This is a genomic window from Alloalcanivorax xenomutans (genome assembly GCF_900217905.1).
Lineage (GTDB): Bacteria > Pseudomonadota > Gammaproteobacteria > Pseudomonadales > Alcanivoracaceae > Alloalcanivorax > Alloalcanivorax xenomutans.
In genome coordinates, this window is the sequence record NZ_OBMO01000012.1 from 1 (window position 1) to 115,343 (window position 115,343).

101 protein-coding genes and 6 tRNA genes are annotated in these 115,343 nt (G+C 62.4%); 43 read left to right on the plus strand and 64 right to left on the minus strand.

The annotated features are described in order from the left end of the window. Positions 1-211 precede the first annotated feature (211 nt). From prpF to CRO06_RS10850, 6 genes are all read right to left on the minus strand, one after another. On the minus strand, positions 212-1,381 hold the full coding sequence (prpF, locus tag CRO06_RS10825; protein WP_097058425.1) for a 2-methylaconitate cis-trans isomerase PrpF: 1,170 nt from the start codon (positions 1,379-1,381) through the stop codon (positions 212-214). Between the two features lie 99 nt (positions 1,382-1,480). After that, the gene (gene acnD, locus CRO06_RS10830; protein WP_097058426.1) at positions 1,481-4,087 is read right to left on the minus strand and encodes a Fe/S-dependent 2-methylisocitrate dehydratase AcnD; all 2,607 of its coding nucleotides are present in this window, start codon (positions 4,085-4,087) and stop codon (positions 1,481-1,483) included. Between the two features lie 69 nt (positions 4,088-4,156). After that, positions 4,157-5,299 carry a bifunctional 2-methylcitrate synthase/citrate synthase gene (prpC, locus tag CRO06_RS10835; RefSeq protein WP_022994988.1) on the minus strand — a complete coding sequence of 381 codons (1,143 nt, stop codon included), beginning with the start codon at positions 5,297-5,299 and terminating at the stop codon, positions 4,157-4,159. 67 nt (positions 5,300-5,366) lie between these two features. Beyond that, on the minus strand, positions 5,367-6,257 hold the full coding sequence (gene prpB / locus CRO06_RS10840; RefSeq protein WP_022994987.1) for a methylisocitrate lyase: 891 nt from the start codon (positions 6,255-6,257) through the stop codon (positions 5,367-5,369). A gap of 45 nt (positions 6,258-6,302) precedes the next feature. Next, positions 6,303-6,989, minus strand: a complete 687-nt coding sequence (locus CRO06_RS10845) for a GntR family transcriptional regulator (protein WP_022994986.1) — start codon at positions 6,987-6,989, stop codon at positions 6,303-6,305. A 97-nt stretch (positions 6,990-7,086) separates the two neighbouring features. Beyond that, on the minus strand, positions 7,087-8,853 hold the full coding sequence (locus tag CRO06_RS10850; protein WP_097058427.1) for a hypothetical protein: 1,767 nt from the start codon (positions 8,851-8,853) through the stop codon (positions 7,087-7,089). Positions 8,854-8,949: 96 nt separating this feature from the next. Here CRO06_RS10850 and CRO06_RS10855 point away from each other — a divergent pair, with 96 nt between their 5' ends. Continuing rightward, entirely contained in the window at positions 8,950-10,047 is a 1,098-nt protein-coding gene (locus tag CRO06_RS10855; protein WP_097058428.1) for an anthranilate synthase component I family protein, read from the plus strand. Between the two features lie 216 nt (positions 10,048-10,263). On the opposite strand, the gene dnaQ is transcribed toward CRO06_RS10855, so the two are convergent. The 3 genes from dnaQ to CRO06_RS10870 are packed head-to-tail and all read right to left on the minus strand — an operon-like array spanning position 10,264 to position 12,243. Then, the gene (dnaQ, locus tag CRO06_RS10860; RefSeq protein WP_022994983.1) at positions 10,264-10,983 is read right to left on the minus strand and encodes a DNA polymerase III subunit epsilon; all 720 of its coding nucleotides are present in this window, start codon (positions 10,981-10,983) and stop codon (positions 10,264-10,266) included. Further along, complete coding sequence (rnhA, locus tag CRO06_RS10865) at positions 10,980-11,423, minus strand: ribonuclease HI (protein ID WP_031228259.1); 444 nt, start codon at positions 11,421-11,423, stop codon at positions 10,980-10,982. Before rnhA ends, dnaQ begins: the two co-directional genes overlap by 4 nt. Positions 11,424-11,460: 37 nt before the next feature. After that, positions 11,461-12,243, minus strand: coding sequence for a class I SAM-dependent methyltransferase (locus CRO06_RS10870; protein ID WP_022994981.1), 783 nt, complete (start codon positions 12,241-12,243; stop codon positions 11,461-11,463). 79 nt (positions 12,244-12,322) lie between these two features. On the opposite strand from CRO06_RS10870, the gene gloB reads away from it, so the two are divergent. The 8 genes from gloB (at position 12,323) to nadN (ending at position 23,219) form a co-directional block, all read left to right on the plus strand. Further along, the gene (gene gloB, locus CRO06_RS10875) at positions 12,323-13,096 is read left to right on the plus strand and encodes a hydroxyacylglutathione hydrolase (RefSeq protein WP_026949256.1); all 774 of its coding nucleotides are present in this window, start codon (positions 12,323-12,325) and stop codon (positions 13,094-13,096) included. A gap of 89 nt (positions 13,097-13,185) precedes the next feature. Then, positions 13,186-14,760 carry a LysM peptidoglycan-binding domain-containing protein gene (locus CRO06_RS10880; RefSeq protein WP_244902813.1) on the plus strand — a complete coding sequence of 525 codons (1,575 nt, stop codon included), beginning with the start codon at positions 13,186-13,188 and terminating at the stop codon, positions 14,758-14,760. 136 nt (positions 14,761-14,896) lie between these two features. Continuing rightward, the gene (locus CRO06_RS10885) at positions 14,897-16,696 is read left to right on the plus strand and encodes an extracellular solute-binding protein (RefSeq protein ID WP_022994978.1); all 1,800 of its coding nucleotides are present in this window, start codon (positions 14,897-14,899) and stop codon (positions 16,694-16,696) included. Then, entirely contained in the window at positions 16,697-17,785 is a 1,089-nt protein-coding gene (locus tag CRO06_RS10890; protein ID WP_022994977.1) for a microcin C ABC transporter permease YejB, read from the plus strand. Further along, on the plus strand, positions 17,785-18,819 hold the full coding sequence (locus CRO06_RS10895; protein WP_022994976.1) for an ABC transporter permease: 1,035 nt from the start codon (positions 17,785-17,787) through the stop codon (positions 18,817-18,819). The genes CRO06_RS10890 and CRO06_RS10895 overlap by 1 nt, the downstream gene beginning before the upstream one ends. Further along, on the plus strand, positions 18,816-20,420 hold the full coding sequence (locus CRO06_RS10900; RefSeq protein WP_097058430.1) for an ABC transporter ATP-binding protein: 1,605 nt from the start codon (positions 18,816-18,818) through the stop codon (positions 20,418-20,420). Before CRO06_RS10895 ends, CRO06_RS10900 begins: the two co-directional genes overlap by 4 nt. An 81-nt stretch (positions 20,421-20,501) precedes the next feature. Further along, positions 20,502-21,305: an enoyl-ACP reductase FabI gene (locus tag CRO06_RS10905; protein WP_022994974.1), complete on the plus strand. Its 804-nt coding sequence runs from the start codon at positions 20,502-20,504 to the stop codon at positions 21,303-21,305. Positions 21,306-21,386: 81 nt separating this feature from the next. Continuing rightward, the gene (gene nadN / locus CRO06_RS10910; RefSeq protein ID WP_097058431.1) at positions 21,387-23,219 is read left to right on the plus strand and encodes an NAD nucleotidase; all 1,833 of its coding nucleotides are present in this window, start codon (positions 21,387-21,389) and stop codon (positions 23,217-23,219) included. A 284-nt stretch (positions 23,220-23,503) separates the two neighbouring features. Here nadN and CRO06_RS10915 read toward each other — a convergent pair whose 3' ends face one another. The 11 genes from CRO06_RS10915 to CRO06_RS10965 form a co-directional block, all read right to left on the minus strand. After that, a complete protein-coding gene (locus CRO06_RS10915) occupies positions 23,504-25,420 on the minus strand; it encodes a SurA N-terminal domain-containing protein (RefSeq protein ID WP_097058432.1) in 1,917 nt (638 codons plus the stop codon). Between the two features lie 226 nt (positions 25,421-25,646). Further along, positions 25,647-25,723: transfer RNA gene (locus CRO06_RS10920), tRNA-Asp, on the minus strand. A 10-nt stretch (positions 25,724-25,733) separates the two neighbouring features. Beyond that, positions 25,734-26,006 (minus strand): HU family DNA-binding protein, encoded by a 273-nt coding sequence (locus tag CRO06_RS10925; protein ID WP_014994723.1) that lies wholly within the window; start codon positions 26,004-26,006, stop codon positions 25,734-25,736. Between the two features lie 186 nt (positions 26,007-26,192). Next, the gene (gene lon / locus CRO06_RS10930) at positions 26,193-28,589 is read right to left on the minus strand and encodes an endopeptidase La (protein ID WP_097058433.1); all 2,397 of its coding nucleotides are present in this window, start codon (positions 28,587-28,589) and stop codon (positions 26,193-26,195) included. Positions 28,590-28,621: 32 nt separating this feature from the next. After that, positions 28,622-29,902 (minus strand): ATP-dependent Clp protease ATP-binding subunit ClpX, encoded by a 1,281-nt coding sequence (clpX, locus tag CRO06_RS10935; RefSeq protein ID WP_014994725.1) that lies wholly within the window; start codon positions 29,900-29,902, stop codon positions 28,622-28,624. 102 nt (positions 29,903-30,004) lie between these two features. After that, positions 30,005-30,655 (minus strand): ATP-dependent Clp endopeptidase proteolytic subunit ClpP, encoded by a 651-nt coding sequence (clpP, locus tag CRO06_RS10940; RefSeq protein ID WP_014994726.1) that lies wholly within the window; start codon positions 30,653-30,655, stop codon positions 30,005-30,007. 240 nt (positions 30,656-30,895) lie between these two features. Beyond that, positions 30,896-32,221, minus strand: a complete 1,326-nt coding sequence (gene tig / locus CRO06_RS10945) for a trigger factor (protein ID WP_055099990.1) — start codon at positions 32,219-32,221, stop codon at positions 30,896-30,898. A 212-nt stretch (positions 32,222-32,433) separates the two neighbouring features. Further along, a tRNA-His gene (locus tag CRO06_RS10950) sits at positions 32,434-32,509 on the minus strand. Between the two features lie 25 nt (positions 32,510-32,534). Beyond that, a tRNA-Arg gene (locus CRO06_RS10955) sits at positions 32,535-32,611 on the minus strand. Positions 32,612-32,638: 27 nt separating this feature from the next. Beyond that, a tRNA-Pro gene (locus CRO06_RS10960) sits at positions 32,639-32,715 on the minus strand. Between the two features lie 87 nt (positions 32,716-32,802). Next, positions 32,803-33,159, minus strand: a complete 357-nt coding sequence (locus CRO06_RS10965) for a hypothetical protein (RefSeq protein ID WP_097058434.1) — start codon at positions 33,157-33,159, stop codon at positions 32,803-32,805. Between the two features lie 143 nt (positions 33,160-33,302). Here CRO06_RS10965 and folD point away from each other — a divergent pair, with 143 nt between their 5' ends. Next, a complete protein-coding gene (folD, locus tag CRO06_RS10970; protein WP_097058435.1) occupies positions 33,303-34,151 on the plus strand; it encodes a bifunctional methylenetetrahydrofolate dehydrogenase/methenyltetrahydrofolate cyclohydrolase FolD in 849 nt (282 codons plus the stop codon). 42 nt (positions 34,152-34,193) lie between these two features. Here folD and CRO06_RS10975 read toward each other — a convergent pair whose 3' ends face one another. Genes CRO06_RS10975 through CRO06_RS10985 form a run of 3 tightly spaced genes read right to left on the minus strand, consistent with a single transcriptional unit; the run spans position 34,194 to position 37,372 of the window. After that, a complete protein-coding gene (locus CRO06_RS10975; RefSeq protein ID WP_097058436.1) occupies positions 34,194-35,066 on the minus strand; it encodes an efflux RND transporter periplasmic adaptor subunit in 873 nt (290 codons plus the stop codon). Next, on the minus strand, positions 35,059-35,277 hold the full coding sequence (locus CRO06_RS10980) for a DUF1656 domain-containing protein (protein WP_022994966.1): 219 nt from the start codon (positions 35,275-35,277) through the stop codon (positions 35,059-35,061). Before CRO06_RS10980 ends, CRO06_RS10975 begins: the two co-directional genes overlap by 8 nt. Continuing rightward, positions 35,267-37,372 carry an FUSC family protein gene (locus CRO06_RS10985; protein ID WP_097058437.1) on the minus strand — a complete coding sequence of 702 codons (2,106 nt, stop codon included), beginning with the start codon at positions 37,370-37,372 and terminating at the stop codon, positions 35,267-35,269. Before CRO06_RS10985 ends, CRO06_RS10980 begins: the two co-directional genes overlap by 11 nt. 168 nt (positions 37,373-37,540) lie before the next feature. Here CRO06_RS10985 and CRO06_RS10990 point away from each other — a divergent pair, with 168 nt between their 5' ends. After that, the gene (locus CRO06_RS10990) at positions 37,541-37,876 is read left to right on the plus strand and encodes a YegP family protein (RefSeq protein ID WP_022994964.1); all 336 of its coding nucleotides are present in this window, start codon (positions 37,541-37,543) and stop codon (positions 37,874-37,876) included. Between the two features lie 53 nt (positions 37,877-37,929). Here the strand turns inward: CRO06_RS10990 and CRO06_RS10995 are convergent, their stop codons facing one another. Beyond that, positions 37,930-39,612, minus strand: coding sequence for a glutamine--tRNA ligase/YqeY domain fusion protein (locus CRO06_RS10995; protein WP_097058438.1), 1,683 nt, complete (start codon positions 39,610-39,612; stop codon positions 37,930-37,932). 129 nt (positions 39,613-39,741) lie between these two features. On the opposite strand from CRO06_RS10995, the gene CRO06_RS11000 reads away from it, so the two are divergent. Genes CRO06_RS11000 through CRO06_RS11010 form a run of 3 tightly spaced genes read left to right on the plus strand, consistent with a single transcriptional unit; the run spans position 39,742 to position 41,570 of the window. Further along, a complete protein-coding gene (locus CRO06_RS11000) occupies positions 39,742-40,239 on the plus strand; it encodes a peptidylprolyl isomerase (protein WP_022994962.1) in 498 nt (165 codons plus the stop codon). Between the two features lie 3 nt (positions 40,240-40,242). Further along, entirely contained in the window at positions 40,243-40,833 is a 591-nt protein-coding gene (locus CRO06_RS11005; protein ID WP_022994961.1) for a peptidylprolyl isomerase, read from the plus strand. 5 nt (positions 40,834-40,838) lie between these two features. Then, complete coding sequence (locus CRO06_RS11010; protein WP_097058439.1) at positions 40,839-41,570, plus strand: UDP-2,3-diacylglucosamine diphosphatase; 732 nt, start codon at positions 40,839-40,841, stop codon at positions 41,568-41,570. Between the two features lie 110 nt (positions 41,571-41,680). Here the strand turns inward: CRO06_RS11010 and CRO06_RS11015 are convergent, their stop codons facing one another. Beyond that, complete coding sequence (locus tag CRO06_RS11015) at positions 41,681-42,289, minus strand: MiaE family protein (protein ID WP_055099985.1); 609 nt, start codon at positions 42,287-42,289, stop codon at positions 41,681-41,683. 113 nt (positions 42,290-42,402) lie between these two features. Between CRO06_RS11015 and CRO06_RS11020 the strand changes: the two genes are divergently transcribed. Next, complete coding sequence (locus CRO06_RS11020; RefSeq protein WP_097058488.1) at positions 42,403-43,305, plus strand: lysophospholipid acyltransferase family protein; 903 nt, start codon at positions 42,403-42,405, stop codon at positions 43,303-43,305. A gap of 12 nt (positions 43,306-43,317) precedes the next feature. Here CRO06_RS11020 and CRO06_RS11025 read toward each other — a convergent pair whose 3' ends face one another. Next, complete coding sequence (locus CRO06_RS11025) at positions 43,318-43,896, minus strand: TetR/AcrR family transcriptional regulator (protein ID WP_022994957.1); 579 nt, start codon at positions 43,894-43,896, stop codon at positions 43,318-43,320. A 149-nt stretch (positions 43,897-44,045) separates the two neighbouring features. Here CRO06_RS11025 and CRO06_RS11030 point away from each other — a divergent pair, with 149 nt between their 5' ends. The 4 genes from CRO06_RS11030 to CRO06_RS11045 all read left to right on the plus strand — a co-directional run bounded on the left by CRO06_RS11030 (position 44,046) and on the right by CRO06_RS11045 (position 50,541). Continuing rightward, complete coding sequence (locus tag CRO06_RS11030) at positions 44,046-44,876, plus strand: alpha/beta hydrolase family protein (RefSeq protein WP_055099984.1); 831 nt, start codon at positions 44,046-44,048, stop codon at positions 44,874-44,876. Continuing rightward, positions 44,873-46,105: a multidrug effflux MFS transporter gene (locus CRO06_RS11035; RefSeq protein WP_022994955.1), complete on the plus strand. Its 1,233-nt coding sequence runs from the start codon at positions 44,873-44,875 to the stop codon at positions 46,103-46,105. Before CRO06_RS11030 ends, CRO06_RS11035 begins: the two co-directional genes overlap by 4 nt. A 298-nt stretch (positions 46,106-46,403) precedes the next feature. Beyond that, a complete protein-coding gene (acnB, locus tag CRO06_RS11040; protein WP_022994954.1) occupies positions 46,404-49,004 on the plus strand; it encodes a bifunctional aconitate hydratase 2/2-methylisocitrate dehydratase in 2,601 nt (866 codons plus the stop codon). Between the two features lie 154 nt (positions 49,005-49,158). Next, entirely contained in the window at positions 49,159-50,541 is a 1,383-nt protein-coding gene (locus tag CRO06_RS11045) for an MFS transporter (protein WP_231504720.1), read from the plus strand. On the opposite strand, the gene CRO06_RS11050 is transcribed toward CRO06_RS11045, so the two are convergent. Then, positions 50,536-51,126 (minus strand): TetR/AcrR family transcriptional regulator, encoded by a 591-nt coding sequence (locus tag CRO06_RS11050; protein ID WP_097058440.1) that lies wholly within the window; start codon positions 51,124-51,126, stop codon positions 50,536-50,538. The two genes, CRO06_RS11045 and CRO06_RS11050, sit on opposite strands and share 6 nt — an antisense overlap. 167 nt (positions 51,127-51,293) lie before the next feature. On the opposite strand from CRO06_RS11050, the gene CRO06_RS11055 reads away from it, so the two are divergent. Next, the gene (locus CRO06_RS11055; protein WP_022994951.1) at positions 51,294-51,713 is read left to right on the plus strand and encodes a PaaI family thioesterase; all 420 of its coding nucleotides are present in this window, start codon (positions 51,294-51,296) and stop codon (positions 51,711-51,713) included. Positions 51,714-51,733: 20 nt separating this feature from the next. On the opposite strand, the gene CRO06_RS11060 is transcribed toward CRO06_RS11055, so the two are convergent. From CRO06_RS11060 to CRO06_RS11075, 4 genes are all read right to left on the minus strand, one after another. After that, positions 51,734-52,345 (minus strand): DNA-3-methyladenine glycosylase I, encoded by a 612-nt coding sequence (locus tag CRO06_RS11060; protein WP_022994950.1) that lies wholly within the window; start codon positions 52,343-52,345, stop codon positions 51,734-51,736. An 18-nt stretch (positions 52,346-52,363) separates the two neighbouring features. Next, on the minus strand, positions 52,364-52,666 hold the full coding sequence (locus CRO06_RS11065; protein ID WP_097058441.1) for a YciI family protein: 303 nt from the start codon (positions 52,664-52,666) through the stop codon (positions 52,364-52,366). Between the two features lie 40 nt (positions 52,667-52,706). Next, entirely contained in the window at positions 52,707-53,279 is a 573-nt protein-coding gene (locus tag CRO06_RS11070) for a TetR/AcrR family transcriptional regulator (protein WP_022994948.1), read from the minus strand. A gap of 130 nt (positions 53,280-53,409) precedes the next feature. After that, positions 53,410-54,342, minus strand: a complete 933-nt coding sequence (locus CRO06_RS11075) for a LysR family transcriptional regulator (RefSeq protein WP_097058442.1) — start codon at positions 54,340-54,342, stop codon at positions 53,410-53,412. A 128-nt stretch (positions 54,343-54,470) separates the two neighbouring features. Here CRO06_RS11075 and CRO06_RS11080 point away from each other — a divergent pair, with 128 nt between their 5' ends. Beyond that, entirely contained in the window at positions 54,471-56,177 is a 1,707-nt protein-coding gene (locus CRO06_RS11080) for a sulfatase family protein (protein WP_097058443.1), read from the plus strand. Positions 56,178-56,252: 75 nt separating this feature from the next. Here the strand turns inward: CRO06_RS11080 and CRO06_RS11085 are convergent, their stop codons facing one another. The 5 genes from CRO06_RS11085 to CRO06_RS11105 all read right to left on the minus strand — a co-directional run bounded on the left by CRO06_RS11085 (position 56,253) and on the right by CRO06_RS11105 (position 61,657). Further along, positions 56,253-57,743 (minus strand): alpha/beta hydrolase family protein, encoded by a 1,491-nt coding sequence (locus CRO06_RS11085; protein WP_097058444.1) that lies wholly within the window; start codon positions 57,741-57,743, stop codon positions 56,253-56,255. A gap of 87 nt (positions 57,744-57,830) precedes the next feature. Continuing rightward, a complete protein-coding gene (gpgF, locus tag CRO06_RS11090; RefSeq protein WP_233916846.1) occupies positions 57,831-58,826 on the minus strand; it encodes a glucosaminyl phosphatidylglycerol flippase in 996 nt (331 codons plus the stop codon). Beyond that, on the minus strand, positions 58,823-59,596 hold the full coding sequence (gpgD, locus tag CRO06_RS11095) for an N-acetylglucosaminyl phosphatidylglycerol deacetylase (protein ID WP_022994943.1): 774 nt from the start codon (positions 59,594-59,596) through the stop codon (positions 58,823-58,825). The genes gpgF and gpgD overlap by 4 nt, the downstream gene beginning before the upstream one ends. After that, positions 59,580-60,710, minus strand: coding sequence for an N-acetylglucosaminyl phosphatidylglycerol synthase (gpgS, locus tag CRO06_RS11100; RefSeq protein ID WP_097058446.1), 1,131 nt, complete (start codon positions 60,708-60,710; stop codon positions 59,580-59,582). The genes gpgD and gpgS overlap by 17 nt, the downstream gene beginning before the upstream one ends. Positions 60,711-60,895: 185 nt before the next feature. Continuing rightward, positions 60,896-61,657: a M90 family metallopeptidase gene (locus CRO06_RS11105; protein ID WP_022994941.1), complete on the minus strand. Its 762-nt coding sequence runs from the start codon at positions 61,655-61,657 to the stop codon at positions 60,896-60,898. A 255-nt stretch (positions 61,658-61,912) separates the two neighbouring features. Here CRO06_RS11105 and CRO06_RS11110 point away from each other — a divergent pair, with 255 nt between their 5' ends. From CRO06_RS11110 to secD, 4 genes are all read left to right on the plus strand, one after another. Beyond that, on the plus strand, positions 61,913-62,380 hold the full coding sequence (locus CRO06_RS11110; RefSeq protein WP_022994940.1) for a CopD family protein: 468 nt from the start codon (positions 61,913-61,915) through the stop codon (positions 62,378-62,380). Positions 62,381-62,496: 116 nt separating this feature from the next. Continuing rightward, positions 62,497-63,465, plus strand: coding sequence for a DMT family transporter (locus tag CRO06_RS11115; RefSeq protein WP_026949242.1), 969 nt, complete (start codon positions 62,497-62,499; stop codon positions 63,463-63,465). A 415-nt stretch (positions 63,466-63,880) separates the two neighbouring features. Then, a complete protein-coding gene (locus CRO06_RS11125; RefSeq protein WP_026949240.1) occupies positions 63,881-64,264 on the plus strand; it encodes a hypothetical protein in 384 nt (127 codons plus the stop codon). Between the two features lie 74 nt (positions 64,265-64,338). Beyond that, positions 64,339-66,822, plus strand: coding sequence for a protein translocase subunit SecD (secD, locus tag CRO06_RS11130; RefSeq protein ID WP_097058447.1), 2,484 nt, complete (start codon positions 64,339-64,341; stop codon positions 66,820-66,822). 168 nt (positions 66,823-66,990) lie between these two features. Here secD and CRO06_RS11135 read toward each other — a convergent pair whose 3' ends face one another. Further along, on the minus strand, positions 66,991-67,254 hold the full coding sequence (locus CRO06_RS11135) for an acyl-CoA-binding protein (RefSeq protein WP_022994935.1): 264 nt from the start codon (positions 67,252-67,254) through the stop codon (positions 66,991-66,993). 156 nt (positions 67,255-67,410) lie between these two features. Here CRO06_RS11135 and CRO06_RS11140 point away from each other — a divergent pair, with 156 nt between their 5' ends. After that, a complete protein-coding gene (locus CRO06_RS11140) occupies positions 67,411-68,646 on the plus strand; it encodes a GAF domain-containing protein (RefSeq protein ID WP_097058448.1) in 1,236 nt (411 codons plus the stop codon). Positions 68,647-68,688: 42 nt separating this feature from the next. Here the strand turns inward: CRO06_RS11140 and CRO06_RS11145 are convergent, their stop codons facing one another. From CRO06_RS11145 to gstA, 6 genes are all read right to left on the minus strand, one after another. After that, on the minus strand, positions 68,689-69,327 hold the full coding sequence (locus tag CRO06_RS11145) for a 1-acyl-sn-glycerol-3-phosphate acyltransferase (protein WP_097058449.1): 639 nt from the start codon (positions 69,325-69,327) through the stop codon (positions 68,689-68,691). Positions 69,328-69,331: 4 nt separating this feature from the next. Continuing rightward, the gene (locus tag CRO06_RS11150) at positions 69,332-70,126 is read right to left on the minus strand and encodes a thioesterase family protein (protein ID WP_022994931.1); all 795 of its coding nucleotides are present in this window, start codon (positions 70,124-70,126) and stop codon (positions 69,332-69,334) included. 245 nt (positions 70,127-70,371) lie between these two features. Continuing rightward, entirely contained in the window at positions 70,372-72,870 is a 2,499-nt protein-coding gene (gene hrpB / locus CRO06_RS11155) for an ATP-dependent helicase HrpB (RefSeq protein WP_097058450.1), read from the minus strand. Between the two features lie 54 nt (positions 72,871-72,924). Beyond that, positions 72,925-73,803, minus strand: a complete 879-nt coding sequence (locus CRO06_RS11160) for a LysR family transcriptional regulator (RefSeq protein WP_097058451.1) — start codon at positions 73,801-73,803, stop codon at positions 72,925-72,927. A gap of 99 nt (positions 73,804-73,902) precedes the next feature. Next, positions 73,903-74,739: a class I SAM-dependent methyltransferase gene (locus CRO06_RS11165; RefSeq protein ID WP_097058452.1), complete on the minus strand. Its 837-nt coding sequence runs from the start codon at positions 74,737-74,739 to the stop codon at positions 73,903-73,905. A gap of 143 nt (positions 74,740-74,882) precedes the next feature. Then, entirely contained in the window at positions 74,883-75,488 is a 606-nt protein-coding gene (gene gstA, locus CRO06_RS11170) for a glutathione transferase GstA (protein WP_055099972.1), read from the minus strand. A gap of 118 nt (positions 75,489-75,606) precedes the next feature. On the opposite strand from gstA, the gene CRO06_RS11175 reads away from it, so the two are divergent. After that, entirely contained in the window at positions 75,607-76,482 is an 876-nt protein-coding gene (locus CRO06_RS11175; RefSeq protein ID WP_097058453.1) for a LysR family transcriptional regulator, read from the plus strand. Between the two features lie 37 nt (positions 76,483-76,519). On the opposite strand, the gene CRO06_RS11180 is transcribed toward CRO06_RS11175, so the two are convergent. Next, a complete protein-coding gene (locus CRO06_RS11180) occupies positions 76,520-78,091 on the minus strand; it encodes a GMC oxidoreductase (RefSeq protein WP_022994220.1) in 1,572 nt (523 codons plus the stop codon). Between the two features lie 200 nt (positions 78,092-78,291). Between CRO06_RS11180 and CRO06_RS11185 the strand changes: the two genes are divergently transcribed. After that, a complete protein-coding gene (locus CRO06_RS11185) occupies positions 78,292-78,516 on the plus strand; it encodes a hypothetical protein (protein WP_026949233.1) in 225 nt (74 codons plus the stop codon). A 94-nt stretch (positions 78,517-78,610) separates the two neighbouring features. Next, complete coding sequence (locus CRO06_RS11190; RefSeq protein ID WP_022994222.1) at positions 78,611-79,723, plus strand: hypothetical protein; 1,113 nt, start codon at positions 78,611-78,613, stop codon at positions 79,721-79,723. On the opposite strand, the gene modC is transcribed toward CRO06_RS11190, so the two are convergent. From modC to CRO06_RS11220, 6 genes are read right to left on the minus strand one after another with little or no spacing between them, the layout of a single operon-like run. Next, positions 79,701-80,747: a molybdenum ABC transporter ATP-binding protein gene (gene modC / locus CRO06_RS11195; RefSeq protein WP_022994223.1), complete on the minus strand. Its 1,047-nt coding sequence runs from the start codon at positions 80,745-80,747 to the stop codon at positions 79,701-79,703. The two genes, CRO06_RS11190 and modC, sit on opposite strands and share 23 nt — an antisense overlap. Next, positions 80,744-81,421 carry a molybdate ABC transporter permease subunit gene (gene modB, locus CRO06_RS11200; RefSeq protein ID WP_055099969.1) on the minus strand — a complete coding sequence of 226 codons (678 nt, stop codon included), beginning with the start codon at positions 81,419-81,421 and terminating at the stop codon, positions 80,744-80,746. The genes modC and modB overlap by 4 nt, the downstream gene beginning before the upstream one ends. Next, entirely contained in the window at positions 81,421-82,149 is a 729-nt protein-coding gene (gene modA / locus CRO06_RS11205) for a molybdate ABC transporter substrate-binding protein (protein WP_097058454.1), read from the minus strand. Before modA ends, modB begins: the two co-directional genes overlap by 1 nt. An 11-nt stretch (positions 82,150-82,160) precedes the next feature. Further along, positions 82,161-83,096 (minus strand): oxygen-dependent tRNA uridine(34) hydroxylase TrhO, encoded by a 936-nt coding sequence (gene trhO, locus CRO06_RS11210; RefSeq protein ID WP_022994226.1) that lies wholly within the window; start codon positions 83,094-83,096, stop codon positions 82,161-82,163. Continuing rightward, a complete protein-coding gene (locus tag CRO06_RS11215; protein ID WP_022994227.1) occupies positions 83,093-83,425 on the minus strand; it encodes a BolA family protein in 333 nt (110 codons plus the stop codon). The genes trhO and CRO06_RS11215 overlap by 4 nt, the downstream gene beginning before the upstream one ends. A 51-nt stretch (positions 83,426-83,476) precedes the next feature. After that, positions 83,477-85,015, minus strand: a complete 1,539-nt coding sequence (locus CRO06_RS11220) for a carboxylesterase/lipase family protein (protein WP_097058455.1) — start codon at positions 85,013-85,015, stop codon at positions 83,477-83,479. Between the two features lie 124 nt (positions 85,016-85,139). Between CRO06_RS11220 and CRO06_RS11225 the strand changes: the two genes are divergently transcribed. Next, the gene (locus CRO06_RS11225; RefSeq protein ID WP_063140041.1) at positions 85,140-85,481 is read left to right on the plus strand and encodes a hypothetical protein; all 342 of its coding nucleotides are present in this window, start codon (positions 85,140-85,142) and stop codon (positions 85,479-85,481) included. Between the two features lie 167 nt (positions 85,482-85,648). Beyond that, entirely contained in the window at positions 85,649-86,629 is a 981-nt protein-coding gene (locus CRO06_RS11230) for a malate dehydrogenase (RefSeq protein WP_022994230.1), read from the plus strand. A 52-nt stretch (positions 86,630-86,681) separates the two neighbouring features. Here the strand turns inward: CRO06_RS11230 and CRO06_RS11235 are convergent, their stop codons facing one another. The 4 genes from CRO06_RS11235 to CRO06_RS11250 all read right to left on the minus strand — a co-directional run bounded on the left by CRO06_RS11235 (position 86,682) and on the right by CRO06_RS11250 (position 90,679). Further along, on the minus strand, positions 86,682-87,089 hold the full coding sequence (locus CRO06_RS11235; protein WP_244902814.1) for a CBS domain-containing protein: 408 nt from the start codon (positions 87,087-87,089) through the stop codon (positions 86,682-86,684). Between the two features lie 64 nt (positions 87,090-87,153). After that, the gene (gene rraA, locus CRO06_RS11240) at positions 87,154-87,636 is read right to left on the minus strand and encodes a ribonuclease E activity regulator RraA (protein ID WP_022994232.1); all 483 of its coding nucleotides are present in this window, start codon (positions 87,634-87,636) and stop codon (positions 87,154-87,156) included. Between the two features lie 119 nt (positions 87,637-87,755). Continuing rightward, positions 87,756-88,448 carry an NAD(P)H-binding protein gene (locus tag CRO06_RS11245; protein ID WP_022994233.1) on the minus strand — a complete coding sequence of 231 codons (693 nt, stop codon included), beginning with the start codon at positions 88,446-88,448 and terminating at the stop codon, positions 87,756-87,758. Positions 88,449-88,450: 2 nt separating this feature from the next. Next, positions 88,451-90,679 carry a response regulator gene (locus tag CRO06_RS11250; protein WP_097058456.1) on the minus strand — a complete coding sequence of 743 codons (2,229 nt, stop codon included), beginning with the start codon at positions 90,677-90,679 and terminating at the stop codon, positions 88,451-88,453. A gap of 140 nt (positions 90,680-90,819) precedes the next feature. Here CRO06_RS11250 and CRO06_RS11255 point away from each other — a divergent pair, with 140 nt between their 5' ends. The 7 genes from CRO06_RS11255 to CRO06_RS11285 all read left to right on the plus strand — a co-directional run bounded on the left by CRO06_RS11255 (position 90,820) and on the right by CRO06_RS11285 (position 100,083). Further along, entirely contained in the window at positions 90,820-91,215 is a 396-nt protein-coding gene (locus tag CRO06_RS11255; RefSeq protein ID WP_022994235.1) for a MerR family transcriptional regulator, read from the plus strand. Continuing rightward, the gene (locus CRO06_RS11260) at positions 91,208-92,371 is read left to right on the plus strand and encodes an isovaleryl-CoA dehydrogenase (protein ID WP_022994236.1); all 1,164 of its coding nucleotides are present in this window, start codon (positions 91,208-91,210) and stop codon (positions 92,369-92,371) included. Before CRO06_RS11255 ends, CRO06_RS11260 begins: the two co-directional genes overlap by 8 nt. A gap of 78 nt (positions 92,372-92,449) precedes the next feature. After that, complete coding sequence (locus CRO06_RS11265) at positions 92,450-94,060, plus strand: carboxyl transferase domain-containing protein (protein ID WP_022994237.1); 1,611 nt, start codon at positions 92,450-92,452, stop codon at positions 94,058-94,060. A gap of 2 nt (positions 94,061-94,062) precedes the next feature. Beyond that, positions 94,063-94,842 (plus strand): enoyl-CoA hydratase/isomerase family protein, encoded by a 780-nt coding sequence (locus CRO06_RS11270; RefSeq protein WP_022994238.1) that lies wholly within the window; start codon positions 94,063-94,065, stop codon positions 94,840-94,842. Between the two features lie 81 nt (positions 94,843-94,923). Then, on the plus strand, positions 94,924-96,900 hold the full coding sequence (locus tag CRO06_RS11275; protein WP_097058457.1) for an ATP-binding protein: 1,977 nt from the start codon (positions 94,924-94,926) through the stop codon (positions 96,898-96,900). Next, positions 96,897-98,864: an acetoacetate--CoA ligase gene (locus CRO06_RS11280; protein ID WP_097058458.1), complete on the plus strand. Its 1,968-nt coding sequence runs from the start codon at positions 96,897-96,899 to the stop codon at positions 98,862-98,864. The genes CRO06_RS11275 and CRO06_RS11280 overlap by 4 nt, the downstream gene beginning before the upstream one ends. A 4-nt stretch (positions 98,865-98,868) precedes the next feature. Then, a complete protein-coding gene (locus CRO06_RS11285; protein WP_143247739.1) occupies positions 98,869-100,083 on the plus strand; it encodes a hypothetical protein in 1,215 nt (404 codons plus the stop codon). 21 nt (positions 100,084-100,104) lie between these two features. Here CRO06_RS11285 and CRO06_RS11290 read toward each other — a convergent pair whose 3' ends face one another. Beyond that, complete coding sequence (locus CRO06_RS11290; RefSeq protein ID WP_097058460.1) at positions 100,105-100,551, minus strand: DUF3592 domain-containing protein; 447 nt, start codon at positions 100,549-100,551, stop codon at positions 100,105-100,107. A 180-nt stretch (positions 100,552-100,731) separates the two neighbouring features. Next, positions 100,732-101,163, minus strand: coding sequence for an acyl-CoA thioesterase (locus tag CRO06_RS11295; RefSeq protein WP_097058461.1), 432 nt, complete (start codon positions 101,161-101,163; stop codon positions 100,732-100,734). 114 nt (positions 101,164-101,277) lie between these two features. Between CRO06_RS11295 and CRO06_RS11300 the strand changes: the two genes are divergently transcribed. Then, a complete protein-coding gene (locus tag CRO06_RS11300) occupies positions 101,278-101,799 on the plus strand; it encodes a hypothetical protein (protein ID WP_097058462.1) in 522 nt (173 codons plus the stop codon). On the opposite strand, the gene CRO06_RS11305 is transcribed toward CRO06_RS11300, so the two are convergent. Next, positions 101,780-103,327: an FAD-dependent oxidoreductase gene (locus CRO06_RS11305; protein WP_097058463.1), complete on the minus strand. Its 1,548-nt coding sequence runs from the start codon at positions 103,325-103,327 to the stop codon at positions 101,780-101,782. The genes CRO06_RS11300 and CRO06_RS11305 overlap by 20 nt on opposite strands. Further along, the gene (locus tag CRO06_RS11310; RefSeq protein WP_097058464.1) at positions 103,324-103,959 is read right to left on the minus strand and encodes a gluconate 2-dehydrogenase subunit 3 family protein; all 636 of its coding nucleotides are present in this window, start codon (positions 103,957-103,959) and stop codon (positions 103,324-103,326) included. Before CRO06_RS11310 ends, CRO06_RS11305 begins: the two co-directional genes overlap by 4 nt. 143 nt (positions 103,960-104,102) lie before the next feature. Between CRO06_RS11310 and CRO06_RS20060 the strand changes: the two genes are divergently transcribed. Beyond that, positions 104,103-104,864 carry a hypothetical protein gene (locus CRO06_RS20060; RefSeq protein ID WP_158549043.1) on the plus strand — a complete coding sequence of 254 codons (762 nt, stop codon included), beginning with the start codon at positions 104,103-104,105 and terminating at the stop codon, positions 104,862-104,864. Continuing rightward, entirely contained in the window at positions 104,861-106,285 is a 1,425-nt protein-coding gene (locus CRO06_RS11315) for a Y-family DNA polymerase (RefSeq protein WP_179746571.1), read from the plus strand. The genes CRO06_RS20060 and CRO06_RS11315 overlap by 4 nt, the downstream gene beginning before the upstream one ends. Positions 106,286-106,298: 13 nt before the next feature. On the opposite strand, the gene CRO06_RS11320 is transcribed toward CRO06_RS11315, so the two are convergent. After that, positions 106,299-106,883 carry a peroxidase-related enzyme gene (locus CRO06_RS11320; RefSeq protein WP_022994249.1) on the minus strand — a complete coding sequence of 195 codons (585 nt, stop codon included), beginning with the start codon at positions 106,881-106,883 and terminating at the stop codon, positions 106,299-106,301. Between the two features lie 107 nt (positions 106,884-106,990). Here CRO06_RS11320 and CRO06_RS11325 point away from each other — a divergent pair, with 107 nt between their 5' ends. Continuing rightward, positions 106,991-110,125: an error-prone DNA polymerase gene (locus CRO06_RS11325; protein ID WP_179746573.1), complete on the plus strand. Its 3,135-nt coding sequence runs from the start codon at positions 106,991-106,993 to the stop codon at positions 110,123-110,125. A 64-nt stretch (positions 110,126-110,189) separates the two neighbouring features. On the opposite strand, the gene CRO06_RS11330 is transcribed toward CRO06_RS11325, so the two are convergent. The 3 genes from CRO06_RS11330 to gltX all read right to left on the minus strand — a co-directional run bounded on the left by CRO06_RS11330 (position 110,190) and on the right by gltX (position 111,974). Continuing rightward, positions 110,190-110,265: transfer RNA gene (locus tag CRO06_RS11330), tRNA-Glu, on the minus strand. A gap of 5 nt (positions 110,266-110,270) precedes the next feature. Continuing rightward, positions 110,271-110,346, minus strand: a tRNA-Ala gene (locus CRO06_RS11335). A gap of 137 nt (positions 110,347-110,483) precedes the next feature. Then, the gene (gltX, locus tag CRO06_RS11340; protein ID WP_055099954.1) at positions 110,484-111,974 is read right to left on the minus strand and encodes a glutamate--tRNA ligase; all 1,491 of its coding nucleotides are present in this window, start codon (positions 111,972-111,974) and stop codon (positions 110,484-110,486) included. A 216-nt stretch (positions 111,975-112,190) separates the two neighbouring features. On the opposite strand from gltX, the gene CRO06_RS11345 reads away from it, so the two are divergent. Continuing rightward, positions 112,191-112,607, plus strand: coding sequence for a DUF4399 domain-containing protein (locus tag CRO06_RS11345; protein ID WP_055099953.1), 417 nt, complete (start codon positions 112,191-112,193; stop codon positions 112,605-112,607). Positions 112,608-112,660: 53 nt separating this feature from the next. On the opposite strand, the gene CRO06_RS11350 is transcribed toward CRO06_RS11345, so the two are convergent. Beyond that, a complete protein-coding gene (locus tag CRO06_RS11350; RefSeq protein WP_026949226.1) occupies positions 112,661-113,515 on the minus strand; it encodes a universal stress protein in 855 nt (284 codons plus the stop codon). A 10-nt stretch (positions 113,516-113,525) separates the two neighbouring features. Beyond that, entirely contained in the window at positions 113,526-115,004 is a 1,479-nt protein-coding gene (locus CRO06_RS11355) for a SulP family inorganic anion transporter (protein WP_097058466.1), read from the minus strand. Positions 115,005-115,343: the final 339 nt, after the last annotated feature.

Sequence of the window (115,343 nt, forward strand, 5' to 3'; positions counted from 1 at the left end):
GCTGTTTCATGGGCTCGCCCTCGCTGTCGTTGACATGTTTAGAATGCCACCGTGGCGCCTAGACGCCTCGGCGAGGGCGAGTCCATCCGATTACACCGGCTTAGTGATTTTTCTGTAGGAGCCAGCCCTGCAGGCGAAGGTTTTGCGGCACACCCATTCGCCGCCAGGGCAGCGAATGATGGTACTGCAGGACCCATGAATCGGGTACGGATTAGCCGGGTACCCGCACCCAGCCTTCCATCAGTACTCGCGCACTGCGACTCATGATGGCCTTGGTGGCGGTCCATTCGCCGTTGACCTCGGCGGCTTCGGCACCGACCCGCAGGGTGCCGGAGGGGTGCCCGAAACGCACCGCGTTGCGCTCACCGCCACCGGCGGCCAGGTTCACCAGAGTGCCGGGAATCGCCGCCGCAGTGCCGATGGCTACCGCCGCCGTCCCCATCATGGCGTGATGCAGTTTGCCCATGGACAGAGCCCGTACCAGCAGATCCACATCATCGGCACTCACCACTTTGCCACTGGAAGAGGTGTAACCGGCCGGCGGCGCGACAAAAGCCACCTTGGGCGTGTGCTGGCGCGCGGCCGCTTCGCTGACGTCCTTGATCAGACCCATGCGCACGGCACCGTGGGCACGAATGGTTTCAAAACGCGCCAGCGCTTCGGCGTCCTCATTGATGTCACCCTGCAGTTCGGTGCCGGTGTAACCAATGTCCGCCGCGTTGACGAAAATGGTGGGAATGCCGGCGTTGATCAATGTCGCTTTCAACGTACCGATACCGGGAATGTCCAGCTCATCCACTCGATTACCGGTAGGAAACATGGCGCCATCGCCATCCGCCGGATCCATGAACTCAATGCGCACTTCCGCCGCCGGGAACGTGACGCCGTCCAGTTCAAAATCACCCGTCTCCTGTACCGCGCCGTTGGTAACCGGCACATGGGCGATAATGGTCTTTTCAATGTTCGCCTGCCAGATCCGTACCACTACCGTTCCGTTTTCCGGAATACGAGCCGGATCCACCAGCCCATTGCTGATGGCGAAGGAACCGACCGCCGCGGTGAGATTGCCGCAGTTGCCGCTCCAGTCGATAAAGGGTTGATCAATGGAAACCTGACCGAACAGATAATCCACATCGTGGTCCGGTTTTTCGCTTTTCGACAGGATCACCGTTTTGCTGGTGCTGGACGTGGCGCCGCCCATACCGTCGGTGTGCTTGCCGTAGGGATCGGGGCTGCCGATCACCCGCAGCAACAGCTTGTCCCGGGCCTCACCGGGAACCTGCGCTGCTTCCGGCAGATCCTTCAAATTGAAGAAAACGCCCTTGCTGGTGCCACCGCGCATGTAGGTGGCGGGAATTTTTATTTGCGGTGGATGTTGCATGATTTTCTCACTTTATGAGTAAGGATGGCGTGCGACACGCCCAACACGGAGCCGGGTTGGGCGTGTCGCTTTCTGCCCACGAGCGTGCCAGTGTGGCTCTCAGCCCGCTTCCGCCATGAACTCCTTGGCGAATTTCTGCAGGATGCCGCCGCTGGTGTATACCGATACCTCCTCCGCCGTATCCAACCGGCAGATCATCGGCACGCGATCCACGTCACCGTTGTTGCGGGTAATCACCAGCGTCAGGGTCGCACGCGGTGCCAGCTCGCCTTCCACGTCATAGATTTCGGTGCCGTCGAGCTTGAGTGTGTTGCGAGTGGTGCCTTCCTCGAACTGCAGCGGCATCACGCCCATACCGATCAGATTGGTACGGTGAATCCGTTCGAAACCTTCGGCGGCGATCACCTCCACACCGGCCAGCGCCACGCCTTTGGCGGCCCAGTCACGGGACGAGCCCTGCCCGTAATCCGCGCCGGCGATGATGATCAGCGGCTGCTTGCGCTCCATGTAGGTTTCGATGGCTTCCCACATGCGCATCTGCCGGCCTTCCGGTTCCACCCGTGCCAGCGAGCCCTGGATCACGTTACCGCTGTCGTCACGGCACATCTCGTTGAACAGTTTCGGGTTCGCAAGAGTGGCACGCTGAGCGGTCAGGTGATCGCCACGGTGCGTCGCGTACGAGTTGAAGTCCTCTTCCGGCAGGCCCATCTTGTGCAGGTAGGCACCGGCGGCGCTGTCCAGCAGGATGGCGTTGGAGGGCGACAGGTGATCGGTGGTGATGTTGTCCGGCAGGATCGCCAGCGGACGCATACCCTTCATCTGACGCTGCCCCGCCATGTTGCCTTCCCAATAGGGAGGGCGGCGGATGTAGGTGGATTGTGGACGCCAGTCGTACAACGGGCTGGCGGCACGGGCGCCGTCGCCTTTCTTCTCGAACATCGGGATGTAGGTCTTGCGGAACTGCTCGGGTTTCACCGCCGACTTCACAATGGCATCGATCTCTTCATCGGAAGGCCAGATGTCCTTCAGATAAATCGGGTTGCCGTCCTGATCCTTGCCCAGCGCGTCCTTTTCGATGTCGAAACGGATGGTGCCGGCGATGGCATAGGCCACCACCAGCGGCGGCGAAGCCAGGAACGCCTGCTTGGCGTAAGGGTGGATACGGCCGTCGAAGTTGCGGTTACCGGAAAGCACCGCGGTGGCATACAGATCGCGCTCGATGACCTCTTTCTGGATCTTGGGATCCAGAGCTCCGGACATGCCGTTACAGGTGGTGCAGGCGAACGCCACCACGTCGAAGCCCAGGTTCTGCAGTTCCGGCAGCAAACCGGATTCCTCAAGGTACATCTTCACCGTTTTGGAGCCCGGCGCCAGGGAGCTCTTCACCCACGGCTTGCGTACCAGGCCCAGCTTGTTGGCGTTGCGGGCCAGCAGACCGGCGCCGATGATGTTGCGCGGATTGGACGTATTGGTGCAGCTGGTGATGGCCGCGATAATCACCGCGCCATCGGGCATCAGCCCTTCTTCCTCTTCCCACTCCCTGGCGATGCCGCGATCGTGCAACTGAGACACCGGCAGCAGTGCATGCGGATTGGACGGGCCGGCCAGGTTACGCTCAACCTGGGACAAATCGAACTTCAGAACGCGTTCGTATTCGGCGGTCTTCAGGCTGTCCGCCCACAGCCCGGTTTCCTTGGCGAACGTTTCCACCAGAGCCACCTGCTCGTCTTCGCGGCCAGTCAGCTTCAGATACTCGATGGTCTGATCGTCGATGAAGAACATACCGGCGGTGGCGCCGTATTCCGGTGTCATATTGGCGATGGTGGCGCGGTCGCCCACGGACAGGCTGTCAGCGCCTTCACCATAGAATTCCAGATAGGCGCCGACCACCCGCTCGCGGCGCAGGAATTCGGTCAATGCCAGTACCAGGTCAGTACCGGTGATGCCCGGCTTCAACTTGCCGGTGAGTTCCACGCCGACAATATCAGGCAGGCGCATCATGGACGGATTGCCCAGCATCACGTTTTCGGCTTCCAGACCGCCCACCCCCACGGAGATCACGCCCAGGGCGTCGACCATCGGCGTGTGACTGTCGGTACCCACGCAGGTATCCGGATAAGCCACGCTCCGCCCGCTGCCATCAGAACCGACCTGCACCACCGGGGACATTTTCTCCAGATTGATCTGGTGCATGATGCCGTTACCCGGCGGAATCACATCCACGTTATCGAACGCGGTCTTGGTCCAGTTGATGAAGTGGAAACGATCCGCGTTACGGCGCTCTTCCACCTCCCGGTTTTTCTCGAACGCGTCTTTCTCGAACCCCGGATGTTCGACCGCCAGGGAGTGATCCACGATCAGCTGGGTCGGCACCACCGGGTTCACCTTGGACGGGTCCCCGCCTTTTTCGGCGATGGCGTCACGCAGACCGGCCAGGTCCACCAGTGCGGTCTGGCCGAGAATGTCGTGGCACACCACACGAGCCGGGTACCAGGGAAAGTCCAGGGTGCGCTGGCGTTCGATCAACTGCTTCAGGGAATCGGTGAGCGATTCCGGTGCACAGCGGCGAACCAGCTGCTCGGCCAGGATGCGGGAGGTATAGGGCAGCTTGTCGTAAGCGCCGGGCTGGATGGCGTCGACCGCGGCACGGGTGTCGAAGTAGTCGAGATCGGTACCGGGCAACGGTTTGCGGTAGTCAGTGTTCATGGCTAGGCATCAATCGAGTCGGGTTGGCGGGCTGGGTCGAGGGAGCGGCGCACCGCCCCCCTTCCCGGATCAGCGTTGCGCGATCGGGGTTACCTTGCGAAGCTCCGGACCGGTGTACTCGGCACTCGGGCGGATAATGCGATTGTCCGCGCGTTGCTCGAAGACATGGCCGGCCCAACCGGTCAGGCGGCTCATCACGAAAATCGGGGTGAACAGCTTGGTCGGGATTCCCATGAAGTGGTACGCCGAGGCGTGGAAGAAGTCGGCGTTACAGAACAGTTTCTTCTCCCGCCACATGACCTCCTCGCAACGTACCGAAACCGGGTAAAGAACGGTATCGCCCACATCGGCGGCGAGCTTCTCGGACCAGCTCTTGATGATGGCGTTGCGCGGGTCGGACTCACTGTAAATGGCGTGACCGAAGCCCATGATTTTTTCCTTGCGCTCGAGCATGCCCATCATGCCCTGCTCGGCGTCGTCGGCGTCCTTGAACTTCTCGATCATGTCCATGGCCGCTTCGTTGGCGCCGCCATGCAACGGACCGCGCAGGCTGCCGATGGCACCGGTGACACAGCTGTGGATGTCACTCAGGGTGGAGGCGCAAACCCGGGCAGTGAAGGTGGAGGCGTTGAACTCGTGCTCCGCGTACAGGATCAGAGAGACGTTCATGACCCGCTCATGCAGCTCGCTGGGCGCTTCATCACGCAGCATGTGCAGGAAATGGGCGCCGATGGAATCATCATCGGTGTTCTCTTCCACACGAACGCCGTCGTGGCTGAAACGGTACCAGTAACAGATGATGGACGGGAAACAGGCGAGCATGCGGTCGACACAGTCTTCCTGGTTCGGGAACACGCCCAGAACCGAGGTATCTTCCTGCTCAAGGTTGCCGAGCATGGAACAGCCGGTGCGCATCACATCCATCGGATGGGCGTCCTTGGGGATACGCTCGAGCACCTCCTTGAGAGCCTGAGGCAGACCACGCAGTGTCTTCAGTTTGGCCTTGTATTCGTCCAATTGCGCCTGGGTGGGCAGTTCGCCCTTGAGAATCAGGTAGGCCACTTCCTCGAACTGGCAGTGTTCCGCCAGATCCTTCACGTCGTAGCCCCGGTAAGTCAGCCCGGAGCCGGATTTGCCCACGGTGGACAGAGCGGTTTTACCTGCTACCTGGCCTCGCAGGCCGGCGCCCGCCAGTTTCTTGCCTTCTGCCATTATCATTCTCCTGCTTCAATTCCGGTGTTTACGTCTGCCCGCTCCTCTGCCGGGAGAGGCGTTGTCATCAGCCCTTGCCCTTGGCGAACAACTCGTCCAGCTTGCGCTCGTAGTCGTGATAGCCGAGGAAATCGTACAGTTCCATACGTGTCTGCATGGTGTCGACCACTTCTTGCTGAGTGCCCTTCTCGCGGATTTCGCGATACACCTTCAGAGCGGCCTGGTTCATGGCGCGGAACGCCGACAGCGGGTACAGAATCATGCTGGCGCCGGCGTCGGCCAGCTCTTCACGGGTGAACAGCGGCGTGGCACCAAACTCGGTGATATTGGCCAGCAACGGCGCGCCACCGATGCCATCGGCGAAGGCCCGATAGTCATCCAGGGTGTGCACGGCCTCGGCGAAGATACCGTCGGCCCCGGCTTCCAGACAGGCGCGGGCGCGTTCCACCGCTGCTTCCAGGCCTTCTTTCTGGAACGCATCGGTACGGGCGATGATGAAGAAATCATCATCGGTGCGGGCGTCGGCGGCGGCCTTGATGCGGTCCACCATTTCTTCCTGGGAGACGATTTCCTTATTGGGACGATGGCCGCAGCGTTTCTGCGCCACCTGATCTTCCAGGTGCACGGCTCCGGCGCCGGCACGAATCATCTCCTTGACGGTACGGCCAATGTTGAAGGCCCCGCCCCAGCCGGTGTCGATGTCCACCAGCAGCGGCACTTCGCTGGCGGCGGAAATCCGGCGGACATCCTCCAGCACGTCGTTCATGGAGGTCATGCCCAGATCCGGCAACCCATAGGAGGCGTTGGCCACGCCGCCGCCGGACAAGTAGATCGCCCGGTAGCCCACCTGTTCCGCCATCATGGCGCAGTAGGCATTGATGGTGCCCATGATCTGCAGGGGCTTTTCTTCGGCCAGTGCCCGTCGAAAACGGGCGCCGGCGCTGTTCGGCTGGCTCATTGTCATCTCCTGTGTCGGTTCCACCCGGCTCACGGCGCGGCACGCTCAGACAGCGCCCGACTCTTTCCGCTTCGCCTGCTGTTCGATATTTTCTCTTGCCCGGCTGATATGGCGGCGCATCAACAACTCCGCCAGGTCCGCGTCCCGAGCCTCGATCGCCTCGACGATACGGCGGTGCTCATTGAGGGCCTTCTGCGGCCGGTTGGACACGGTACTGAACTGATAACGGTACATCCGCACCAAGTGATACAGCCCGCCCACCAGCATCTGGATCAGCGTGGCGTTGTGGCTGCCCTGGATAATGCGGTAATGGAAATCCAGATCGCCCTCGCGCTGGAAGTACGCGGTGTCCTCACGCAGGTCCTGCTGCTGTTCATGCTGACCGAGCAAGGCGGTCAGACCGCGCACTTCCTCATCACTCATGTTCTCGGCGGCAAGGCGCGCGGCCATGCCTTCGAGCGCTTCGCGCACATAGTAGATTTCGATCAGATCGTCGAAGCTGAGGGAAGTCACGCGGGTACCCACATGAACCACTCTTTCAAGCAGCTTGCGGGATTCCAGACGGCGCAGGGCTTCGCGCAGAGGGCCACGGCTGACGCCGTAGCGGCTGGCGAGATCGGTTTCGCTGACTTTGGTGCCGGGAGCGATCACACCGCGCACGATATCGTCCTGGAGACGGGCAAACACCCGATCCGCCAGGGTTCTTACGTTATCGTCGAGGGCGTGGGTCATGGCATCCATTGTCGACAATTGAAGGATCAGGTGGCGACTTTACCCGGCGCCCTCCGATCTTTCAATGGTTATTGTCGACAATGATGCCGGATTGGATTCAGAGATCACAATCACTGCCCTGATAGCGCCATTCCACCGAGCCGCGGCTTTCCGAGTCCTGGCGTCCCTGGTCATTGCTTCCGGCGGCCCTCAACTGGGCCGGGCGGTAGAGATCACGCCAGGTACCACGTAGCCGCTCACTGTAGCGATCCGTGCGATACAACGGGCGGATACCATTGGTCAGATCCAGAGTGCCATCAATGCGGGCGCCAAAGTGAGGCGTGCCGGCCTTGTTGGCAGCCCCCGGCGCCAGCAGCAACGCCAGTGTCGCACGGCTCTGGCTGGCGGCGGTGACCAGCCCGGCGGGAACCAGTTCATCCTCACAGGACTTGGCGGCGTAAGCGGTGCCATCGGCGGAGATACGCACCACGAAGGTTTCAATCTGGTTTTCATCCGCCCGGTTACGCTCACGGGCCTGGTTTGGTTCCAACGGCTGGCAATTGCCATCGCTGTCATGCAGGCACGCCGGATAGTTGCCGTTGCTGCCCAGTTCCTTGGTGGGAATAAAATCCGCGCACTGCTCCGAGTTGCTGGTACAGGCCCGTTTCAGGGTCACCGAGTAATAGCCTGCGGCCTCACTGGCGCCGTCCATCCTCACCGGGCCGGTCTGTGTGGCGCGGATACTCAGGCCAATGTTGCCGGCGCCAAGCACACTCCCCTGAACCCGCCCGGTTTCACCGCCACTGGGCGTGGACGGACTGCCCGGCAGATCCAGAGCGAAATCGGTGACGAAACCACCCTGCACGCGCTGATTGATATAGAGCGCGCGATGCCCCAGCAAACGCCCGGTCAGGGTGGCATCGGTGGCGGCGGCGCTGTTCAGCAGGCCGACGATATTCCCCTGCTGGACGGTCAGTCCCGCCGCCAGCGTGGGAACCCCCTCCCAGGTCACCAGATCCTCGCTGCCGCCGTTTTCCGGATCCCCTTTTTGCAACTGCCCCAGGCCCAGCACGCGGCCATCCGGCAGTACCAGGGTTTCCATTCGCAATGCGTTCTGGTTGGTATCGAACGCCTTGAGCTCATCGCAGGGCGCGACCCCGTCCTGACAAGTCTCCAGAACGTACTCCCCCGCGCGCGTCTCCGTATTGGCGTTGCTGATCCGGGCGGACACCGTGGACGGATCCGCCGGAAAACCGGAAACCGTTGCTTCCGCGGACACCGCATCCAGCAACGGCTGCCAGGCCGCACGGAAAGCGGCGTAGTCCGGATAATCAAACTCCAGCGGCGGTATCAGGGTGTCGAAATTCTCGCTGACCAGTTGGTTGATCCCTTCCGGCAATTCCAGACGGGAAGTGGCCGGATCGCTGTCCAGGGCCATCAACAACGCCGCCCGGTTGCGCACCCGATAGTCATCACCGGCGCCGATCCGCCGAGGCGCTTCCACCATATCCGCCAGAGTGAAACGATAATCGCGGGTTGTCAGCCGTTGCGGCAAATAGGCTTCCCCCAGGGTGACCCAGCGCCCCTTGTAGCGGCGGTCCCCGAGAAAGAAAGCGATGCTTTCAGCGTCCGACGGACACAGGGCCTGGTTGGCCGGCAACTGCTCGGAGGCGGTATCCAACACATAATAGAGGGAACTGCCGCACTCATAGGAGAGATTGGTCGCCACGGTGCCCTCCAGTGTTACCCGGTGCTCTCCACCAGGGTTCAGCAAGCACCGCGCCGTCGAGGGGCAGACCCCCACATCATGCTCGGCATAGCTTTTACCCCCACCGCCGCAAGCCGCCAAGGCCAGAAAAGCGGACATCAACAACAGTTTTTTCATGCGCGTTTATTCCTTCGCCACGGGTCGCCGCCCGGCGCCGGGAGCGCTACACTAGCCGGCCTGTTTTCGCCGTCCGCGAGCCTTTCCCGACACCTCATGCTTGATAGCGTTCACGTCGTCTTTCATCAAAATGGCCGTTTGCTGGCCCTCGGGCCGCCCGATCACACCCTGTACGCGCAAGACCGGGAGACCCTTGAGGCCCTGCCGGAGCGGGTCGCCGAGGCCCTCGCTCAGGGTTACCGGTTCGCCTGCGGCCTGCTGCCGTACACGGCGGGCCTGGCCCTGCACGGCATTGGCCACTGCGATCAGCCGGCGGTGGTGCATCTTTACCGGTCCACACCTCGGCCGTTCCATCAACAACCCGGCGAGTTCCACCTGACCCGGCCGTTCCGGGCACAGCAAACTGCTGATAAGTATGCCTATGCACTGCAAAGGATCAGTTGCTATCTCGTAGCCGGAGATTGCTATCAGGTAAATTACAGTCAACGTTTCGATGCCCGCTTCGAAGGCAACCCGCTGATCGCCTTCCAACGGCTGGTGCACGCGCACCCCGCGCCCCATGCCTGTTTTTTCCGCGATCGTGGCGAAGCAGTGTTCGGCGTATCACCGGAGCGCTTCTTGCGGGTGGACGGCCGCGAGGTGGTCACCGAGCCGATCAAAGGCTCACGGCCACGCGGTAACAACGAAGAGGAAGATCGGCGCCTGGGAGAAGCTCTGCTGGCCAATCCCAAGGACCGCGCCGAAAATCTGATGATCGTGGACCTGTTGCGCAACGACTTGGGGACGGTTTGCGAACCGGGCTCAATAACGGTGGACCCGCTCTTCGAATTGCGCCGCTTCAGTAATGTGCAGCATCTGGTGTCCACCGTGCACGGCCGCCTGCGCGCGGACGTGACGCCCCTGGCCGCGCTGATCAGCGCCTTTCCCGGAGGCAGCATCACCGGCGCGCCGAAGAAACGGGCCATGGAAATCATTCAGGAACTGGAACCCGTGCCGCGCGGCCCCTATTGCGGCACGCTGTTCTGGCAGGACGATCAGGGCCGGTTGGACAGCAACATTCTGATCCGCACCCTCTACACCCGGGGCAACGCGCTGTACTGCCACGGCGGCGGTGGCATCGTGATGGATTCCACCACCGAGGAAGAGTATCGGGAGAGCCGCTTCAAGGTGGAAAAGCTGATGGCGGTGTTATAACCCAGCGCTAAAGGAACATTGCGGTCCGTGGATCATTGCTGTGCCGCAATTCGCCAGCACGCTTACCGCGCCACGGTGGCGCTCCATTCGCGGCCAAGGCCGCTCCCACAGCGGCTCTGTAGTGCTCTCTGTGGGAAGCGAGCTGGCTCGCGAATGCAGCGCGCGTTCATGTTTCCAAACCCCATGGACTACCGCGATATTCTTTCGCCTTCGGTATCAGCCTTCTTCGGTCTCCCACAAGGTGGGCTGGCCGTTTTGCTCCGCCATGGAACGCAGCTTGTCCAGATGGCGCTGCAGATCGTCGCCGTCAGCGGACACCACCCGCAGCGAAGGGCGATCCGCGCTCAGCCGGCGAATCGCCTCCGCCTGCCGCTGGCCGCCGCCGCCACTATCCTGTCCGCCCAGGGAAAGGTTGGTCTGGCCACCGGTCATGGCCAGATAAACGTCGGCAAGAATCTCCGAGTCAAGCAGAGCGCCGTGCAACTCCCGGTGGCCATTGTCCACGTCGTAGCGGCGGCACAACGCGTCCAGGCTGTTCTTCTGCCCGGGGTGCATTTCCCGCGCCAGCCGCAGGGTATCCAGCACCCGGCAGCGCTGCTCCACCGTGCCCCACCTGGCGCCCAGCAACTTCAGCTCATGGTTGATGAAGCCCACATCGAAAGGCGCGTTGTGGATCACCAGCTCGGCGCCGTCGATGAAATTGACGAATTCCTCGGCGACCTGCGCGAACACCGGCTTGTCGGCGAGGAACTCCAGGGTGATGCCGTGCACCTCCATCGCCCCCTCGTCGATCTCCCGCTCCGGATTGATGTACAGGTGCAGGTTGTTACCGGTAATGCGGCGGTTCACCACCTCCACACAACCGATCTCGATAATACGGTGTCCGGCGGCGGGTTCCAGGCCGGTGGTTTCCGTATCCAGTACGATCTGTCTCATCGGTCCACACTCATCTGATCAATTCCACGGTTGGCCAGGCGGTCCGCCCGTTCGTTCTCCACGTGCCCGCTGTGGCCTCGCACCCAGCGCCATTCCACCTCGTGGGGGGCGGCGGCCTGATCCAGACGCTGCCACAGATCGGCGTTTTTCACTGGCTGGCGGGAAGCCGTGCGCCAGCCACGCCGCTTCCAGTTGGCCATCCATTCGGTGATACCCTGACGCACATACTGGGAATCCGTGGTCAACACCACTCGGCAGGGTGACTTCAAGGTTTCCAGAGCCACGATGGCCGCCATCAATTCCATGCGGTTATTGGTGGTCAACGGCTCGCCGCCGAACAGTTCCTTCTCGTGCTCGCCGTGGCGCAGTAACGCCCCCCAGCCGCCCGGCCCTGGATTACCCCGGCAAGCACCGTCGGTAAAAATTTCCACTGTCTTCAAGAACCACTCCACTCCTGTCCACTTTTATCTTCGATATTCATTCCACGTTGCGTTGCCAGCGGGCCAGGGGCACGGAAATGACCGTCGGGCGCGATGGCTCGCCGCGCCGGAACGACGGCGCCAGCGGTCGCACCATGGCGGCCCGCTTGCGCGCCACCAACAGATAACAGGCGCCGTGGCGCCACCACAGGCGCCGCCCCAGCCATTCCAGCCACGCCAACCGGCGGCGGCCGCGTTCACCGAGCGGCAAATTGTGGAAGCCGCTGGCCAGGCCTTCCACCTCAAACCCGAGCACCTGCAACCAGTCACTCACTCGATAGGGGGTGAAATAACGCCCCACCCAGCCAGGCCGGCGGCTGGCACCGGGCCGGAACCAACGCGCCAGCCCCAGCAAACTGACCGGTTGAAACGACACCACCGCGATCATGCCTCCCGGCGCCACGCAGCCAGCCGCCTCCCGCAGCACCTGATGCGGCTCGTCCTGAAACTCGAGACCATGGTGCAGTAGCAACACATCCACGCTGTTCTTGGCGATGGGCAAGGCCTTGGCCTGGGCCTGTATCTGCCCGCCGCCCAGTTCCGGCGGCGTGACGTTGCAACACCACGGGATACGAATGCCTTCCAGCATGTCCCGGCTGGCGCTGGAACCCACCGACACCGCCCTCTGCCCCACCAGTCTGGGCAGCCAGTCGGCGAGCAGCTCACGCTCCTCGTTGAGCAGGGCGCGGCCGGCGTCGCTATCCAGCCAGCGATCAAAACGATGCGGCATATCCTGGGGATGACGCCGGTAGGGGCCGCGGGGCAATGGGGGTAACTGCATCCGTGACACTCTCCCTGGTAGGCTCGACTCCGTGGTAGGCTAAATGCTGACGTTCAGTGCCAAATAAGGGTAGCACGACATGCTTCAGACCCCTACGGCGATCGCCGCCTTCCAGGACAATTACATTTGGGCCCTGCGCCGTGACAATCACTGCGTGGTGGTTGACCCCGGCGACGCCGCCCCGGTGGAATCCTGGCTGCGCCAGCAGGGCCTGCTTCTTACCGGCATCCTCATCACCCATCACCATCCCGATCATGTCGGCGGCGTCAACGCCTTGCTGGAGCACCGGGATATCCCGGTATACGGCCCGGCCCGGGAAACCATTCCAGGCCTCACTCACCCTCTCAATGACGGTGACCGGGTGAAGCTGGCCGAATTGGATCTGGAACTGGAAGTGCTGGACGTGCCTGGCCACACCCTCGGACACATCGCCTACCATGCCCGCCAGCCGGGCTGGTTGTTCTGCGGTGACACCCTGTTCGCCGGAGGTTGCGGGCGCCTGTTCGAGGGCACGCCGGAGCAGATGCACCATTCCTTGTCGCGACTGGCGGCGCTACCAGAAGACACCCAGGTCTTCTGCGCCCACGAATACACCCTGGCCAATCTCACTTTCGCCGCCAAGGTGACACCGGAGGACCCGGACGTGCGGACGCGTCTGAACGACGTCAAGGCCCTGCGCGACGCCGGGCATATCACCCTGCCCTCCACCATCGCGGTGGAGCGCCGCACCAACCCCTTCCTGCGTGCCACCGAGCCCGCTCTGCGTCAGTCCTGTGAGCGCCACTTCGACGCGCCGCTGGACACCCCGGTGGACAGCTTCGCCGCCCTGCGGCGCTGGAAGGACAACGGCTGACGCCGGACACATTCAGCGGTTCTTTAACCTTGCCGTAACCTTTCCCGGTCCCTAGAATTCACCGGAATTTCAATAGCCATATAATTGACATGCATAAACTTCTAGGCGTTTTTGCCTTGGGGGTGTTGTGGTTTGGCGGGGGCTGCTCACTGACACCATCCGTGGATGAACTGCCGCCCATGCCACCGGCGGCACCGGAACCAATACCGGAACCAGAGGCAGGCACAGCCGGCCTCGCCAACGGCATGGCGGAACCCGAGCCCACGGCCATCGCCGAGCCGGCGGACCAGGACCAGGATCTCTGGGCGCGACTGCGTGAAGGATACGGCCTGCCCCGGGTGGACAATCCCCGAGTGGAAGAGCAGCGGGTGTTCTATACCCGCCACCCGGTCTATTTCACCCGGGTCACCACGCGCGCGGAGCGCTACCTGAAATTCATCGTCGACGAAACCGAAGCCCGGCAAATGCCCACCGAGCTGGCGCTGCTGCCGGTGGTGGAAAGCGCCTTCGACCCCTTCGCCTACTCCCATGGCCGCGCCGCCGGGCCCTGGCAGTTCATTCCCTCCACCGGCCAGCATTTCGGTCTGCGCCAGGATTGGTGGTACGACGGCCGCCGCGACATCATCGCTTCCACCCGCGCCGCTCTCACCTATCTGCAACAGCTCGCCGACCGTTTCGACGGGGACTGGCTGCTGGCGCTGGCCTCCTACAACGCCGGTGCCGGCACCATTCTCCGGGCTCAGAAACGCAACGAAGCGGCGGGCAAGCCCACCGACTTCTGGAGCCTGGATCTGCCCACGGAAACCACCGCCTATGTACCCAAGCTGCTGGCGGTGGCGGATATTGTCAGAAACCCCAAGCAATATGGCGTGGCTCTGCACCCGATCACCGATGTGCCCTACTTCATCAGTGTCGACACCGGTGGGCAATTGGATCTGACCCAGGCCGCCCGGCTCGCCGAAGTGCCCATGGAAGAACTGTATCTGCTCAATCCCGGCTTCAATCGCTGGGCCACGGCCCCCGCCGGCCCGCACCGCCTGCTGGTGCCCGCGGACAAGGCGGACCGGTTCAAGGCCGGGCTGGCCAGCTTACCCGCCGGCCAACGGATGCGCTGGCAGCGTTACACCATCGCTCGCGGCGACAATCTGCAAAGCATCGCCCGCCGCCATCGCACCAAGGTGCAGGTCCTGCGCGAGATCAATCACCTCAAGGGCAACACCATCATCGCCGGCAAGACCCTGCTGATTCCTCAATCCGCCCGCGGCAGCGCGGCTCCGGCCGGGGACGGCGCCAAGCCGCGGGGCCGGCGGCTGGCACACAAGGTCGACAGCGGCGATACCCTGTGGGACCTGGCCCGGCATTACCAGGTGTCGGTACGCGACCTGGCCCAATGGAACGATCTCGACCCCAAGGATCCACTGCGGGTCGGGCAGACCTTGCAGGTATGGAGCGGCAACGAAAGCGGCGATCAGGGGCAACGTTCCGAAATGGTTCGCCAGGTCCGCTATTCGGTACGCCACGGTGATTCGTTGTACACCATCGCCAATCGCTTTAATGTGTCCGTGAACGACATTCGCAGTTGGAATAATACCCTGAGCAAGCGCCGCTACCTGCGTCCCGGTGATCGTGTCACGCTGTTCGTGGACATTCGCGACGCCCCCTGATCGAACCGTGCGGGCCGCCGGAACGCCGCGCGCCGCTCATGGTCATATACCCTGTCGAAGGCGCTGAAAGCTGGCACCGAGGCCTTCGACAGGCTCTAATATGAGATTCGATGACGATCAGGAGTGGATAATAACGATGAGAGCCGTCACCATTTTGTTGGGTTTGCTGCTGGTCCTGCCGGCCTTCGCCGAGGTGCACAGCGGCCATGCCATCACCATGTACGACGCTCCCAAGTATGGCCCTTCCTTCCGTCACTTCGACTACGTCAATGCCGACGCCCCCAAGGGCGGTCAGATCAAACTCCATGTGATCGGCGGCTTCGACAGCTTCATGCCCTACCTGCCCAAGGGCAGTGCCGCCGCCGGCGTCGGCGGTCTCGGTCCCAGCTATATTTACGACAGCCTGACCGTGCGCAGCCTGGACGAGCCGTTCACCGAATACGGACTGCTCGCCGAACGCATGGAATGGCCGGACGATCGCGGCTGGATCACCTTTACTCTGCGTGACGAAGCCCGCTTCGCCGATGGTCACCCGGTCACCGCCGAGGACGTGGTATGGAGCTTCAATCAGCTGACCGAACATGGCCAGCCGCTTTACGCCTACTACTATGCCGACGTGGAAAAGGTGGAGGCACTCTCCGAGCGCAAGGTGAAGTTCACCTTCAAACCCGGCGACAACCGGGAACTGGTAATGATCGTCGGCCAGCTTCCGGTATTGCCCAAGCACTTCTGGAAAGACAAGGATTTCACTCAGGCGGATCTCACCGTGCCAATGGGGTCCGGCCCTTATCGCATCGCCAGTTTCAAGCCCGGCAAACAGGTGGTGTATGAGCGCCGTGATGACTACTGGGCCTGGGACCTGCCTGTCATCCAGGGCCAGTACAACTTCGACCGGGTGATCTTTGAGTATTATCTGGACCAGACCGTGGCGCTGGAGGCCTTCAAGAAAGGCGATTACGACTTCCGCTTCGAGATGAACTCCAAACTCTGGGCCACCGCCTACACCGGGCGGGATTTCAACAGCGGCAAGCTGGTGAAGGAAGAAGTCCATCACCAGAACCCTTCAGGCATGCAGGGCTTTATCTTCAATACGCGCCGCCCGTTGTTCCAGGACCCGGTGTTGCGCGAGGCCATGGCCTACGCGCTGGACTTTGAATGGTCCAACAAGCAGCTGTTCTATAACCAGTACAAGCGCACCCGCAGCTATTTCCAGAACTCGGAGATGGCCGCCACCGGACTGCCCTCCGAAGCCGAGCTGAAACTGCTGGAACCTTTACGTGATAAGCTGCCTGAGCGGGTCTTTACCGAGGAGTATCAACCACCGGTCTCCGACGGCACCGGCCGTCCGCGGGAGAATCTGCGTACCGCCCAGACCCTGCTCAAGAAAGCCGGCTATGAGGTGCGTAACGGTCAGTTGTTCAATCCCGAAGGGAAGCCGGTGAAGTTCGAGTTTCTGCTTTACAGCCCGGCCTTCGAACGTGTGGTCCTGCCCTTCTCCCGCAACCTCAAGGCTCTGGGTATCAGCGCCGATGTGATCCGCGTGGATGAGTCCCAATACCTGCAGCGGGTGCGAAATTTCAATTTCGACATGATCGTCGGCGGCTGGGGCCAGTCCTCCTCTCCGGGCAACGAACAGCGGGACTTCTGGTCCAGCAAGGCGGCGGACCGGCCCAGCAGCCGCAATTACGCCGGCATCAAGGATCCGGCCATCGACAGCCTGGTGAAAACCCTGATTTCCGCCAAGGACCGTGAGGCCCTGGTGACCAGTAGCCGGGCGCTGGATCGCGCCCTGCAGTGGGGATTTTATGTGATCCCCAATTGGGGGATGGATTACCACCGCTTCGCCTACCGCTCCCGGTTGGCCCATCCGGATTTGCCGCCGTACCTTGGCGTCGACGGGGCCCTGGATCTTTGGTGGGATACAACGGCGGAATAAATGCCACGTTATATTCTCAAACGACTATTGCTGATCATTCCCACCCTGTTCGGCATCCTTTTGCTGAACTTCCTGGTGGTACAGGCGGCGCCCGGCGGCCCGGTGGAGCGCGTGCTCGCCGAGCTTCAGGGTCAGGGCGGTGGCGCGGGCCCCGGCGGCGGCTTCGCCGGCACCACGGCCGATACCATCGGCGGTGGCGGACACTCCGGCTATCGTGGCTCCACCGGGCTGTCACCGGAGCTGGTGGCCCGTATCGAGCAGTTCTACGGCTTCGACAAACCGGCCCTGGAACGCTTTTGGATCATGCTGCGCAACTACCTGAGATTCGACTTCGGCGAGTCCTATTATCGCGACCGTCCAGTATCAGATCTGATCATCGAGCGCATTCCAGTGTCGGTATCATTGGGGCTGTGGAGCACGCTCATCGCCTACCTGGTGTCGATTCCTCTGGGCATTCGCAAAGCGGTGAAGGACGGCTCCCGATTCGATGTCTGGAGCAGCACCGCCATCGCCATCGGTTACGCCATTCCCAGTTTTCTGTTCGCCATACTGCTGGTGGTGCTGTTCGCCGGCGGTTCCTATTTTGAGTGGTTCCCGCTGCGCGGCCTGACTTCGGACAATTTCGAGCAGTTGTCCTGGTTTGGCAAGATCATCGATTACCTGCACCACATCGCACTGCCCACCCTCGCCATCGTCATCGGCAATTTCGCCACCCTCACCATGCTGACCAAAAACTCGTTCCTCGACGAGATCGGCAAGCAGTATGTGCAGACCGCCCGGGCCAAGGGGCTGAGTGAAAAGCAGGTGCTCTACCGCCATGTTTTCCGCAATGCCATGCTGATCATCATCGCCGGTTTCCCGGCCGCTTTCGTCAGTGTGTTTTTCACCGGCGTGTTGTTGATCGAGTATATCTTCTCCCTGGACGGTCTCGGGCTGCTTGGCTTCGAATCGGTGATCAACCGGGACTATCCGGTGGTGTTCGGTACCCTGTTCATCTTCACCCTGCTGGGCATGCTGCTGAAACTGGTCTCCGACCTGACCTACATGTGGGTGGACCCGCGTATCGATTTCGAGCGGAGGGCCCACTGATGATGGCGACGGCAAGCGCCCCTCTCTGGCGGCGGCAATGGCGGGCGTTCCGGGCCAACCGCCGCGGCTTCTGGTCCCTGCTGGTATTCCTGGTGCTGTTTGTGCTCAGTCTCGGCGCGGAATGGATCGCCAACGACAAACCTTTGTTGATTCGTTATGACGGCGCTTTCTATACCCCGGTGCTGAACACCTATCCGGAAACCACCTTTGGCGGTTTCTTCGAGACCGAAGCCAATTACCGGGATCCGGTGGTGCGGGAGTTGATCGAGGAAAAGGGCTGGATGCTTTGGCCGGCGATCCGCTACCACTACACCACCATCAATTACGAGCTCACGGTACCGGCGCCGGCGCCACCTTCGGCGGAGAACTGGCTCGGCACCGATGATCAAGGCCGGGACGTGCTGGCGCGCCTGATCTACGGTTTCCGTACCTCGGTGCTGTTTGGTTTGATGCTGACCCTGAGCGCCAGCGCCATCGGCATCATGGTCGGCGCCATCCAGGGCTATTACGGTGGCTGGACCGATCTTGCCGGACAGCGCTTCATCGAAATCTGGTCGAGCATGCCGATCCTCTATCTGATCATCATCCTCTCCAGTTTCGTGGTGCCCAGTTTCTGGAGCCTGCTGGTGATCATGCTGCTGTTCTCGTGGATGACACTGGTGGATCTGGTGCGCGCCGAATTCCTGCGTTGCCGCAACATGGAATACGTGCGTGCCGCCCAGGCCATCGGCGTGCGCACACCGGTGATCATGTTCCGGCACATGCTGCCCAATGCCATGGTCGCCACCCTCACCTATCTGCCGTTCGTACTCAATGCCGCGGTGATCACTCTCACCTCCCTGGACTTCATCGGTTTCGGCCTGCCACCGGGTTCACCGTCACTGGGTGAGTTGCTGGGCCAGGGCAAAGCCAACCTGCAGGCCCCGTGGCTGGGACTCAGCGCCTTCGTCACCCTGGCGTTGATGTTGTCTCTGCTGGTGTTCATCGGTGAAGCCGTGCGCGATGCCTTCGACCCGAGGAAATTCCTGTCATGAGCCTGCTGGAGCTGGAGCAATTGACGGTCCGTTTTGGCGACACCGCGCCGGTGGTGGACCGGGTCAGCCTTAAACTGGAACGGGGCCGCATGCTGGCACTGGTTGGGGAGTCCGGTTCCGGCAAATCACTCACCGCCATGTCGATCCTTGACCTGCTGCCCGCCAGCGCTACCCGTGAAGCCAAGGCCCTGCGCCTGGATGACGAGAATCTGCTGGCCTGGTCGGAAACCGAACGGCGGCGGCTGCGCGGCGGGCGTATCGGGACGATATTCCAGGAACCGCTGACGGCGCTGAATCCTTTGCACACGGTGGAAAAACAGATCGGTGAAACGCTGCGCATTCACCAGGGGCTCAGCGGCGCCACCGCGCGCCAACGCAGCCTGTCGCTGCTGAGCCAGGTGGAGCTGCCCGCCAGCGAAGCCATGCTGTCGCGCTACCCCCACCAGCTCAGCGGCGGGCAACGTCAGCGAGTGATGATCGCCATGGCCCTGGCCAATGATCCGGAGTTACTGATCGCCGACGAGCCCACCACCGCCCTGGATGTGACCGTCCAGGAAACCATCATGGACCTGCTCAAACGCCTGCAGCACGAGCGTAATCTGGGCATCCTGCTGATCAGCCATGATCTCGGGCTGGTGGGCCGGTTCGCCGAGGATGTGGCGGTGATGCACCAGGGCAAGGTGGTGGAATGCGGCCCGTCGGAGCAGGTGTTGAGTCAGCCACAAGCGGAGTACACCCGTCATCTGATCGACGCCGAGCCCAGCGGAACCGCGGTACCGGTGGCGGCCGATGCGCCGACTCTGCTCCGGGCGGATGATCTTGAGGTGAGCTTCAAAGGCAGCCGCCGCGGTTGGTTCGGCCCACGGGAGGAAACCCGGGCGGTGGACCGCATTTCTTTTCAGCTGCGCCGTGGTGAAACCCTGGGTGTGGTCGGTGAATCCGGCTCCGGCAAATCGACGCTGGCGCTGGCGCTGCTGCGGCTGGTCGCCTGTCAGGGACGCGTCGTGCTGCTGGATCAGGATCTCACCCGCCTGCGTGGTGGTGCCCTGCGTCCCTGGCGACGCCATATGCAGGTGGTCTTCCAGGACCCCTTCGGCAGTCTGAATCCACGCCTGACGGTGCTGCGAGCCGTGGAGGAAGGGCTTCGCGTGCACCAACCGGATCTGAGCCGCGACCAGCGCCGGGAGCGGGTGCGGCAGCTGCTGCGGGAAGTGGGTCTGGACCCCGGGGCCCTGGAGCGTTACCCCCACGAGTTCTCCGGTGGTCAACGCCAGCGCATCGCCATTGCCCGGGCGCTGATCATGAAACCGGATCTGCTGATCCTGGACGAACCCACTTCCGCTCTGGACCGCAGCGTGCAGGCCCAGGTGCTGGATCTGCTGCGCGATCTGCAACGCCGGCACGGGCTCAGCTACCTTTTCATCAGCCATGACCTCAAGGTGGTGCGCGCGCTCAGTCACCGGTTGCTGGTGATGCGCCAGGGCCAGGTGGTCGAGCACGGCGACACCGAAACCGTCTTTCAGCGGCCTGCCCACGACTATACGCGCACCCTGATCGACGCTGCTTTCAGCACCGAGAAGAAACACGCCGTTGCACATTGAAAGGCCCCCACCGTTTATCCCCGGCCGGTTTTCTCTATACTTGAGCCAGGTATCTTCAACACCAATATTCGAGGACAGACCATGGGTTTTCTCGCGGGCAAACGCTTCCTGATCGTCGGCATCGCCAGTGATCGCTCCATCGCCACCGGTATCGCCGAAGCCATGCACCGGGAAGGCGCCGAACTGGCCTTCACCTACCAGAACGACAAGCTGAAAAAGCGGGTACTGAAAGCCGCCGAAGCCTACGGCAGCAACGAAAGCCTGTGCTTCCCCTGCGACGTGACCTCCGATGAGGAGATCACCCGGGTGTTCGCCGACCTAGGACAACAGTGGGATGGCCTGGACGGCGTGGTGCACGCGGTGGGTTTCGCTCCCGCCAACGAGCTGGATGGTAACTTCGCCGAGGTCGCCACCCGGGAAGGCTTCCGCATTGCTCACGATATCTCCGCGTACAGCTTCGTGGCGCTGGCCAAGGCGGCACGGCCTCTGATGCAAGGCCGCAACGGCGCCCTGCTGACGCTGTCCTATCATGCATCCCGCCAAACCGTACCGAACTACAACGTCATGGGCCTGGCCAAAGCCAGCCTGGAGGCCTCGGTGCGCTATCTGGCCTCCAGCCTGGGGCCGGAAGGCATTCGCGTGAACGGCGTCTCCGCCGGTCCGATCCGTACCCTGGCCGCTTCCGGCATCAAGAAATTCCGTACCATGCTGGAGTACAACGCCGCCAAGGCACCGCTGCGCCGTAACGTCACCATCGAGGAAGTGGGTAATACCGCCGCTTTCCTGTGTTCCGATCTGGCTTCCGGTATTACCGGCGAGATCACCTACGTGGATGCTGGCGCCGCCACCGTTTCCATGCCGTTCGAGGAACCGGGCGAGGACTGATCCTCGCCCTCCCCACCATCACCAGACTGACATATTCGACTGTCAGGCTGGCGGCTCCTAACCGATCAATAAAGGAGCCTGATGGTGAGCCCGAAAACGTCTCTGGCCCTGTTGCCGCTGGTATCCGCGCTGGCCCTGGCGGGCTGCGGTGGCGACAGCAGCGATAACGATAACAGCGGCGGTGGGGAGCCGCTGTCCCTGACCATCCTTCATATCAACGATCATCACTCCAATCTTGAGGCATCGAGCCTGACGCTGGATATCGCCGGCGCCGAAACCACTTTTGACTCGGGTGGCTTCCCCCGCGTAGTGGCCAAGATCGCCGAACGGGAAGCGGCGCGGAGCAATGTCCTCAAGCTGCATGCGGGGGACGCCATCACCGGCACGCTGTACTTCTCCAGCTTCGAAGGTGAGGCCGATGCCGAACTGATGAACCAGGTGTGTTTCGACGCCTTCGCTCTGGGTAATCACGAATTCGATCGGGGTGACGCCGGCCTCAAGAAGTTTCTCGACTACCTGGCCGATGACAGTTGCGGGACTCCGGTTCTGGCCGCCAACGTCAAGCCGCAAGTAGGCACCCCGCTAGCGCCCAACGCCGGGGACGACTACATCAAGCCCTACGTGATCCACGAAGTGGACGGGCAACAGGTCGGTATCATTGGTATCGACATCGCCGGCAAAACCCAGAACAGCTCCAGCCCGCTGGATACCACGGAGTTTCTGGACGAGCAGGAAACCGCTCAGGCCATGATCGACGAACTGGCCGATCAGGGCGTCAATAAAATCATCCTGCTGACCCACTATCAGTATCAGAATGATCTGGAAATGGCCGCCAATCTGTCCGGCGTCGATGTGATCATCGGAGGTGACTCACACACTCTACTCGGAGATTTCGCTGATTACGGCCTGGCCGCATCCGGTGATTACCCCACCATTGTGACCAACGCCGATGGCGATCAGGCCTGTGTCGCCCAGGCCTGGCAGTACTCCCAGGTGGTGGGAGAGCTGAACGTGGAATGGGATGCCGACGGCAATGTCACCGCCTGCGCGGGCGTGCCGTACTTGCTGCTGGGAGACTCGATCACCCGTAAAACCGCCGATGACGAATCCTATGAGCCCGAGGGTACGGAACGGCAACAGATCCTGGCCGCCGTTGACGCCGACGCTCAACTCAGTCTGACCAGCCCCGACCTCAATGCCCAAACGCTGCTCGCCGGTTTTACCGAGCAACTGGACGAGTTCCAGAATATCGAGATCGGCACCGCCACCGAAGACCTGTGCCTGGCCCGGATCCCCGGTCGGGAGTATGGCGACCCTTGCCCCAGCGAGGACCCGGATCGTGGCGGTGACATTCCCAATGTGGTGGCCAACGCCTTTCTGTTCATGAGCAAGGAGGCCGACGTCTCCATCCAGAATGCCGGCGGCGTGCGCATCGACATCCCGGCAGGTCCCATCACCATCGGTGATGCCTACACCTTGCTGCCATTCGGCAACACCCTCACCAACCTGGATATGACCGGCGCGGAAATCCGCCAAGTGCTCAATGAGGCGGTGGATTATGCTCACAGCGACTCTTCCGGTGCCTATCCCTATGCCTCCGGACTGCGCTGGTACGTGGACATGAACCGGGCGGAAGGCGAGCGCCTCTATGACATAGAATACCGTCTGCGCAACGAAGGCGAGTGGCAGCCGCTGGACGATACCACCGAGTTGACCGTGGTGAGCAACAGCTTCACCGCCAGCGGCCAGGATGGCTACCTCACCTTCGGTACGGTCAGCGAAGACGGACGCGCCGTGGACACTTTCCTCGATTACGCGCAGTCCTTTGTCGACTACATGATGGAAGTCGGCACGGTTGGCAAGCCTGCCCTGGAAGCTTACTCCACCCGCCACTACACCTCGGCGGCGGAATAAGCTTCAACGACGACCCGCAGGATGACCGCCATGGACGGCGGTCATAAGAGGCCACCACGGAGCCGCTGTGGGAGCTTGCCTGCAAGCGAATCCAGGGACCCGGAAGTCCATTCGCTTGCAGGCAAGCTCCCACCCTTCTGTGCCAGCGACCCCGGAAGGCCTTCGTACAGACCAGTGTCCCAATGGAGACACTCACTCTCACTCCCGCTATTGCGCACGGAGCCATAAAAAAGCCCGCTCTGATTCAAGAGCGGGCTTTTTATTATCGCCGTGACTGTTGCGGCCTATTCGGGCTTGGCGCGCAGCTCATCGGCATGGATGGTGACGTCGCGGGTATCGCGCAGGAACGCCATGACCTGCTCGAAATCGCGCTCGCCTTCCATCTCACCCAGTTGCAGCAAAGCCTGCTTCTGCTGACTTTCCGGCAACGGTTCCTGACCACCATCAGTGACTCCGGTAACCTGGAAGGCCACCCAGCCACCATTGGGCAAATCCGCCACCTGAATTTCAGAAGCGCCCTGCTCCCGCGTCCATGGCAGCGTGAAAGCTTGCTGTACCACCATCGGCGCCGGTTGGCGGGCACCGCGATGCACCTCGCTTTGCTCTTCGATCCGGGCGTTTGCCAGCGCCGCGATCTCATCCAACGCCTTGCCTTCCTTCGCCAGCTCGCGAGCCTGTTCAGCCAGGGAAAGTGCTTTTTCCCGTGCTTGTTGCCCTTTAAGGGTGTCGCGAATCCGGTCCGCCACCTGATCAAGCGGCAACGGCTCCGGCTCCTGGCGATCCTCCAGGTGCACCGCCAGATAGCGCCCGCCATCCAGCTCCAGCACATCACTGTTATGGCCCTGCTCCTTCACCGCCGGAGTATTCAGGGCTTCACGCACCTTTGGAGAGTCCAGTTCCGCCGGCAGATCATTGACCGCCACCCAATCGGTGGTCTCGACTTTCAGGCCCAACTGCTCCGCCGGGGTTTGCAGATCACCGTGCTCGAATACCAGCTCTTCCATCTGTGCCAGCGCGTCCATCATCATGGACTGAGCACGGGCGGCTTTGAGATCGGCGATCAGACCCTCGCGCATTTCGTCCAGCGGCGGGAAGGTCTGTTTGTCCTCCCGCAGTACGGTCAGCAAGTGCACACCGGATTCAGACACCACCGGCTCGGAAACATCTCCCACGGACAAGGACTTGAGCGCCTCATCCAGTGCCTCCGGCAGCGAACCGGGGGCCAGCATGCCCAGATTACCGCCATTATCGGCACTGCCCGGATCGTCGGAATAGGTCTTCGCGGCATCGGCGAAAGACTCGCCACCTTCGATGGCCTCGCGCACTTCACGGGCGCGCTCAAGCGCCTCATCCGCACTGCGCTCGTCCGTGCCAATCAGAATATGGGCCACTTCCTTGGAGCCGTTGGCGCGACTCTCCGCCATGCTGCGGCGAGCTTCGTATTCGGCGCGAATATCATCGTCGCTGACATCAACTTGCGCCTCGTACTGCTCCGGGCTCAGCACCAGATAGCTGATGCGATAGCGCTCGGGGCGCATGAACTGGTCCTGGTGATCCTGGTAATACTGCGCCACCTGCTCATCGGTGGCGTTGAACTGGCTTTCCAGATCCGCCAGGGGCAACTGCACGTAACGCAGATCACGGGTCTGCTCGCCCAAGCGACGCTGCTCGGCAAGTTCACCGGGTAACGCGAAGTCGGTGCCGGTAAAAGCGAAGCGGTATTGTTGGGTCAGCCGGTCCTGACGATAGCCATCGAGATAGCCTCGTGGGGTCATGCCCTGGCTGCGCAATAAACGCTCAAACTGTTCGTCGGAAAATTTTCCGTTCTCGAAAAACGCCTGATTGGAACGGATCTCCGCCGCGGCCTGCACTTCGCTGAAAGCCATATCAGCGCTATTGGCGGCGGACAAAGTAAGCTGCTCGTTGATGATGCCTTCCAGCACCATCTCCGGGCGCACGTAGGCATCAAGCATGGCCTCGCTCACACCCGGGCTTTGCTGACGCAGCATCTGCCGCAACCGCTCGGTTCTCGCGGTCACGTAGTTGCGATAAATTTTATTGCCGTCCACCTCGGCCACCGAGACCGAGTCACCCCCACCGGTGAAATAACCATAAAACCCGGAAATAATAAAAGGGAGAATAATGGCGGCGAGCAGAACCTTGCCCACGGGCCCGCGGACAAATCGCCTGAACTCCTGCATGCTTCACTCCAAAGAGATACCGATCAATCGATTCGTTTTTATTTGGAACACCAAAGCGTCAGACGGTTCCGGGTTCCAGAGAGCCTGTTCATGATTTTTCGCCGTATGAGGATCGACTCCTTCGACCCCATCATCCCAAGAGCCAGGAAGCGAAGCGATATAAAAATCAGGAACAGGTTCTCAAAGCAAAAAAGCGCATCCGCTCTCCGGATACGCTTCCTGGGACTGGCGGAGCGGACGGGACTCGAACCCGCGACCCCCGGCGTGACAGGCCGGTATTCTAACCAGCTGAACTACCGCTCCCGAAACCAGTTTAGTTCACCGCGTCTTTCAGTGCCTTGCCGGCTTTGAAGCCCGGCACGGTGGCTGCGGCGATCTTGATGGTCTCACCGGTCTGCGGATTGCGGCCTTCACGAGCGGCACGCTGCTTCACGGAGAAAGTACCGAAGCCAACCAGAGAAACGCTATCGCCTTTCTTCAGTGCACCGGTGATCGCTTCCAGCGTCGCATCCAGAGCACGACCCGCGTCGGCTTTGGAAATGTCAGCAGCCGCTGCGATCGCATCAATCAGTTCTGATTTATTCACAAAATTCCCCTTTTGCTGTTTCCCGGTTTCGTGGTCGAGGCGTAACGCACTCTCCTTACGACGAAGCCGCCTTTATACCAATCGCTTTAGGCAGGCGTCAAGAAAGGAAAGGCGCTGTACCGACAACTCACGTGATTGTAAAAAAGTCTGCCAAATCAAACTGTTAAACGCGGAAAAAAAGGCGGCTCAATGGGTGCTTGGCCGCTCTGATTCTCGCTGCGCTTTTTCATCGGCCAGGGCCAGATCCTCTTCCACTTCCGCTTCGCTCAAAGGCGTCGGCGTTTGCGTTAAAGCCACTTCCAGCACCTGATCGATCCATTTTACCGGACGAATATCCAATGACGCTTTGATATTTTCCGGCACTTCCTTCAGGTCGCGCTCATTTTCCTGAGGAATCAAGACGGTTTTTATGCCGCCGCGGTGAGCGGCCAGCAGTTTTTCTTTCAATCCACCGATGGCCAGAACCTGACCACGCAGTGTGATCTCCCCGGTCATCGCCACGTCGGCGCGAACCGGAATCCCGCACAACACCGAAACCATGGCGGTGCACATGGCAATCCCTGCACTGGGGCCATCCTTCGGGGTCGCCCCTTCCGGCACGTGAATGTGCAGGTCATTACGCTCCAATTGCCGGCGGCGAATCCCCAGCATACGGGAACGGCTTTTCACCACCGTCCACGCCGCCTGGATCGACTCCTGCATCACATCCCCCAGGGAGCCCGTGGTGGTGACACGGCCTTTACCCGGCGTGGACACGCTCTCAATGGTCAGCAGCTCGCCGCCGACGGAGGTCCAGGCCAGGCCGGTAACCTGCCCGATCTGATCCTGCTCCTCGGCCAGGCCGTAGCTGAACTTGCGCACTCCCAGATAGTGATCGAGATTGTCCTCGGACAATGTCACCGTCTCGGTGGAACGGCTCAGCGAATGCTCTTTCACCACCTTGCGGCAGATCTTGCTGATCTCCCGCTCCAACCCGCGCACCCCGGCTTCACGGGTATAGTGGCGAACGATATGGCGCAGACTGTCGTCGCTGAACGCCACTTCGTCCTTCTTCAGGCCATTGGCTTTGATCTGCTTCGGAATCAGGTATTGAGAAGCGATGTTGACTTTCTCTTCCTCGGTATAGCCGGGAAGACGAATCACTTCCATGCGATCCAGCAACGGAGCGGGAATGTTCATTGAGTTGGAAGTGCAGATGAACAGCGTCTCGGAGAGATCGTAATCCACTTCCAGATAATGATCGTTGAAGGTGTTGTTCTGTTCCGGATCCAGCACTTCCAACAGCGCGGAAGCGGGATCGCCGCGCATATCCATGCCCATCTTATCGACTTCGTCGAGCAGAAACAGCGGATTACGCACTCCCACCTTGGAGAGTTTCTGGATCACCTTGCCCGGCAATGAACCGATATAAGTACGGCGGTGGCCACGGATTTCCGCTTCATCACGGACACCGCCCAGCGCCATCCGCACGAACTTGCGGTTGGTAGCTCTGGCCACGGACTGGCCCAGGGAGGTCTTGCCCACCCCCGGCGGCCCCACCAGGCACAGCACCGGCCCTTTGACCTTGCCGACCCGGCTTTGCACGGCGAGGAACTCCAGAATCCGTTCCTTCACCTCTTCCAGACCGTAATGATCCTGGTCCAGCACATCACGGGCATGGGCCAGATCGTGACGCACCCGGCTGCGTTTTTTCCACGGCACCGAGGTCATCCAGTCCAGGTAGCTGCGGACTACCGTGGCCTCGGCGGACATTGGCGACATCATGCGCAGCTTGCTCAATTCAGCTTTGGATTTCTCCAAGGCGTCCTTGCTCATGCCGGCGCTGTCGATGCGTTTTTCCAGATCCTCGAGCTCGTTGCCGCTGTCGTCCAGATCGCCGAGTTCCTTCTGAATCGCTTTCATCTGCTCGTTCAGATAGTACTCGCGCTGGCTCTTCTCCATCTGCTTCTTGACCCGGCCACGGATGCGCTTTTCCATCTTCAGCACATCCATATCGGATTCCATCAGCGCCACCAGGTGTTCCACCCGCTCGCGCACATCGGCCATTTCCAGCACGTCCTGTTTTTCTTCCAGCTTCAGCTGAAGATGGGCGGAAATAGTGTCCGCCAGACGGCTGATGTCCTCGATCGATTGCACCGAGTTCATTACTTCCGGTGCCACTTTCTTGGACAGCTTGACGTATTCCTCGAACTGCGCCAGCAGCGACCGGGCCAGAGCCTCCTGCTCGCTCAGCGACGGCAACTGGTCATCCAGTTCCCGCACATCCGCCACCCCGCCCTGCTCGTCAAAGCGGGCCCGGGTGACATGGCCGCGCACGCCGCCTTCCACCAGCACTTTCACGGTGCCATCGGGCAGTCGCAGCATTTGCAGGATGGTGGAAACGGTGCCCACCCGGTAGATATCGTCCTCGCCGGGGTCATCGTCCGAGGCATTGCGCTGGGCGACCAGCATGATCTGCTTGTCGTCGCTCATGGCCGCTTCCAGAGCGGCGATGGATTTCTCCCGCCCGACAAACAGCGGGATCACCATATGGGGATACACCACCACGTCTCTGAGCGGAAGCAAAGGAATATCTTTCAGCACTTAGGGCCTCTATCGGTTCACGGGGCGCCCGATCAATCGGGCGCCACTCGGGACGTTTGCTCGCTGTTTTCGTAGATCAGCAACGGCTCCGATTCACCTTGGATGGTGGCGCTGTCGATCACCACTTTGACCACGCCCTCCATGGAAGGCACCTGGTACATGGTATCCAACAAAACGCTTTCCAGGATGGAACGCAGACCACGGGCGCCGGACTTTCGTTCCATCGCCTTGCGAGCCACGGAACGCAAGGCGTCCTCGCGGAAGTCCAGTTCCACGCCTTCCATCTCGAACAGGCGCATGTACTGTTTGGTCAGGGCATTACGTGGCTCGGTAAGAATCTGCACCAGCGCGTCCTCGGACAACTCTTCCAGGGTCGCCACCACAGGCAGACGGCCGATGAATTCCGGAATCAGGCCGTATTTGACCAGATCCTCCGGTTCCACGCCGACCAGGGTCTCGCCCACATTGCGGTCCCCTTCCTTGCTTTTCACCTCGGCGGAAAAACCGATGCCGCCCTTCTCGGAACGGTCCCGAATGACCTTGTCCAGGCCGGCGAAAGCGCCACCGCAGATGAACAGGATATTGGAGGTGTCCACCTGCAGGAATTCCTGCTGCGGATGCTTACGTCCTCCCTGGGGCGGCACCGAGGCCACCGTGCCCTCGATCAGCTTCAACAGGGCCTGCTGCACCCCCTCCCCGCTGACGTCACGGGTGATGGAGGGGTTGTCGGATTTACGCGAGATCTTGTCGATCTCGTCAATGTAGACGATGCCCTTCTGGGCCTTCTCCACATCGTAATCACATTTTTGCAACAGCTTCTGGATAATGTTCTCCACATCCTCACCCACATAACCGGCCTCGGTCAGCGTGGTGGCGTCAGCAATGGTGAAGGGAACATTGAGCAGGCGCGCGAGGGTTTCAGCCAGCAGGGTCTTACCGCTGCCGGTGGGACCGATAAGCAAAATATTGCTTTTGCCCAGCTCCACGTCGTCACGACCGCGCAGGGTGCTGTTGAGCCGCTTATAGTGGTTGTATACAGCCACGGAAAGCACTTTCTTGGCCCGTTCCTGACCGATCACGTACTCATCGAGCGTGTTCTTGATCTCGTCGGGCTTGGGCAGGCTTTCCTGACCACTGTTGTCGCCGTCTTCCTGGACTTCCTCGCGGATGATGTCATTGCACAGATCCACGCACTCATCACAGATGAAGACCGACGGGCCCGCGATCAGCTTGCGGACTTCGTGCTGGCTCTTGCCACAGAACGAGCAGTACAGCAGCTTGCCGTCGTCGCTCTTTCCGGTGTTATCGGTCATCGAATCGCCTCTGAACCTGATTTAACTTTGAAGATGCAGGGAGAACCCGCTTTTTTCAAGCCCGGAAGCTCTGGGGAGGTGCCCCGGAGCCGTTCCAGACCCTCAGCGCCGATGGACCACCTGGTCAATCAGACCGTATTCCCGCGCCTGCTCCGCGGACATGAAATTGTCGCGGTCGGTGTCACGCTCCAGCACTTCCAGCGGCTGGCCGGTGTGTTTGGCCAGCAACTCATTGAGCTGGGCCTTGATCTTGAGAATCTCCTTGGCATGGATCTCAATATCGGAAGCCTGGCCCTGGAAACCGCCCAGCGGCTGGTGAATCATCACCCGGGAGTGCGGCAATGCCAGGCGTTTACCTTCGGCGCCGGCCGCAAGCAGGAAAGCGCCCATGCTGGCCGCCTGGCCCACGCACATGGTGGACACCTCCGGCTTGATGAATTGCATGGTGTCGTAAATGGACATCCCCGCGGTTACCGAACCTCCGGGGCTGTTGATATACAGATGAATATCCTTGTCCGGGTTCTCGGACTCAAGAAACAACATCTGCGCCACGATCAGGTTGGCCATGTAGTCTTCCACCTGGCCAATCAGGAAGATCACCCGCTCCTTGAGCAGTCGGGAGTATATATCGAACTGCCGCTCGCCCCGGGAGGTTTGCTCCACCACAATCGGCACCAGCCCCGTGGCGGTGGGGTCGGCCATCAGCGTTTTCATCTCCGGGGTCAGCGAGGTAATCCGGCTCAGATCGATCATCTAGCGTTTCCTTTGTCTACGGGATCATGGGCAGCGTGCCCGGCTTGATACCGCGGGTGTTGGGGCGGCACCCTCGAATCACAAGGGCCTGCCCGTTTTTTCCGATACTATGACGCCCTTCGGCAGGGCGTCCACAAAGGCGGTGCCAGAAGTGGGTTAACTGCGCAAAACTTGGTCAATACGGTTACTTTCACAGCAAAACGGGGCCAAAAGGCCCCGCTCTTCGTAGGTCTATTCGGCTCAGGCCGTCTCGTCGGCCTGCTCCGGCTGGCGGGGTTTCACCGCCTCCTGGTAGGACATGGTCTTCTCCTCGACCTTGGCCCCTTCCAGGACCAGATCCACCACCTGATCCTCCAGCACCGCGCCCTCGATCTGCTGCAGCTGCTGCGGGTTGTTGTAGATCCAGTTGATCAGTTCCTGCGGCTGCTCGTACTGAGCGGCGATGTCTTCGACCCGGGCCTTGACGCGATCAGCATCCGGTTTCAGGTCATTCTTCTCGAGGATGGCGCGCACCACCAGACCCAGACGAACGGAACGCTCGGCCTGGTCACGGAACAGCTCTTCGGGAAGCATGGAGGCATCAAACTGCTGACCGCCACCGAACTGCTGCACCATCTGCTGGCGCATGCGATCGATTTCCTGCTTGATCAGCGCCGCCGGCAGATCGAACTCGTGCAGTTTGGCCAGGCCGTCCATGGTTTGCTCTTTGACCTTGCCGGATACCGCGTTCTTCAGTTCGCGTTCCATGTTGTTGCGAACTTCGGTCTTGAAGGTCTCCAGATCACCATCCTCAACGCCAAATGCCTTCATGAACTCGGCGTCCACTTCCGGCAGAGCCTTGGCTTCCACTTTGTTGACCTTGATCTGGAACACCACCGCCTGACCTTTCAATTCCTCGGAGTGGTACTCCTCCGGGAAGGTCACGTCGATGTCTTTCTCTTCACCGGCTTTCATGCCGACGATGCCGTCCTCGAAGCCCGGAATCATGCTGCCGGAGCCCAGCTCCAGGTTCTGCCCTTCGGCGCTGCCGCCTTCAAAAGCCTCGCCGTCTTTCAGGCCTTTATAATCGATATTGACGCGATCGCCCTGCTCGGCGGCACGGTCCACTTCAGCGAAGTCGGAGCGCTGGGAACGCAGCGTCTCGATCATTTCGTCAACGTCGGCGTCGGTGATTTCCGCTACCGGTTTCTCCACCTCGATGGTGGACAGGTCAGCCAGTTCCACTTCCGGAAACACCTCGAAAGTGGCCACGAATTCCAGGTCCTGGCCGCCCTCATTACGGGTGGCTTCGAAACCCGGCAGACCGGCGGGTTGCAGGTTTTCCTTCTCAACCGCTTCCAGGAAGGACTCGCGCATCACATCGGCCAGTACTTCGTTACGTACGGCGGCGCCGAAACGGCGCTTTACCTCACGCAACGGCACTTTGCCAGGGCGGAAACCGTCCAGACGGATGTTTTTCTGCGCTTCGCGCAGCTTGTTTTCCACCGCCTGATCCACTTTATCCGCGGGAACACCGACGGTCATGCGTCGTTCCAGACCTGAAGTCGTTTCTACAGAAACCTGCATAACATCCTCTATTTAAAAGACTTTTCAAATCCCGCGGTCCCCGGTGTACGGATGGACCCCGTATGAAGGGCGCAAATTATAATCAATGGCAGCCGCCCTGCCTACGCCCACGAGACGCCAGATGCTCACTGGGTCGGACGCCGGCGTCCAGCGTCTGGCTTCCAGCGCCCTAATAAAAAAGCCCCCGGGTTTTCACCCGGAGGCTCCATGTTTGGGGTGACTGATGGGATTTGAACCCACGACCACCGGAGTCACAATCCGGGGCTCTACCAACTGAGCTACAGTCACCATAAATCGCTTGAGCCGCCAGCGATGGCACGCCTGGCAGGGCTCGAACCTGCAACCGACGGCTTAGAAGGCCGTTGCTCTATCCAATTGAGCTACAGGCGCTTAACTACCTCTCAACCTTCGCTGAGTTGGTCGGGGTGGAGGGATTCGAACCCCCGACATCCTGCTCCCAAAGCAGGCGCGCTACCAGGCTGCGCTACACCCCGCCGAGCAGGTCGAGCGAGGCGGCATAATACTCGCCGCCCCCAGGAGCGTCAACGCCGCGAACCCGCTATCTGACCTGTTCGCTGGAATTATAAACAACCGGGGAAGAAAAGTGCGGTGACTCTGTTTTTGTGGCCGCCGTCCATGGCGGCCATCCTCCGGACCGTCACTGCCGCGACGTCAAAAATCGCTCCCGGCGATTTTTTGTGGCCGCCGTCCATGGCGGCCATCCTCCGGACCGTCACTGCCGCGACGTCAAAAATCGCTCCCGGCGATTTTTTGTGGCCGCCGTCCATGGCGGCCATCCTCCGGACCGTCACTGCCGCGACGTCAAAAATCGCTCCCGGCGATTTTTTGTGGCCGCCGTCCATGGCGGCCATCCTCCGGACCGTCACTGCCGCGACGTCAAAAATCGCTCCCGGCGATTTTTTGTGGCCGCCGTCCATGGCGGCCATCCTTCGGACCATCACTGCCGCGACGTCAAAAATCGCTCCCGGCGATTTTTTGCTCCAACCCGCCGACCGTGCGAGAATCGCCGCGCGATTCCCACCGCTTTCCTTTTATATGTTCCAAGGACCAAGAGAGACCCATGAGCGCGCAGATTCTGGACGGCAAGGCCCTGGCTCAACGCTTCGAGCAAGAGATGTCACAACGGGTGGAAGCCCTGAAAGCCGCTTCCGGCGGCCGCACGCCGATTCTCGCCACCATTCTGGTGGGCACCGATCCGGCCTCCGCCACTTATGTAAAGATGAAGGGCAATGCCTGCCGCCGCGTCGGCATGGATTCCCAGGCCATCGAGTTGCCCCAGGACACCACCACCGAGCAGCTGCTGCAGCGTATCGAGGAGCTCAATGCCAATCCGGACGTGCATGGCATTCTGCTGCAGCACCCGGTGCCGGAACAGATCGACGAGCGCTTGTGCTTTGACGCCATCGCCCTGGGCAAGGACGTGGACGGCGTTACCTGTCTCGGCTTTGGCCGCATGGCCATGGGCGAGCACGCTTATGGCTGCGCCACGCCCAAGGGCATCATGCGCTTGCTGGAGCACTACCAGGTGCCGCTGGAGGGCCAACATGCCGTGGTCGTGGGCCGCAGCGCCATTCTTGGCAAACCGATGGCAATGATGCTGCTGGGCGCCAACACCACCGTCACCATTTGCCACAGCCGGACCCGCAATCTGCCGGAGCTGGTGAAACAGGCCGACATCGTGGTCGGCGCGGTGGGCAAGCCGGAATTCATCAAGGCCGATTGGATCAAGGACGGCGCCGTGGTGGTCGACGCAGGTTACCATCCGCAGAAGTGCGGCGATATCGAGCTGGCACCGCTGGTGGAGCGCGTCGCCGCTTATACGCCGGTGCCCGGTGGCGTCGGCCCGATGACCATCAACACCCTGATCTTCCAGACCCTGGAAGCCGCGGAAAAAGCACTCAAAGGGTAACTCCGAAGGTCTGGCGCCAGCCCCTGACGCCAGACCTCCTCCCTACTCCGGCAACACCTGCACGCTGGCGGTCATACCGGAACTGAGCAGCAGCGTGTCCGGGATCTCGTCAAACTCCACCCGTACCGGAATCCGCTGCGCCAGCCTTACCCATTCGAAGGTCGGCGCCACGGAAGGCAGTCCCTTGTCCGCCGTCACCGCATTGCTGTTGGCGATACCGCGACCAATGCCGGTGACCTTGCCGGTCAGCGCTTTGCCGGCGCCCAGCAGATGAATACGGGCCGCATCCCCCACCCTGATCTGATGCACCTGGGTTTCCTTCAGGTAGGCCTCGACCCAGAACGACTGGTCATCCACCAGCGTCACCACCGGCTGCCCGGTCTGGGCGTAATCGCCGGTATGCGCCAGCAAATGAGTGACAAAGCCGGCCACCGGAGCCTTCACTTCACTGCGAGCCAGATCCAGTTCCGCCCGTGCCAGGGCCGCTTCCGCCGCTTGCAGATCGGCCCGCGCCAAAGCCGCTTTGTTATCCGCTTCCTCCCGCTCCTCCTGGGAAATGGCTCGCCCGAGGCTGCGACGGCGGCTGGCTTCCCGGGACAGCAGATTCAGTTCCTGGCGCCGGTGCGCCACCTCGGCCCTGGCCTGATCCAGCGCCAGTTGATAACGGCGCGGGTCCACCAACAGAAGGGTTTCGCCCTCCTCCACGTACTGATTATCCACCACCTTCAGGGATTGGATCGCTCCGGACACGTCCGGGGCCACGCTCACCACCACCGCGCGCACCCGGGCATCCCGGGTCCAAACATCCTCGAAATAGTGGCGCCACAGATACCACACCGCCACCGCCGCGGCCGCCACCAGCAACGCGGTGAACAGATAAGCGCGCCAGCGGCCGCCTTCCTTATTATTAGCCATGCATACTCCCCAGCGACAGCCACGCCCCCATCACCAGGGCGAGCACGATCAAGAACACACAGAATCCGGCCAGGGCCGGATGCCATAGGTGCCGGTAGCCATCAAAACGACTGATCAGACCGTGCACCAGCAGAAATAACAGCAGGGCCAACAGCACCTGCGGCACCAAGGGCGGCAGCAACACGCCGCCCAGTTCAATCTCATACAGCATGTGCTATCTCCAGCCCCCGCCAGCGGCCGGCTCCGGATCCGGCCAGGAAGAAGCCGCCATAATTTCCGATCATATTGATCTGCATACGCAGACGCACCACCGCCCGCACCAGCCGGCGGCGCTCACCCTCGCCTTCCGCTTTGTTATAGGCTTGCTGACACTGCCGCAGTGCGCGCTCGGTGTCCGCCGACAATTGCCGCCAACGGGCCTCGTCACCGTCTCTCAATACTCTCTGAGTGTCCCGGATAAGCCGCGTCAGGGTGAACCGGATCGGATCAGGCACGCCACGCCGACACAAGGCGTCGAGAAACAGTAACCCCAGCCCCAGCGTCACCGCCGCCATCGCGCCGTGCAACAGTTCCCCGTCCTTTGCACTCTCCGGACTCAGTCGCGGCAAGGTTCGGGCAATGCGGTCATACAGCACGGTTTCCATTTCGTGACGGGGGCGGCGGCGGGACATGGGCCAGCGCCCGAGGGTGCGGCACAGATCCCGGCATAAACGGGTACGGGCGGTGGCAGCATCATCGCCGGGCCAGATCAGTAGAAATGCCAGCACTGGCAATAACAATCCCATCGCCAGCCCGAGCACGTTATTGAACAGCGGCAGAGCCGAGAAGTCCTGTTGCGGCCCGAGATCCAGCAGGATCGGGAAAAAGATCACGGTGGCGGTCCCCATGGCCATGCTCGGCAACTGCGTCATCGCCAGGCCGGCCAGCAGATACACCGGCGCCAGCCACAGTACCAGAGCGGCGAAGCCTTCCGTGCCCGGCAGCAGAACCAGACGATAGAGCGTGGCCAATACCACCGCCAGGGACGCCCCCTTGAGGAACCCGGACACCGCCTTGAGCGGATCATCCCGGGTGGAGAACAACGCGCACACCACCCCGGTCTGGATCACCATCAAAGTGCCTTGATCCGATGGCGCGGCGCTCCAGAACCAAAGGCTCAGGGCCGCGGCAATGGCAATCGCGGTACGCCCGGCGCTGCGCAACGCCTGCCCATGATCCAGGTGCAATCGTGACGTGCCGGACCGCCACGACTGTGTCAGGGCCTGGTCGCTCAGCATGGCGTACAGCACGACACTGGAGCGCAGGCGATCGCACAGTTCGCCACAGTGTTCCAGTGCCAGTTGCAAGGCATGGAAACGTTGTTCGTTGTCGCCCACCGTCTCCTTGCGCAGACCGCGGGCCAGATCCCGGGCCTGATCGTGGAGTCCGGAGAGACACACCCGCAGGCTCTCCGGATCCAGTTCGCCATCCAACTCGGACATGCCGCGCAGCAATTCGTCGAGACGGTCCTGCTGATGCACCGAGGCATACCGATTGACGTAGGCTCCCAACGGACCCACTGAGGAAATCAGTGCCAGCATTTCGTGACCGAGGCGGCGGCACAGCCCGGCCCGCCGCCGCAACTGCTGGGAGTCGAACAGAGCATTCTCGCGCAGGGCTTCCAGCGCCATGCCGCTGGCGATCAATTCACGCCGGCGCTGCTGCAGGGTGCGATTGTCCGCGCGGCCACCGGCGGTGTCCGCCACCAGTGCGATCAAATCCCGCAGTTGCTGCCGACAACGGTGCAGGTAGGCGGTGGCGGCGGAACGGGGCCAGACCAGCACACTGGCGGCGGAAGCACAGAGGATACCCAGGCCGATCTCGGTGACCCGGGCCACCGCCACGGTGAACATCTGATCCGGCTGCGACAGGGCCGGCAAACCGATGATCAACGCGGTGTAACCGGAAAGCACGAAGGCATAGGAGCGGAAGTTGCGCAGCAGATTGGCCAGGTAGGTACACAGGGCCAGCCAGGCACCAATGGCGATAAAGAACAGCAGTGGCTGCTGCGCGAGCCCGCCCACCAGCAACAGTGCCATCACCGCGCCCAACACCGTGCCCACCAGTCGTGACAGCCCCTTGGCGATCACCATGCCGCCCAGCGGCTGGGCCACGATGTACACCGTCATCAGCGCCCACTGGGGCTGATCCAGCCCCAACAACAGCGCCAGATACAGTGCCAGCATGCCAGCGGCAAAGGTCCGCAGGGCGAATTGCCACTCCTTGCGCCCGGATTCGCGTATGAACGCCGGCACCGCCAAGATCATCCGCGCTTCCTCTTCCCCTGTCCTCGTTGCGGCAGTATACAACGAGGCGACGCTGGCGCTTCTACGAAGCGAAACCAACGCTAAACACTTTTACAACCCTTGTCACATCACAATGGCACACTCTCTTATAGCCCCCGCTTCCGGAGGCGCGAACCAAGGAGAGATACCATGGCAGGAAAGTTTGAACTGGATAAAGCGAGCAACGGACAATTCATCTTCCGACTGAAAGCCGCCAACGGTCAGGTCATTCTCGGCAGCGAGCAATACACCACCAAGGAAGCCTGCAAGAACGGCATCGAATCGGTGCAGACCAATGCCGCCAAGGACGAGCGTTATCAACGCAAGGAAGCCAAGGATGGCCGGCACTACTTCAATCTGCTGGCCGGTAATCATCAGGTCATCGGCACCAGCCAGATGTACAAGGACACCGGTGGCATGGAAAACGGTATCGACTCGGTGAAGACCAACGCACCGGGCGCCGCCGTGGACGATCTCACCGACTGAAGTACAGGGGCGGCGGTCGCCGCCCCTTTATACACCCAGCGCCGTGGCCCGATTCAGGCCTCGCGAGGCCAGGATTCGCGCAACCCCACGGTGCGATTGAAGATCAGACCATTCTTATCGCTGTCCGTGTCCACGCAGAAGTACCCTTCCCGCTCGAACTGGTAACGGGTTTCCGGCAATACCCCTTTCAGGCCAGGCTCCACCACGCAGTGGTCCAGCACCTGCAAGGACGCTTCATTGATGTGATCAAGAAAGTCCTCGCCCTCACCCACCCGGGTCGGCATCGGCACCTTGAACAGACGGTCGTATAAGCGCACCTGGCATGGCAACCCGAGAGGGGCGCTTACCCAGTGGATCACGCCACGCAGTTTGCCCTGCCCTTCATCATTCTCCGGGTTCTTGCCGAGCGTGTCCGGATCATAGCTGCAGTGGACCTCGACGATCTCCCCGGCATCGTCACGCACCACCTCCTCGGCACGCACCACATAGCCGTAGCGCAACCGCACCCGATCCCCGAGCACCAAACGCTTGTACTTCTTGTTGGCTTCCTCGCGAAAGTCCTCACGGTCGATATAAACCTCGCGGGTCAGCGGCATTTGCCGGGTACCCATGGTTTCGTTCTGCGGGTGCACCGGCGCCTGCAGCCACTCGGTCTTGTCCTCAGGCCAGTTGCGGATCACCAGCTTGAGCGGGTTAAGCACACAGAAGGCCCGGGGCGCATGCTGATTGAGGTCGTCGCGCACCGAGTCTTCCAGAATCGACATGTCGATCACCGAGTCCGCGCGGCTGACTCCCAAATTCTCGCAGAACCCGCGAATCGATGCCGGCGTGAAACCACGGCGGCGCAGACCGCTGAGCGTGGGCATGCGCGGATCATCCCACCCGGCCACGTGGCCTTCATCCACCAGTTGTTTGAGGCGACGCTTGCTGGTCACGGTGTAATTGAGGTTGAGCCGGGCGAATTCGTATTGCCGGGGCTGAGCCGGCACCTCAACGTGTTCCACCAGCCAGTCATACAGGGGACGGTGATCCTCGAACTCCAAGGTACAAAGGCTGTGCGTGATTCCCTCGATGGCGTCCGACAGCGGATGGGTAAAGTCGTACATCGGGTAGATGACCCACTTGTCACCGGTCTGGTGATGCGCTTTTTTGCGCACCCGGTACAGGATCGGGTCACGCAGATTGATGTTGGCGCTGGCCATGTCGATCTTGGCCCGCAACACCGCCTCGCCTTCTTCGAAGCCGCCCTCCTTCATACGTTCGAACAAAGCCCGGTTCTCTTCCACGGACCGCTCCCGGTGCGGGCTGTTCTGGCCCGGCCGGTTGTAGTTGCCGCGCATTTCCGCGATTTGCTCCGGGCTCTGGGTGTCCACATAGGCCAGGCCCTTGTCGATCAATTGCAGCGCATATTGATACAGTTGATCAAAATAGCCGCTGGCGAAACGCACCGGTCCGGCCCACTGAAACCCGAGCCATTCCACGTCCCGCTGGATGGAGACGATGTACTCCTCCTCTTCCTTCTCCGGATTGGTGTCGTCGAAGCGCAGATGGCAAGCGCCACCATAGCTTTCGGCGATACCGAAATTCAGGCAGATGGACTTGGCGTGGCCAATATGCAGGTAGCCATTGGGTTCCGGCGGGAACCGGGTGACCACCCGGCCGTCGTTTTTACCTTCGGCAAGGTCACGATCGATGATCTGTCTGATAAAATTACTGGGCGCTTTCACGTCACTCATTAAGCCGCCTGCGGCTGAAATACGGGGGGCATTAGTGTACAGTGCGCCCCTTTACAGTCAAAGACTCAGGAGCCGGTCGAAGCGCCCCCAGACGCGCCAGACCTTCCGGCTCCCACCAAGGAGAACTCCATGAAAGTGGTGCTGACGACCACCTACGGCAAAATCACTCTGCAATTGGATAGCGAACGTGCGCCGAAAACCACGGAAAATTTCCTGTCTTACGTGCGGGAAGGCTTCTATGACGGCACCATTTTCCATCGCGTCATCGGCAACTTCATGATCCAGGGCGGCGGTTTCACCGCGCAAATGGAACAAAAACCGACCCAGGCGGCGATCGAGAACGAAGCCGCCAATGGCCTCTCCAACGAAATCGGCACCATCGCCATGGCGCGCACCTCCGACCCGCACTCCGCCACCGCTCAGTTTTTCATCAATGTGGCGGACAACCACTTTCTGGACCAGGCCCGCTCCCCGGACGGCTGGGGCTACGCCGTGTTCGGCAAGGTAGTGGAAGGCATGGAAACCGTGGAAAAGATCAAGGAAGTGCCCACTGGCCGCAGCGGTTTCCATCAGGACGTGCCGCAGGATCCGGTGCTGATCGAATCCGCCCAGATCATCGAGGACTGATCCATGCGCCTGCTGATCGCTCTGTCCGCCCTGCTGATAAGCTCTCTGACCTGGGCCGCCAACCCTCAGGTGCGCCTGCAGACCTCCATGGGTAACATCACCATCGAGCTGTTCCCGGAACAGGCGCCCGAAACGGTGGAGAACATTCTGCGCTATGTGGACGAAGGCTTCTACGACGGCACCGTGTTTCACCGCGTGGTACCGGGATTCGTGATCCAGGGCGGCGGTTTTGACCGCGATCTGCAGCAGAAGAAAACCCACGCTCCGATCAAGAATGAAGCCGACAACGGTCTGAAGAATGAGCGCGGCACCCTGTCCATGGCCCGCACCTCCAACCCCGATTCCGGTACCTCCCAGTTCTTCGTCAACCTGAAGGACAACGCCATGCTCGATCACACCGCTCCGACCCCGCGCGGCTGGGGTTACGCGGTGTTCGGCAAGGTGGTGGACGGCATGGACACAGTGGACCGGATCGCCAAGGTGCGCACCGGCGTCGGCCGTCTCAACGGCGCCCACAGCGTCCGCGACGTGCCCAGCACGCCGGTGATCATCGAGCGGGCGGTACGCCTGGATGAAGACGGCCAGGCTGACTGAGTATCATGAGCTATACGCTGTTTATCTCCGATCTGCATCTGGATCCGGCGCGGCCGGAACATCTGGCCGCCTTGGAACGCTTGCTGGAGGAGCACGCCGGCAAGACCGACGCTCTGTATGTGCTCGGTGATCTGTTCGAGGCCTGGATCGGCGACGACGACGATGCCCCCTTCAACCGCCAGGCCATCGACGCCTTCCGTCGCTTCAGTGACGCCGGCAGCACCCTCTATTTCATGCACGGTAATCGCGATTTCCTGCTCGGCGAACAATTCGCCGCCCAGTGTGGTGGCCAGTTGCTGGATGAAGGCACCGTGGTGGATTTGTACGGAACCCGCGCTCTGCTCATGCACGGCGACAGCCTGTGTACCCTGGATACCGCCTATCAGCAGTTCCGCGCGCTCGCTCGCAATCCGCAATGGCAGCAGGCAATGCTGGCGAAGCCCCTGGAAGAACGCCGCGCCATCGCCCAGGGCATGCGCATGCAGAGCCAGGGCAACAACGCCAACAAAGCCGAGAACATCATGGACGTGACCCCGGAAGAAGTGGTCCGGGTAATGAATGAGGCCGGCGTCAAACACCTGATCCATGGCCACACCCACCGCCCCGCGGTCCATGAGGTTCCCCTCTCCGGCGGCACCGGCACCCGTTGGGTACTCGGCGACTGGGGCGATCTGAGCTGGTGGATCATTGCTGATGATCAGGGATTGCGGCTGGAAAGCAAGGAAATTAGTGAATAGTTAACAGTGAATAATGAATAATTCGCGGGAACACGCGGAGGTAATTTCAAGCCGCCGTGCCCGCGCTTTTCGCTGTTAACTATTAGCTATTCACTATTCACTATTCACTGTTAACTGCTCCTCGGTGTGCCGGAATGAAAGCGAAAGACCTCGTCCGGCTCCTCGATTAACGCCCTTTCTTTCTCCTTAAAGAACGCCACCCGGTCCTCGATGTCCGTATCGCTGTAGCGCCGGGCGAGGTCGAGGTAATCCTCGAAATGACGGGATTCGCTTTTCAGCAGGTAGCGGTAGTAGCGGCCCAGCTCCTCGTCCACATGGGGGGCCAGCGCGGCGAAACGCTCGCAGGAGCGGGCCTCGATCAGGGCGCCGATGATCAGGGTGTCCACCAGCCGCCCGGGCTCACTGGTGCGCACATGGCGGCGCAGCCCCTGAGCGTAGCGTGACGGCGACAGATGGTCATAACGCACGCCGCGCTCGCGCATCATTTTCACCACCTGTTCAAAATGCAGTAACTCTTCCCTGGCCAGTTGACTCAAGGCATCCAGCAATTCTGGCCGGTCCACATAGCGGAACATCAGGTTGAGCGCCGTGGAAGCCGCCTTTTTCTCACAGTGAGCGTGGTCGATCATCAACAGATCGGGGTTTTCCAGCGCCCAGTCGATCCAGGCCCGGGGCGTGGCACACGGCAAAAAGGCTTGCAGGGCGGATATGTCGGTCATGGCGTCCTCGTTTGGTCCGGCGGCGATTATAGCGGCACGCCGGCACCATCGTCTCCATGGCCGACGGCCATTCCCTCTGGCGTCCCGCGCCCAGCGCCGTATACTTGCCCGCCATGGGACGTCGAACCAATCCACGCATACAAAAACTGAAAGGGAGTCTGGTGGTGACCGGATTGCGCCTGCTTGGCCTGCTGCCTTTCAGACTGAACCGGGCGCTTGCCACCGCCGTGGGCCGCCTGCTCGCCGCCCTGCCCAGCGAGGCCCGGCGCGTCACCCGCATCAATTTATCACTGTGTCTGCCTAACCAGCCGAACCCGGATCAACTGGTCAGGGACTCCCTGGTGGAAACGGTGAAGAACACGTTTGAGATCGCCCTGTTCTGGCGCCGCCCGGAGGAAGGCCTGGACCGGGTGGTGTCGGTGGATGGCGACGGCCCGCTGCGTGAAGCGGTGGACGCCGGTCAGCCGGTATTGATCCTGGCACCGCACATCGGCTGCTGGGAGGTGCTGAATTTCTGGCTGGCACGGGATTTCCCGCTACATGTGATGTTCGCTCCTTCCGGCATGGCCGAGGTGGACGATCTGATCAAGCGGGGCCGTGAGCATTTCGGCTCCACCATGTACCCGGCCAGCGCCCGTGGCGTCGCCGGTCTGGTGCGGGCCATGCGCAAGGGAGCAATGACCGCGATTCTGCCGGATCAGGTGGCGGACCGCCGTAGCGGCCGATTCGCTCCGTTTTTCGGCCAGCCCGCCTACACCGGCACGCTCAGTTGCAAGCTGGTGCAACAGACCGGTGCCCGGGTGTTCATGGCCTGGGCCCGCCGTCTGCCCGGCGCCGGCGGCTTCGAGATCCGCGTGCGCCCGGCCCACCAGGACATTCACGACAGCGATCTGGATCACGCGCTGAAGGCCATGAACCGATCCATCGAAGCGCTGATTCTGGAGGAACCATCCCAGTATCTGTGGAGCTACAAGCGCTTTCGCCGCCAACCTCCCGGTGGCACTCTGCCGTACTAGGGCCGGTTCACACTACTTGCGCCCCGCCTCCAACGCCGCTGCCGATGCGGCCCGCCGCAGGCCACGGGCCAGATCGGCATCGTCGGTGGCGCGGGACAGTACCAGGGCACCCACCAAGGTCGACAGCACCGCCATGGCCCGTTCCTCGCGCTGCTCCTCGTCATCGCCGTCGCACAACTCGGCCACGAAGCCCAGGAAGGTCCTCAGGTTATCGGTGAACGCCTCTTTCAATGCCTCCGGCTGGCGGGCCGTGTCCACCGCCAGCGCCGCCAGAGCGCAGCCATCTTCCGGGTGTTGTTGGTGATAGCGCGACAGATAACCGCCGATAAGATTCTGCAAAGCCTGTTGCCGGGGTTGCTCCGCCAACGGACGCCAGCGCTCCAGGTTGTGCTGCTGGGCCCGGCTCAAAGCCCGCACCGCCAGATCCAGCTTTGACTCGAACTGCCCGTAGAATCCGCCCCGGGTCAGCCCCGCGGCCTGCATCAGATCGTTCAGGCCCACACCGTCAAATCCTTTCTCTCGAAACAAACGCCCCGCCGTTTCAATAACCCGCTCACGGTTCTCTTCGGCCTGAGCCCGGGTGACCCTCATGATTCATCCTCCTTGCCAAGGAGCGGCAATCGCTCCGGCCATCAGTCTGAAAGTGCTTGACGAATTTTAAATGATGGGCGACATTTAATCAAACATGTCACCCATCATTTAACCGGCTCGCCAATCCGAGCCCTTTTCAAGGAGGCCCCATGCCCTCTCCACAACAGTCGAAGTCCATACCGCCCGCCCTCATCAACGCCTTCGCGGTGCCGGAGCGTCCGCCCTTGATGCCCCAGGAACAGGAACGGCTAGACAGCGCCGAGAAAAACACTCACTCCACCGCCATGGGTACCCTGGTGAGCTGGACCTTCGGCGTCGGCCCCCGGGTGGTTCTGGTCCACGGATGGAGCAGCCGCGCCGCGCACATGCTGGGTTTCGTCGATCCGCTGCTCGCCGCCGGATACAGTGTCACGCTGTTCGACGGCCCGGCCCACGGCGAAGCCACTGGCGAACGGGCCAGCGTGGTGCACATGGGGGAAGCACTGCTGGCCCTGACCCGGGAATGGGCACCCGTGCATGGCGTACTCGCCCATTCAGTAGGCTCCGCCGCCGCCCTGTGGGCGTTTCATCGTGGTCTGAGCGTTCACGCCAGTGTCCATCTGGGCGGCCCGGTCTCGTTGTCGGCAATGGTGCGACAGCTGGCCATTGGTGTGGGGCTGGACCGGGCGAGCACCGCCGCTTTCGAGAAATGGGTGGAGGACTTCATCGGTCATCCGCTGGCGGCGTTGGATCTTGACGTCTTGAAGGATGGCCTGCGTCACCCCGGATTGATCGTGCATGACCCGGAAGATGACACCGTGCCATTCAGCGCCGCCGACACCCTTCATCGAAACTGGCCGCAATCCGAGCTGATCCGCGCCGGCGGGCTGGGGCATCGGCGTCTGCTACGGGATCCAGCGATGATCGGGCTTTGTAGCGACTTCATTGCTGCCGCCGGCGCCCAGGAAATGACGCGGGCAAACGTGGGAGGCGAGGCGTGACCGGCCCGATGCCCGAGCGTGGCGAAGCCTCCGTTCCATCCCTGGAAACGGCTCGAGAATTCAGCGGTAACCTGTTGATATTACTGGCTGGCCTCGCGGCCATTGGTACCCTTTCCACCAATATTATTTTGCCTTCGTTCGCGTCCATGGCCAGCGACATCGGTGTGCCGGCGCGGGAGCTTGGGTTGTTGTTGTCGAGTTTTTTCGCCGCCTTCGCCGTCGGCCAGTTGTTGGTGGGCCCGTTATCCGATCGGTATGGCCGCCGGCCTCTGGTGGTATTGGGGCTGCTGGTATTCATCGCCGGCAGTCTCTGGTGCAGCCGTGCCGACAACATGAATGAACTGATACTGGGCCGGGTGATTCAGGCGCTCGGAGTATGCGCCGCTTCGGTTCTGTCCCGGGCCATTGCCCGTGATCTGTTTGACGGGGAGGTTCTGGCCCGGGCTCTGGCGTTGACCATGGTGGCGATGGCAGCGGCTCCAGGATTCTCGCCTTTGCTGGGCGGGGCTCTGGAGCAGGCGCTGGGCTGGCGTGCCAACTTTCTGGTTGTGGCCGTGCTTGGCGCCATCCTGATTCCTCTTTATTTGTCAGGGGCGGGTGAAACGCTGCCGCCATCCCGCCGCGGCCACAAGGCGCTGGCCTCCGCCGCGCCGGGTTACCTGCGCCTGCTGCTTGACCAGCGGTTTCTACTGCCAGCCCTGGCGGTGAGCCTGGTGATCGGGGGGCTGTACGGTTTCTTTGCCGCGGCGCCGGCGATTCTGATGGGCCGTCTCGGGCTCAGTGCTTTGCAATTGGGCGGGTTCTTCGCCGCCACGGTCTTCGTGGTGTTTGCCGCCGGCTTGCTGGCCCCGCGCTTCGCTCGGCGGTTCGGCGTCGTCAAGGTGGGGCTGGCGGGCATTCTCGTTGCCCTGATCAGCGGCCTTAGCCTGTTGCCCGCCATCGCCGATGGGTTGATCCCGTTTTCCCTGGCGATCACCCTCTTTCTGTTCGGCATGGGACTGATCAATCCGCTGGGCACGGCCCTCACGCTGCATCCCTTTCCCGACAGAGCCGGGCTGGCTTCGGCGCTGCTCGGTTGTCTGCAAATGAGTTGCGCGGCGGCGATGACGGCGCTCGCCTCGGCATTACCGCTGCCGCCGGTAACGGCCTTGGGAACGATTCTGGCCACGACCTCGGCGCTGGCTATGGCCGCTTTTCTGCTGTACCGGAATCGAGGCGCCGCCAGTTAACGCGGGAGACGATACGCCTGCATTCTGATTCGCCGCCCAGGCAGATCCCACAAGGGGGGCTACGAAGCGCCGCTTTGGGAAGCCGCCTGGGCGGCGAATCGGTTTTTGACTTTAGTCCAGCGTCCGGGCTGCGCTTCCAGTGATTACGAACATTCATGTCATGAATGGCCACAGACCCCGTTTGGCTTAACAGATGATGGGGTTTCCGCTATACTCCGCGCGCAATTCCGACCCCCAGAGACACCCTAACCAGCTGATTTTCAAAAGAAATCAGCCAAGACGAAACGAGGGATACGCTGTGCTAGACGCCTATCGCAAACATGTCGAAGAGCGCGCCGCCGAAGGTGTGCCGCCCAAGCCGCTGAACGAGCAGCAAGTTGCCGAACTGGTTGAACTGCTGAAAAACCCGCCGGCCGGCGAAGAGGAGTTCATTCAGGATCTGTTCGTCAACCGCGTTCCGCCGGGCGTGGACCAGGCCGCTTACGTCAAGGCCGCGTTCCTGACCGCGATCATCAAAGGCGAAGCCAGTTCTCCCCTGATCGACCGCAAACGCGCCGTTCAACTGCTGGGCACCATGCAGGGCGGCTACAACGTCGCCACCCTGGTGGAAGCACTGGATGATGCCGAACTGGCGGAAATCGCCGCCGACGAGCTCAAGCACACCCTGCTGGTGTTCGATGCCTTCCACGACGTGGAAGACAAAATGAAAGCCGGCAACGCCAAAGCCAAGGAAGTGATCGAGTCCTGGGCCGAAGGCGAGTGGTTCACCAAGCGCCCGGACCTGGCGGAGAAAATGTCTCTGACCGTCTTCAAGGTCACCGGTGAAACCAACACCGACGACCTGTCCCCGGCCCAGGATGCCTGGAGCCGCCCGGACATTCCGCTGCACGGCAACGCCATGTTGAAGAATGCCCGTGAAGGCATCTTCCCGGAAAAAGACGGCGAAATCGGCCCGCTCAAGCAGATGGAAGAACTGAAGGCCAAAGGTCTGCCCGTTGCCTATGTGGGCGACGTTGTTGGTACCGGCTCCTCCCGTAAGTCCGCCACCAACTCCGTGCTGTGGCACTTCGGCGAAGACATTCCGTATGTTCCGAACAAGCGTGCCGGCGGCGTTTGCATCGGCGGCAAGATCGCTCCGATCTTCTTCAACACCATGGAAGATTCCGGCGCCCTGCCGTTCGAATGTGATGTTTCCAAAATGGAAACCGGCGACCAGATCGACGTCTACCCCTTCGAAGGCAAGGTCGAGAAAAACGGCGAAGTGATCGCCGAATTCGAGCTGCGTTCTCAAGTGCTGCTGGACGAAGTGCGCGCCGGCGGCCGGATCAACCTGATCATCGGCCGCGGCCTGACCACCAAGGCTCGTGAAGCCCTGGGGCTGGCTCCGTCCGAACTGTTCCGCAAACCGGAACAGCCCGGCGATTCCAACAAGGGTTACACCCTGGCCCAGAAGATGGTCGGCAAGGCCTGTGGCATGGAAGGCGTTCGCGCCGGCATGTACTGCGAGCCGAAGATGACCACCGTGGGCTCCCAGGACACCACCGGCCCGATGACCCGTGACGAGCTGAAAGACCTGGCCTGTCTGGGCTTCCAGGCGGACCTGGTGATGCAGTCCTTCTGTCATACCGCCGCGTACCCGAAACCGGTGGACGTGGAAACCCAACACACCCTGCCCGACTTCATCATGAACCGTGGCGGTGTTTCCCTGCGCCCGGGCGACGGCATTATCCACTCCTGGCTGAACCGCATGCTGCTGCCCGACACCGTGGGCACCGGCGGCGACTCCCACACCCGCTTCCCGATGGGGATTTCCTTCCCGGCCGGCTCCGGTCTGGTGGCCTTCGCCGCCGCCACCGGCGTCATGCCGCTGGATATGCCGGAATCCGTACTGGTGCGCTTCAAAGGCAAACGCCAGCCGGGCATCACCCTGCGTGACCTGGTCCACGCGATTCCGCTGCAGGCTATCAAGGAAGGTCACCTGACCGTGGAGAAAGCCGGCAAGAAGAACGTGTTCTCCGGCCGCATCCTGGAAATCGAAGGCCTGGAAGATCTCACCGTGGAACAGGCGTTTGAGCTGTCCGACGCTTCCGCCGAGCGCTCCGCCGCGGGTTGTACCATCACCCTGTCCGAGGACAGCGTGACCGAGTACCTGAAGTCCAACATCACCATGCTCAAGTGGATGATCGCCAATGGCTACGGCGACGCCCGTACCATTGAACGCCGTATCCAGGGCATGGAAGAGTGGCTGGCCAACCCGAGCCTGATGCGTGCCGACGCCGATGCCGAGTACCACACCGTCATCGAGATCGACATGGATCAGATCAAGGAACCGGTGCTGTGCTGCCCGAACGATCCGGACGACGCCAAGACCCTGTCCGACGTGGCCGGCGCCAAGATCGATGAAGTGTTCATTGGTTCCTGCATGACCAACATCGGTCACTTCCGCGCCGCCGGCAAGCTGCTGCAGAAAGTGGAAAGCGGCACCATGCCGACCCGTCTGTGGATCGCGCCGCCGACCAAGATGGATCAGCGCCAGCTCACCGAAGAGGGTTACTACAACATCTTCGGCAGCGCCGGTGCCCGTACCGAAATGCCCGGCTGCTCCCTGTGCATGGGTAACCAGGCCCGGATCGCGCCGAAGTCCACCGCGGTGTCCACTTCCACCCGTAACTTCCCCAACCGTCTGGGGCAAGGCGCCGACGTCTATCTGGCGTCCGCGGAACTGGCGGCGGTGGCCTCCATTCTGGGCAAACTGCCCTCCGTGGAGGAATACATGCAATACGCCGCGGATATCGATTCCATGTCCGGTGAGATCTACCGCTACATGAACTTCGACCAGATGGAGGAGTATCAGGAAGTAGCGGACAAGGTGAAGATTCCGGTAGCCCAGGCAGGCTGATGGAAGCGCTTCGCTGTTGAAAAAAGCCCGGCCCCGCGCCGGGCTTTTTTATGGCCGCCATACAAACCCGCATCCGCCAAATGGAGCCCTCACCTTCAACCGGGTATGATGATTTTTTTGTGACCTTTTGAACGCTTGCGCCAGGAGCTTTTTCTTGCCTGACAGTACATCGGGTCAACACCGTCCGGACCAGGACGGTCTGCCCATGGAGCAACGACGCTGGGCCATGTTCGCTATCGTGGTAAGCGTCGGCCTGGCGGTGTTGGACAGCAACATCGTCAACGTGGCGCTACCCACCATTGCCGGGGATCTGGAGATCAGTCCGTCGCAATCGGTGTGGATCGTGAATGCCTATCTGCTCGCCGTGGCCACCACCTTGCTGCCGCTGTCGTCGCTGGGCGACATCGTCGGTTATCGCCGCGTCTATCAGACCGGGCTGGCGGTGTTCACCATCGCGTCCCTGGTGTGCACTCTCGCGGACTCCCTGGTAACACTCACCGCCGCCCGTTTTTTTCAGGGACTGGGTGCCGCCGGGGTCATGAGCGTCAACGCTGCCCTTGTGCGCTTTATCTATCCGTCACGCTTATTGGGCCGGGGCATCGGCCTGATCGCCATGGTGGTGGCCCTATCCTCGGCGGTCGGCCCCACCGTGGCGTCCGGCATTCTGTCAGTGGGATCCTGGTCCTGGCTGTTCGCGGTGAACATCCCCCTGGGCTGTCTGGCCTTCGTGCTGGCCCGCCACAATCTGCCCGAGACCGGCCAGGCTCCACGCCGCTTTGACTGGGGCAGCGCGCTCCTCAATGCACTGGGCATCGGCTTGCTGGTCATGGCGGTGGACAGTCTTGCCCATGGCATGGGCGGTACCGTGGCGGCGCTGGCACTGGCCGCCTCGCTGGTGGTGATCGCGCTGTTGGTACGCCGGCAGCTGTCCCAATCGTCGCCGCTGTTGCCGGTGGATCTGCTACGTATTCCGCCGTTCGCCCTGGCCATCGGCACCTCGTTTTGCGCCTTCACCAGTCAGATGGCCGCGTTTATCGCTCTGCCCTTTTATCTGCATGACATTCTCGGCTACAGCGCGGTGGAAACCGGGCTGCTGATGACACCTTGGCCCGCGGCGGTGGCGGTCACCGCCCCCATCGCCGGGCGATTGGCGGATCGTTATCCCATCGGCGTGTTGTGTTCCCTCGGGCTGCTGCTGAAAATGACCGGATTACTATTACTTGCCGCGCTACCGGAACAACCGTCATTGCCAGCGCTGCTGGGATCCATGGCACTGTGCGGCATCGGTTTCGGGCTGTTTCAGGCGCCCAACAATCGCGCCATGATCGGGTCGGCGCCAAGAGAGCGTAGCGGTGGCGCCGGCGGCATGCAGGGCACCACCCGGCTGATTGGACAGACCCTGGGCGCGGCGCTCACTGCCCTGGTGTTCGGACAGTTGACCAACGGCATCACCCCGGCGTTGATCATGGCCGCCACCTTTGCCGCCTGCGCCGCGGCAATCAGTCTGTTACGGATCCGCTCCACACCCCGGCTATAAGCTGCCTCGGGCAGCCAACGCGCTCCAGGTCACGGTCACCAGTTCGCGCAGATGCGTGGTTGGCGCGGCGGCGCTCTCCGACGCCAACCAGGCCCGGCACAGCAGCTGGGCCGGCCCCAACAAGGTGGCCACCACCACCTCCGGGGACACCGGTTTGAGTGTGCCCTCCGCCACATGTCGCCGCACCCAGGCGGACACCGTCGACATCAATTTGGTATTGGCCTGTTCCACCTGACGGGCCAGATCCTCGCCCCATCCCGTGTAGCCGCGCTCGGACAGGAATCGCGCCCAGTCCCGGTTTCCCTCGGTCCATTCCAGGTGGTAACGCAGCAACGCCGCGACGACGTCACGAGCGCCACCGCCTTGCTCCAACTGTGCCGCCAAGCCGCCCTGATAGTCCCGGATCCCCTCCAGATAAACCGCCTCGCACAGGCTCTGCTTGTTGGCGAAGAAGTGAAACAAGCTGCCATTGCTCACCTCGGCCCGCTCACGAATTGCCTGCATGGTGGCGCTGGCCACGCCCTTTTCCACGAAAGTGGTCAGCGCGGCGACGATGATCTTGTCACGTGTGTCCGAACTCGGCATTCCCGGCCCTCGAGTGGGGGAGTGGAAAGTGGAGAGCAAAGCACCCTAATGCGATTCGCCACAAGGCACAACCTGTGTGGATTGACGCTAATAGAGTATACCTCTAGAGTAATACTCCATTAACGGTATCGCTATTCCGGTGATGCCCCGAACCCGGGAGACTCTCCATGCACGCCTCTTTGCAGCAGGCCCGGCAGGTCCTGGCCGAGCAAGCCTTCAGCGCCCTGTTGGGGACGGAATTACTGGACTATCAGCGGGGAAAAGCGACTCTGCGCCTGAAGGTGAAGGACGATCTGCGCCAGCAATACGGCTTCGTCCACGGCGGCGTCCTGAGCTATCTGGCCGATAACGCGCTGGCGTTCGCCGGTGGCACGGTTCTGGAGCCGCTGGTATTTTCCTCGGAATTCAAGATCAACTACTTGCGCCCCGCCGGCGGCGACACCCTGCTGGCGGAGGCCACGGTGATTCATGCCGGCCGTAATCAGGCCGTGGTCCGTTGCGACATTTACGATTGCCGTGAGGAGCAGCGCAAACTCTGCGTGGCGGCCCAGGGCACCATCGTCCGCAGTCCGCCTCCATCGAACTGAGCGGCCGGCCGCGCCTCGTTTTACCCGCGCGGACGGATGAACTTTTCACGCGCCCGCGCTACTTCCTCTCTCATGACACAACCGTGGGCGTGATCATTGACCAGCCCCATTGATTGCATGAAGGCGTACATCGTGGTCGGCCCAACGAACTTCCATCCGCGTTTCTTCAGCGCCTTGGAAAGCGCCGTAGACTCCGGAGAGATGGAGACGGTCTGGGGCGCCGGCAGGCCCGCCTCATCCGGTTCATAGCGCCAGAGAAACGCCGCCAAGGTCCCTTCTTGTTCCACCATGTCCCGGGCCCGTCGGGCGTTGTTGATCACCGCCTCGATCTTGCCACGGTGGCGGATAATACCCGGGTCCTCCAGCAGCCGCGCCACGTCCCGGTCGCCGAAGCGGGCAATCCTGTTGAAGTCAAAGTGGCGGAAGACTTCACGGAAACGGGGCCGCTTGTTCAGAATGGTTCGCCAACTGAGCCCGGACTGAAACCCTTCCAGGCAGAGTTTTTCGAATAGCCGGTGATCATCGTCCACCGGAAAGCCCCACTCATTGTCGTGATAATGCAAAAACTCTGGCGCCGCCTGGCACCAGCGACAGCGAGTTTGGCCGTCGGCGCCAACCATGGTATCCGTCATCACCTGCTCCTTGTACGATCAAATGGCCGCGGCGTCATCGGCCAGAAACCGCAAACGCGGATCCGCTCGGCCCGGCTCGATCTCAATGATCTCGGCGCTGACCACGCCTTCCTGGACGAAAGGGTCTTCACCAACTCGCTCCTTCAGGTCGGACATCGATACACCGCGGGCCATCAACGCGCCACCCGTGCCGCCGGGCAAACTACCCACCAGTACAAACACACCGGCGGCGAAACCCTGTTCGATCCAGTCCTTGTGCGCCGCCATCAAGCGGCCAGCCTCGGCTTTGTCACCGGTGAACTTCAATAACACGATAAACATGGGTGCTTCCCCCTCTTTCCAGGATTCCCAGCTGTTGTCCTCACGCCGCTTCGGCGCAGTTTTCAAGCCATTGTTCCAGGTGCGCCACTTCCTCGCGGATAAAGCGCTCATCGTGAAAGGCATTGGCCAGGGTGGCCACACCCTGGCTCCAGGCCAGAACATGCAAGGCGAAACGATCCGCGTTCCTGCTGCAGCCGAGTTGTGAAAATTGATGCCGCAACCAGTCGCGAAACAAAGTGAACAGACGATTGGCCTCCGCCCGTGAAGGATGGTCGAGTTTGGCCAATTCCGAACACAACGTTCCCACCGGGCAACCGTGCTGCATGATTCGGGTGCGATTGGCGATCAGGATGTGGATGAAACTGCGGATACGGGCTCGCGGTGAATCCCCCCGCGCGTGCCACTGATCCAGCATCACCTGAGTCTTGCCGAGACGCGCCTGGATCACCGCGTCAAGAATGTCGTCTTTGGTTTTGAAGTGATAATAGAAATTGCCCCGGGAAATGTTCACCGCCTCGGCAATGTCGGAAAACGAAGTCCGCTCGAATCCCTTGCGGTAAAACAGCTCATCCGCCTCCGCGACAATACGCTCCCGCGTGCTGACCTTTGCCATGAACGCCACCCTGTCCGGCCGTTATTAACCTTGCAATAGGACGCTTGCCCTAAAAAGCCAAACTAGGACATGCATCCTATTTTGTCAACTGGCGGTGATAGTGGCGAAAAATCTCTCTCCTGGAAATCGTTCAGCGCCAGGGCGAGCTGTCCCGTTTTCCCAGCAGTTGCCAGACCCTCGCCGCGGCGTCGGACAATGGATGAGAGCGTAGCCGGCAGGCACTGACATCGACCCGCACTCCGGTATCCAAAGGCAGTGTCAGCAGATGTCCCGAGGCGATATCCGCCTCGATCAGCAAATCCGGCGCCACCGTGATCGCCTGTCCGGCCCGGCACAACGCCAGACAGGAACTGATCGCCGCCATCTGATACTCGGCACCCTTGCGCTGCTCCAGCAAGGCCTGGAACCAGGGTGACAGCCTTTGCCGATACTCCATGGGCACAATCGGCAATGCCCATGGCATCCGTGCCATGAATGCCCGGGCAGCGGCAGGATCCTCTCCGACCGGTTCTTTCTCCCCGCGGACCCAGGCCGCCGGCGCCACCACCCGCAGCGGCAAATGACGCAACGGCTGAACCACGGTATCGGCCTGATCCGCCAGGGTTTCCAATTGCGGGCGGTCATAGACCAGAAAGTCGTACCGGTAGGCGTACAGCCCCTCCTGCAGGGCATCAAACTGATCCGCGTGCAGATCCAGCCGGATCCCGCTGCCCTCGCGCCGTAACGGTCCGGCCAGGCTCTGGCCGAGAATATCCGGCGCGAAAGGTCCGCAGCCGATCCGCACCAGGCCGCTGCGCCCTTCGTGGAAACGGGCCACCAGCAGGTCCAGCCCGGCCACTTCGTCGAGCACCCTGCCCGCCTGCTTGTACAACGCCCGGGCCAGGTCGGTGGGGCGCAGGGAGCGCGTGTGTCGTTGGAACAGAGCACCGCCGAGACGCGCTTCCAGCTTACCGAGACTGTGGCTCAGGGCCGGTTGTGACATCCCCAGGGCACGCGCCGCCGCCGACAGGCTGTCGTGCTCGTACACCGCCCGGAATTGAACCAGCTGCTGCAGGGGCCACATCGGCGCTCTCCTTGTTGTCATCCGGCCATCTTGGAACATTCATAAATAACAAGAATGGATTTATTCACCCTGTTTATCAATGATCCCGGCATACTCCGGTCATCCAATAACCAATAGCAGGGCACATCATGACCGGACCGGATCGGCGCACCGTTCTCAAACACCTGGCCTTGGGGGCCGCCGCGCTGGGAGTCAGCCGCCCCGCCGGCGCCCGCGCTCCCTCGCCGACCGGCGGTGACCGGCCGCTTAATGTACTGCTGCTGGTATCGGACCAGGAACGCTCCTGGATGGATCTGCCGGCGGAGCTGGATCTGCCGGCGCATCGGACCCTGCTCGCCGAGGGCGTGGGCTTCAACCAATATCATGTGAACACCTCGCCGTGTTCTCCGTCGCGCTCGGTGATGTACACCGGACAGCACACCATGCGCACCGGCATGACCGCCAACCTGCATGCGCCGCCCTTTCCCACTCTGAACCCGGATCTGCCCACCGTCGGCCACTTCTTTCAGGAGATGGGTTATCACACCGCCTATAAGGGCAAATGGCACTTATCGGACATTGAGGACGGTCCGGGTCTGCTCTATGGCAGCTACCCAAGCCGGGACAAGGCTCTGGAGGAATACGGCTTCCACGACTACAACCTCACCGGCGATGTGCACGGCTCGGTATGGCAGGGTTATCTGGCCGATCGCATGGTGGCCGGCGAAGCCAGTCACTGGCTGGCGCGGCGCAGTCACCAGGTGGACAAGCCATGGATGCTGGCGGTGAATTTCGTCAACCCCCACGACATCATGTTCTTCTCCAGCGGCGCGCGGCAGGAACAGTCGCGGGTCAATCCTGATTTCATGGCGCCGCTGCGGCCGCCGCCCAACGACCCGGTGTACGAGGCGGATTGGCGTCATATTCCGCTACCGCGCTCCTTCCATCGCGCCAATCTGATCGACAAACCCTGGTGCCACCGCTCTTACGCCCAGGTACTCGACGCCATTTATGGCCACATCGATAAACAGGACGAAGCCGCCTGGCGCGCCAATCAAAGCTACTACTTCAACTGCATTCGCGATGTGTCCCGTCAGGTGGAGCATGTGCTGCAGGCACTCAAGGCCAGCGGCCAGTGGGACAACACCATCATCGTCTATACCGCCGACCACGGCGAAATGGCGGGCGCCCAGGGACTGCGCCAAAAAGGCCCGCTGATCTACAAGGAAAACAGCCGCGTGCCCCTGATCATCCGCCATCCGGATGTTCAGGGCGGACGCCGGGTGGACAATCTGGGCAGCACGGTGGATTTGCTGCCCACTCTGGTGGGGCTCGCCAGCGCGGGCAAACACAAGTGCGACACGCCAGGCGTGGACCTGAGCCCGGCACTCAACGGCAAAACCACCGAACGAGATGATCGGGGCGTGCTGTTCGCCTATGGCGTGCTGCTTTACACCGATCCGGAAGCGACCCGGCGGCTGGCCAAGGAGGGGGATGAGATCACGCCCATGGCCATGCTCGCCGACTTTTTCAAGCAACTGCGCCTGGGCCCCGAATTGGGTAATCGGGGTCTGCATAGGGGGGTGCACGACGGCCGCTATAAGTTCGCGCGCTATTTCAGTCCCGACAGCCATCACACGCCGACGGACTGGGAAACGCTGCGAGCGCATAACGATCTGGAGTTGTATGACACTCATACCGATCCGGATGAGCTCAACAATCTCGCGGCCGACCCGGAGAAGGTAAAGCCTCTGCTGATGGCCATGAACGAAAAAACCAACCAATTGGTGGCCGCCGAAATTGGCAAGGACGAAGGCCAGGAATTCCCCGGCCCGACCTTTCTTTACCGACTTTGACGGAGAACAACACCGCGGCTCCCCCGCGGCGCTTTTTATGGCGGTTCCATGTGAAACGGCATGGGACCGTTTTTTTTAACCTTCCCGCCCCCAATAGAAGTCCTCCCGCCAATAACGGAACTTGCCGAAATCGCCGTGATTCTGCGGCACGCTGTCGTCGTTGGCGGGAAACACTTTCAGGTAGGCATTGCCGGCATCACGGTAAAACGGCAGTAAATGCCGGGCGTTGGTCCAACGGCCGGAGCGGCGATCCAGCATGTGATCCGGTTGCGTCAGCATGTCATCCAGCCACACCAGCAGACTGCCGTTGGGAATCAGAAAATAGCCGCGCACTTCCCTTTCTTCGCTGGTGGGATGCAAGACCAGATTATAGAACGCCACGTCCGGATCATCGGCGTGCGCCTTCAACCAGGGATAGGTTTTGTCGATCCAGTTGCGGCTGCTGTCGGCGGCCCCCATATGGATGATGGTTTTATACGGCAGTTGCGGGTACAAAGACACCAGCTCGTTGGCGACGATGGCGCCCATACTGTGCCCGACCAATGTGATTTCCATGGTCATGCCCGCCGGCAAACGCCGGTTCAGCTCATCAAGACGCCGTGCCAGCACCGCCACCACGCCATTGCCTTCCACCGCGCAATCGTCACCACAATAGTCCTCGTTGTAGCCAAGCACGTCCGCTTCCATGGTGGTCAGATGCTTGGTGCGCCGCAGCATCATGCTCCAGGCCGGTGTCCCCAGGCCCTGCACCGCCGGCGTGGTCACCAGACGGACCACGCCCGGCACCACCTGCCCGGTGCGATACAGCGTCTGATCCAGGAAGGAATAGGGCTCGCTCTCCGGCCAGTACAGGGCCTCATCGTCCTGGTAGTCGGGCCGGTCCCGATCCATGCCGCGCTGTCTCGCGTCAGCGGCGGCGATGCTGTTGGCGGTCACGTCCCAACCGGTTTCCGGAAATTTCACCAGACCGCTCAAGGTGTCGCTCAGGGTATAAACCGTGCCTCGCACCGGGGCCATCGGGCCACGGGCAATGCCACCGTTACGCACCGAGGTGAAGCGGTCCCAGAACGAGACAAAAGCACCAGAGCGCCAACTGACATAGAGCGGATAAAAACCGTCACACTCCATCTCCGCCAGATAACGGTCCAGGCGTTCGTCGTTATAACTGGGGTGGTTAAGACCGCCATGGAAAAACAACAGTACCTTGAGCGTGTCTCCGCCACGTCCCTTTTCCCGCCGCGCCCGCGCCAGCATGTCTGCTTCAATGTCGTCCAACAGCGCCTGGTAGCGGGCATATAGATTACGGTTGCCGGCATCATCCTGGGGGACAACACCACGCTCGGCCTGGAACCGGTCCATTGATTTGAAGTCGGCCGGTTCGATGGAATACGGATCATAGGCCCCGTTGAGGTCGCTGCCGATGTGGTGCAGGCGATTGGGGTCGCCCTGATCGTATTGGGGTTTGGGGAAAAGCCGGGCGCAGCCGGACAACATCATCAGGCTAACGGCAAGCAGCACTACACCTGACAAACGGGTCCGGCCAGTCACGTTGCAGGTGGATGGCATATCGAAATCCTTTTTGTATTGTTATGTGGTTCTGGTCATTCCCGCCCTGAATAAAGCACAGTCAAAAATGTGACGTCAATCACAAAATCAGCGCTCCCCGTGGCCAAGCATCGCCGTGGCTTCTCGGCCGGCCAGTGCCAAAAGACAGCCGCCGCCGACCAGCAAGTACAGATAAAAGGTCATGAACCGCCACACCAGCAACACCGTGGCGGTGGTCACCGCTCCCAGCCAGGGGGTCAGTAAGGCGGCGCCGGCAACCTCAGCCCCGCCGGCGCCACCGGGCAGCAAGGTCAGATACCCTGCTCCCATCGCCATCATCTGTACAAAGAAGCCGTACACCCAGTCCACATGTTTGCCCAGCGCCAGCACGGTGAGATAAATCACCGAATAACGCAGCAACCAGTGCGCCAGACACAGACCGAACAGGGCCATCAACCGGCGGCGCGGCACTCGCAGAGTTTCCGCCATGCTCTGGCGAAAGCGCAGCAGCGCCCGTGCCAGGGCACGCCGTCGCCGCAGCGGCACCTGCCAGCGTTCCAGCCAAGGGTCGGTGAACCGCAGGATGTCACTGAACCGGTTCGCCACCAGCCAGCACAGCAACAGTGCCAGCCCCAGCAGTACCATCGGTAAAACCAGTTGCCACCAGCCCTCCAAATCCAGATAACGGCTCAACCCATACAGCGCCACTGTCGGCAATAACACCAGAAACACCACCAGGTCGGTGATCTGATCCACCGCGAACACCGCCGTGGCGGTGGCCGGTGTCACCTGGTAGCGGCGCAGCAGCGCCACCAGCGTAAAGGGCGCGCCACTACCGCCGGGGGTGGCGTTAAGCGCGCATTCGGTGGCCATCACCGTGGCGAGCGCACCGCCGTGGCCCAGCCCTTCGGCGCGCTCCGCCAGCATGATGCGCAGCCGCCAGGCATTGAGGTTCCAGCACAGGAAGATCATCGCCACCATCAGCAGCAACCAACCCGCCGGAATAAGCGTCAGCCCGTGAAAGGCGCCGGCGCCCCCCAGCACCAGCGGCACCAGCGCGCCCAGCCCCAGAGCCAGGAGCAACAGCCACCAGCGGCGCCTCACACCGCGTCCCCTGTCAACTCGTCCAGCCATTGGGACTTGGTCAACGCCCGGCGGCACCCGGCCAGCCGCTCAATGGTGGCGATCCAGGCCCGCCGCGAGCGTTGGTGGCGCATGTCCACCGGGTGCACCGCCAGACGCAATACCGGCGCGGAGCGATACACCCATTCCCGTGCCAGATTGACGCCCTGGAACAAACCGCGGCGCCACGGCGAGCGGGCGGACCATACCAGTGTCGGTGTCGCCAGAAACAGGCCGCTGCCCGGGCAATGGAAGCCGTCCCGGTCGGTCCAATAAGAAAACCCGGCCTCGGCGATGGCGGCGCGGGAGCCTGCGCTGGTCATCCACCCCGGTGGCACGAAGCCGCGGGCTGGCCAGCCGAGCTGGTGAAACATCGCCAGGCCTCGCTGTATGCGCGCTGCCGCCGTTTCTCCGTCGAGGGCGGCGAACTCACCTTCGTGCGTCAACAAACGCCGGCGCACCCACCCCCCCGGCGTGGTCGGTGGCGGGCTGTCGTCATGATGGAAATAACCGTGCAGCACCAGTTCGTCACCGCGTCGGCGGCGCTGTTCCAGCGCCTGACAAAAAGGCTCGTCGTCGATAAAGCGCCCGCCGCCATGAAAGTCCGGTACCACCAGTAGAGTCAGCGGAATTCGCGGGTGGCGCTCCAGGGCACGCAATAACGGTTGATAATCCGCCCAGGTCGCCGGGCATACATCGTGCAGCGACAACAGGAAGGCGCTGTCGGGGCGGGAATCAGGTCTGGGGGCCATGATGTTCCGATATCCGCGTTTCAGGACGGGCGCCAATCAGCCGGCGATAGTGGCGCACCAGACTGTCCACTACCTTGTCCCAGCCATGCTCCGCTTCCACATGGCGTCGGGCCCGCTCACCCAGGGACACCGGATCGTGCTCCTCGAACAAGGCGCGTACCGCCGCCGCCATGGCCACCCCGTCATGGGGAGGCACCCTTAATCCGCAGTCCTCCGGCACCACTTCCGGCAAGGCGCCGCCGTCGGCGCAAATCACCGGGATGCCGGAAGCCATCGCCTCCAGCGCCACCAGACCGAAGGTTTCCTGATCTCCGGCATGCAGCAGCGCATCCGATGACGCCAGCCAGACCGCCACTTCCGCCGCTGGCATGAAATGCTCGAATACCGTGGCGTTACCCGGCGCCTCCGGTTGCGGCCCGGTCCCGATCAGCAACAAGTGGTAACCCGAACCCAGTTCCCGCAAGGCGTCGAACAACACCGGCAGATGTTTTTCCTGGGAGCCCCGGCCGGCGAACACCAATAACCGTTCGTGCTCTCCGAGTCCCAGCCGCGCCCGGGCTAGAGGGTCGGCCCGATTGGGGTGAAAAACGTGGGCGTCCACGCCAAGCGGCTGGATTTCCACATTATGCAGTCCACAGTCCCACAGCCGCTCGGCCATCACCCGGGACGGGCTCAGCACCAGGTCGAATCCGTCGTACAGCTTCCGGACGTAGGCGCGGGTGGCCCCGTCCAGCACCGGGCTGATGCGGTTGTGCAGAAGCGTGATCAGATCGGAGTGGTAAAACGCCACCGCCGGCACGTCCAGCATTCGCGCCGCTCGCCGGGCCGCCCAGGCAGGCGTGTAGGGATCACCGGCCTCGATCAGATCCGGCTGCAAACCGGCGACGATGTGACTCCACAATCCCACCCGGGTTGGGAAGCGGAAGCCCGGCGCCATCGGCAGGTTGAGTGCCGGCAGTTGTATGAAGTCCCCCTGCAGCACCGTCTCCGCGCCCGGGTACACCACCTTATGTTCCATGTCCCTGGCCAACAGCCCCTTGCGCTTGCTGTCCACATAGGTGTGCACCCCGCCGCTGGACTGCGCATAAAACAAAGTGGTATCGATGACTCTCAAGCGTGACTCCTTTCTCTCGCCTGTGGTGAGCGCCCGGGACAGCACCGATTTGTGACCCGGTAATGACCCGGGGGTTTCAATATTGTGATAGGACGAACGGCGCAAGCGTTCAATAGGAAAGGAGGAAAAATTTCACAACCCCGCGAATTCCCTGAGGCCGGACTGGTAAAGGGTTGTAAAACGCGTCAGCGGGCGCGCAGCGGGTCCTGGCGATAGAATTGCGCCAGCTGGCCATAGACCTCCGGCAGAATCTGTTCGAGAGGCTCCGGTGTCTCGAAAAAGCTTTCCGTGATCACGGCGAAGAATTCCCCCGGATCCTGCAGGGCATAGGGATCGAGGAAAGGCTCCCCGTCCCGCTCCGCCTGTTCCAGCGCGCTCCAGGCCCGCGTGAAGGTATCATGCCAGACCCGGGCATCCATGCCGTGGTGCAGAGGAGGCGCGCCGTTGGCGCTGCCGCTGCGCATATCCAGCTTGTGCGCCATCTCGTGCAGCACCACATTGAACCCCGGCTCCGATGACGCCGCCTGCACGTCCTGCCAGGACAGCAGCACCGGCCCCCGGTCCCAGGCTTCGCCAGCCAGCACCCGTCCCTCACTGTGAACAATGCCGAACTCGTCCATTTCATCGCCGGGTGTGACGAAAGCGTCCTCGTAGACGATCACCGTGTACCAACCGTCATACCAATCCAGATCCAGGCCCATGATCATCACTACCGCCATGGTGGCGATCTTCAATTCCATGGCCGGAGTCACCTGGAAATCACCGCCGCCGCGAAACTCCTTACGCAACAGGAAGCGCAACGTCTGCTGGAACAGCCTCTCGCGGCGCTCTCCCTGGTAACGCCGTGCTGGCGCCCAGTCGGCAATGGCGTCTTCCCATTGTTCCCGGGTCACCGGCAAACGGGCCAAACGTCGGTTTTCCAGCCACAGACGGGTACGGTCAAACATGAGAGGTCCAGCAGGTGGAACAGGGTCGCGCGGAAGCGCTCAGGCAGCTTGCCCCGTTCCCGCCACACGTACAAGCACGGAACGATTGCAGGCTGTTTCAGCACACCCGCACGCCGATTCGCTGGCAAGCCAGCGGATCGGCCTGGCGTATTGCATGAGCGGCGATTGTCGTGCTGCCCCCTCCGCCTCCTGCTACACTTCGTTCCTGCGTCCGTGCTGATGCTTTTTCCGCTTTTATCCCTGGGAGAGAAAACAATGGTGTTGTCCATGGCCGTGCCTTTGGTGCTGCATATACTGGCGGCGGTGATTTGGGTTGGCGGCATGTTTTTCGCCTACATGGCTTTGCGCCCCGCCATGGGCGCCACTCTGGATCCGGAGTCCCGGCCACGCCTGTGGCTGCACACGCTGGACCGTTTTTTCCGCTGGGTGTGGGGTTGCGTGGCGGTGCTGCTGATCACCGGCCTGTGGATGGTGTTCGGTGTCTATGGCGGCATGGGTTCCACTGGCGCCTATGTGCATACCATGCTGGCGCTGGGCCTGGTAATGATGGCGCTGTTCGCCCACGTCTACTTTGCGCCCTTTCGCCGCCTGCGCCAGGCGGTAACGGTCCGCCATAACGCCGACGCCGCGTTTCAGATCGGACAGATCCGGCGCATTGTCGGCATCAACCTGCTGCTGGGTCTGCTGGTGATCAGCATCGCCGCCGCCGGCCCCTATTTCTAAGAGTCTGTTTCGGATCCAGCGATGCCACGGCCTGGGCCGTGGCCGGTGAAGCCGCCATGCCGCCGTGCTAGAATCCGCATCGCCGTGCAATGCGGCCCCACACTTGTAGCGGAGTTATGGCCCTTCCCAGTTCGACCAAATCGGATCTTCTGCTGGTCTGCGTGACCTTGCTGGCGGCGGTCAGTTGGATGTTCTCCAAGGAGGCGGTGTTACTGATGCCGCCTCTTCTATTCATGTGTCTGCGTTTCCTGCTGGCCGGCCTGATTCTGGCGTTGGTGGGTCATCGGCAATTGCGCCGCATGAACCGGGACAAATATTGGCGCAGCGTCCAGGTAGGCATGGTGTTCGGCACCGCCATGAGTTTCTGGATCATGGGATTGCACTACGGCAATCACGTCGGTGAAGGCGCTTTCATCACCAGCCTTGGCGTGGTGCTGGTCCCGGTCATGGCGCGCCTGGTGTTCAAGGAGCAGCCGCCGCTGAGTACCTGGCTGGCCCTGCCGGTGGCGGTGTGCGGGCTGGCGCTACTGTCGCTGGATGGCGGTTTCCAGGCTGAACTGGGGCAATTGTTCTTCCTTGCCTCGGCGATGATTTTCGCCCTGTTTTTCACCCTCAATACCCGCGCCGCCAATAACGCCACCATCACCGGCAGCGGCGGCCGGATCACCACCCGGGAACGGGTACCGGCACTGGCGCTGACCTCGGTGGTGCTGGTTACCGTGGGCCTGGTCACCGGCACCGCGTCCCTGTTGCTGGAGCCTTGGCGCCCCACTTTCCAGTCCGGCGAACTGGGGCTGGTGATCGCCGCCTGGGTGATCGCCAGCGCCACCCTGGGCACCGCCGCGCGTTTCTTTCTGCAGACCTACGCGCAGAGCTTGTCCATGCACAGTCATGGCGTGGTAATCATGATCCTGGAGCCGATGTGGACCGCGCTGCTGGCCGCCCTCTGGTTCGGTGAGACCATGAGCGCCACCCAACTGGGCGGCTGCGCGATGATCTTCCTGGCGCTGCTGGTCAACCGCTGGGGCGCGATACGGCGAGTGCTAAAGCGCTGGATCGATCAGCGCCGGGCCGCCCGCGCATGATCCAACCGGACCGTGGCGGCCCGCTACTGGTACTGGCAGTGGTCAGCCTGTTGTTGTTCGCCCCATTGGGACCGGTGGTCTGGTGGTGGGCACACCGGGATCTGCGGGCCATGGCCGAAGGTCGCATGGATCCCACGGGCCGGCCCTCGACCTTATGGGCCCGGGGCCTGTCCATGGCGGCTACCTTGCTTTTAGCCATGATGTTGATTGGAGTCCTGATTGCTTTAATTTCAATGATATAGGCAATCTTATTAAGGCCAATTCTATATCACGATTTCGATTTTCCACTGCGCTCATTGAAGTCGATCCTCGCCGCCCCCATTTGATCGCGCTACCATCCACTATTGTCCAGCAGTAGCCTGGATCAAGCCGGTTCAACCTGGCGACCTGAGTTCACCACCACCGGATATTCGATTTGGCCGTACCGCCGTCCCGCAGCCTTCGCTCCCACCGCCGTGCCCCGGCGGGGAGCCTGCTCGCCCATCTGCTATGGGTGCTGATGCTGCTTGCCGCGCCGCATTCCGGCCAGGCATTGGACACCCGCGAAGGCGGACCGCATACCCGGCCCCTGGACGGTGCCGCTCAACTTGCTTTGCCCTCCGGGTATCAGGTCCGTTGCGAGGCTTTCGCCGCTGATCACCACGACGACAACGCGGCTCCGTTACCGTGGCTGCCGTCGGCGGCGCCGTCACCGTCGCGCCCCGGCCCGTCTCCCCTGAACCGTCCCCTGGTGGCGGCGGTTGTCGAGCACCATCGGCCACAGGATCCCCGCGCCCCACCCGCGTTCTCCACGCTCTAACCCCAACAACACCGCCACATGGCGGCGCCTTCGGGCGCGCGCCCGGCGGAGAGTGGTTTTAATGGAGAACGAACTTGAACCGATTTCGCTTACGGGCGGCGGCCTATGCCATCGTCATTCTGCTCGGTGTGCTCGCCGCACTGCCGAGTATCCTGCCACCGGCATCGTTGCAACGGGCGCCGGAATGGTACCGCCAACACCATCTGTCCCTGGGGCTGGATCTCCAGGGCGGCTCCCATGTGCTGCTGAAAGTCGAACAAGGACCACTGCTGGCGGAGAAAACCCGCAAGATCGCACAGGAGCTGGGTCAGCGCCTGGACCGCAACGGCATTCAGCACGGCCGCCCGGTGGTCGATGGCGATCAAGTGCGCCTGGCCATCCGCCCGGCTGCCGCCATGGAAGCTGCCCTGCGGCTTGCCTCGGACATCCGGGATGATCAGGGCCGCCGCCAGCTCTCCGTCACCCACGACGGTCCGTCCCTGGTATTGCGGCCCTCTTCCAGTTTGTCGCAACAAGTGATCAGCGATGCGGTGGAACGCAGCCTGGATGTGGTGCGCCGCCGCATTGATGAAACCGGCGTGGTGGAACCCCGTGTCACCCGCCAGGGCAACGATGCCATTCTGGTGCAACTGCCCGGCGTCACCGATCCGGAGCGCATCACCGCCCTGCTTGGCCGCACCGCGCGATTGACCTTCCATCTGGTCGCCGATGGCAGCAGCCCGGACCGTTCCCTGGTACTGCCCGGCGCGGAAGACGGCCGGCGTTACCAGGTCGAATCCACGCCGTTGCTGGACGGCGGCCAGTTGGCCGACGCCCGTCTGGGCTTCGACAGCCGCACCCATCAGCCGGTGGTGAATTTCACTCTGGACAGCGACGGTGCCCGCCTGTTCGGCGACATCACCACCCACAATGTGGGCCGGCCCTTCGCGGTGGTGCTGGACGGCGAGGTCATCACCGCGCCGGTGATCCGTACCCCGATCACCGCTGGCCGTGGCGAGATCAGCGGCAACTTTACCCCGCGGCAGGCCGGAGACCTGGCCATGTTGTTACGCGCCGGCTCCTTGCCCGCCCCGCTGCAAGTGGTGGAACAGCGAACGGTGGGCGCGGAACTCGGAGGTGACACCATTCGCATGGGCGTGCTCAGCGGTGCCCTCGGCGCGGCCCTGGTGCTGGTGTTCATGATCTCGATCTACCGCCGCTGGGGCGTGATCGCCAATACCGCTCTGGCCATCAATGTTCTGCTGGTACTGGGTTTGCTGGCCAGTTTCGGCGCGACACTGACACTGCCGGGCATCGCCGGTCTGATTCTTGGCGTCGGCATGGCGGTGGATGCCAATATTCTGATCAATGAACGTATCCGCGAGGAAGCGGAGAAAGGCAAGAATGCCATGGCGGCGCTGCGCGCCGGTTTCCAGCGTGCCTTTGCCACCATCGTCGACGCCAACATCACCACGCTGATCGCCGTGGGCCTGTTGTTCGGGTTCGGCAGCGGTCCGGTGCGCGGCTTCGCCGTGACCATGGCGGTGGGGCTGCTGGTCTCCATGTTCACCTCGGTGTCGGTGACCCGGTTACTGATGGAATGGCGGCTGCGACGGCGGCAGCGGCAACCGCTGGCCCTGCCAGAGGTACCCGGGTTTCAGCGGCTGCGGCAACGGCAACGGCCGATCCAGTTCATGCGCGTGAAGGCGTTGGGCATCGTGCTGTCGGTGCTGTTATCGGTCCTGTCCCTGGGCTCACTGGCCTGGCCGGGATTGAACCAGGGCATCGATTTCCTCGGCGGCACCGCCATGGAAGTTCAGGTGCCGGCGTCGCTGTCGGAGAACGCTCTACGGCAGGCATTGCGGGACGCCGGCCTCGCCGACGCGGCGTTGCAGCCGTTCGCCGATGACGGCCACTTCCTGGTGCGGATGCCCGCCAGCGAGAACGGCAACGCGGCGGTCGAAACAGCGAAGACGGCGATCAGCGGTCTGCACGCCGACAGCCGTTTCCCACGGGTGGATATGGTCGGTCCGGCGGTCAGCGGCGGCTTCGTTGAAGCCAGTATTCTGGCGGTGCTGCTGGCCGGGGCGGGCATGTTCGCCTACCTGCGGCTGCGCTTCGAACGGCATTTCGCCTGGGCGGCACTGATTACCCTGCTGCTGGATGTGAGCAAGACACTGGGGTTCTTCGTGCTCACCGGCGTGGAATTCAATCTCACCGCCATCGCCGCCTTGCTGACGCTGATCGGTTACTCGGTGAACGACAAAGTGGTGGTCTTCGATCGTATCCGTGAAAACCAGAAGCTCAATCCGGATCAGCCGTTGGAGACACTGATCAACGTCAGTCTGACCCAGGTGCTGACCCGCACTTTGTTCACCTCCGCCACCACCTTCCTGGCCCTGCTGCCGATGGGGTTGCTGGGCGGCGGAGCGGTGGCCAGCTTCGCCCTGCCGGTGCTGTTCGGCATTGTTGTCGGCACCACCTCGTCCATGTACATCGCCGCGCCCATGGCCCTGTTCCTGGCGCGCTGGCGGCCGACGCAACGGGCAGACACGGAGGCGCTGGCGGAACGGCCCTGAGCCCCTCGCGGTTCGTGGATCAGTGGTGTGCCGGAATTCACAGGCACGCTCCATTCGCGGCCAAGGCCGCTTCCCACTGAAGGCACTACCAAGCCGCTGCGGGAAGCTGCTTTAGCAGCGAAGGCGGCGGTGGGCTTGCCCACCGACCGCCACGTTGGCGCCCCACTCTCAACCGTGACTCTTCCGCAACGCTTCCACCTTGCTGATGTAGTTTTGCCGCGCGGTGTCCTGGTCCATCCCCTTGAGCTTGGCCCAGGCGTCGTACTTGGCGCGCCCCACCATGTCCAGCATGCCGGGCCGCTTGCCGGTCACGTCACCGACACTGCCCTGCTTGAAATGGGCGTACAGATACAACAGGTCATCGTTGCCCGGCTTGCGTGACAGGGTCTGTACGTCCTTCCGGGCCTGTTCAAATTGCTCTTCATACGCCATTATTCGTACCTTCAGGTTGTGTTACCCATTTATCATTAGTCCGTTGCCCGGCGCGCTATCATGCCCCGGTTCGGCAAATAGTGTCCGCACCCACAAACGGAAGCAACCGGGCAGCGACCACATAATAAGCAGTAACGTCAAAGAACGGGGGACTCCATGGCCACTGACAGCACCCAGACGCGACCTCTGGAAGCGGAACAGGAACGCGCTCTGAAGCGCGCGTTAAGCACGCTCTGGGTACGTTTTCCCGGATCCCTGGAAGACGACTACATCGTCTACGCGGAGCGTCGCGCCACCCAGTTGATCCGGCGCTCGGTGTACATCCTGCTGGCGATTTTCCTGATCGTGGTGGTGCCGGTATCGCTGCTGGTGAAGGACCCTTCGCTGGGCCGCTGGCAGGCGCTCGGCGTTTATCCCATTGCCTGCTCATTGGCGTTGCTGCTGGCGGCCATCCATGTTCGCGCGGTACAGCCGCTGGTGGCGACGCTGATCGGGCTGGCACTGATGATCTCGTTGACCGGCACCCTGATCGGCGCGATCCATTTGCAGGATCATTTCCTCGGCCAGGTGGCGGCGTTTGAAACGGTCTACGTACTGATCATCGGCTTCTCCATTTTGCGGCTGCCTCCCACCCGTACCCTGTTCTGGTCCCTCGGCGCCCTGATCATCGCCCTGGGCGTGGCGCTTTATCAGGATTGGCGCATCACGCCGATCTCATTGCTGCTGTACTACGGTTTCCCGCTGCTGGTGTGTGCCCTGAACGGCTACATGCTCGACGCCAGCGCCCGCAGCAACTTCGCCAACATGCTGCTGCGCAACGCCGAATCACAACGGCTGCGGCGCTGGCGCGACAACGCCGACCGGGAAGCCCGGCGGCAGCGTCTGCTGAATGAATTCACCGCCCACATTGCCGGCAATCCGCGCGTCACCGAATTGCTCGACAAGACACTGGCGTTTCTGATCGAGAACACCCTGGCGGTGGCGGGCGCCGGCTACCGGCTGGAGGAAGACGGCCTGCACCTGGAAGCGGCGCGCGGCCTCGGCCAGGCGGCGCGGGAACAGTCCCATATTGAAAGCGACGGTTTCCTCGCCTCGGCCCTGGAGATTCAGGGCGCCTCGGTGCGCCACGAGGTGCCCGGCGGCTACATGGATCTGGAAACCGGCCACAGCCAGATTCGCCCCGGCGAGGTGCTGTTCCTGCCGATCCGGCAGGGCGAACACACGCTTGGCATCCTGGAGCTGGCATCCCTTGAGCCGTTCGACGAACACGTTCGTTCCGCCTGTGACGCCATTGCCACGCCACTGGGTTACGCCATGATTGCGGCCCTCGGCCGGGAGTCCTTCATCCGCCGCGCCAGAGAGAAACAACAGCAGCAAAGCACGGTGACATAAGAAGCCGCGAAGCCCTTAGCCCCCCTCAGCCCTCGTCTGCGTCTACGATTGCCGGCGGCGCTTGAGCGGCGCCGACAGCCTTTCCGGATGGCGTGGCTCGACGTCGTCCAGCAAGGCGTAGATCGCTTCCAGATCCTTCTCCACATCGCCGGTGGGCCAGAACGCGTCCAGAATCCGCGCTTCCTTGCGGCGATAGCAGAACGTCACCACGATGATCGGCAATTTCAGCGCCAGCGCGATCCGATAGAAACCGGTCTTCCATTCCCGCGCCCCGGTGCGAGTGCCTTCCGGCGTGATACCAAGCCAGAACGGATCGCCGGCCGCCAATACTCTTTGCGTTTCCTCCACCAGCCCGCCGGCGCGGCCCCGATGCACGGGGATGCCGCCGAGCGCCTTGAGCAGTACGCCGGTGGGCCCCCGGAACAAGGTGTGCTTGGCCATGAAACGAATGTCCAGGCGCAGGCTCTGGATCGCGCTGATGCCCACCAGCCCGTCGTAATTGGAAGTGTGCGGAGCGGCGATCATCACCGCCCGTGGAATATCGGGCAAACGCCCCACCACTTTCCAGCCGGTGGCGCGCAGAATCCAGCGGCCCAGCAACGCCATCGGCGCACTGCCGCGGCGCGGCACCCGTGCTCCCAGGTCCGCCGGATGCAGAGGAGGCAGCTCAAGCCCACTCATCGAATCAGCCAAACACCACGATGGTCTGGCGACTGAACGCCACTGGACGCCCTTCGCCATCCCAGATCACCGAGCGATTCTGGCCGTAGCCGTCGGCGAAGCTGTCGGTATGCACGGTGTACAACCAGTGATCGGTCCACGGCAGCTCGGCCGGATCCTCCAGAAATTCCATGATCCAGGTCATGGAGCTGGACGGCGCCCGTTTGGTCAGCATCGGAATCACCGACGGCGGCCAGACATCCACCAAACAAGCAAGACTGGCGGCATCCTGGCGCTCCGGGCGTTCACGGAAGCTCATATAACCTTCGAAGTCCGGCTTGTCGCTGCCGGAGTACGGGAACTGGCCGGCCACCGGGCGCATCTCGAATTCGCGCAGAAAATCCGGGGAGACGCCCTCCATGAACGGGATGGCGTGGTACTCCTCGGCGGGTTTCCAATCCGGCGCCGCCGGTCCCGGGACCCGGATGGAAGATTCACGGGCATGGCCCAGGCTGGCCAGCATGGTGCTCACCACCTGCCCTTCCTGACGGGCGGTGACCTGCATCTGGGTCACGGATTTGCCGCTGCGCAGGATTTCCGCGCTCAGCGCCAGCGGCCCCGGAACGGCGGGACCGACAAAAGTCAGGGCAAAAGAACGTAAAGGCGGCGGCTCCGGCAGTTCCCGAGCCAGATACGCCTGCATGTGACGGATCAGAATGGCGCCCATCAAACCACCAAAAGTGGCGCGGCCCTGCCCCCAACCTTCGGGCAGAATCATTTCATTGGCTTCGGCCGCAACCATAATGGAATCAAATTTCATATTTCGCTCCCTCCGAAAGCGGCTATTGATAGCAGAGGGCGTGTTCCAGGGAAAGGGCCGAAACGATCACACTGCGGGATGCGTGGTCAATCAGGCTAATAGCGACATGGAAGGGACACCGGCGGCACCTCTAATAAGCTGTTCGCTGCCCAGGCAGCTTCCCACAGAGAGCACTACGGAGCCGCTGTGGGAAGCTGCCTGGGCAGCGAATCGGCGCTGTCGGCGGCGTGTCACGCGTAAACGTATTACCCCCGCCCCATGCCTTTCTTGGTCCGCGCCGTCGCCTCGGCCCGCAGTGGGTCCTCCGGCCATGGGTGTTTGGGATAGCGACCGCGCAGGTCCTTGCGGACCTCGGCGTAACCCTCGCGCCAGAAACGGCCGAGATCCCCGGTGATGGCCGCCGGACGTCCGGCCGGGGTCAACAGCGAGGCGGTCAGAGGCAGTTGCCCGTCAGCCAGGGACGGCAGCGCTTCCATGCCGAAACACTCCTGCAACTTTACCTCCAGGCGCGGGCCGCCGTCGGGCAAATAATCGATCGGCACCGAACGCCCCGACGCCACCGTGCAGCGTTCCGGCAACCACTGATCCAGCCACGCCTGCCGTTCGTGGCCAAGCCACAGGGACAACGCCTGCCCCAGCGGCAAAGCACGCAGATCCCGCAAACCACGGTGCCCGGCCAGGAACGGCAGCAGCCAGGATTCCAGTGTGGCGAGCAGGCTGTCATCGTCCGCCGCCGGCCACTCTTGCGGCCGCAGCCGATGCATCCAGTTCACCCGTGCTTGCCACTGGCGCCAGCGGGGCTCCCACGGCAGCACCGACAGCCCCCGCTGACGAATACCGGCCAGCAAACCCTGTTCGATCAACGCCGGCGATGGCGAGGGCAACGGACGCCGCTCAATCACCAGTTGCCCTACAGCGCGTATCTGCTCGGCCACCACCCGCTCGCGGTGCTCGTCCCATCCCACTTGTTCTTTCCAGGGAGCCCGCTCCAGAACCGTGGCCAGCACTTCCTCGTCCAATCCCCAAGCCAACCGGATCCGGCCCTCCCTGGGATCACCGTCGGTGTCCAACACCACCAGCCATTCATGGCCGGCCAGCGCCGAGCCCGGTTGCAGACGGGCGCCAGAGCCATCAGCCAGGACATAACGAGAGCCGTCAGCGAGGACGTAACGAGCGCCATCAGCGACGCTATGACGACTTGTGCCTTGCTCCCGCCGGCGGGCCAGGCCATCCGGAAAGGCCTCCGCCAGCACCCGCCCTAACAGACTGGCATCGGCTTCCTGCCGATCCGCCCGCACGCCGCGTAAACGCCGCAACGCTTTACGCAGTAACGGCCAATCCCCGGGGCGGGCTCGATACCGTTGCCAACGCCGTTGCAAATCCACTTCCCGGTCCAGCCCCGCCGGCGCGTCCTGAATCAGCAACGCCAGTATCGCCGCGCTTTCCGAGCAGCCGTGTTGATGGCCGCGCACCACCAAAGCCCCCTGCTCCGGGTCCATTGGCAGTTCCGCCAGCGCCCGGCCCAGTTCGCTGAGCGCGCCCCTGTCATCGAGCGCGCCCAACCGTTCCAGCCGCGCCCGCGCCGCCCGCCAGGGCCCCGCCGGCGGCGGCGTCAGCCAGAACAATTCACCGGGGTCGCGACACCCCCAACGGGCCAGATCCAGCACCAAACCGTCCAGCGCCACCTGGCTGGTCTCCGCTTCGATATGACGGGCCAGCACTTCCTCCCGGGACCACAACCGCAGGCACTGGCCCGGCCCAAGCCGCCCGGCGCGCCCGGCGCGCTGGTCAGCGTTGGCCTGGCTGATACGCCGGGTGGTCAGGCGGCTGCGATGGCGCCGTGGATCGTATTGCGGGCTACGCTGCAAACCGCTGTCCACCACTGTGGTAACGCCGTCCAACGTCACGCTGGTCTCCGCCACATTGGTGGCCAGCACCACCCGCGGCCCCTGACTGGCGCGCAGGACCCGCTGTTGCTCATCACCATCGAGGCGACCGTGCAGAACCTCCACCGCGCAGTCGAGTCCGGCCAGGGCCTCGCTCAATCGGCGAATTTCCCCGGCGCCGGGCAAGAACACCAGCACCGTGCCCTCCCCCGCCACCTCACGCACGCAGTCGGCACAATGATCCAGCCAATGGCGCTCCCGTCCCGGCGCCCGATAGTGCACCGCCACCGGATACTGCCGCCCTTCGCTGCGCACCACCGGCAACGCCAGCCCTTCGCCCAGCGGCTCCGCGTCCAGGGTCGCCGACATCACCAGCAGACGCAGGTCCTCGCGCAACGCCTGCCGCACTTCCTGCACCAGGGCCAGGCCCAGATCCGCCTGCAGGGAACGCTCGTGAAACTCGTCGAACAGCACCGCCGCATACCGCTCCAGAGCCGGGTCCTCATGCAGCATGCGGGTGAGCACACCTTCGGTGACCACTTCGATCACCGTGTCCTTGCCCACGCGGCTGTCCAGCCGGGTACGATAGCCAATTCTCTGCCCCACCGGCTCGCCCAGTTGCGATGCCATATAAGCGGCCACCGAGCGGGCCGCCACCCGGCGCGGCTCCAGCATCAGAATGCGGCGCTCCTGGCGCCAGCCGGCATCCAGCAGCGCCAGCGGCACACGGGTGGATTTGCCGGCTCCCGGCGGCGCTTCCAGCACGGCGCCGCCGTGCTGTCGCAGGGCGTCGAGCAGGTCCGGCAGAACCTCGTCCACCGGCAGGGAATCGGAGGGAGAAAACGCATTCGTGGTCATGGGGCGTCATGATACAGACGCGCTCGCCTGGCGGGCAGTGGCGCCGAAGCGCTATCAGTGTAATGGCACGCCGCCCACCAGAGCGCTGGCCCTGTTCAGCAAGGGGTCGTCCGCCCGGTCCGCGCGGTGAGCGAATACCAATCGCACCGGCGGTCCTGCTTCACAGAGCACCGTCACCCCGTCCTGACGCGGTACCTCCTCGGTGCCGTCATCATGCACCAGTCCCAATCCGGCACCGGCGGCGACCAGATCCCGGGTCATGCTTTCCTTGTCGATCCGGATGATGCGCGGAGGCCGGATGCCGTGCTGCCGGAACAGCGCTTCCGCCGCCCGGCCGCACCCGGTATCGGCTCCGGGGCATAGCCACGGCAACGCCTCCAGGCGCCGCCAGTCGAGCGGCCCCGGTGCCACCCAATCCGGCGGCGCCACCAACTGAATATTGAAGCGGGCCAACTCCCAGGCGTTCAGGGCCTCATCCGCCAGCTCGCCGCAGTGATAGAAAGCCGCGTCCAGACCGCCTTCATGAAGCGCTCTGGCGAGGTCTCGCGAATCACCGTATTCCAGCACCAAGTCCACCTCGGGATGGTGCCGTGCCAATTCGGAAAGCAAACGTTGTAACGGTGCCGGCTGAATATTATGGCCGGCACCCAGCCGCAACCGGCCCGCCGGCCGGCCGCGCAGGCGGGCGGCCTGCCGCAGCAGATCCTGGCGGGCCGCCAGCACCGCTTCCGCCTTGGCCAGCAAAGCTTCACCGTCGGCGGTGAGACTCATGCCCCGGGCGGTGCGTCGGAACAGAGTCAGTGACAGGGATTGCTCCAGCGCCTGAACGCGGGCGCTGATCGCCGGCTGACTCAGACACAGGCGGCGGGAGGCCCGGGTAATGGAGCCTTCCCGGGCCACCGCCACGAATACGGTCAGTTGCTGCAGATCCATTCGTTTTTTATCCGATCGCTCTTTATCCGACCAATCGGGCTCTCGGCCGGATCCGCATCATCGCCCGAATCGACTCCTGCTGAGAACCCCGCCGGACCGTCAACGCCGTCCGCTAACCAGATGAACCCGGGCGTCCATCCACACTTCGCCGTTGCTCACATGGGCGCGGAACCGCTCCGTCAGCCGTTCCCGGGCGGTCTGGCGCTGGGCCTCATCCGCCTCCGCCAGCCGCTCCGAGATGGCGAAACTGGACAAGGCGAAATCCGCCGCCGGTTCCGGCGCCAGTCCGCCCCCCACCGGCAACCGCCCGCGCCATTCCTCCACGTGCAGGCCACTGAAACCGGCGGCCGCCAGCAACGCCAGCAACGGATCGGGATCGCCGTACCGAAACGGTCCCGGCGCTCGCCAGTCCGGCTCCGGCAGATTCATCACCGCGGCCACCTCGCGGCGCGCCCCGTCCATCCACAGGTTATCGTCCGCCGGTCCCCAGACCGCGAAAGTAAAGCTGCCGCCGGGCGTCAACCAGTCCGCCAGGCGCGCGAACGCCGCCGCTGGCTCGGCGAAGAACATGATGCCGAAACGGGACACCAACTGATCGAAACGGAGGGATGGAAGATCGGCGACGGTGACGTCGGACTGCTCGAAGATCACCGGAGCGTCCGCGCCAACCGCACGCTCACGGGCACTGGCCACCAGTTCCGGGGCAATATCGAAACCATATACCTGGCTGCCAGCGGCCGCCCGTGCCGCTATGGCCAGACTGGTGCCGCCCCCGCCGCAGCCGATGTCGGCGATACGGCCCGGACGGCTTAGATCCATGGCCGCCAGCAAGGGCGTATCCACCGGTTTGAGCATGGCCTCGATGGCACTCAACTGAGATTGCCACTTACCACCCCGTCCGTTGGCCCAATCCTGGGACTGCAATGCGTCGCTCATTCCTTTCCCCTGGTTCGGTCACCTGAAACCCGGGAGTGTGCCGACACCGATGCACGCCATCCAATCGTTTTTGCCGAGGTCTGACCCCGGCAAAACAAATACCTTCGTCAGTCTCGGGTCCAGCCGCGTTGGTCATGAACTGGCTATGACGCGGCTTCCGCTCGCAGCGCCGTCCGCACCGCCGGGCGTTCACCAATCCGTTCCTGATGCCGCTGCAACGCCGGCCAGGGATTCAGGTCGATGGCGAAAAGCGGGCACCAGCGCAACACCGTGAACAAATAAATATCGGCAACGCTATAACCGCTTTCCATCAGGTAGGGTCGTTGCACCAGAATCGGCTGCAGATAACCCAGGCGCCGCTGAAGCCGCTCGATGAAATGCTCTCTGGCCGCCTCCGGCAAGGCGCTGTTGAACAACGGCGCCAGGCCAGCGTGGATTTCACAGGTGACGAAATTGAGCCATTCCTGTAGCCGCACCCGCTCCCAACCGCCCGCCGGAGGGGCGAGCCCCCGTTCGGGTCGCAGATCCGCCAGGTACTGCACGATCACCGCACCTTCGGTCAGAACCCGGCCATCGTCCAGTTCCAGGGCGGCAACATATCCCTTGGGGTTGATGGTAAGGAAGTCCCGGCCGTCGGCGGTTTTCTTGGTACGGTTATCCACCTGAATCCGTTCAAATGGCAGTGCCAGCTCGTGCAATACGATGTGCGGCGACAAGGAACAGGTACGCGGGGCGTCATAGAGTTTCATCGGGCTCTCCAAAGCGTCGGCAAATAAGCATCGGGAAACAGCGCCGGCAGTTTGCGTCCCTCCGATAAAGCTGAGAAATTAATATTTAATTTTCCAATCATTAGCCTGGCTACTGACAATGATGAACCTCAGCCATTGGCGCCTGATGGTGGCGGTCGCCGACAGCGGCAACATCACCCGCGCCGCCGAACAGGCGGGCATGACCCAGTCCGCCGCCAGCCAGGCCATCACCCGGCTGGAATCGACGCTCGGTCTGACGCTTTTCGCTCGCTCCCGGCAGCAGGTACGGGTTACCGCCCTGGGCGAACCGATACTGGAGCATGCCCGCGCCATGCTGGCCCATCTGGACGCGATCCGCGCGCTGGTCGATGACAGCCACGGCTTGCGTCACGGGCGCCTTCGCCTGGGCAGCTTTCCTTCGGTCATCTCGACACTGTTGCCACCCATGCTGCGTGATTTCCAGCTGCGTCACCCCGGCATCGAGGTGGTTTCCCTGGAAGGCACCGATGAGGAAGTGGAGGCCTGGTTGGCGGACGGCGCCATTGACCTGGGGGTCGTGTTAAATCCCGCCCGCGGGCGTCAGGCGCTGCTGCTCGGCGGTGATGCCTGGGTCGCGTTGCTTCCCGGCACCCATGAACTTGCCCGCCGCGCCACCTCGCGGGGCATCACGCTGGCGGAGCTGGCGGCGCAGCCGTTTATTCTCGCCACCGGTGGCTGCAAGGTGAACGGGCAAAGCCTGGTCCGCCAGGCCGGTCTTGAATTGGACGATGTACGCGTCACCGTGCGGGACTGGGCAAGTGCCTGCGCGTTGGTCCGCGAAGGCATGGGCGTTTCCCTGGTGCCGGAATCCAGCCTGCCCGATAACCTGCGTGGACTGCGGCATTTCCCCCTGTATCCTGGAATCCGGAGGGAGTTCGGCCTGGTCTGCTCGGCACGGGGACAAACGTCGCCAGCCGCGCAGGCACTCCGGGAGCATCTGGCCGCCGCGATCTGAGCCGCGCCGGCGTCATCAGCGACGGTACGGTGACGCGTTAACCCGGCATCCGCGTGGCGGCGTACTCGGCCAGGGCGGCGATGGTCTTGGACGGGTTCAATCCCAGGGCACGGGGCACCATGGCGCCATCCACCACATACAGACCGGGATAGTGGAATACCGCGCCGGTGTGGTCCACCACCCCCTGCTTGGGGTCGTCGGCCATGCCGCAGCCTCCCAGTGGATGGGGGGTCACCAGATTCTTGAACCACTTCCAGGTGGCCGGCGTCATGCCCCGGCCGCCGGTGGCTTCAGTCAACGCCAGGTGGCGGTCGGCCAGCGCCTGCACCGCTTTTTGCGCCTTGCGGTAATCCCATTTCAGCCGCAGCCGGTCCTTTTTCCAGGGCGCGTACCAGCGCCGGCCCAGCCGGAAGCGGCCACCGGGATCGTCCACCGCCTGGCCGAACCACGGCATCATACGCAGGAACGGATTACTGTCCTCGCCATATTCCAGCATCGCCGCGCCAAGGCGGGTGCGGGCCAGCCGCGGGTGCCGGGCGGTGTGCTCCAACAGGTTGCCGAGCAGATCCGGCAAGCCGCCGTCTTCCACCAGGTAGCGGGCGCCATTGTCGCTGCCATCCAGGTAATCGATGGCACTGGTGATGGTGGGGCCTCGGGTCGGCGCGATCTCACGATCGGAATAGAGCGCCGGAGTGAAGAAGTCACCGTTGCAACTCCAGTTACGTCCCAATGCCCGGCTCAGCTTCGGCAAGGTGCGATACTGATCGCGACAGCGCAACAGCAACTCGGTGGAACCGACACTGCCGGCGGCGACGATCACCCGGCCAGCACGGTAGCGGCGCCAGGCCCCGGCCAACAGATCGCGTACCCCCACCTCGTAGCGCCCATCCTCCAGCGCACGAATCCAGCGCACATGATGTAACGGGCGGATATCGGCGCCATGCTGCTCGGCCCGCGCCAGATAGTTCAGATCCAGGGTGTTCTTGGCGTTCACCGGGCATCCCAGATCGCAATTGCCGCAATGCACGCAGGTGCCTTGCTCCCGGCCGTGGGCGTTGGTCCAGGTTTTGCTGTGGCGATAGTCGTAGGCGTCATCGAGGCCGGCATGCCACTCCGGATCGAACTGGATCGCTTGCGGCACCACTTTGAAACGGCCACCATGACCAAGCTTTTCCGCCGCTTCGTGCATCAGGCGGGTGCGCGGTGTCCATTGATTGTCCGGCAGCGATTGCACCCCCATCATTTGACCGACGGTGTGGTAATGGCGGCTCAATTGCGGATAACGAATGGCTTCCGGCCAGCCCTGTTCGAACATCTCCGGCCGGGCATCCAGGCTGACGTTGGCGTAGATCAGCGACCCGCCACCCACCCCCGCGCCCATGGCGATGCTCATGTCACCGAAGTAGCGGAAGTCGAGCCAGCCGTTCTGATGTTCGGGCTCGTCCTCATCCCATAGCCAGTTGTCCTGGCTGACACTGGGGTAGTCCCGTGATTGCCAGCGGCGCCCCCGCTCCAGCACCACCACCCGTTCCCCGCGTTCCGCCAGCCGGCAGGCCATCACCGACCCGCCGAAACCACTGCCGATAATCAGTGTCGCCACTGTTTCCATGGCGCTTCCCCCTGCTCCGTTCCCAACCCGGACAGCCGCAAAAGCCGCGCGACCGTGCCGCGCCCCCAGGCAATGACAAATAGTCCGTTTTATTCCCTATGCTTTTCAAACACTTGCATGATGGATTGAAAGTAAATTCCTGTCCATCCGCGGCGCTATGTATTATCCTTCGCGCATCTCAGCCCCGCCAGCTTCTCATCATGGAACAGATCGATTTCGTCGACCAGCAGCAGCACCTCCCGACCACTCCGAAACGGGCACCGCGCATGCGCCGTACCGGCTCGGTACGGGCGGGTCACCGCCGCCTCACCGCCGACATTCCCGCGGATCTGCACAAACGCCTGAAGATGCAGGCCCTGCGCGAGGATCGCTCGGTCACCGATCTGATCGTTCACGCGGCGGAATATTATCTGCGCAAGTTGTAGGCCTCCTCCTTCACCAAACCGTCAATAATCCGTCACTGATCCGTCCCCGCCCCCTCGTAGCCTGCCGTAGAATCGGACAAGCGGAGGGACAATCATGGACGCGGATCTCTTTGTGCTCGCCCTGGCGGTACTGTTCGCACTGAGCTACCGGATCCTGTTCCGGGTACTGCCACGGGAACGCTGGCAATTCGTTGCCTGCCTGCCGTTGGCGAAAAACCGTGACGGCACCTGGCGCACGCTCAACCTCACCTATTACGGACTGTTCACCGGTCTGGCCGGCGGCTTCGGCGTGGCCGCGTTCGTATTGCTTACCGCCGCTTCCGGTGTCCCTCTGGGCATCGCCCTGGGACTCACCGCCGGCATTCTGGCGGTGTGTCTGCCGGCGGCCAAGCTGATCGCCACGGTGGTGGAAAAGAATCGTCACGGCTTTACCGTCGGCGGCGCCAGTTTCGTCGGCATCCTGCTGGCACCGCTGTTACTGTGGGGCGCCGATGAATTATCCCGGCAATGGTGGCAAGAGCCGTTGCCGGTGATGCCGCTGCTGGCCGCCATGACCATCGCTTATGTGCTTGGTGAGGGAGTCGGCCGGCTCGCCTGTATCAGTTTCGGCTGCTGTTACGGCAAATCACTGGAGCAGGCGCCGGCCTGGGCCCGGCGTTGTTTCGCCGGCTTGCACCATGTCTTTCACGGCTTCACCAAGAAGATCGCCTTCGCCGGGAACATGGAAGCGGTGCGGGTGATTCCGATCCAGGCCCTCACCTGCGTGTTCTACACCCTGCTGGCATTGGCGGGCATGGCCTTGTACTTCCACGGACTCTATGCCATCGCCTTCGCTCTGACACTGACCGGCGGACAATTGTGGCGGGTGTACTCGGAGTTTTTACGGGCGGATTTCCGTGGCGGCAAGCGCTTTACGGTTTACCAGACCATGGCCAGCCTGGCGGCGCTCTACGGCCTGCTGATCAGCGCGCTGCTACCGGGCGGCGACACTGTTGTGCCGGTGTTGAGCGCCGGTCTGACCACCCTGTGGCAGCCGGGTATGATTCTCTGCCTGCAGTTAGTGACGGTGGGCATGTTCCTGTTTTCCGGCACCAGCACCATCACCACCGGGGAGCTGCGCTTCGGGCTGGCGCCGGACTGGCGCGGACAGGCCGGTTGCGATAGCGAGGCCGAGCCGCCGCTGGCTACACCAGCGCGGCGGCCTTGATCTGGGCATGGACCCGGATTCCCGGGGCCAGCCCCAGCCGGTCCCGGGAATAGCTGGACAGGCGCGCCAACAGCCATTGCTGTTCGCACCGCAGCCGCACCAGGCATTGCCCTTGGGGCAGGGAGCGGACGTCGTCAACGACCGCCGGAAGGATATTCAGCACGCTGGAATCCGTGGCCGGCGACAATGTCAGGCTCACGTCCCGTGCCGCTACCCGCAGACGCGGTGTGTCACCGCCGGGCCCGGAGGCCGGTACTCTCACCTCACAGGCGCCCAGAGCCAGCACCAGCAAATGATGGTCCTGCTCATAACGCAGATGGCGGGTGCGCAGCACCACCGCCGCATCCCGATGCGCCGCCAGCGGTGAGCCGGGGCCGGCCAGTACATCATTGACCTCGCCTTGCGCCGCCAGGGCGCCGTCACGCAACCACCAAAGATGCTCCCCCAATGTCAGTACCTCATCCAGATGGTGGCTGACATACAACACCGGAATGGTCTTCGCCACCCGGCCGATCACCTCCATCAGCGCCTGGCGCCGGGCCTGATCCAGGGCCGCCAGCGGCTCGTCCAGCAGCAGCAGTCGCGGCGCGCTCAACAAGGCCCGCCCCAATGCCACACGGCTGGCCTCGCCACCGGAAAGCCCCCGCACCCGGCGCGACAACAAGGGCGTCAACGACAGCAGCTCCAGCACTTCTTCCCACCGTTGCGCCGACCCCGGCGCCCGCCGCGCGGCATAGCGGAGATTGCCGGTCACATCCAGATGAGGAAACAACGTCGGTTTCTGCAGCATCAGGCCCACCGGCCGGCGATGGGCCGGCAGCATTCCGGCACGGCCCTGCCAGCGTTCACCGTCGAATTCAATGCGCCCCTGGCAAGGCTCAAGACCCGCCACCGCCCGCAGCAGACTGCTTTTGCCAGCCCCGGACTCACCGAACAGGATGGTCACGCCCCGTTCCGGCAACGTTCCCTGCACGGAAAGCTCAAAAGCGCCGCGACGAAGGACGATATCCAGGGACAGACTCATAGCGGCCCCCGTGCTTTCTTCTGCCAGCGAAACACCGCCCACAGCAGCACCAGCGACAGCACCACCAGCACCAGCGCCAGGCGCTGGGCACTGGCGTAATCGCCCGCCTCCACATGCTCATACAGCGCCACCGAGGCGACCCGGGTCTCGCCGGCGATGCTGCCACCGATCATCAGCACCACACCGAACTCCCCCAGGGTATGGGCGAAGCCGAGCACCGCCGCGGACAGATAGCCCGGGCGCGCCAATGGCAGCACCACGGAGAAGAACCGGTCGAGAGGGCCGGCGCCGGCGGCGGCGGCCATGTCCAGGACATCCTTGTCGATGGCGGCGAAAGCGTTCTTTAACGGCTGCAGCACGAACGGCAGTGAATAGACCACCGAGCCGATCACCAGACCGGCGAAGGAAAACGCCAGCCCCGGCCGCTCCAGCAGGGAACCCAGCCAGCCGCCGGGGCCGTCCGGGCCAAGAAACAGCAACAGGTAAAAGCCCAGCACCGTGGGCGGCAGCACCAGCGGCAACGCCAGCAGCGCTTCCAGCAGGGCCTGGCCGGGCCGGACCCGGCGGGCCAGCCACCAGGCCAGCGGCGTGCACAGCAGCAACAGGATCACGGTGGTGATCAGCGCCAGTTTGACACTCACCCATAACGCCAGAGTGTCACCGGCCGCCAGCATCAAGGCGTCTCCAGCCGATATCCCGCCGCCTCGATCCGTTGGCGGGCGGCGTCACTGAACAGGAAATCATAGAAGGCGCGGGCCGCCGGCCGGTCATCCAACAGCACCGCCTGTTGGCGAATCGGCGGATAGGATTCCGCCGGTGGCAGCCAGAGGCTGCCGCCGGCTTCGCGCACCTGGGACAGCGCAACGAACCCGGCCCGAGCGGCGCCGCTTTGGATGAATTGAAAGGTCTGCCCCACATTTTCACCACGCACCAGGGTGACGGACTCCGGCAACGCCAGAGTGGCCAGCACCGCTTCGGCGGCGGCGCCGTAGGGCGCGGTGCGGGCATTGGCCAGCGCCAGTGGCGTCAGTTCACCGCCATTCAAAAGCGCCGCCCCCAGCGCCAGCCCCGGCTCCCGGCTCCACAGAGCCAGCACACCCAGGGCGTAGGTGCGACGGCTACCGGCGACAATCCGCTGCTGCTGCTCCAACTGACGCGGGCGGGCCTCATCAGCGGCGAGGAACAGGTCCAGCGGCGCGCCCTGCCGTATCTGCGCATAGAGTTTGCCGGTGGATCCCACGCTGACCGCCACCTCGGCCCCGTTATGCCGGGACTGGTAATCCGCCACCAGTTGCCGCATGGGGCCGGCGAAATTGGCGGCCACCGCCACCCGCACCGGCGCTTCCGGCCACGCCAGCAGCGGGAGCGCCATCAGCAAAGCACAGCAGGCGAAGCGGAACATGCCGGTCTCCGTTAGCGTGATCCGGACTCCCGGGGGTTTTGTCCGAGGTGGGCCTCGCCGCGCTGACGGGACAGTTCGATCTGGCGCTGCCGCTCGGCGAAGCGGGCCTTCTGATCCGCCGTGGACTCATGGTAACAACGCGGGCAGGACACACCGGGCTCGTACATGGGCGACAGCTTGTCCTGATCGGAAATCGGCCGGCGGCAGGCATGGCACTGCTGATACTTGCCGGGTTTGAGGTCGTGATCGACGGTAACCCGCTCATCGAACACGAAGCATTCACCCTGCCACAATGACTCGTCCTTGGGCACGTCTTCCAGGTATTTGAGGATCCCGCCTTTGAGGTGATACACCTCCTCGAAGCCCTGCTGGCGCAGATAGGCGGTGGATTTTTCACAGCGGATCCCGCCGGTGCAGAACATTGCCACCCGTTTGTGGCGGGCCGGGTCCAGATTCTCACGCACATAATCCGGAAACTCACGGAACGCCTTGGTGTGCGGATTGATCGCGCCGGCGAAGGTGCCCACTTCGTACTCGTAGTCGTTGCGGGTGTCGATGACCAGGGTTTCCGGATCGGCGATGACCCGATTCCAGTCCTCCGCCTCCAGGTAGGTGCCACGTTCAGCGTCGGGGTCCAGATCCTCCACGCCCATGGTGACGATCTCTTTCTTCAGTTTCACCTTGGTGCGCAGGAACGGCGGCTCGTGGGTATAGGATTCCTTGTACTCCAACCCCTGAAAACGACCGTCCGCCGCGAGCCAGGCCAGCACCGCGTCGATGCCTTCCCGGCTGCCGGCGATGGTGCCGTTGATGCCTTCGCGGGCCAGCAGCAGGGTGCCGCGCACGCCGGCTTCGGTCATGCACGCCAGCAATGGCTCACGCAGGTTCTGGTAATCGTCGAGACGGGTAAAGCGGTACAACGCCGCCACCACGATGACATCGTTCATCGACTGAACTCCGGATCATGTTTGCTGCCGCCACGGCAATCCGGCGAGGCCGCCACCTCGCCATCGCGGGCGTTCCATTCCTCAGGGGTAAACAAATGCAGGGCCAGTGCATGCACCGGACCGGCCAATTCCTCGGACAACACCGCGTAGATCGCCTGGTGCCGACGCACCGGCATCTTGCCGGCGAACGACTCGGACACCACCGTCAGTTTGAAGTGGGTTTCCGAGTTGGCCGGCACGTTGTGACGGTGGCTTTCGTTCTCCACCGTGACATGGACGACCGGCATGGCGTCGCGGATTTTGCGCTCAATGGCTTGAGCCACGCTCATACTGCTCTCCGTGGAATCGGGTTTGGGGACGCTATTCTACGGTTTTAGTGATCATTTTGCAGTCTCCGGGCGCGGAATAACCCTCTCCCACAGGGCTTCGCCTTCCTGGTCCAGCAGCTCGGTTTCACTGTCGCCGGGCCCGAACTGGTGCACCCGGCGGCTTTCGCTCCAGGCGGCCCAGTCAGCGCCACGGCCGTGGGCAAAGTCGCTCCACACCTGTTGTACCCGGCGGGCCAGCTGTTTCGGCTGTTCGCCGCCACCGGTGAAGTACTGCCCCACCGGCGTATCGGTAATGCCAAACACGAACGGCACGTCGACCACGTGACAGGCCCCCATGGGGATGCCGAACTGGGTGCTCGGCCAGGTGAACTGGAACCCCCAGGTGCGCGGCTGCCGGGCAGCCTGAGCGTCCAGCAAACGCAACGTCGGCACCCGGAAAAGACGGTCGCTCTCCATGGCGGAGAACCAGTCCATGTTGCTGCGCTGCGGGTGCGGGGTAACGTGGGCGCGGTAGTAGTCGAACAGGCGCTGGCCGTTGCCCGGCGCGGCACGTTCGAAGCGGCGCAGAATCTCGGCATCGTCCATGGCGCGCATCTGCTCCACCGTTGGGAAGCCGGCCAACGGCCCGGAATATTGAAAGAAGTTCCACTCGTCCCGGCACACCCCGGCGAGCAGCTCGATATCCGCGCAGGCACCATCGGCCATGGCCTGGACCGGAACCCGCGGCAGCAGGTCACCGTCCACCATCGGCAGGAAATTCATCCCGAACTGGGGAGTGGAATCCCGCAATCCCCGCGCCACCGACGTACGCAGGGCCTCCCCCTGGGCCGACAGCCAGGCTTCACCGTCGGCCTGCCGCAAACGGTCGGCGACATCACCCTCGCCGGGTAGCGCCGCCAGGAACGCCTCGGTGACGCGCCGCGACTCCTCCGGCGATAGCACGAAATCGGCGCCACCGGACTGGATGATGGCGCGCTGGAACAGTGGCCGCGCCCGTGGCGCCGCCATCAGCGAGGCGACACTGAAACCACCGGCGGATTCACCGAAAATGGTCACCTGGTCAGCCCGGCCGCCGAACGCCTCGATGTGACGATTCACCCATTCCAGGGCGGCGATTTGATCGCGCAACCCCAGGTTGCTGTCCGCTTCCGGCAGCACCGAGGCGAAATCGGCGAAACCATGGGCGCCCAGCCGATAGGCGGCGTTGACCACCACCACCTTGCCATTCCGGGCCAGCTCGGCGCCGTTATACAACATCTGCGAAACCGATCCGGCGGTGTAGCCGCCACCGTGATACCACAGCATCACCGGAAAGGGCCCCTCGCCTTCGGGAACCCAGATATTCAGATACAGGCAATCCTCGCCGGATTCCTCCACGCCCATCAGCGGGTTGCGGCGCTGCAAGGAAGGCAGCGGATAGCGATCGGCCCGCTGTACCTGATCACTGTCGGGCAGCGGCTGGGGCGCTTTGAAACGGCGCTCGCCCAGCGGTGGCAATGCATAAGGCACGCCGCGGAATTCGTGGACACCCTCCCCCGGTACGCCCTGATAGCGGCCCTGCGACAGGGTCACGGTCTGTTCATTCGCCACCTTGTTCTCCTTAGCATTTGGCTGGTTGTCGAATTGTTCGACAGAAAAAAAGAGCCCCGCATGTACTCAACGTACACTTGTAGCCGTTATCACGACGCTTACGACTTGGCACAGGAGCCATTCAATGAGTGAACATGACGTAGCAGAAGCCCAAACCGAAGCCACCGGCTTGCGCACGCGCCTGTCCGCCACAACGGACAAGCTTAACAAAGCCGCCCGGGGAATCGTGAATCGGATTACCGAAAACGGCGAGCGCCTGCTGAATGAGCTGGTGGAAACCGGTGAAGCGCTGCGCGGCAAGGCTGGCGACAAAGCCAAGGCCGTGGTCCCGCAGGACTGGCGTGCCAATCTGGCCCATGTGCTTGGCCTGCCCACTCGCGACGAAATGGACGCGCTGGGCAAAAAGCTGGACCGCATCAGCCGCAAGGTCAACAAAATGGCCCGCGAGCAGAAAGCCGCCGGCTGATCCACCGGAAAAAGCATCGCGGCCCTTTTCCACGAGGAAGAGGACCGCGATGTCTTTTCGCATCGCCCCTTTCTTTGCCTCCCTCTTTTCCTTCCGTCCGTGCGCTTGGCGGCGCGGTCCTCTATAATGCGCGCCGACTTCATCTCCCCACGATCTAGGAGACCTTCATGAAAGCACCTGTACGCGTGGCGGTGACTGGCGCCGCTGGCCAAATCAGCTACTCCCTGCTGTTCCGCATCGCTTCCGGCGACATGCTCGGCAAGGATCAGCCGGTAATCCTGCAACTGCTGGAAATCACCCCCGCTCTGGAAGCCCTGAAAGGGGTGGTGATGGAACTGGAAGACTGCGCCTTCCCGCTGGTGGCCGGTATCGTGCAAACCGACGACGCCAATGTGGCCTTCAAGGACGCCGACTACGCCCTGCTGGTAGGTGCCCGTCCCCGTGGCCCGGGCATGGAGCGTAAGGACCTGCTGGAAGCCAACGCGGCGATCTTCTCCGCCCAAGGCAAAGCCATCAACGACAACGCCAGCAAAGGTATCAAAGTGCTGGTGGTGGGTAACCCGGCCAACACCAACGCTCTGATCGCCCAGCGTAACGCGCCGGACATCGACCCGCGTCAGTTCACCGCCATGACCCGTCTGGACCACAACCGTGCCATGGCGCAGCTGGCCAACAAACTGGGCAAGACCGTCAACGACGTGAAAAAGATGACCATCTGGGGCAACCACTCCTCCACCCAGTACCCGGATCTGCATCACTGCGAAGTGGACGGTAAAGTGGCCATCGATCAGATCGAGCAGGACTGGTACGAAGCGGACTACATCCCCACCGTGCAGCAGCGTGGCGCCGCCATCATCAAGGCCCGGGGTGCTTCCTCCGCCGCTTCCGCCGCCAACGCCGCCATCGACCACATGCGCTCCTGGGCGCTGGGCACCGATGAAGGCGACTGGGTTTCCATGGGGATCTACAGCGACGGTTCCTATGGTATCCAGGAAGGCCTGATCTACTCCTTCCCCTGCACCTGCAAGGATGGCGACTGGAGCATCGTCCAGGGCCTGGAAAACAACGAGTTCTCCAAAGCCAAGATGCAGGCCACCGAGCAGGAACTGGCCGAAGAGCGCGACGCGGTAAGCCACCTGCTGCCGTAATCGCCTTCCGGTGTTAACCGGACCCGCGCTCGCGGGCCCGGTTAACCGGTCATCACGCTTCCGACACGATGCCGTTCTCCGCGGCCATCTCCATCATGGCACGCAGAATATCGTGCCGGCTGATTTGTCCTACGAGTTTTCCGTTCTCCACCACCGGGAGACGGCGCCGATGATGGCGCAGGAAAACTTCCATCGCCTCCAATACCGTGGTCTGGGCCGGCAGCACCTGTAATTCACGGCTCATATAATCCGCCACCACACCGATATCGATACCGTGGTAACGGGCTTCGAGCATGCCGCGCAAACAATCGGATTCAGAGAACATCCCCACCAGCCTCCCCCGCTCCACCACCGGCGCCCCGGAAATACGATTTTCCAACAGCAGCCCCATGGCATCGAACAGGGAGACACCCGGATCCAGCGTAAGCGGACCCCATTTCATGTAGTCCGTTACTTTCATTGTTTTCCACATGATTTCATTCCCTTGATAAAGACGACCTCCTCCCCCCCTGGGCGGTCTCAATTCACAGCAGTGCTTCGGTGGAACTGATCACGCCATTGGCGTCGGCGTAGACGAAATCACCAGGACGGAAAGTAACGCCGCCGAAGGTAACATCGATGTTCAACTGACCTTCACCGCGGCGCACCGATTTGATCGGCACACACCCCAGGGTGACCACGCCGAGGTCCAGTTTGGCCAGTTCCCGCACGTCACGGCAGGCGCCGTAAATGATCACGCCTTCCCAGCCATTGCTCACCGCGTTTTCAGCGATCATGTCGCCGATCAGGGCATTGCGCAGGCTGCCGCCGCCGTCCACCACCAGCACCTTGCCTTTACCGTCGGTGGCCAGATGCTCCTTCACACGGGAGTTATCCTCGAAACACTTTACCGTTACGATCTCGCCGCCAAACGCCTGGCGGCCACCGTAGCTGAACCAGTTGAGCCCGGTGACCACGGACACTTTGTCGGCATGCTCGTCACACAGATCGCAGGTTACGAACGTCATATTCACTCCTTGTCAGGCCCGCGGCGGCGGAACCACCAGCGGGCGAATCAACAATTAACAAGACGAGACGCGCGGCCGAAGCCGCGCGTGTTTTACCTTAATTTCCCGCCACTGTAAGGTCAGGCCAAAGCCGGGAACTGGCCCTGGAATTTACCGGCGAACACCTGAAAATCCCGGTACCGCACCCGGTAGACGCCGGTGTCCGGCCCCATCAGGGCCATGCCCACCATGGCCTGCGCCACCCGTTCCGCCGGCACCGGCAACCAATGCGCGTCGGTCCAGCGGGTCACCGGTTCCAGCAGCCGGGAAATCAGGTTGCCCACGTCTTCCGCCAGCCGCTTCTCCCGCCGATAGCCACGCAGCAAGGACGGCTGAATCAAGGCCAGCAGCGGCAGGCCAAGCGCCTCCAGATCCTGTTCCATGCGCCCTTTTACCCGCGCATAGAAAAACGAGGAGCGGGCATTGGCGTTGACCGTGGATACCACCATGAAACGCTGCACACCGGCTTGCTTGGCCATGTGCCCGCAGCGCACCACCAATTCATGGTCCACATGTTCAAAGGCTTCCCGGGAGCCGGCCTCTTTCATTGTGGTGCCCAAACAGCAGAACACGTCATCCACCTTGAAGAAATCGCCTTCCTGCTCCAACTGCTCCGGATCAATGACTTTTTCCCGCAGGCGGGGGTGTTCCACCTCCACCTCACGCCGGGTCAGCACCCGCACTTCATCATAGGCCTTGCAGCCCAGCAGCAGCCTCAGACAGTGCCGGCCCACCAGCCCGGTGGCGCCCAGCACCAGAGCACGTCGGGTCATTATTATTCTCCTTCGCCTTCTTCATGATCGTCGCTCGCCGATCCCAGCGGCAGCCAGCGGCGCAATACCGTTTCCATCTCTTCAAGATGCACCGGTTTGGCGAGAAAGTCATCCATTCCAGCGGCAAGACAGCGGGCCTGAACGCCCTCGGCGGTGTTGGCGGTAATCGCGATGATCGGCGTGCGCGGACGGCCTTCCTGGCGTTCACTTTCGCGCATCACCCTGGTCGCCTCGAACCCGTCCATGCCCGGCAACATGCAATCCATCAACACCAGGTCATAGGTCTCGCGTTGCAACAAGGACAACGCCGCCGGTGCGTTGCTGAAGGTCTTTACCTGATATCCCAGCTTCGCCAGCATGCCCTTGGTGACCAGTTGGTTGACCTCGTTGTCTTCCACCAACAGCAATCGGAAATGTCTGCGGCGCTCCAGAGCTTCCGCGTTTTCCAGCGGCAGATCCCGTACCGGCACCGCCCTTGGCACTCCCAGCAGACGCTCCAGAGCCCCGCGCAGCACGCTGCGATGCACCGGCTTCACCAGCACCACCAGGCCGTGGCGCTCCACCAGACGCTGGATCGCTGGCTGGGCCCGTTCCTCGATGGTGCACATCAGAATCAGTTTGACCGGTCTCAGGGCCGGATCCACCAGCACGTTGTGGCACAAGTTCAGGGCCAGTTCCTGCCGTTCCCGGGTGTCCACCAGTAACAAATGGAATTCGGATTGTTCGCGCTGTCCGGCCCGTAACGCCTGCAACGCATGGTCATAATCCCGGGCACCCTGACACTGGCAGCCGAGTGCCTCGAATTCTTCCTGCAAACCGGCCAGCGCACCGCCCGCGCTACCCACCACCAGCGCCTGCAAACCGTCCATGGCGCTCAGCAGTTTCTGCGGCTCATTCATGTTGGTCTGCATGCCAAGGCGAACCGTGAACCAGAAAGTGGCGCCCTCGCCTTCCACGCTTTCCGCCCCAATAGAGCCGCCCATGGCCTCGGTGAGCCCCTTGCATACCAGCAAACCGAAACCGATGTGCTTGGCGGCGAAGGCGTCCTGGGCGCCGTCCAGGAAGTGATCCTGGAACAGGGTGCGCAGCGTATCGGTATCCATGCCTCTGCCCTGGTCGCTGACTCTGACGCGCAGCACGCCTTCATTGTCGCTTTCTTCGGTGAAATCCACGTCCAGGCGGATCTCGCCTTTGTCGCTGAACTTCACCGCGTTACTGAGCAGGTTGGTCAGCACCTGCATGAAACGGTCACGGTCGCCACGGACCCGCCGGGGCAGCATGCGATCCACTACCGCGGACAATTCCAGCCCCTTGCTCTGCGCCATGGGACCGAACGCTTCCAATGCCTGTTCCAGGGTGCCACGCAGATCGAAATAGTCCGGGCTGAGCACGATGCGGCCGGTGAGGATACGGGAGTAATCCAGCACGTCGTCGATCAGCGCCAGCATCAGTTTTCCGCTCTGCCCCGCCGCTTGCAGATATTCACGCTGCTCATCGGAAAGTTTGGTTTCTTCCAGCAGCGACATCATGCCCATCACCGAGTTCATCGGTGTGCGCAACTCATGGGCCAGGCGGTAGACCAGACTCAATTGGATGTCGGTACCGGCATGATGATCCCGCCGCCGGTCATGCTGTTCGCCGCGCCGTTCACGGGTCACCGCGTGCCAGAACAGTTCATACTGGCCCCGGTAAAGACGGAATAAATAGAAGGTGTAGGCACCGACCAGGACCACCAGCAGCCACTCTTTCATGCCGCCATAGAAAAACAGTCCGAGCAGGATCGGCACGAACATCAGCACGATATAGAGCTGGCGCACGCGCAATCCCGCCATCCAGGAACTGCCCAGGGCGGTGGTGACACCAACGTTATAGAGAATAACCACGAAGAAGTTGAAGCCGGCGCCGGTGCGCCACAGCAGCCACACCGGCATCACGCCCCAGACCAGGGCGTGCAGAATCAGCCCGGCGCCGAACAGCTTGCGCCAGCGCGCCGGACCGGCGCCGTACAGAGCGTCGAACCGGGCGATCAGCCACAATCGGAAGGCCGTGACCAACACCACAGCGCCGCCGGCGATCAATGTTTCCAGTTCGTAGGCCCGGTATACCCCGCCCCAGGCCGTCACCAGGGCATAAACCAGAAGGGCCGCCAACACCCCCATCAGGGAGTTCTTGGCGGCCCCGTAATCCACTCGCTTGAGGACCTTGCGATCTTTTCTGTATATCACCGTCATTCTGCCGACATACGGATCAGGCGTAAGTTAGGCCTTGCCGTCATTAAATTCAACCGTAATGACGCGCGCGTCAAAGAAGGTTCGCCATCAGGCACTCACAGCATCTTTACGTTTACGTAAACTTCCCCTATGCTGCCACCATGACAACACAAAAGACCTACAGCATCGGCGAGTTGGCCCGCGAATTCCAGATCACTACGCGCACCATCCGCTTTTATGAGGATCAGGGCCTGCTGCACCCACAACGGCGCGGTCAGACCCGGATCTATCTACCTTCCGACCGCGTCGCGCTCAAACTGATTTTGCGCGGGAAGCGTCTGGGGTTGTCCCTGGCCGAGTCCCGCGAGCTGATCCAGCTGTACATCCCCGCCGGGGACAACCGCCATCAATTACAGGCCCTGCTCGACAAAATCGCCGAAAAGCGGGCCATGCTCGAGCAGCAACTCAAGGACATCCAGGCCATGCAGCAGGAAATGGATGAGGCTGAACAACGGGCCCGTGAGGCCATGATGCAATTGGAGAACAATAATGTTTGACGGTGGATTGGACTTTCACTTCGACGAAACCCTGAATGCCCTGCGCGACAGCGTGCGCGCCTTTGCCCGGCGCGAAATCGCGCCCATTGCCGCCCAGGTGGACAGCGACAATCTGTTCCCCAATGAACTATGGAAAAAACTCGGTGATCTCGGTGTGCTTGGCATCACTGTTTCCGAGGAGTATGGCGGTGCCGGCCTGGGTTATCTGGCCCATACCCTGGTGATGGAAGAGATTTCCCGCGCCTCCGCGTCCATTGGCCTGTCCTACGGCGCCCATTCCAATCTCTGCGTGAACCAGATTTTTCTCAATGGTAACGAAGCGCAAAAAGCCAAATACCTGCCCAAGCTGGTGAGCGGTGAGCATATTGGCGCCCTCGCCATGAGCGAGCCCGGCGCCGGCTCCGACGTGGTGAGCATGAGCCTGCGCGCGGAGAAGAAAGGTGACCGTTACGTCCTCAACGGCAACAAGATGTGGATCACCAACGGGCCGGACGCCAACACCTATGTGATCTACGCCAAAACTGATATCAACGCCGGACCGCGCGGCATCACCGCTTTCCTGGTGGAACGGGATTTCCCCGGTTTCTCACGCGCACAGAAGCTCGACAAGCTGGGCATGCGCGGCTCCAATACCTGCGAGCTGGTGTTCGAGAACTGCGAAGTGCCGGAGGAGAACATCCTCGGCAAACTGAACGAAGGCGTTCGCGTTTTGATGAGCGGCCTGGATTATGAACGTACCGTGCTCTCCGGCGGTTCCACCGGCATCATGCAGGCCTGTCTGGATGTGGTGGTACCCTACGTGCATGAACGCAAGCAGTTCGGCAAGGCCATCGGCGAATTCCAGTTGATGCAGGGCAAACTCGCCGACATGTACGTCACCCTCAATGCCAGCCGCGCCTATCTTTATCAGGTGGCCCGTTGCTGCGATGCCGGCCAGACCACCCGCAAGGACGCCGCCGGTGTCATTTTGTATTGCGCGGAGAACGCCACCAAGATGGCTCTCGACGCCATTCAGTGTCTCGGCGGCAATGGCTATATCAATGAATACCCCACCGGTCGTTTGCTGCGCGATGCCAAGCTTTATGAAATCGGCGCCGGCACCAGCGAAATCCGCCGCATGTTGATCGGCCGGGAATTGTTCAACGAGAGCGCCTGATATCGCGGCCGCCCGCTCCCACACTGTTCTTTTACCGCCGGAGCGGCTCACCAGCCGCGATTCTTCCGAGGATCGCATATGCCCAAAATCATCAGTCATCTTAATAAGAGCGCGCCGGAGTTTGACCAATACCGCGAGCACAATCTGAAGCTGCGCGGGGAGTTGCGGGAAAAGCTCGCGCACATCGCCCACGGCGGCGGTGAAGCGGCGGAGACTCGATTACGGGAAAGAGGCAAGCTGCCGGTGCGGGAACGCATCCAGTACTTGCTGGACCCCGGTTCCCCCTTCCTGGAGCTGTCCGCGCTGGCCGCCGACGGGGTTTACCCCGGTGAGGACGTTCCCGCCGCCGGCTGTGTTGGCGGCATCGGCCGTATCAGCGGCGTGGAATGCATGATCGTCGCCAACGATCCCACCGTGAAAGGGGGTAGCTATTATCCGCTGACGGTGAAGAAGCACCTGCGCTGTCAGGCCATTGCCGCGGAAAACCGCTTGCCCTGTGTCTATCTGGTGGATTCCGGCGGCGCCAATCTGCCGCGCCAGGACGAGGTGTTCCCGGACCGGGATCACTTCGGCCGCATCTTCTTCAACATGGCCAACATGTCCGCCAGCGGCATCCCGCAAATCAGCGTGGTGCTGGGTTCCTGCACCGCCGGCGGCGCCTATGTGCCGGCCATGGCCGACGAAGTGATCATGGTGCGTAATCATTCCACCGTGTTTCTGGCCGGCCCGCCGCTGGTCAAGGCCGCCACCGGCGAGGTAGTGAGCGCCGAGGAGCTGGGCGGCGCCGCGCTGCACGCCGAGCAATCCGGCGTCGCCGATCACCTGGCCGAGGACGAACCCCACGCGCTGGATCTGGCGCGGCGTTGCATTGCCCGGCTCAACTGGCGCAAACCGGAGCAACTCGACATTCGCGAAAGCCGCGCGCCGGCCTATGATCCCCAGGAACTCTACGGACTGATCCCGCCCACCACCCGCTCGCCGATGCCGGCCCGGGAGTTGATCGCGCGCATCGTCGACGGTTCCGAACTGGACGAGTTCAAGGCCAGCTACGGCACCACTCTGGTCACCGGCTTCGCCCGTATTCATGGCATACCGGTGGGCATTCTCGCCAACGATGGCGTGCTCTATTCCGAGTCGGCGCTGAAAGGCGCTCACTTCGTCGAGCTGTGCAACCAACGCAAGATTCCGTTGTTGTTTCTGCAGAACATCACCGGCTTCATGGTCGGCAAGAAATACGAAGCGGAAGGAATCGCCAAGCACGGCGCCAAGATGGTCAATGCGGTGGCCTGCGCCCGGGTACCGAAATTCACCGTGATCACCGGCGGCAGTTTCGGCGCCGGCAACTACGGCATGTGTGGCCGTGCCTACGACCCACGCTTCATGTTCATGTGGCCCAATGCCCGCATCTCGGTGATGGGCGGCGAACAGGCCGCCAGCGTGCTTACACAGGTCAAGGTGGCTTCGCTGAAAAAGAAAGGCGAGAGCTGGAGCGAGGAACAGGCGCAAGCCTTCCAGGAAGAGATGACCGCTCAATATGAGTCCATGGCCACGCCCTGGTACGCCAGCGCCCGGCTCTGGGACGACGGCGTCATCGACCCGGTGGACACCCGCGACGTGTTGGGGCTGGCGCTGTCCGCCAGCCTCAACGCTCCCATTGAAGACACCCGCTACGGCGTATTCCGGATGTAATCATGAGTGTAGAACTGACCCTGCAAGCGCCGGTGGCCCGCATCACCCTGAACCGGCCGGAAAAAAGCAACGCTTTCGACAACACCGTCATCGAGTCCCTGATCGACGCTTTCGACCGGGCCGGTGCCGACGACCAGGCCCGAGTCATCGTGCTCGATGCCGCCGGCAAACACTTCTCCGCCGGTGCCGATCTCAATTGGATGCGAGCCATGGGCCAACTGGACCATGAAGAGAATCAGCGCGATGCGTTAAGGCTGGCAGCGCTGATGGCGCGCATCGATCAGGCCGGCAAGCCGGTCATAGCCCGGGTCCAGGGCGCGGCCTTCGGTGGCGCGCTGGGATTGATTTGCGCCGCCGATATGGCGGTGGCGGCGGACAACGCGCGCTTCTGTCTGAGCGAGGTCAAGCTCGGCATTCTGCCCGCGGTAATCGCCCCTTATGTGGTACGCGCGCTGGGCCCCCGTCAGGCACGCCGCTACTTCATGACCGCCGAAGTAATCGCCGCGCCGCGCGCCAGGGAACTGGGCATCGTCCATGAAGTGGTGGCCGAGGATCAGCTCGATACCACCGTGGAGACATTGGTTGACGCCCTCTTGAAAGGTGCTCCGGGAGCTCAGCTGGAGGCCCGCGATCTGGTACGGCGCAGCGACGAGCAGCCACTGGCCGAGGACTTGATCGGTTACACCGCCGAACTGATCGCCCGCCTGCGCACCGGAGACGAGGGCCAGGAAGGGCTCGCCGCCTTCCTCGAAAAACGCGCGCCGGCCTGGAGCGCCTCCTGATTCGTTGGTGACCACGGAACCCCGGGGGTTGTCGAATCCCGGGAGTGTCATAAACAGATCCATGAAAGGGCTGATATAAGAATGACCAACATCACCACACTGCTGATCGCCAACCGCGGAGAGATCGCCCGCCGCATTATCCGAACCTGTCGCGAACAAGGTATCCGTACCGTGGCGGTCTATTCCGAAGCCGACGCCGAGCTGCCCCATGTCCGTGAAGCGGATCAGTCCGTTTGTCTCGGGCCGGCGCCGGCCCGGGACAGTTATCTGGATATCGGTAAGGTGATCGACGCCGCCCGCGCCACCGGCGCCCAGGCGGTGCACCCCGGTTACGGCTTTTTGTCGGAGAACACCGGGTTCGCCGCCGCCTGCGACGAGGCCGGCCTGATCTTCATCGGCCCCGGCGCCAACGCCATCCGGGTGATGGGTGACAAGGCCGCCGCCCGGCAGTTAATGAGTGAAAACAAAGTGCCGGTGCTGCCCGGATTCGATCAGGAAAGCGCCGACGATGCCACTCTGGCGAGCGAAGCGGAACGGGTCGGTTTCCCATTGCTGATCAAAGCGGTGGCCGGCGGCGGCGGCAAAGGCATGCGCGTGGTGGAAAGCGCGGATCGCTTCGACGAAGCGCTGGCCTCCGCTCGCCGCGAGGCCAGCGGCGCCTTCGGCGACGACCGGGTGCTGCTGGAACGCTACCTGCCCACCGCCCGTCACGTGGAAGTGCAGGTGTTCGCCGACCAACACGGCAACGCCGTGCATCTGTTCGAGCGGGACTGCTCGGTACAGCGCCGTCACCAGAAAATCATCGAGGAGGCTCCCGCCCCGGGGCTGGACGAGGCGCTGCGTGAACGGCTCGGCGAAGCGGCGGTGCAGGCCGCCCGCGCCATCGACTATGTCGGCGCCGGCACCGTGGAATTTCTGTTGGCGCCCAACGGCGAGTTCTTCTTCATGGAGATGAACACCCGCTTGCAAGTGGAGCATCCGGTTACCGAGATGATCACCGGCGAGGATCTGGTGGCCTGGCAGATCGCTGTGGCCGAAGGGCGCGCGCTGCCGAAACGCCAGGACCAGATCCAGCGGCACGGTGCCGCCATGGAAGTGCGTCTCTACGCGGAAAACCCCTATCAGCATTTCCTGCCTTCTTCCGGCACTCTGCAGCCCCTGGTGTGGCCGGAAGGCGTGCGGGTGGACGCCGGCTTCGAGGCCGGCGACACGGTCAGTGATCACTATGATCCGATGATCGCCAAGCTGATCTGCCACGGTGCCGACCGGGAACAGGCCCGCCGCCGTCTGGTGCTCGGCCTGGAAAACCTGATGCTCGGTGGCATTCACCATAACGGTGCCTTTCTGCACCGGGTGCTGAGCAGCGAGCCGTTCAGCCAGGCGGAGCTGGACACCCGCCTGCTGGAGAAACATCCGGATTTGCTGGAACCGGTGAGCGTGCCGGTACCGGCTCTGGCGGTGGCCGCCGCGGCGCTGGTGGTACAACGGCCGGCAACCGGCAGCGATCCCTGGCAGGCCTTGAACGGCTGGCGGCCGTTAGGCCGGCGCCAGACTCTGGTGCCGCTCAAAGTGCTGGACGAGAATCTGATCGTGATCCTTGAGGACAATCAGGCCAGCGTGAACGGCGTCCCTCTGCCCTTCCAGTTCCACAGCGATGGCGGGCGCTTCCATCTCGGCATCGATGGCGGCACACTCGTTGACGATGTGGCCATTGGCGATATGACCTTTTCCGGACGCTTCGTCGACCAAGGAGAACGGTTGTGGTTGTTCGTGGCCGGTCAGGACTATGCGGTAGACCTGCATCCGGCGCGGGAAAGCGGGCACGATGCCGGACACGGCGATTTCACCGCCCCCATGAGCGGCACCATCGTCGCCCTGCATGTGAACCCCGGTGACCGCGTTGCCGCCGGTGACGCGGTGATTACACTGGAAGCCATGAAGATGGAGCACACCCTGCGCGCCGGCGGCAACGGCATCGTTCATGGTTTCAACGTGGGCGCCGGTGATAGTGTCAGCGAGGGCACCTTGCTGGTGGAGTTTGAAGTGGAGCAAGAATGACAACCCTTGATCAACAACCGCTTTGGCAACCGGATCAACAGCGCCTGCAACACAGTGCGCTGAACCGTTTCTGGCAGCAAGCCCGTGCCCTGTCCGGCCTGCCCCTGCCGGACTATCGCGCCCTGCACCAATGGTCGGTGAACGAACCGGAAGCGTTCTGGAATCTGGTTTGGGACTTCTCCGCACTGCAAGGTGAAAAAGGCGCCGAGGTGCTGGAGCGGGCCGAACGCTTCCGCGACCACCGCTGGTTTCCCCAGGCCCGCCTGAATGCAGCGGAAAATCTGTTGCCCCGTCATGACGATCACACCGCTCTGATCAGCGTGGACGAGGCCGGCCAGCGGCACCAAATCAGCTACAGCGAATTGCGCGTGGCCGCCGGCCAGGTGGCGGCTCAGTTGCACGATGCTGGCGTGCGTCCCGGCGACCGGGTGGCCGGCTATATGCCCAACCGCATCGAGACCATCATCGCCGCGCTCGGTGCCGCCTGGATTGGCGCGATCTGGTCGTCCTGCTCTCCGGATTTCGGCGTCCAGGGCGTGCTCGACCGTTTCGGCCAGATCGAACCGAAGGTGCTGTTCGCCTGCGACGGCTATCAGTACAACGGCAAGTGGATCGCCCTGGGCGAGCGCCTGCAAACCCTGCGCGAACAACTGAAACCGGAATTGCTGGTGGTGATTCCCGGCCGCGGCAAGGCCAGCAATGTGCATGCGGCCCTGCCCTGGAGTGAGTGGCTGGACGCCGCCGGGCCGGCGCCGGCATTTGCCGCCCTGCCCTTTGACCATCCGCTGTACATTCTCTATTCCTCCGGCACCACCGGCGCCCCCAAGTGCATCGTCCATGGCGCCGGCGGCACGCTGATCCAGCATGCCAAGGAGCACCGGCTGCACGGTGACCTGGGCGCCGATGACGTATTGTTCTACTTCACCACCTGCGGCTGGATGATGTGGAACTGGCTGGTGGGCGGTCTGCAGAGCGGCGCCACCCTGGTGTTGTACGACGGTAACCCGGCCTACCCGGACGCTTCCCGGCTGTTCGATCTGATCGACACCGAGGGCGTCACCCACTTCGGCACCAGCGCCAAATTCGTGCAGGCGGTGGAAAAGGCCGGCATTGAACCGATCAAGAGCCATAGTCTGGAAACCTTGCGGGTACTGTATTCCACCGGCTCTCCGTTACTTCACGAAAGTTATGATTTCCTCTACCAGAAAGTGAAACCGGATTTGCTGGTCAGCTCGATTTCCGGCGGCACCGACATCATCTCCACCTTCGCGCTCGGCAACCCCATGCTGCCGGTCCATCGCGGTGAACTGCAGTGTCTGGGGCTGGGCATGGATGTGGCGGTGTTCGACGACGACGGCCAGGCGGTCAGCGGAGAAAAAGGCGAGCTGGTGTGCCGCACGCCGTTCCCATGCTGTCCGGTGGCGTTCTGGAACGACCCGGACGGCCAGCGTTTCCAGGATGCTTACTTCGAGCGTTTCGCCTCCCTTGGCATGGACATCTGGGCCCATGGCGACTATGCCGAAACCGTTGCCCACGAAGGTCACGACGGCCTGATCATCCATGGCCGCTCCGACGCCGTGCTCAACCCCGGCGGCGTACGCATCGGCACCGCCGAGATCTACCGCCAGGTGGAAACCCTGCCACAGATTCGCGAGGCGGTGGTGATCGGCCAGCAATGGCAGGGCGATGTGCGCGTGGTGCTGTTCGTGGTGATGGCCGGGGACGCGGTCCTGGATGACGATCTCAAACAAACTCTTCGCCAGACCATTCGCGACGGCGCCAGCCCGCGCCATGTGCCGGCGGTGATCCTGGAAGTGCCGGAGATTCCCCGCACGGTCAGTGGCAAGATCGTGGAACTGGCGGTCAGGGACATCGTCCATGGACGCGAAGTCCGCAACCGCAACGCCCTGGCCAATCCGGATGCGCTGGCGCATTTCGCCAACCGGCCGGAACTGGCGGAATAAGCCGTTGCCAGCCTCCACGCCGTCCGCGTTGCTGTTTTTATGTGGGCAATGCGGGCGGCGCGGGCTGGCTTGCCTGCTGTTATTTCTTTTCTCCCTTCCCGCCCACGCCGCCCTGCTTACTCTACCCATCGATGAACACAGTCCACTGATTGGAGCGGCCCGGGATCAGTTGATGCTGGTCCACTACCGGGACGGCGCTTTTCATGAAGTGCGGCATCAGTGGCTGCCCTGGACCCTGGGCCATCAACCCTATTTCCAGGAAGATCATGACGCGCGCCGGGATATTCCGGTAGACCGGGTCGCCGCCGGAGACCGTTTGCTGTTGCGCTCCGGGGACGCCGGAGAGGTTCATCCCATGCCCTTGCCGGCGGAGGTGCTTGCCACGCTGCCCATTGCCCACGGCGACGGCGTTTTCTATGTCCTGCGAGCCCGGTCCCGCGCCACTTTCGCCCCGGCGGCCACGCTCGAACACGCGCCCTTGGCGATCAGGGGCGACCGCTTCCGGCTCGCCTTTGTTGACGACAATCTATTCCGCTGGGGTGATTTCACTTATCAAGGCTGGAACGGTGAAGGCACCTTACTGGATGGCCTGAAGTTGAGACTCAGCGCAGGCCTGTTGTTACGTAACGCGCGGGTCACTCTGGACAACGACAACCTGGACCCGGTGATCCGGCAGGTCATGACCGGCCCGCTGGCGACGCTGGTATACGCCACCACCCGGGTACGGGTAGCGGGATTGCGTGTGCTCACCGTGCATAACTATTTCATCATCGGCGCCGACAGCGTGGTGGTACACAGCCGCTTTACCCTGCCGGCCGTGGCCGCCACCGTGTTGCGTGAACCCAGCGCCCGCATCACCGTGGACGGCTATCGGTTGCAGGGCGCGCGCCTGCGTACCAGTTGGATGGGAGCACGGGAGGCGGTGGTGGACGGTGTGCTCAGTGACGCGGAGCAGGCCATGCGTGGCAGCACAGTGCCACGGGACAACACCCTATGGTTTGATACCGGAAAGGGCTTTGCCCTGCGCGCCCGATTACGCTTTCTGGACGGTTTCGACACACCGGTACGGTTTATTTACGAGGATGATAGGCAGCGGCCCGATCCGCCGGAACGGTTTCCCGGCCAGGAGCCGGAAGTGGGCTTTTTACTACAGGATCTGCCCTTCGGGCAGGAATATTACGTCATCGCCGAACTGTGGTTCTCTTCCGCCTCGCCGTGATACCGGGCCATTCGGGGACAATCAGCGCCGCCGTAGCGACAGCAGTTCCTGCGTCCCCCAGTACCCACCAGCCAGGGCCATGCCGACGAACAACAAGATCACCCAGGCCCCATCGTCATCGCTGTGCAATATGTAACGCCACAGCGGCGCCGGCGCTGTCGCCGTTCTTGCCCTGGCCACGTCCGGTTCCCTGACCGAATAAAGCACGGTTACCGGCGTTCCCTCGACCAGTGGTTCAGGCAGATCGAACTGCTTTTTATGGCCCGCGTACTCGACAGTGTGCCGGTGACTTTCGTACCTTTCGAACCGCCCATGCGTCCACAGCCGATAGTCCATCACCGTGCCCGTCACCTGCCGTCCGTGACGCGACAGTTCAATCCATTCCCCCGTTTGATGAACCACTAACACCACGCATACCAGCGCGAACAGCAGCTTGAACAGCGCGCTTCCCAGCTTTCTCGCTCTCATCAACGTCACATCCTTATCCCGTCAGGCATAATCAAACCCGGTCCATGAACCTCTGCTTGCCCCATAATGGCGGATCAGTCCGCTCATTGTGCGATACACTGGCCTACCTGCACGTCCATTCGCTGCCCCCCGGCTCTCCTTCCTTGGCAAGAGGCTCCCTGCCCCTTCCCGTCCAGCCTCTTACGCCAGCTTTTCCAGCGCTTTACGCAGCGGTTCCGGAATCGGCACGGGGCGGCCGCTTTCACGATTGACGAACACATGCACCACATGGCCCAGGGCCTTGGCCGCGCCCTCGGCGCCGAACACCGCCAGGCCATAACGCACCGAGCTGTTACCCAGTTTGTCCACGCGCATGCCCACCGCCAGGGACTCCGGATAAGCCGCCGCCTCGAAATACTCACAGCCGGAGCTGACCACATAGGCGATCACATCACCCTGATGAATATCCAGACCGCCCTGCTCGATCAGGTAGCGGTTGATGGTGGAATCGAAGTAGCTGTAGTAGGTGACGTTATTGACATGGCCGTACAGATCGTTGTCGGACCAACGGGTATCCAGGGGGCAAAGGTAACCAAAAGCGTCCCGCGGCGGACGTGTGTTCGCGTCAGTCATGGTTTCTCCTGTGTGGATTTGCGGCGCGACAGCCGCGAATGGCAATGATAGCCTAACAGCCCATTCAAGATCTTTACGTCACCGCGTTGTCACGATCATCGCACAGGGAAAGCCATGGAAAGCGCCGCTTCCTCCACCGTTCGTTCCGGCCTCCGCATCATCCTGCCGCTGACACTGAGCGCCCTGCTCGGCGCCTGTGTCACCGTTGCCCCCCATACTCCGAAACTGAACACCGCCCCCGCCCAGACCTGGTTTTATCTCTTGGATATCGAACCGGCGCTGCCGGCCAGCGAGGTGCGGGTGGAAGCCTTGTATGTGCCCAGCAAACCGGAGTGTCCCCTGCGTCAGGTGGGCACCGATGTGCCGTTGGAACCGCAAGGATTGAATTATCGCATGACGGTCTATCTGGACCGCTTCGATGACCCTTTATGCGGCTGGCGTTTCAACCAGCTGTGGGTGGGCCTGAATGAGGAAAGCGGTTACGCCACCCGTTTCAGTGTGGTGCCCGGCGGCGGCGACCAGACCCGCTGGTGCCGCCTCAACCCCCGACATGGCGTGTGCATGCTCCGGGAACAGGACGTTCTCGACTATAAAGTGCCCGGCACCGTGCACCGCGTCAGGCTGATGCAGCAATAGCCTCGGCGATGCGGGTTGCCAGAGCGTAAACCGTGATCTGCGGATTGACGATGATCGAGGTCGGCAGCAGGCTGGCATCGGCGATGTAGAGCCCGGACACTTCATGGGTTTCTCCACTTTCCGCCACTACGCTGGTAGCAGGATCCGCGCCCATGCGGCAACTGCCCTGGGGGTGATAGCTGACCATGCGCAGATGGTGCGGCTGGTTCTCCAGGCCCTCCACCATCGGATCGATGTCCGTTTCCCGACGTATTATCAGCGGTTCACTGGTGGGCACATGGACCTGCTCCGCCCCGGCGGCCAGATGCAGGCGTGCCGCGGCTTTCAGCGCCTTCTTCATGGACGGGAAGTCAATATCGTCCAGTTGGTAATCGATGACCTTATTGTCCCCGTCCCAGTGCACCCGGCCCACATTGTGATCGTGAATCAGGGTCACCAGCCCGGCCAGATAACGGGCCTCTCCCATGAAATCCATGAACGGCGCGCCGGTGCCCGGCTCCGCCGTCATCGACAGTTCCACGATCCCGGCACCACCGTCCTCAAGCACGAAACCGCCGTCCTCCGGGGCCATGAATTGGTCCACGTAGACCCCGAGCATGGCACCGCGCCAGGCGTGCACCGGTTGCGGATAACGGGCGCTGACGTACAGCGACGGATGGCAGGCGAAGTGGCGCCCGACCTGATCGGAGCCATTGGCCAATTCGCTGCGCAACAACAACAGCGGCGTTTGTACCGCCCCGGCGGCCAGCACCACCCGTGGCGCCGTCACCGTCATCTCTGCCACCGGTTCACCATCGATGCCGGTGACCTGGGCACGGACGCCGGTGGCGCGACCATTATCGGAGAGAATCCCGGTGACGCGGGTGTCGGAGAAAATGCGCGCGCCGTGGGCCACCGCCCAGGGCAGATAACTGACCAGCATGGATTGCTTGCGCTCGGTCTTGCAGCCGGACAGGCAGTGCTCGGTGAGCGCGCAATCGCGGATATTGCGCTGGAACGGCTTCACCGACCAGCCCAGCTTGTCGGCACCGGTCTGGATCAGACGGGCATGGGCGGCAATCTCATGTTCACCGTTTTCATGCACGCCCAGGTGTTTTTCCACCCGCTCGAAATAGGGCCTCATGCTGTCGCTGGTGAGACCGGTGAGTCCGAAATCCCGCCGCCAGTCGCGCAGGATGAAGTCCGGGGTACGGAAACAGACGCCCGCATTGACCACGGTGGAGCCACCGACGCAGGCCCCCTGCAGGATCAGCAGATCGCCACTGCGATTAGTCTGACCTCCGTGATCCTGATAAAGCTGCTCCATGGCCTCCGGGAAGCGTTCGCTGAAATCCCGCGACGGCACATAGGGCCCCGCTTCCAGCACCAGTACCCGTTTGCCGCGCCGTGCCAGTTCATAGGCCACCACGGCACCGCCAGCGCCGGAGCCGACCACCACCACATCCGCCTGCAAATCCATTCGCGGCTCACGGATGTCCTTCGCCTGAGTGACCGCCAGACCGGAGTCCCGCCAAAGTGCCGTTGTCATTCCGGTATCCCCGTCTGTACATCCCCATCGTCCTCCGGCATCGGCGCGTTCCCCAGATACGCCAATCCCCAGCGATCCGAAACCGGACCGTCGAATTCCAGAGCCGGCCAGGTACGTTCGTCGCGCCAATAAGCGCTGTACACCAGTTGCTTGATCACCGTGGCCAGGGTTCGTTGCAACACCAGCCCCCGCCCCCAGCGATCGAAATAATCCCGCGCCGTTTCGTCGTCGAGATCGACAAAGCGGCGGCCATGGCGGAACACCGCGGCGTTATCGAACAATCCCAGTCCCTGCGACAGTTGCTGGCGCGGTGCCGGCGCCAGCAACGACAGTGTGCGCTGCACGTTGGCCACCACCGGCACGGTTTCGGTATCCGGCAGGTCCCGCCCTTCGGTGGGCAATAGCACCCGCCGGCAACGATCGAACAGCAGAAATTCCCGAGCACTCAGTTCGCCGGCCCAATCCGGTATCCGCCGCTGGTCCAGGGGGGAGCGGCGCAACCAGAAAAATCCGCCCGCGGCGACACCCGCCATCACGGCACTGGCGGCCAGCGTCCATTGGAGAAAACGGCGGCGCGCCAAGCCCTGTTGCAGCCATTCCGGCCCCGGCGGGGCGCTGTATTGTTGTGTCATGGTCGCACTCACGGAAGGGAATCAAGCTCCCAACATAGTCAGCCCCGGAGAGGGAGACAACATGTATACCAAACGGCGGACGGATTGACCCGATCGGCACACCGGGATACTGTACATAAGAACAGTATCCCGAATAGACCTTCATGGCCGGTTTCAACGAGAATATGGACGCCCTGCAACAACTGCTTCGTCGCCAGGACACCTGGCAAGGCCCCGGCCGGGGAGCGGCCCGCGAAGAACGCCGGCACACCGGTTTCCCGGCCCTGGACCGCCTGCTCTGGCAAGGTGGCTGGCCCAACCAGGGGCTGGTGGAACTGCTCTGTCCACTGCCCTGTCCGTCATTGCTGCACTTGCTGTTGCCCCTGTTGCGTCGCCGAGAGGACGGCGCCCGCATCATTGCCAACCCCCCGGCCCGGCCTTCCGCCACCGCCTTGAAGCGGGCCGGGTTGCCGCTGGAGCAAATCCTGGTGCTACAGGCCCGGGAACGCTCCACGCTGTTGCGTGCCTGCCTGGAAGCCGCCTCCAGCGATACTCTGGACAGCCTGGTGTTGTGGGCACCGGGAGGTGCCCTGCCCACCGGGACTCTGCGCCGCCTGCACATGGCCGCGCAGCAGGGCCGTTGTCTGTTTCTGCTGGTGCGCCCGCGACGGGCCTCGAAACAGCCCAGCCCGGCGCCCCTGCGTCTGTTGCTGGACGTCGATCAGCCCGGCGAACTGAGCGTCACCGTTGGCAAGCAGCCCGGTGGCCGCCACGGTCAGCAATGCCGGTTGGTGGTGCTGCCCGAGCACCTGCGCCACCCCCCACCGCCCTGCGCCACCATGGCCACCCGGACCCGTCGCCCGGAGACCGCGACGGCGCCCTCTCCGCTGGCGCTGCCGGCGCCAACATCGGAGGTCCATCCATGAATCCCCCTTTGTGGCTGGCCCTGCATTTTCCCTTGCTGGCTCTGGAAGCCGTGGATGGCCCCAGCCCCGAGCCCCGTGTACTGGTGCGGCAGCAACGGATCACCCTGGCCAATGCCGCCGCCCGTGGCGCCGGAGTGAGCGCCGGATTACGCCTGGGCACGGCCCGTGCTTTATGCGACGACCTCCAGGTGCAACAAGCCAATCCCCAGCGGGAGGAACGGGCTTTGCTGCGGGAGGCCCGTCACTTGCTGGCCATGACGCCACAAGTGTGCCTGGCGCCGCCCCATACCCTGCTGCTGGAAGTCGGCGGCTGCCTGAGCCTGTTCGGCGGTTTCAGTGGATTGCTGTCACGAGTGGACCAATACCGCCTGCACTGCCCGCTAACCAGCCATCTGGGCCTTGGTCCCACGCCGCTGGCGGCGTGGCATCTCACCGAGCTGCCTACTCTTGAACACCTGCCGGAACGCAGCCGGTTCCAGGCCTGGCTGGCGACCTTGCCGATCGACACCCTGGCCCTGGAAGACGCCGTGAAAGAACGTCTGCGGGCCCCTGGCTTTCAGACCCTCGGCGACCTGTTCGCACTGCCGCGGGCCGCGCTCGGCAAACGATTCGGCACTTCCTTTCTGGACTGGCTGCAACGCCTGCTCGGAGAGAAAGCGGACGTGCGCCGGGCGATTCCCGCCCCAACACCATTCCGGGAACAACAGCAATTCGATGATCCGATAAACGATCAGGCCCTGCTCAAAATCCCCATGGCGGCGCTGCTTGAACAGATGGAACAACACCTGAGGCGCTATCAGGAGCAGGTGCTGGCGATACGCTGGCATTTGCGTCTGGACAATCGCGAACGGCACACCCTGCTGGTGCGCCGGGCCCGGCCAGCCCATGACGCCGCCGGCTGGCTCGATCTGAGCCTGCGGCGCCTGGAGCACCAGCCTCTGGACGGCGCGGTGCTGGGACTGGGTTTGGATACCAGCCGGCCACGGCCATTGAACCCCGGCCTTGCCGCCCTGTTTCCGGAGCCCGGAGCCCGCGCTCCGCTGAGCGGCCTGCTGGAAAAGCTGGTGGACACTCCGGGGCTGGCGCTTTATCGCCCGGCTCTGGCCGATGACCACCTGCCGGAATACAGCGAATGCCGTCAGCCGCCGTTCGGCGTGAAACCACGGGAGCCTGAACAGGATCAGGCGGATCAGGACCGCCCCTTGTGGTTATTGGAATCGCCGCTGAGACTGCACCAGGACAACGGGGTGCCGGTGTGGCGGGGACAGCCTCTGCGGCTGTTTCCGCAACAGGAGCGTTTCAGCCAGCCCTGGCGGGGAACGATGCCCCGCCACTATCGGCTGGCGCATCATCCCCAGGGGGAATGTTGCTGGCTGTTCCAGGATGCCCGGCAGCAGTGGTGGCTGCATGGTTTCTTCTGATGCCCTGTTCCCTTTATTGCCGTGGCACCCGTCCCATCAGGTAGAACTCCTCGTTGGGCGGTGTTCCGGTGAGATTGACCATGCGATTGGACATGCCGAAAAACGCGGCGATGGCGCCAATATCCCACATGTCCTCGGTGGTGAAGCCCACTTCCGCCAGGCGGGCCTCCCATTGATCGTTCATCTCCCCCTGTTCCAGCGCCAGATGAAACGCGAAATCCAGCATCACCCGATGACGCTCGCTGATCGGCGCGGTGCGGTGGTTGATCGCCACTTGATCCGCCACCAACGGATTCTTGCTGTAGATCCGCAGCAAAGCGCCATGGGCCACCACACAGTACAGACAGTGATTCCGGGCACTGGTGGCGACCACGATCATTTCCTTTTCCGCTTTGCTCAGGGTGTCGGACTCGCGTTCCATGAGAGCATCGTGATAGGCGAAAAAAGCTCGAAATTCCGCCGGACGGCGGGCCAGCATGAGAAACACGTTGGGCACGAAGCCGGCTTTTTCCTGCACGCCAAGAATCACCTCGCGAATGTCTTCCGGCAGGTTGTCCAGACTTTCCGGTATGGGAAAGCGTTTGTTATTCAGAGTCATGGTGGTATCCCAAGGCAAACGAATGAAACGAGTACTCCAGTTAACGTTAACGTCAGGTTGATGTCCATCCCTCGACGGCGGGACCGAGAGGTGCCGGGGAGTCACCCATGACCCCGGACGCCCTGCCCTTCGCCGAACTACACTGCACCAGCGCCTTCAGCTTTCTCACCGGCGCCAGCCAGCCGGAAGAATTGGTGCAACGTGCCCACGAACTGGGCTACCGGGCTCTGGCGATCACCGATGACGCCTCCCTGGCCGGAGTAGTGCGGGCCTGGCGGGCGCACAAGGCATTGCGGGACGGCAGCGGCACCGCCCTGAAACTGATCATTGGCAGCGCTTTCCACCTGGAAACCGATCAAGGCGCTCTGCATCTGGTATTACTGGCCAGGAACCGGCGTGCCTACGGTGAAATCGCCACCTTGATCACCCAGGGACGGCGACGGGCGGAAAAAGGAAAATACCAACTGCACTGGCGGGATCTGACACGGCTGGAGCGCCATGCCCTGTGTCTGTGGTTCCCCGCCGGCGATGGCCGCGATCCCCATCATGCCTCCTTGCTCCAGGCCCATTTCGGCGATCGCTTCTGGCTTGCCTGCGAACTGCTGCAGGATCGTAACGACGCCCTGCACTATCAATATTGTCTGGCCTTGGCGCAACGTTTCGATCTGGCCATGAGCGCCGCCAACGATGTGCATTATCATCGCGCCGAGCGGCAAAGGCTGCAGGATGTCCTCACCGCTCTGCGGCTGAACACTTCGGTGTACGAGTTGGGCCGTCGCCGGTTCCAGAATGATCAGCGGCACCTGCGTTCGCTGGAGACCCTGGCCGGTATTTATCCAGAGCCCTTGCTTCGCGAGGCGGCCTGGATCGCCGATCAGTGCGAGTTCAAGCTGGACGACATCCGCTACCAGTATCCGGAAGAAGTCGTGCCGCCGGGTCAGAACGCCGACGATTATCTGGCCGCCCTCACCCATCAAGGCGCCGCGCGACGTTATCCCGATGGCGTACCCGCCTCCGTACAGGCCCTGCTGGAGCGGGAGCTGGCGCTGATCCGCGAACTGGAATACGCCCATTACTTTCTCACCGTCCACGACATCGTCGCCTTCGCCCGTGGCCAGGGCATTCTTTGCCAGGGACGCGGTTCCGCCGCCAATTCCGCGGTGTGTTACTGCCTCGGCGTCACCGAAGTGGACCCCGACCGCAGCCAGCTTCTGTTCGAGCGCTTCATTTCCAAGGAACGGCGGGAGCCACCGGACATCGACGTGGACTTCGAGCACGAGCGCCGCGAGGAGGTGATGCAGTACCTGTACCGCAAATATGGCCGGGACCGCGCCGCCCTGGCCGCTACCGTGATCCATTACCGCACCCGCTCGGCGGTGCGCGACGTGGGCCGGGCGCTGGGCGTGGATCTGTCGATCATCGAGCGGCTCAGCGCCAATCTGGCCTGGTGGGACAAACCCGCCGATCTGCAGGAGCGGTTCCGTGAAGTGGGTCTGGGTGATACCGCCCTGGGACGGCAGTACCGGGCGCTGGTGTTTGAACTGGTCGGCTTTCCCCGGCATCTGTCCCAGCATGTGGGTGGTTTCGTCATTACCCGCGATCCGGTGCCCACGCTGGTGCCGGTGGAAAACGCCGCCATGGCCGATCGCACCGTGATTCAATGGGACAAGGACGATCTGGAAGCTCTGGGGCTGATGAAGGTGGACGTACTGGCCCTGGGCATGCTCACCGCGATCCGCAAAACCCTGGATCTGGTCAGCCACTATCGCGGCCGGCCGCTGATCATGCAGGATATCCCCACCGAGGATCCCGCCACCTACGACATGCTCTGCAAGGGCAACAGTCTGGGGGTTTTTCAGGTGGAGTCCCGGGCGCAGATGAACATGCTGCCACGGCTGCGGCCACGCAAGTTCTACGATCTGGTGATCGAGGTGGCCATCGTCCGCCCCGGCCCGATTCAGGGCGACATGGTGCATCCCTATTTGCGCCGCCGCGATGGCCTGGAAGAACCCGATTACCCGGACCCGAAAGTGGAAGCGGTACTGAAACGCACCCTGGGTATCCCCATCTTCCAGGAGCAGGTGATCCAGCTGGTCATGGTGGCGGCGAAATTCTCCGGCGGCGAGGCGGATCAGTTACGCCGGGCCATGGCCCGCTGGGGCAAGAGCGGCGAACTGATGCAGTTCCAGGACAAGGTGATCCAGGGCATGCGCGCCAACGGCTACAGCGAGGACTATGCCCAGCGCCTGTTCGAGCAAATGAAGGGCTTCGGCGGCTACGGTTTTCCGGAATCCCACTCCGCCAGTTTCGCCCTGCTGGTGTATGTGTCCGCCTGGCTCAAACGCCATCACACCAGCGCCTTTTACTGCGGCTTGCTCAACAGCCTGCCGATGGGCTTTTACAGTCCCTCGCAAATTCTCCAGGATGCGCGCCGCCACGCCATTGAACTGCGCCCTCTGGACGTACGGCACAGCCACTGGGACCACACTCTGGAAGAGACACAAAGACAAAAGCTCGGGGTACAGCCAGCCTTGCGGCTGGGATTTCGTCAGTTGAAAGGGTTCAATCCGGAAGCCGCCGAGCGCCTGGTACAAGCCCGCGCCGAACGCCCCTTCAGCAGCGTGCGTGATCTGTGTCGGCGGGCCCGTCTTAATCAGCGGGAACGGGAAGCGCTGGTGGCCGGTAACGCACTGCGCGCGCTCAGCGGCCACCGCCACCAGGGCCACTGGGAAATCCAGGGACTGGAAGCGCCGCGCCCACTGCTTGAAACGGAGCGCGGGGCCGGCAAGGACCATGACGGAGTCTATCTCGACGCCCCTTCGGAGCACGCTGATCTGCTGCAGGATTACCGTCACCTGGGTCTGACCCTGGGCCGGCATCCCATGGCCCTGGTCCGCCATCTCCCTCGCTTTCGCGGCTGCCGCCGGGCACGGGACTTGAAGCGGGGCCGGCCGGGACAACTGATCCGGGTCGCCGGGCTGGTGACCAACCGGCAAAGACCCGGCTCCGCCAAAGGCGCGCTGTTCATGACACTGGAGGATGAGACCGGCAACACCAACGTGGTGATCTGGAATGCCATTCAGGAACGGTTCCGCAAAACCCTGCTGCGCAGCCCTCTGGTGATCGTCAAAGGCACTCTGGAAATCAGTCCGGAAGGCATCGTGCACCTGATGGCGGGAGCCTTGATCGACGCCGGTGATGCGCTGCGGGAATTGAATATCAAGTCGCGGGATTTTCGCTAAGGAGGCAGCAAGAGTATCCGCCCCAAAGCAAAAACCCCCGCTCAATGAGCGAGGGTTTTTGTAGTGGCGTCCCCTAGGGGAGTCGAACCCCTGTTACCGCCGTGAAAGGGCGGTGTCCTAGGCCACTAGACGAAGGGGACGTGTTTGGTGGAGCTAGGCGGGATCGAACCGCCGACCTCTACAATGCCATTGTAGCGCTCTCCCAGCTGAGCTATAGCCCCAGATTGTGACCACCGGTATGTGCGTCCCGTGTGGTGCGGCGTATTCTACCCAGGGGCCCTATCCTGTCAAGCACTTAGCGGCGGTTTTTCACGGTTTTTGCCCCGTCTGTTCATCCCTTGGTCAAATTGCTGCAATCTTAATCAGCCCGGCGAATCAAGGAGGCGTAGGCCTTCTCCAGCTTCTTGGTTTGCTTCTTGGAAACCCCGCCCAGCACCTCCACCGCGTGACGCAATCGCGCCCGGCTGATATCGGCGCCCAGCAATGCCATGCTGTCCACCACCGAAAAACTGGCGCTGGTGCCGGCGATGGCCACGAACACCGGGAACAGGAAGTCGCGGATTTTCACATCCAGGGCATCCGCCAGGGCCTTGGCATCGGCGAACAGATTATCCCGGTTCCAACTGCGCTGAGCCTCACAGGACCAGAGGAAGAACTGCAGCCATTCCTTCATATCCTCGGTGCTGTACTGCTTATGCTCGAAATCCTGTTCACTAATGGTGAGCATCCCGGAGAAACAGAAGCCGGCCTTGTCCACCACGTCGCTCAGCGTTTCCACCCGCTGCTTGATGTGCGGCAGCACCTGCATCACGTAGTCCCGATTGAAAGCCCAGCCCATCAGTTGTTGTAGAAACTGTTCATCGGACAGGTCCCGCAACCACTGGCCGTTGAGCCAGCTCAGCTTTTCCACATCGAACACCGGCCCGCCCAGGGACACGCGGTTGATGTCGAAAGCCGCTTCCATCTCGCTCAGAGAGAAACGCTCACGTTCATCGGGCATGGACCAGCCCATGCGACCAAGGTAGTTCACCAGCGCTTCCGGCAGGAAGCCCATGCGGCGATAGAAATTGATACTGGTGGGGTTCTTGCGCTTGCTGAGTTTGGATTTGTCCGGATTACGCAGCAGCGGCATGTGACACAGCACCGGCATGTCCCAGCCGAAATACTCATACAGCAGCTTGTGTTTCGGCGCGGAGTTCAGCCATTCCTCACCACGCAGCACATGAGTGATACCCATCAGATGGTCATCCACCACATTGGCCAGATGATAGGTGGGCAGCCCATCGGATTTCAGCAGAACCTGCGCGTCGGCCAGGGCCCAATCCAGCTCCACGGTGCCGCGCAGCATGTCCTCGATGGCGCAGCGGCCATCCTCCGGCACCCGCATGCGGATCACATAAGGCGCCCCTTCCGCTTCGCGGCGGGCCTGCTCGGCTTCATCCAGCTCAAGGTCACGGGGTTTCAACGCCCGGTTTTCACCGCTCTCCTTGATCCGGGCACGTAACGTGTCCAGTTCCTCGGCGCTGCGGTAACACTTGAAGGCGTGGCCGGCCTGAACCAATTGCTCGGCGTACTGACGGTAGATATCGCCGCGCTCACTTTGACGGTAAGGCGCGTGAGGGCCACCGACGTCCGGCCCTTCGTCCCAATCCAGCCCCAACCAGCGCAGGGAATCCAGGATCGCCTGCTCCGATTCCGCGGTGGAGCGCACCTGGTCGGTATCCTCGATCCTGAGAATGAACTGACCACCGTGCTGACGGGCAAAACAACGATTGAACAAGGCAATGTAAGCGGTGCCCACATGGGGATCGCCGGTGGGGGACGGGGCTACCCGGGTACGAACGGTCATGACAACTCCACGGCCGGAAAAAGGCGGCATTATACGGCATTTGCCGGCACGCCGACATGCTATTCGCCCGCCGCGGGCCGGTCGAACAGCGCCTTCCTCATTTGACAAAAAACGGCAACAGGAGGACCTTTTTGTATCCGGTCCGTCTGATATTCAATCCATACTGGCCGGCTTTGACGCTGTTACTTTCTTCGCCGTAATCAAGGAGGGCCTGAAATGAAAGTACTACTGACCGCCGCGCTGCTGGTGCTGGCACCGTTCGCCACCGCCATCGAGCGCACTCCCGCGCCGCCCGAAGCCGAAGTGTATTTCATCACGCCGCAGGACGGTGACACCGTCTCCGGGCCGGTCACCGTGAAATTCGGTCTCAAAGGCATGGGCGTGGCCCCCGCCGGCGTCACCCAGGACAATACCGGGCACCACCACCTCCTGGTGGATCTGAAGGAGGCGGTGAACGAGGATCAGCCTCTGCCCAGTAATGACAACGTGCGCCATTTCGGCGGCGGCCAGACCGAAACCACTCTGGATCTGCCACCGGGCGAACATACCCTGCAATTGATCATGGGCGATGCCCGCCACGTGCCGTTCGAGCCTTCCATCACCAGCGAGAAAATCACCATCACGGTGAAGTAAACCGCTGCCGCGGCGGGGCACTCCACCTCGCCGCTGTTTTCCTTTCTCCGGGGTCAGCGCAACAGCAGGTGCGGCACCCTCGCCTCTCGCAGCATTTCATTGGTGGTACTGCCCAGCAGGAATTCCCGGATACGGGAATGGCCGTAAGCGCCCATCACCAACAGCTCGATACCATGCTCCTGCTGATAACGATGCAACGCCGGTTCCACCTCACCTTCCAGGATGGCGGTGAAGACCTGATGACCGCCATCGGACAAGCGCTCCCCGGCCCAGGCCAGCTCTTCGTGACGGGCATGCTGGCCATCATCGACGGTCACCAGATGACAGTCCAGACCACGGAACAGCGGACTGGCGGCCAGCATTTCCACCCCCTTGCGGCAAGTATCACTGCCATCGAAAGCCAGCATGATCACCCCGGGCTCGGAGAACGTCTCGGGCACTACCAGTATCGGCCGGTAGACCGCCCGGACCACCCGCTCCACGTTGTCCCCCACTTTGGCGGACGCCCCCTGATGTTCGGTGCCCTGCCGTCCGATCACCAGCAGCCGGGTCTCGTCCTGAAGCGCCAGCAGGCTTTCCAACAGGTCGCCATGGCGTTGTTGCAACTCCGGATCGTCGATGCCTTTGTCCATCGCCCGGGCCTTGGCCGCGTCCAGCATCAACTTTCCCTGTTCCATGGCCACCCGGTTACGGCGGGCGTCCAGGTCGGCCAACTCTTCCATCAGATGTTCACGGGCGCCCAGGCTCAAGGACCCGCTCAAGTCCGTGGGCGTGCTCGGATAACGTTGCTGGTCCAGCACATGCAGCAGCTTCAGCGGCGCGTCCAGGCGCCGACTGGCCCAAACCCCGGCATCGCACACCGCGCTGGCGGCCACTGACCCATCAATACAGGCAACGACTTTGCTCATGTTGTTTTCCTCAATGTCCACCCATCAGTTTCTCCACGGCGTCCGGCTTATCGTGTACCGCGTATTTGTCCACCAGAGTGGCGCTGGCCTCATTAAGGCCGATCAGTTCCACATTGGTGCCTTCGCGGCGGAATTTGATGATCGCCTTGTCCAGTGCGCCAATAGCGGTGATATCCCAAAAATGGGCCCGATGTACATCGATGACCACTTTTTCCAGTGCCTCACGAAAATCGAAAGCATCCAGGAACTGTTCCGATGAGGTGAAAAATACCTGCCCCACCACATGGTAGGTACGTTCGCCGGGAGCGTCCTGTTCCGAACGCACATAAAACACCCGCCCGACTTTATTGGCGTAGAACAGCGCGCTCAGCACCACGCCAACGGCAACCCCCAGGGCCAGGTTATGAGTGAGCACGGTGACCACCACGGTGGCCAGCATGACGATGGTGCTGCTGGGCGGATGGCGGCGCAGGTTCACCAGCGATTCCCAACTGAAAGTACCGATGGACACCATGATCATCACCGCCACCAGCGCGGCCATCGGAATCCGCGACACGTGATCGCCAAGAAACACCACCAGGATCAGCAACACCACACCGGCCACCAGCGTGGACAAGCGGGTACGGCCACCGGATTTCACATTGATCATGGATTGGCCGATCATCGCGCAGCCGGCCATGCCACCGAAGAAACCGGCGACGATGTTGGCAATGCCCTGCCCCTTGCACTCGCGATTCTTATTGCTCTCGGTGTCGGTCAGTTCATCGATGATGGCGGCGGTCATCATGGACTCCAGCAGCCCCACTATCGCCAGCGTCAGGGACACCGGAAAAATGATCTTCAGGGTTTCCAGGGTCAAAGGGATGTCCGGCAGCAGGAATACCGGCAGGCTGTCCGGCAGGTCCCCCTTGTCCCCCACGGTGGGGACGTTCCAGCCCATGGCCACGCACAACACGGTAAGACCGATGATGCAAATCAAGGGCGAAGGCACCGCTTTGGTCAACAACGGAAACAGATAAATAATCCCCAGACCGCCGATCACCAACGGATAGACCAGCCACGGCACGTCCACCAGCTCCTTGAGCTGGGCCATGAAAATCAGGATCGCCAGGGCGTTGACGAAGCCGGTGATCACCGACCGGGACACGAATCGCATCAATTGTCCCAGCTTCAGAAAGCCGGCAACGATTTGCAGCACCCCGGCCAGAATCGTCGCCGCCAGCAGATACTGCAGGCCATGCTCCTTGACCAGAGTCACCATCACCAGCGCCATGGCGCCGGTAGCGGCGGAAATCATGCCGGGCCGGCCACCGGCGAAGGCGGTGACCACGGCAATACAGAAAGAGGCATACAGTCCCACCTTGGGATCCACCTCGGCGATGATGGAAAAGGCGATGGCCTCGGGGATCAGCGCCAGTGCCACGACAATGCCGGCGAGCACGTCCGCGCGAACATTGCTGAACCAATGCGCTTTAAGGGAAGCAATCATTAACGGAAAACCCTATGTACGTATGCAAAAAAAGACACCACAAAAGGCGGCAACAAAAATTGCCTGAAGCAATTTGGGCATAAAAACAGGCGATAAATCGCGAATACGGGACAACGGTCCCGCGGGAACCAGAAAGTTCCGGGGATGAACACCGTCGGGCCGGCGCGAGAAGCACCTGCCGGGTGTCGGAAGATCCGCGCGCTAGGGCGGAGTCAGGCCATCAAGGATGGCGGGGGAATACGAATGCAACATGAAAATCAGACATTACCCGTCATGGAAGGCGGCGCAGTCTACCAGCCCGCGCCGGTTATGCCCACCTCGGATCCGGTTTTGCCTCAC

Bases quoted from the DNA above. Each gene is read 5' to 3' on its own strand.
- trhO (WP_022994226.1), bottom strand. From the start codon at position 83,096: ATGAACGATGTCATCGTGGTGGCGGCGTTGTACCGCTTTACCCGTCTC.
- CRO06_RS11315 (WP_179746571.1), top strand. From the start codon at position 104,861: ATGAATCCCCCTTTGTGGCTGGCCCTGCATTTTCCCTTGCTGGCTCTG.
- tig (WP_055099990.1), bottom strand. From the start codon at position 32,221: ATGCAGGTTTCTGTAGAAACGACTTCAGGTCTGGAACGACGCATGACC.
- CRO06_RS11325 (WP_179746573.1), top strand. From the start codon at position 106,991: ATGACCCCGGACGCCCTGCCCTTCGCCGAACTACACTGCACCAGCGCC.
- hrpB (WP_097058450.1), bottom strand. From the start codon at position 72,870: ATGACCACGAATGCGTTTTCTCCCTCCGATTCCCTGCCGGTGGACGAG.
- CRO06_RS11105 (WP_022994941.1), bottom strand. From the start codon at position 61,657: ATGTTTGACCGTACCCGTCTGTGGCTGGAAAACCGACGTTTGGCCCGT.
- CRO06_RS10985 (WP_097058437.1), bottom strand. From the start codon at position 37,372: ATGATCTTGGCGGTGCCGGCGTTCATACGCGAATCCGGGCGCAAGGAG.
- CRO06_RS11295 (WP_097058461.1), bottom strand. From the start codon at position 101,163: ATGACTGACGCGAACACACGTCCGCCGCGGGACGCTTTTGGTTACCTT.
- folD (WP_097058435.1), top strand. From the start codon at position 33,303: ATGAGCGCGCAGATTCTGGACGGCAAGGCCCTGGCTCAACGCTTCGAG.
- prpC (WP_022994988.1), bottom strand. From the start codon at position 5,299: ATGGCAGAAGGCAAGAAACTGGCGGGCGCCGGCCTGCGAGGCCAGGTA.
- gstA (WP_055099972.1), bottom strand. From the start codon at position 75,488: ATGAAACTCTATGACGCCCCGCGTACCTGTTCCTTGTCGCCGCACATC.
- CRO06_RS11345 (WP_055099953.1), top strand. From the start codon at position 112,191: ATGAAAGTACTACTGACCGCCGCGCTGCTGGTGCTGGCACCGTTCGCC.
- CRO06_RS10845 (WP_022994986.1), bottom strand. From the start codon at position 6,989: ATGACCCACGCCCTCGACGATAACGTAAGAACCCTGGCGGATCGGGTG.
- CRO06_RS11140 (WP_097058448.1), top strand. From the start codon at position 67,411: ATGGCCACTGACAGCACCCAGACGCGACCTCTGGAAGCGGAACAGGAA.
- CRO06_RS11025 (WP_022994957.1), bottom strand. From the start codon at position 43,896: ATGAGGGTCACCCGGGCTCAGGCCGAAGAGAACCGTGAGCGGGTTATT.
- CRO06_RS11065 (WP_097058441.1), bottom strand. From the start codon at position 52,666: ATGTTTATCGTGTTATTGAAGTTCACCGGTGACAAAGCCGAGGCTGGC.
- CRO06_RS11350 (WP_026949226.1), bottom strand. From the start codon at position 113,515: ATGAGCAAAGTCGTTGCCTGTATTGATGGGTCAGTGGCCGCCAGCGCG.
- CRO06_RS11055 (WP_022994951.1), top strand. From the start codon at position 51,294: ATGCACGCCTCTTTGCAGCAGGCCCGGCAGGTCCTGGCCGAGCAAGCC.
- CRO06_RS11270 (WP_022994238.1), top strand. From the start codon at position 94,063: ATGAGTGTAGAACTGACCCTGCAAGCGCCGGTGGCCCGCATCACCCTG.
- CRO06_RS11320 (WP_022994249.1), bottom strand. From the start codon at position 106,883: ATGACTCTGAATAACAAACGCTTTCCCATACCGGAAAGTCTGGACAAC.
- CRO06_RS11235 (WP_244902814.1), bottom strand. From the start codon at position 87,089: ATGAAAGTAACGGACTACATGAAATGGGGTCCGCTTACGCTGGATCCG.
- CRO06_RS11250 (WP_097058456.1), bottom strand. From the start codon at position 90,679: ATGACGGTGATATACAGAAAAGATCGCAAGGTCCTCAAGCGAGTGGAT.
- CRO06_RS11080 (WP_097058443.1), top strand. From the start codon at position 54,471: ATGACCGGACCGGATCGGCGCACCGTTCTCAAACACCTGGCCTTGGGG.
- CRO06_RS11020 (WP_097058488.1), top strand. From the start codon at position 42,403: ATGGGACGTCGAACCAATCCACGCATACAAAAACTGAAAGGGAGTCTG.
- CRO06_RS11150 (WP_022994931.1), bottom strand. From the start codon at position 70,126: ATGAAATTTGATTCCATTATGGTTGCGGCCGAAGCCAATGAAATGATT.
- CRO06_RS11030 (WP_055099984.1), top strand. From the start codon at position 44,046: ATGCCCTCTCCACAACAGTCGAAGTCCATACCGCCCGCCCTCATCAAC.
- CRO06_RS20060 (WP_158549043.1), top strand. From the start codon at position 104,103: ATGGCCGGTTTCAACGAGAATATGGACGCCCTGCAACAACTGCTTCGT.
- CRO06_RS11175 (WP_097058453.1), top strand. From the start codon at position 75,607: ATGATGAACCTCAGCCATTGGCGCCTGATGGTGGCGGTCGCCGACAGC.
- CRO06_RS11290 (WP_097058460.1), bottom strand. From the start codon at position 100,551: ATGAGAGCGAGAAAGCTGGGAAGCGCGCTGTTCAAGCTGCTGTTCGCG.
- gloB (WP_026949256.1), top strand. From the start codon at position 12,323: ATGCTTCAGACCCCTACGGCGATCGCCGCCTTCCAGGACAATTACATT.
- CRO06_RS10855 (WP_097058428.1), top strand. From the start codon at position 8,950: ATGCTTGATAGCGTTCACGTCGTCTTTCATCAAAATGGCCGTTTGCTG.
- acnD (WP_097058426.1), bottom strand. From the start codon at position 4,087: ATGAACACTGACTACCGCAAACCGTTGCCCGGTACCGATCTCGACTAC.
- clpX (WP_014994725.1), bottom strand. From the start codon at position 29,902: ATGACCGATAACACCGGAAAGAGCGACGACGGCAAGCTGCTGTACTGC.
- CRO06_RS11010 (WP_097058439.1), top strand. From the start codon at position 40,839: ATGAGCTATACGCTGTTTATCTCCGATCTGCATCTGGATCCGGCGCGG.
- CRO06_RS11355 (WP_097058466.1), bottom strand. From the start codon at position 115,004: ATGATTGCTTCCCTTAAAGCGCATTGGTTCAGCAATGTTCGCGCGGAC.
- CRO06_RS10895 (WP_022994976.1), top strand. From the start codon at position 17,785: ATGATGGCGACGGCAAGCGCCCCTCTCTGGCGGCGGCAATGGCGGGCG.
- CRO06_RS11310 (WP_097058464.1), bottom strand. From the start codon at position 103,959: ATGACACAACAATACAGCGCCCCGCCGGGGCCGGAATGGCTGCAACAG.
- gltX (WP_055099954.1), bottom strand. From the start codon at position 111,974: ATGACCGTTCGTACCCGGGTAGCCCCGTCCCCCACCGGCGATCCCCAT.
- CRO06_RS11225 (WP_063140041.1), top strand. From the start codon at position 85,140: ATGAGTGAACATGACGTAGCAGAAGCCCAAACCGAAGCCACCGGCTTG.
- CRO06_RS11085 (WP_097058444.1), bottom strand. From the start codon at position 57,743: ATGCCATCCACCTGCAACGTGACTGGCCGGACCCGTTTGTCAGGTGTA.
- CRO06_RS11305 (WP_097058463.1), bottom strand. From the start codon at position 103,327: ATGACAACGGCACTTTGGCGGGACTCCGGTCTGGCGGTCACTCAGGCG.
- CRO06_RS11280 (WP_097058458.1), top strand. From the start codon at position 96,897: ATGACAACCCTTGATCAACAACCGCTTTGGCAACCGGATCAACAGCGC.
- CRO06_RS11160 (WP_097058451.1), bottom strand. From the start codon at position 73,803: ATGGATCTGCAGCAACTGACCGTATTCGTGGCGGTGGCCCGGGAAGGC.
- CRO06_RS11070 (WP_022994948.1), bottom strand. From the start codon at position 53,279: ATGGCAAAGGTCAGCACGCGGGAGCGTATTGTCGCGGAGGCGGATGAG.
- CRO06_RS11075 (WP_097058442.1), bottom strand. From the start codon at position 54,342: ATGTGGCCCCTGCAGCAGCTGGTTCAATTCCGGGCGGTGTACGAGCAC.
- CRO06_RS11275 (WP_097058457.1), top strand. From the start codon at position 94,924: ATGACCAACATCACCACACTGCTGATCGCCAACCGCGGAGAGATCGCC.
- CRO06_RS11015 (WP_055099985.1), bottom strand. From the start codon at position 42,289: ATGACCGACATATCCGCCCTGCAAGCCTTTTTGCCGTGTGCCACGCCC.
- CRO06_RS11185 (WP_026949233.1), top strand. From the start codon at position 78,292: ATGGAACAGATCGATTTCGTCGACCAGCAGCAGCACCTCCCGACCACT.
- CRO06_RS11245 (WP_022994233.1), bottom strand. From the start codon at position 88,448: ATGACCCGACGTGCTCTGGTGCTGGGCGCCACCGGGCTGGTGGGCCGG.
- CRO06_RS10995 (WP_097058438.1), bottom strand. From the start codon at position 39,612: ATGAGTGACGTGAAAGCGCCCAGTAATTTTATCAGACAGATCATCGAT.
- CRO06_RS11145 (WP_097058449.1), bottom strand. From the start codon at position 69,327: ATGAGTGGGCTTGAGCTGCCTCCTCTGCATCCGGCGGACCTGGGAGCA.
- CRO06_RS11190 (WP_022994222.1), top strand. From the start codon at position 78,611: ATGGACGCGGATCTCTTTGTGCTCGCCCTGGCGGTACTGTTCGCACTG.
- CRO06_RS11050 (WP_097058440.1), bottom strand. From the start codon at position 51,126: ATGCCGAGTTCGGACACACGTGACAAGATCATCGTCGCCGCGCTGACC.
- CRO06_RS10975 (WP_097058436.1), bottom strand. From the start codon at position 35,066: ATGGCTAATAATAAGGAAGGCGGCCGCTGGCGCGCTTATCTGTTCACC.
- clpP (WP_014994726.1), bottom strand. From the start codon at position 30,655: ATGATCGATCTGAGCCGGATTACCTCGCTGACCCCGGAGATGAAAACG.
- CRO06_RS11230 (WP_022994230.1), top strand. From the start codon at position 85,649: ATGAAAGCACCTGTACGCGTGGCGGTGACTGGCGCCGCTGGCCAAATC.
- gpgD (WP_022994943.1), bottom strand. From the start codon at position 59,596: ATGGCCCCCAGACCTGATTCCCGCCCCGACAGCGCCTTCCTGTTGTCG.
- modC (WP_022994223.1), bottom strand. From the start codon at position 80,747: ATGAGTCTGTCCCTGGATATCGTCCTTCGTCGCGGCGCTTTTGAGCTT.
- CRO06_RS10980 (WP_022994966.1), bottom strand. From the start codon at position 35,277: ATGCTGTATGAGATTGAACTGGGCGGCGTGTTGCTGCCGCCCTTGGTG.
- CRO06_RS11165 (WP_097058452.1), bottom strand. From the start codon at position 74,739: ATGAGCGACGCATTGCAGTCCCAGGATTGGGCCAACGGACGGGGTGGT.
- nadN (WP_097058431.1), top strand. From the start codon at position 21,387: ATGGTGAGCCCGAAAACGTCTCTGGCCCTGTTGCCGCTGGTATCCGCG.
- modA (WP_097058454.1), bottom strand. From the start codon at position 82,149: ATGTTCCGCTTCGCCTGCTGTGCTTTGCTGATGGCGCTCCCGCTGCTG.
- CRO06_RS11300 (WP_097058462.1), top strand. From the start codon at position 101,278: ATGGAAAGCGCCGCTTCCTCCACCGTTCGTTCCGGCCTCCGCATCATC.
- CRO06_RS11135 (WP_022994935.1), bottom strand. From the start codon at position 67,254: ATGGCGTATGAAGAGCAATTTGAACAGGCCCGGAAGGACGTACAGACC.
- CRO06_RS10965 (WP_097058434.1), bottom strand. From the start codon at position 33,159: ATGGACGGCGGCCACAAAAAATCGCCGGGAGCGATTTTTGACGTCGCG.
- CRO06_RS10915 (WP_097058432.1), bottom strand. From the start codon at position 25,420: ATGCAGGAGTTCAGGCGATTTGTCCGCGGGCCCGTGGGCAAGGTTCTG.
- CRO06_RS10880 (WP_244902813.1), top strand. From the start codon at position 13,186: ATGCATAAACTTCTAGGCGTTTTTGCCTTGGGGGTGTTGTGGTTTGGC.
- CRO06_RS11000 (WP_022994962.1), top strand. From the start codon at position 39,742: ATGAAAGTGGTGCTGACGACCACCTACGGCAAAATCACTCTGCAATTG.
- CRO06_RS10885 (WP_022994978.1), top strand. From the start codon at position 14,897: ATGAGAGCCGTCACCATTTTGTTGGGTTTGCTGCTGGTCCTGCCGGCC.
- CRO06_RS10890 (WP_022994977.1), top strand. From the start codon at position 16,697: ATGCCACGTTATATTCTCAAACGACTATTGCTGATCATTCCCACCCTG.
- modB (WP_055099969.1), bottom strand. From the start codon at position 81,421: ATGCTGGCGGCCGGTGACACTCTGGCGTTATGGGTGAGTGTCAAACTG.
- CRO06_RS10900 (WP_097058430.1), top strand. From the start codon at position 18,816: ATGAGCCTGCTGGAGCTGGAGCAATTGACGGTCCGTTTTGGCGACACC.
- CRO06_RS11255 (WP_022994235.1), top strand. From the start codon at position 90,820: ATGACAACACAAAAGACCTACAGCATCGGCGAGTTGGCCCGCGAATTC.
- rraA (WP_022994232.1), bottom strand. From the start codon at position 87,636: ATGACGTTCGTAACCTGCGATCTGTGTGACGAGCATGCCGACAAAGTG.
- CRO06_RS11265 (WP_022994237.1), top strand. From the start codon at position 92,450: ATGCCCAAAATCATCAGTCATCTTAATAAGAGCGCGCCGGAGTTTGAC.
- CRO06_RS10870 (WP_022994981.1), bottom strand. From the start codon at position 12,243: ATGCAGTTACCCCCATTGCCCCGCGGCCCCTACCGGCGTCATCCCCAG.
- CRO06_RS11005 (WP_022994961.1), top strand. From the start codon at position 40,243: ATGCGCCTGCTGATCGCTCTGTCCGCCCTGCTGATAAGCTCTCTGACC.
- CRO06_RS10905 (WP_022994974.1), top strand. From the start codon at position 20,502: ATGGGTTTTCTCGCGGGCAAACGCTTCCTGATCGTCGGCATCGCCAGT.
- prpF (WP_097058425.1), bottom strand. From the start codon at position 1,381: ATGCAACATCCACCGCAAATAAAAATTCCCGCCACCTACATGCGCGGT.
- CRO06_RS11110 (WP_022994940.1), top strand. From the start codon at position 61,913: ATGGTGTTGTCCATGGCCGTGCCTTTGGTGCTGCATATACTGGCGGCG.
- CRO06_RS11115 (WP_026949242.1), top strand. From the start codon at position 62,497: ATGGCCCTTCCCAGTTCGACCAAATCGGATCTTCTGCTGGTCTGCGTG.
- CRO06_RS11260 (WP_022994236.1), top strand. From the start codon at position 91,208: ATGTTTGACGGTGGATTGGACTTTCACTTCGACGAAACCCTGAATGCC.
- CRO06_RS11060 (WP_022994950.1), bottom strand. From the start codon at position 52,345: ATGACGGATACCATGGTTGGCGCCGACGGCCAAACTCGCTGTCGCTGG.
- prpB (WP_022994987.1), bottom strand. From the start codon at position 6,257: ATGAGCCAGCCGAACAGCGCCGGCGCCCGTTTTCGACGGGCACTGGCC.
- CRO06_RS11215 (WP_022994227.1), bottom strand. From the start codon at position 83,425: ATGAGCGTGGCTCAAGCCATTGAGCGCAAAATCCGCGACGCCATGCCG.
- dnaQ (WP_022994983.1), bottom strand. From the start codon at position 10,983: ATGAGACAGATCGTACTGGATACGGAAACCACCGGCCTGGAACCCGCC.
- CRO06_RS10990 (WP_022994964.1), top strand. From the start codon at position 37,541: ATGGCAGGAAAGTTTGAACTGGATAAAGCGAGCAACGGACAATTCATC.
- CRO06_RS11180 (WP_022994220.1), bottom strand. From the start codon at position 78,091: ATGGAAACAGTGGCGACACTGATTATCGGCAGTGGTTTCGGCGGGTCG.
- CRO06_RS10850 (WP_097058427.1), bottom strand. From the start codon at position 8,853: ATGAAAAAACTGTTGTTGATGTCCGCTTTTCTGGCCTTGGCGGCTTGC.